This is a genomic window from Paenibacillus barcinonensis (assembly GCF_003217495.1).
GTDB classification, from domain to species: domain Bacteria; phylum Bacillota; class Bacilli; order Paenibacillales; family Paenibacillaceae; genus Paenibacillus; species Paenibacillus barcinonensis.
Genome location: NZ_QJSW01000010.1, coordinates 1 through 115,343, shown reverse-complemented (window position 1 = coordinate 115,343; position 115,343 = coordinate 1). Strand labels below are relative to the sequence as shown.

At 46.0% G+C, this 115,343-nt stretch carries 90 protein-coding genes and 5 pseudogenes (1 of these 95 running past the window's edge); 19 read left to right on the top strand and 76 right to left on the bottom strand.

Translation table 11 applies throughout. The features are described 5' to 3' along the window. Positions 1-30, bottom strand: the 5' end (the start) of a protein-coding gene (locus DFQ00_RS29225) for a hypothetical protein (RefSeq protein WP_167433748.1). The gene continues 132 nt to the left of window position 1, outside the view; 30 of the gene's 162 nt are visible here — the first part of the coding sequence; the start codon lies at positions 28-30; its stop codon lies beyond the left edge, outside the window. 561 nt (positions 31-591) lie between these two features. Further along, positions 592-1,506 (bottom strand): DsbA family oxidoreductase, encoded by a 915-nt coding sequence (locus DFQ00_RS16390; protein ID WP_110897570.1) that lies wholly within the window; start codon positions 1,504-1,506, stop codon positions 592-594. 187 nt (positions 1,507-1,693) lie between these two features. Here DFQ00_RS16390 and DFQ00_RS16385 point away from each other — a divergent pair, with 187 nt between their 5' ends. Beyond that, positions 1,694-2,044 (top strand): winged helix-turn-helix transcriptional regulator, encoded by a 351-nt coding sequence (locus DFQ00_RS16385; protein WP_110897569.1) that lies wholly within the window; start codon positions 1,694-1,696, stop codon positions 2,042-2,044. On the opposite strand, the gene DFQ00_RS16380 is transcribed toward DFQ00_RS16385, so the two are convergent. Continuing rightward, on the bottom strand, positions 2,027-3,082 hold the full coding sequence (locus DFQ00_RS16380) for an oxidoreductase (protein ID WP_110897568.1): 1,056 nt from the start codon (positions 3,080-3,082) through the stop codon (positions 2,027-2,029). The two genes, DFQ00_RS16385 and DFQ00_RS16380, sit on opposite strands and share 18 nt — an antisense overlap. 116 nt (positions 3,083-3,198) lie before the next feature. Here DFQ00_RS16380 and DFQ00_RS16375 point away from each other — a divergent pair, with 116 nt between their 5' ends. Continuing rightward, positions 3,199-4,062, top strand: coding sequence for a LysR family transcriptional regulator (locus DFQ00_RS16375; RefSeq protein WP_167433747.1), 864 nt, complete (start codon positions 3,199-3,201; stop codon positions 4,060-4,062). 43 nt (positions 4,063-4,105) lie between these two features. Here the strand turns inward: DFQ00_RS16375 and DFQ00_RS16370 are convergent, their stop codons facing one another. From DFQ00_RS16370 to DFQ00_RS16350, 5 genes and pseudogenes are all read right to left on the bottom strand, one after another. Next, positions 4,106-4,561: a ClbS/DfsB family four-helix bundle protein gene (locus tag DFQ00_RS16370; RefSeq protein WP_244213887.1), complete on the bottom strand. Its 456-nt coding sequence runs from the start codon at positions 4,559-4,561 to the stop codon at positions 4,106-4,108. Positions 4,562-4,664: 103 nt separating this feature from the next. Beyond that, positions 4,665-5,669: a hypothetical protein gene (locus tag DFQ00_RS16365; RefSeq protein WP_110897565.1), complete on the bottom strand. Its 1,005-nt coding sequence runs from the start codon at positions 5,667-5,669 to the stop codon at positions 4,665-4,667. Next, positions 5,666-6,160 (bottom strand): RNA polymerase sigma factor, encoded by a 495-nt coding sequence (locus tag DFQ00_RS16360; protein WP_110897564.1) that lies wholly within the window; start codon positions 6,158-6,160, stop codon positions 5,666-5,668. Before DFQ00_RS16360 ends, DFQ00_RS16365 begins: the two co-directional genes overlap by 4 nt. A 237-nt stretch (positions 6,161-6,397) precedes the next feature. Further along, positions 6,398-7,462, bottom strand: coding sequence for a polysaccharide deacetylase family protein (locus DFQ00_RS16355; protein WP_110897563.1), 1,065 nt, complete (start codon positions 7,460-7,462; stop codon positions 6,398-6,400). A gap of 262 nt (positions 7,463-7,724) precedes the next feature. Beyond that, positions 7,725-7,904 (bottom strand): annotated as a pseudogene (locus DFQ00_RS16350) (cytosine deaminase); the annotation flags it as partial. A 307-nt stretch (positions 7,905-8,211) separates the two neighbouring features. Here DFQ00_RS16350 and DFQ00_RS16345 point away from each other — a divergent pair. Together DFQ00_RS16345 and DFQ00_RS16340 are read left to right on the top strand one after the other, a co-directional pair. Then, positions 8,212-8,397: pseudogene (locus tag DFQ00_RS16345) on the top strand (GerMN domain-containing protein); the annotation flags it as partial. Between the two features lie 201 nt (positions 8,398-8,598). Further along, positions 8,599-9,366 carry a sulfite exporter TauE/SafE family protein gene (locus DFQ00_RS16340; protein ID WP_110897561.1) on the top strand — a complete coding sequence of 256 codons (768 nt, stop codon included), beginning with the start codon at positions 8,599-8,601 and terminating at the stop codon, positions 9,364-9,366. Positions 9,367-9,413: 47 nt separating this feature from the next. Here the strand turns inward: DFQ00_RS16340 and DFQ00_RS16335 are convergent, their stop codons facing one another. From DFQ00_RS16335 to DFQ00_RS16295, 9 genes are all read right to left on the bottom strand, one after another. Further along, entirely contained in the window at positions 9,414-9,761 is a 348-nt protein-coding gene (locus DFQ00_RS16335) for a DUF4260 domain-containing protein (RefSeq protein WP_110897560.1), read from the bottom strand. A gap of 1 nt (position 9,762) precedes the next feature. Continuing rightward, positions 9,763-10,395 carry a TetR/AcrR family transcriptional regulator gene (locus DFQ00_RS16330; RefSeq protein WP_110897559.1) on the bottom strand — a complete coding sequence of 211 codons (633 nt, stop codon included), beginning with the start codon at positions 10,393-10,395 and terminating at the stop codon, positions 9,763-9,765. A gap of 525 nt (positions 10,396-10,920) precedes the next feature. Beyond that, entirely contained in the window at positions 10,921-11,385 is a 465-nt protein-coding gene (locus DFQ00_RS16325) for a DUF3237 family protein (RefSeq protein WP_244213873.1), read from the bottom strand. A 27-nt stretch (positions 11,386-11,412) separates the two neighbouring features. After that, entirely contained in the window at positions 11,413-12,387 is a 975-nt protein-coding gene (locus DFQ00_RS16320; RefSeq protein WP_110897558.1) for a diguanylate cyclase domain-containing protein, read from the bottom strand. Further along, entirely contained in the window at positions 12,380-13,015 is a 636-nt protein-coding gene (locus tag DFQ00_RS16315; protein WP_110897557.1) for a chemotaxis protein CheC, read from the bottom strand. Before DFQ00_RS16315 ends, DFQ00_RS16320 begins: the two co-directional genes overlap by 8 nt. Further along, positions 13,008-13,379 carry a response regulator transcription factor gene (locus DFQ00_RS16310; RefSeq protein ID WP_110897556.1) on the bottom strand — a complete coding sequence of 124 codons (372 nt, stop codon included), beginning with the start codon at positions 13,377-13,379 and terminating at the stop codon, positions 13,008-13,010. The genes DFQ00_RS16315 and DFQ00_RS16310 overlap by 8 nt, the downstream gene beginning before the upstream one ends. Positions 13,380-13,751: 372 nt before the next feature. Further along, entirely contained in the window at positions 13,752-18,212 is a 4,461-nt protein-coding gene (locus tag DFQ00_RS16305; protein ID WP_110897555.1) for a carbohydrate binding domain-containing protein, read from the bottom strand. A gap of 40 nt (positions 18,213-18,252) precedes the next feature. Further along, the gene (locus DFQ00_RS16300) at positions 18,253-19,131 is read right to left on the bottom strand and encodes a carbohydrate ABC transporter permease (protein ID WP_110897554.1); all 879 of its coding nucleotides are present in this window, start codon (positions 19,129-19,131) and stop codon (positions 18,253-18,255) included. Positions 19,132-19,146: 15 nt separating this feature from the next. Continuing rightward, positions 19,147-20,097: an ABC transporter permease gene (locus tag DFQ00_RS16295; protein ID WP_425271032.1), complete on the bottom strand. Its 951-nt coding sequence runs from the start codon at positions 20,095-20,097 to the stop codon at positions 19,147-19,149. A gap of 145 nt (positions 20,098-20,242) precedes the next feature. On the opposite strand from DFQ00_RS16295, the gene DFQ00_RS16290 reads away from it, so the two are divergent. Together DFQ00_RS16290 and DFQ00_RS16285 are read left to right on the top strand one after the other, a co-directional pair. Further along, complete coding sequence (locus DFQ00_RS16290; RefSeq protein ID WP_110897552.1) at positions 20,243-21,952, top strand: sensor histidine kinase; 1,710 nt, start codon at positions 20,243-20,245, stop codon at positions 21,950-21,952. Positions 21,953-21,961: 9 nt separating this feature from the next. Beyond that, positions 21,962-23,602 carry a response regulator gene (locus DFQ00_RS16285; protein WP_110897551.1) on the top strand — a complete coding sequence of 547 codons (1,641 nt, stop codon included), beginning with the start codon at positions 21,962-21,964 and terminating at the stop codon, positions 23,600-23,602. Between the two features lie 150 nt (positions 23,603-23,752). On the opposite strand, the gene DFQ00_RS16280 is transcribed toward DFQ00_RS16285, so the two are convergent. The 7 genes from DFQ00_RS16280 to DFQ00_RS16250 all read right to left on the bottom strand — a co-directional run bounded on the left by DFQ00_RS16280 (position 23,753) and on the right by DFQ00_RS16250 (position 31,066). Then, positions 23,753-25,447, bottom strand: a complete 1,695-nt coding sequence (locus tag DFQ00_RS16280) for an extracellular solute-binding protein (protein WP_110897550.1) — start codon at positions 25,445-25,447, stop codon at positions 23,753-23,755. Between the two features lie 182 nt (positions 25,448-25,629). Beyond that, a complete protein-coding gene (locus DFQ00_RS16275) occupies positions 25,630-26,196 on the bottom strand; it encodes a hypothetical protein (RefSeq protein ID WP_110897549.1) in 567 nt (188 codons plus the stop codon). A gap of 201 nt (positions 26,197-26,397) precedes the next feature. Next, on the bottom strand, positions 26,398-27,111 hold the full coding sequence (gene bglS / locus DFQ00_RS16270; RefSeq protein WP_110897548.1) for a beta-glucanase: 714 nt from the start codon (positions 27,109-27,111) through the stop codon (positions 26,398-26,400). A 249-nt stretch (positions 27,112-27,360) separates the two neighbouring features. Next, positions 27,361-28,203, bottom strand: coding sequence for an SUMF1/EgtB/PvdO family nonheme iron enzyme (locus tag DFQ00_RS16265; RefSeq protein ID WP_110897547.1), 843 nt, complete (start codon positions 28,201-28,203; stop codon positions 27,361-27,363). An 88-nt stretch (positions 28,204-28,291) separates the two neighbouring features. Then, positions 28,292-28,924, bottom strand: coding sequence for a glycoside hydrolase family 11 protein (locus tag DFQ00_RS16260; RefSeq protein WP_110897546.1), 633 nt, complete (start codon positions 28,922-28,924; stop codon positions 28,292-28,294). 34 nt (positions 28,925-28,958) lie between these two features. Beyond that, positions 28,959-29,726 (bottom strand): alpha/beta hydrolase, encoded by a 768-nt coding sequence (locus DFQ00_RS16255; protein ID WP_110897545.1) that lies wholly within the window; start codon positions 29,724-29,726, stop codon positions 28,959-28,961. Positions 29,727-29,782: 56 nt separating this feature from the next. Further along, positions 29,783-31,066 carry an SGNH/GDSL hydrolase family protein gene (locus DFQ00_RS16250; RefSeq protein ID WP_110897544.1) on the bottom strand — a complete coding sequence of 428 codons (1,284 nt, stop codon included), beginning with the start codon at positions 31,064-31,066 and terminating at the stop codon, positions 29,783-29,785. A 315-nt stretch (positions 31,067-31,381) separates the two neighbouring features. Here DFQ00_RS16250 and DFQ00_RS16245 point away from each other — a divergent pair, with 315 nt between their 5' ends. Beyond that, the gene (locus tag DFQ00_RS16245) at positions 31,382-32,524 is read left to right on the top strand and encodes a family 8 glycosyl hydrolase (RefSeq protein WP_110897543.1); all 1,143 of its coding nucleotides are present in this window, start codon (positions 31,382-31,384) and stop codon (positions 32,522-32,524) included. Between the two features lie 102 nt (positions 32,525-32,626). On the opposite strand, the gene DFQ00_RS16240 is transcribed toward DFQ00_RS16245, so the two are convergent. The 14 genes from DFQ00_RS16240 to DFQ00_RS16175 all read right to left on the bottom strand — a co-directional run bounded on the left by DFQ00_RS16240 (position 32,627) and on the right by DFQ00_RS16175 (position 53,749). Next, on the bottom strand, positions 32,627-34,285 hold the full coding sequence (locus DFQ00_RS16240) for an ABC transporter substrate-binding protein (RefSeq protein ID WP_425271031.1): 1,659 nt from the start codon (positions 34,283-34,285) through the stop codon (positions 32,627-32,629). Positions 34,286-34,303: 18 nt separating this feature from the next. Next, the gene (locus DFQ00_RS16235; RefSeq protein WP_110897541.1) at positions 34,304-35,230 is read right to left on the bottom strand and encodes a carbohydrate ABC transporter permease; all 927 of its coding nucleotides are present in this window, start codon (positions 35,228-35,230) and stop codon (positions 34,304-34,306) included. 27 nt (positions 35,231-35,257) lie between these two features. Next, a complete protein-coding gene (locus tag DFQ00_RS16230; protein WP_110897540.1) occupies positions 35,258-36,232 on the bottom strand; it encodes an ABC transporter permease in 975 nt (324 codons plus the stop codon). A gap of 168 nt (positions 36,233-36,400) precedes the next feature. Further along, positions 36,401-38,725 carry a helix-turn-helix domain-containing protein gene (locus DFQ00_RS16225; protein ID WP_174812088.1) on the bottom strand — a complete coding sequence of 775 codons (2,325 nt, stop codon included), beginning with the start codon at positions 38,723-38,725 and terminating at the stop codon, positions 36,401-36,403. 314 nt (positions 38,726-39,039) lie between these two features. Further along, entirely contained in the window at positions 39,040-40,752 is a 1,713-nt protein-coding gene (locus tag DFQ00_RS16220; RefSeq protein WP_244213886.1) for an RICIN domain-containing protein, read from the bottom strand. Between the two features lie 223 nt (positions 40,753-40,975). Further along, on the bottom strand, positions 40,976-41,923 hold the full coding sequence (locus DFQ00_RS16215; protein ID WP_110897538.1) for a carbohydrate ABC transporter permease: 948 nt from the start codon (positions 41,921-41,923) through the stop codon (positions 40,976-40,978). A 17-nt stretch (positions 41,924-41,940) separates the two neighbouring features. Next, positions 41,941-42,843: a carbohydrate ABC transporter permease gene (locus DFQ00_RS16210; RefSeq protein WP_110897537.1), complete on the bottom strand. Its 903-nt coding sequence runs from the start codon at positions 42,841-42,843 to the stop codon at positions 41,941-41,943. Beyond that, a complete protein-coding gene (locus tag DFQ00_RS16205; RefSeq protein ID WP_110897536.1) occupies positions 42,840-45,410 on the bottom strand; it encodes a DUF5696 domain-containing protein in 2,571 nt (856 codons plus the stop codon). Before DFQ00_RS16205 ends, DFQ00_RS16210 begins: the two co-directional genes overlap by 4 nt. Before the next feature lie 16 nt (positions 45,411-45,426). After that, positions 45,427-46,062 carry a YIP1 family protein gene (locus DFQ00_RS16200; RefSeq protein WP_110897535.1) on the bottom strand — a complete coding sequence of 212 codons (636 nt, stop codon included), beginning with the start codon at positions 46,060-46,062 and terminating at the stop codon, positions 45,427-45,429. Next, positions 46,046-47,470, bottom strand: a complete 1,425-nt coding sequence (locus DFQ00_RS16195) for an NHL repeat-containing protein (RefSeq protein WP_110897632.1) — start codon at positions 47,468-47,470, stop codon at positions 46,046-46,048. The genes DFQ00_RS16200 and DFQ00_RS16195 overlap by 17 nt, the downstream gene beginning before the upstream one ends. Positions 47,471-47,536: 66 nt before the next feature. Continuing rightward, complete coding sequence (locus tag DFQ00_RS16190) at positions 47,537-48,418, bottom strand: carbohydrate ABC transporter permease (protein ID WP_373288443.1); 882 nt, start codon at positions 48,416-48,418, stop codon at positions 47,537-47,539. Continuing rightward, the gene (locus DFQ00_RS16185; RefSeq protein ID WP_244213884.1) at positions 48,415-49,332 is read right to left on the bottom strand and encodes a carbohydrate ABC transporter permease; all 918 of its coding nucleotides are present in this window, start codon (positions 49,330-49,332) and stop codon (positions 48,415-48,417) included. The genes DFQ00_RS16190 and DFQ00_RS16185 overlap by 4 nt, the downstream gene beginning before the upstream one ends. A gap of 58 nt (positions 49,333-49,390) precedes the next feature. Next, positions 49,391-52,288, bottom strand: coding sequence for an extracellular solute-binding protein (locus DFQ00_RS16180; RefSeq protein WP_110897532.1), 2,898 nt, complete (start codon positions 52,286-52,288; stop codon positions 49,391-49,393). Positions 52,289-52,393: 105 nt separating this feature from the next. Further along, positions 52,394-53,749 (bottom strand): extracellular solute-binding protein, encoded by a 1,356-nt coding sequence (locus DFQ00_RS16175; RefSeq protein WP_110897531.1) that lies wholly within the window; start codon positions 53,747-53,749, stop codon positions 52,394-52,396. A gap of 273 nt (positions 53,750-54,022) precedes the next feature. Here DFQ00_RS16175 and DFQ00_RS16170 point away from each other — a divergent pair, with 273 nt between their 5' ends. Then, entirely contained in the window at positions 54,023-54,784 is a 762-nt protein-coding gene (locus DFQ00_RS16170; RefSeq protein WP_110897530.1) for a helix-turn-helix transcriptional regulator, read from the top strand. 147 nt (positions 54,785-54,931) lie between these two features. On the opposite strand, the gene DFQ00_RS16165 is transcribed toward DFQ00_RS16170, so the two are convergent. The 5 genes from DFQ00_RS16165 to DFQ00_RS16145 all read right to left on the bottom strand — a co-directional run bounded on the left by DFQ00_RS16165 (position 54,932) and on the right by DFQ00_RS16145 (position 63,249). Further along, entirely contained in the window at positions 54,932-56,569 is a 1,638-nt protein-coding gene (locus tag DFQ00_RS16165) for a response regulator (RefSeq protein WP_110897529.1), read from the bottom strand. Then, positions 56,554-58,311 carry a sensor histidine kinase gene (locus DFQ00_RS16160; RefSeq protein WP_174812087.1) on the bottom strand — a complete coding sequence of 586 codons (1,758 nt, stop codon included), beginning with the start codon at positions 58,309-58,311 and terminating at the stop codon, positions 56,554-56,556. Before DFQ00_RS16160 ends, DFQ00_RS16165 begins: the two co-directional genes overlap by 16 nt. Before the next feature lie 38 nt (positions 58,312-58,349). Further along, positions 58,350-60,041 (bottom strand): extracellular solute-binding protein, encoded by a 1,692-nt coding sequence (locus tag DFQ00_RS16155; protein WP_110897528.1) that lies wholly within the window; start codon positions 60,039-60,041, stop codon positions 58,350-58,352. A 166-nt stretch (positions 60,042-60,207) separates the two neighbouring features. Continuing rightward, entirely contained in the window at positions 60,208-61,743 is a 1,536-nt protein-coding gene (locus DFQ00_RS16150) for a glycoside hydrolase family 43 protein (RefSeq protein ID WP_110897527.1), read from the bottom strand. A gap of 15 nt (positions 61,744-61,758) precedes the next feature. Next, entirely contained in the window at positions 61,759-63,249 is a 1,491-nt protein-coding gene (locus DFQ00_RS16145; protein WP_110897526.1) for a glycoside hydrolase family 43 protein, read from the bottom strand. A gap of 209 nt (positions 63,250-63,458) precedes the next feature. Here DFQ00_RS16145 and DFQ00_RS16140 point away from each other — a divergent pair, with 209 nt between their 5' ends. From DFQ00_RS16140 to DFQ00_RS16125, 4 genes are all read left to right on the top strand, one after another. Further along, positions 63,459-64,352 carry a helix-turn-helix domain-containing protein gene (locus DFQ00_RS16140; RefSeq protein ID WP_110897525.1) on the top strand — a complete coding sequence of 298 codons (894 nt, stop codon included), beginning with the start codon at positions 63,459-63,461 and terminating at the stop codon, positions 64,350-64,352. Between the two features lie 147 nt (positions 64,353-64,499). Further along, positions 64,500-64,997 carry a CcdC protein domain-containing protein gene (locus DFQ00_RS16135; RefSeq protein ID WP_110897524.1) on the top strand — a complete coding sequence of 166 codons (498 nt, stop codon included), beginning with the start codon at positions 64,500-64,502 and terminating at the stop codon, positions 64,995-64,997. A 38-nt stretch (positions 64,998-65,035) separates the two neighbouring features. After that, on the top strand, positions 65,036-65,476 hold the full coding sequence (locus tag DFQ00_RS16130; RefSeq protein WP_110897523.1) for a ribonuclease domain-containing protein: 441 nt from the start codon (positions 65,036-65,038) through the stop codon (positions 65,474-65,476). Next, the gene (locus DFQ00_RS16125; RefSeq protein WP_244213872.1) at positions 65,476-65,763 is read left to right on the top strand and encodes a barstar family protein; all 288 of its coding nucleotides are present in this window, start codon (positions 65,476-65,478) and stop codon (positions 65,761-65,763) included. Before DFQ00_RS16130 ends, DFQ00_RS16125 begins: the two co-directional genes overlap by 1 nt. Positions 65,764-65,837: 74 nt before the next feature. Here DFQ00_RS16125 and DFQ00_RS29860 read toward each other — a convergent pair. From DFQ00_RS29860 to DFQ00_RS16090, 9 genes and pseudogenes are all read right to left on the bottom strand, one after another. After that, a pseudogene (locus tag DFQ00_RS29860) lies at positions 65,838-66,719 on the bottom strand (glycoside hydrolase family 30 beta sandwich domain-containing protein); the annotation flags it as partial. Between the two features lie 18 nt (positions 66,720-66,737). Further along, positions 66,738-67,127, bottom strand: a pseudogene (locus DFQ00_RS29855) (carbohydrate-binding protein); the annotation flags it as partial. Next, a pseudogene (locus tag DFQ00_RS30400) lies at positions 67,128-67,481 on the bottom strand (carbohydrate-binding protein); the annotation flags it as partial. Between the two features lie 134 nt (positions 67,482-67,615). Then, positions 67,616-68,536: a carbohydrate ABC transporter permease gene (locus DFQ00_RS16115; RefSeq protein ID WP_110897521.1), complete on the bottom strand. Its 921-nt coding sequence runs from the start codon at positions 68,534-68,536 to the stop codon at positions 67,616-67,618. 16 nt (positions 68,537-68,552) lie between these two features. Beyond that, complete coding sequence (locus tag DFQ00_RS16110; RefSeq protein WP_110897520.1) at positions 68,553-69,524, bottom strand: ABC transporter permease; 972 nt, start codon at positions 69,522-69,524, stop codon at positions 68,553-68,555. 131 nt (positions 69,525-69,655) lie between these two features. Then, positions 69,656-71,335, bottom strand: a complete 1,680-nt coding sequence (locus DFQ00_RS16105; protein WP_110897519.1) for an ABC transporter substrate-binding protein — start codon at positions 71,333-71,335, stop codon at positions 69,656-69,658. A gap of 120 nt (positions 71,336-71,455) precedes the next feature. Beyond that, complete coding sequence (locus tag DFQ00_RS16100; protein WP_244213871.1) at positions 71,456-73,192, bottom strand: sensor histidine kinase; 1,737 nt, start codon at positions 73,190-73,192, stop codon at positions 71,456-71,458. Next, positions 73,192-74,769: a response regulator gene (locus DFQ00_RS16095; protein WP_167433746.1), complete on the bottom strand. Its 1,578-nt coding sequence runs from the start codon at positions 74,767-74,769 to the stop codon at positions 73,192-73,194. Before DFQ00_RS16095 ends, DFQ00_RS16100 begins: the two co-directional genes overlap by 1 nt. Positions 74,770-75,361: 592 nt before the next feature. Continuing rightward, positions 75,362-77,680, bottom strand: coding sequence for a glycoside hydrolase family 95 protein (locus tag DFQ00_RS16090; protein ID WP_110897516.1), 2,319 nt, complete (start codon positions 77,678-77,680; stop codon positions 75,362-75,364). Between the two features lie 265 nt (positions 77,681-77,945). Between DFQ00_RS16090 and DFQ00_RS16085 the strand changes: the two genes are divergently transcribed. Next, a complete protein-coding gene (locus DFQ00_RS16085) occupies positions 77,946-78,827 on the top strand; it encodes a helix-turn-helix domain-containing protein (protein ID WP_110897515.1) in 882 nt (293 codons plus the stop codon). Positions 78,828-78,943: 116 nt separating this feature from the next. Further along, complete coding sequence (locus tag DFQ00_RS16080; protein WP_110897514.1) at positions 78,944-80,233, top strand: glycoside hydrolase family 27 protein; 1,290 nt, start codon at positions 78,944-78,946, stop codon at positions 80,231-80,233. Positions 80,234-80,380: 147 nt separating this feature from the next. Here DFQ00_RS16080 and DFQ00_RS29545 read toward each other — a convergent pair whose 3' ends face one another. Genes DFQ00_RS29545 through DFQ00_RS16070 form a run of 3 tightly spaced genes read right to left on the bottom strand, consistent with a single transcriptional unit; the run spans position 80,381 to position 82,822 of the window. Further along, positions 80,381-80,647, bottom strand: a complete 267-nt coding sequence (locus DFQ00_RS29545) for a hypothetical protein (RefSeq protein WP_146236181.1) — start codon at positions 80,645-80,647, stop codon at positions 80,381-80,383. 5 nt (positions 80,648-80,652) lie between these two features. After that, positions 80,653-81,381, bottom strand: coding sequence for an amino acid ABC transporter ATP-binding protein (locus tag DFQ00_RS16075; protein WP_110897513.1), 729 nt, complete (start codon positions 81,379-81,381; stop codon positions 80,653-80,655). After that, positions 81,374-82,822 carry an amino acid ABC transporter substrate-binding protein/permease gene (locus DFQ00_RS16070; RefSeq protein ID WP_110897512.1) on the bottom strand — a complete coding sequence of 483 codons (1,449 nt, stop codon included), beginning with the start codon at positions 82,820-82,822 and terminating at the stop codon, positions 81,374-81,376. Before DFQ00_RS16070 ends, DFQ00_RS16075 begins: the two co-directional genes overlap by 8 nt. 264 nt (positions 82,823-83,086) lie before the next feature. Here DFQ00_RS16070 and pdxR point away from each other — a divergent pair, with 264 nt between their 5' ends. Next, complete coding sequence (gene pdxR / locus DFQ00_RS16065) at positions 83,087-84,514, top strand: MocR-like pyridoxine biosynthesis transcription factor PdxR (RefSeq protein WP_110897511.1); 1,428 nt, start codon at positions 83,087-83,089, stop codon at positions 84,512-84,514. 165 nt (positions 84,515-84,679) lie between these two features. Here the strand turns inward: pdxR and DFQ00_RS16060 are convergent, their stop codons facing one another. The 8 genes from DFQ00_RS16060 to DFQ00_RS16025 form a co-directional block, all read right to left on the bottom strand. Then, positions 84,680-85,885, bottom strand: coding sequence for a benzoate/H(+) symporter BenE family transporter (locus tag DFQ00_RS16060; protein ID WP_110897510.1), 1,206 nt, complete (start codon positions 85,883-85,885; stop codon positions 84,680-84,682). 20 nt (positions 85,886-85,905) lie between these two features. Next, entirely contained in the window at positions 85,906-86,649 is a 744-nt protein-coding gene (locus DFQ00_RS16055) for a YggS family pyridoxal phosphate-dependent enzyme (RefSeq protein WP_110897509.1), read from the bottom strand. Between the two features lie 267 nt (positions 86,650-86,916). After that, on the bottom strand, positions 86,917-87,849 hold the full coding sequence (gene rbsB, locus DFQ00_RS16050; protein WP_110897508.1) for a ribose ABC transporter substrate-binding protein RbsB: 933 nt from the start codon (positions 87,847-87,849) through the stop codon (positions 86,917-86,919). A gap of 15 nt (positions 87,850-87,864) precedes the next feature. After that, complete coding sequence (locus DFQ00_RS16045) at positions 87,865-88,827, bottom strand: ABC transporter permease subunit (protein ID WP_425271033.1); 963 nt, start codon at positions 88,825-88,827, stop codon at positions 87,865-87,867. A gap of 10 nt (positions 88,828-88,837) precedes the next feature. Then, the gene (locus DFQ00_RS16040) at positions 88,838-90,319 is read right to left on the bottom strand and encodes a sugar ABC transporter ATP-binding protein (RefSeq protein ID WP_110897506.1); all 1,482 of its coding nucleotides are present in this window, start codon (positions 90,317-90,319) and stop codon (positions 88,838-88,840) included. Positions 90,320-90,335: 16 nt separating this feature from the next. After that, positions 90,336-90,737: a D-ribose pyranase gene (gene rbsD, locus DFQ00_RS16035; protein WP_110897505.1), complete on the bottom strand. Its 402-nt coding sequence runs from the start codon at positions 90,735-90,737 to the stop codon at positions 90,336-90,338. 24 nt (positions 90,738-90,761) lie between these two features. Then, entirely contained in the window at positions 90,762-91,640 is an 879-nt protein-coding gene (gene rbsK / locus DFQ00_RS16030; RefSeq protein ID WP_110897504.1) for a ribokinase, read from the bottom strand. Continuing rightward, positions 91,640-92,623 (bottom strand): LacI family DNA-binding transcriptional regulator, encoded by a 984-nt coding sequence (locus DFQ00_RS16025; protein WP_110897503.1) that lies wholly within the window; start codon positions 92,621-92,623, stop codon positions 91,640-91,642. Before DFQ00_RS16025 ends, rbsK begins: the two co-directional genes overlap by 1 nt. Positions 92,624-92,880: 257 nt before the next feature. On the opposite strand from DFQ00_RS16025, the gene DFQ00_RS16020 reads away from it, so the two are divergent. Continuing rightward, positions 92,881-93,942, top strand: coding sequence for a DMT family transporter (locus DFQ00_RS16020; RefSeq protein WP_244213870.1), 1,062 nt, complete (start codon positions 92,881-92,883; stop codon positions 93,940-93,942). A 144-nt stretch (positions 93,943-94,086) separates the two neighbouring features. Here DFQ00_RS16020 and DFQ00_RS16015 read toward each other — a convergent pair whose 3' ends face one another. The 4 genes from DFQ00_RS16015 to DFQ00_RS16000 form a co-directional block, all read right to left on the bottom strand. After that, on the bottom strand, positions 94,087-95,220 hold the full coding sequence (locus DFQ00_RS16015) for a serine hydrolase domain-containing protein (RefSeq protein ID WP_110897502.1): 1,134 nt from the start codon (positions 95,218-95,220) through the stop codon (positions 94,087-94,089). 233 nt (positions 95,221-95,453) lie between these two features. Further along, positions 95,454-95,642, bottom strand: coding sequence for a hypothetical protein (locus DFQ00_RS16010; RefSeq protein WP_110897501.1), 189 nt, complete (start codon positions 95,640-95,642; stop codon positions 95,454-95,456). 212 nt (positions 95,643-95,854) lie between these two features. After that, positions 95,855-96,727, bottom strand: a complete 873-nt coding sequence (locus DFQ00_RS16005) for a YitT family protein (protein WP_110897500.1) — start codon at positions 96,725-96,727, stop codon at positions 95,855-95,857. A gap of 143 nt (positions 96,728-96,870) precedes the next feature. Then, positions 96,871-97,227 (bottom strand): MerR family transcriptional regulator, encoded by a 357-nt coding sequence (locus tag DFQ00_RS16000; RefSeq protein WP_110897499.1) that lies wholly within the window; start codon positions 97,225-97,227, stop codon positions 96,871-96,873. 112 nt (positions 97,228-97,339) lie between these two features. Here DFQ00_RS16000 and DFQ00_RS15995 point away from each other — a divergent pair, with 112 nt between their 5' ends. After that, the gene (locus tag DFQ00_RS15995; protein ID WP_110897498.1) at positions 97,340-98,122 is read left to right on the top strand and encodes an SDR family NAD(P)-dependent oxidoreductase; all 783 of its coding nucleotides are present in this window, start codon (positions 97,340-97,342) and stop codon (positions 98,120-98,122) included. 167 nt (positions 98,123-98,289) lie between these two features. Here DFQ00_RS15995 and nspC read toward each other — a convergent pair whose 3' ends face one another. The 8 genes from nspC to DFQ00_RS15955 all read right to left on the bottom strand — a co-directional run bounded on the left by nspC (position 98,290) and on the right by DFQ00_RS15955 (position 112,293). Next, positions 98,290-99,417 (bottom strand): carboxynorspermidine decarboxylase, encoded by a 1,128-nt coding sequence (gene nspC, locus DFQ00_RS15990; RefSeq protein WP_110897497.1) that lies wholly within the window; start codon positions 99,415-99,417, stop codon positions 98,290-98,292. Position 99,418: 1 nt separating this feature from the next. Next, on the bottom strand, positions 99,419-100,663 hold the full coding sequence (locus tag DFQ00_RS15985) for a saccharopine dehydrogenase family protein (protein ID WP_110897496.1): 1,245 nt from the start codon (positions 100,661-100,663) through the stop codon (positions 99,419-99,421). 581 nt (positions 100,664-101,244) lie between these two features. Further along, on the bottom strand, positions 101,245-101,718 hold the full coding sequence (locus tag DFQ00_RS15980) for a nucleoside deaminase (protein WP_110897495.1): 474 nt from the start codon (positions 101,716-101,718) through the stop codon (positions 101,245-101,247). 429 nt (positions 101,719-102,147) lie between these two features. Further along, positions 102,148-105,222: a DUF5704 domain-containing protein gene (locus DFQ00_RS15975; RefSeq protein ID WP_244213869.1), complete on the bottom strand. Its 3,075-nt coding sequence runs from the start codon at positions 105,220-105,222 to the stop codon at positions 102,148-102,150. A 627-nt stretch (positions 105,223-105,849) separates the two neighbouring features. After that, entirely contained in the window at positions 105,850-107,121 is a 1,272-nt protein-coding gene (locus tag DFQ00_RS15970; protein ID WP_110897628.1) for an S-layer homology domain-containing protein, read from the bottom strand. 384 nt (positions 107,122-107,505) lie between these two features. Continuing rightward, a complete protein-coding gene (locus DFQ00_RS15965; protein ID WP_110897493.1) occupies positions 107,506-108,255 on the bottom strand; it encodes a gamma-glutamyl-gamma-aminobutyrate hydrolase family protein in 750 nt (249 codons plus the stop codon). Positions 108,256-108,357: 102 nt separating this feature from the next. After that, positions 108,358-110,781, bottom strand: a complete 2,424-nt coding sequence (gene helD / locus DFQ00_RS15960) for an RNA polymerase recycling motor HelD (RefSeq protein WP_110897492.1) — start codon at positions 110,779-110,781, stop codon at positions 108,358-108,360. Between the two features lie 471 nt (positions 110,782-111,252). Then, positions 111,253-112,293 carry an NAD(P)-dependent alcohol dehydrogenase gene (locus DFQ00_RS15955; protein WP_110897491.1) on the bottom strand — a complete coding sequence of 347 codons (1,041 nt, stop codon included), beginning with the start codon at positions 112,291-112,293 and terminating at the stop codon, positions 111,253-111,255. A gap of 198 nt (positions 112,294-112,491) precedes the next feature. Here DFQ00_RS15955 and DFQ00_RS15950 point away from each other — a divergent pair, with 198 nt between their 5' ends. Beyond that, positions 112,492-112,914, top strand: coding sequence for a MerR family transcriptional regulator (locus tag DFQ00_RS15950; protein WP_110897490.1), 423 nt, complete (start codon positions 112,492-112,494; stop codon positions 112,912-112,914). Positions 112,915-113,091: 177 nt separating this feature from the next. Here the strand turns inward: DFQ00_RS15950 and DFQ00_RS15945 are convergent, their stop codons facing one another. After that, positions 113,092-114,129 (bottom strand): ABC transporter substrate-binding protein, encoded by a 1,038-nt coding sequence (locus tag DFQ00_RS15945; protein WP_110897489.1) that lies wholly within the window; start codon positions 114,127-114,129, stop codon positions 113,092-113,094. Positions 114,130-114,414: 285 nt separating this feature from the next. Here DFQ00_RS15945 and DFQ00_RS15940 point away from each other — a divergent pair, with 285 nt between their 5' ends. Further along, positions 114,415-115,227: an undecaprenyl-diphosphate phosphatase gene (locus DFQ00_RS15940; protein ID WP_110897488.1), complete on the top strand. Its 813-nt coding sequence runs from the start codon at positions 114,415-114,417 to the stop codon at positions 115,225-115,227. Positions 115,228-115,343 lie beyond the last annotated feature (116 nt).

Sequence of the window (115,343 nt, the reverse complement as noted above, 5' to 3'; positions counted from 1 at the left end):
CTCCGTATTAGGCTCAGACTTAATATTCAAAATTAGTATATCCTCAATTTGAAGCAATTCAATCCATGACACGCCTTCGTCTCTAAACGTTCAAGAAAGGCTCAACACTTTCTGACAAGTTGGTGAAATTCTTCACAACCACCCTTTCGGGCTATTGATCTATTGCATGAAAGCAATTATGTACTCATGGATTTGTGTTACACTGAAGAGGCTTGCCTGCTACCTGATCCAGCAATACTGCATTATTCGATTGAACTTATAAGGAGTTGTCTTATTGAATCTTACTGAAGGTCAATTTGATCATCTGTCGGAGACGCCGCGATTAGTGATCCGCCCATGAGCATGAGGAATGGATAGATCACCTGGTTTATTACAAAAATCTGTGATGAGGACTTCCTTGAACGTGCGTCATTCGTCTATAATGCATATCTAAAAAGCAGCTGCCCATTCAGAGCAGCTGCTTCCTTGTATTTAATCAACTATCAATTAAACATGTAATAATGTGACTTTTATAAAATACAGGCCCCGGGGAATTTGTAATAATACATGGATAAATGTACTAATTCCATTGTTATCTTTTGCCTGAGTCAATTACACCCGCTGAATAGCCATTTCATTGAAGATGTGCTTTGTTTGATACGTGTTTTCTTGTAATTCGGATCGTACATAAGACTCTACATCCTGCTGCTCTACGTCGTACAGCACCTCAATTTCCTTGGAAAACAGAAGATGCCCCTCTTGGATTTTGTGAGATAATGCTTTGATTTTCTTCGGTTTCGGCGTATCACCCAAAACCTGCTGCAACGCTTGAACATACGTATCCAATGCTCGGGCGCCAACCACCTTAATGCCCTTCTGCTCTTTATTTACAATGATAATCGTTGGAAAACCTCGAACCCCAAGCTGAGCAACCGCTTCAAAATCCTCCTCCAATAAATCTTGTGCCGATTGCTGTGAGGCTGCCTCTACGATCTCTTTTCCATTCAGCCCTAGTTCATCGACAAGCTTGATAAGCACATCATCTTCCCCGATGTTACGATTCAACGCAAAGACAGCCTCACGCGCATGTCTCAGGAAGGCTTGTTCCTTTCCCGGAACCATACGCTGAATGACCTTATACACACGAGAAGGAGGATAGGAGGATAAAATCGGATGATCATGCCACAAGGAGCCGTCAATCGGCATCCGTGAGTGCTCTCCTACCTCTCTCCAATGTTCAGCTACATCTGAAGGCTTTTGAATACCATTGGCCCCATCCGAAAATCCTTCCCAGCTTGCTAATAAACCGCCCATTTTGGTCTCTACATGAAAGTAATGACCGTACTCGTCTATAAACCGATGCAGCACTGGCTCCAGTGCCCAGCAGTGTGAACAGATCGGGTCTGTTACATAATACATCGTGATGCTCTTCTCTTCCCGCTTCAGATCAACCATCTGCATCTCTTCTTCATCACTTGCTCCGCATACACCCGTTTCCAGGTCACACATCATGGATTCATAACTCATCGTTATCCCGCCCTTTTGCACTTATTCAATAGATTATCTTGTGTTAGTATGATTATAATATCTATACATGATAGAACAAGTACGATTCTTTTACTGACTAAGTATCAAAAAGTGTACTATTGGCTCACAGCAACATTTACAAATAGGTTATTGAACAAAAAAAGATTATATTGGAGGTTTTCGCGGGATGAAATATGACTTTAATTTTGATCAGCTATGCCCGGCGACGTATGCTTTTCAGGTGATTGGCGGCAAGTGGAATCTTCCCATTCTGGCAATTTTGAGTGAAGATGACAGCATTCGATATAATGAGTTAAAAAGGAGACTTCCCGGGATTACACCAACGATGTTAACGAACTGCCTGAAGGACCTGAGTCAATACGGGATTGTTCATCGTGAGCAATATAACGAGATACCGCCAAGAGTCGAATACTCGCTCACATCATCCGGCAAAGAGCTGGTGCCTTTAATTGAATCCATGGTGTTATGGGGGCAGAAAAATATACATCGGGTATCCGAGTCACCTCAGAATGGATAAATGCCGATTTTGATTGTACGGAGTTATCGGAAGACCTGATTGCCACCTTTGCACCAGATCCGGATTCGCAATGAAAGGCCGGCCAAAGGCTGCCAGGTCGATAACTCCATCATTGATCGCCTTATCCGCAGTCTTCAGATCAAGGTCCCCGACTCCGATCACGATGTGCTCCCATTGTGCCCGCACCGCCTGATGAAAGTTAAGCCGATCTGACCAGGCCTTTGCGTAATTTTCAGTCGAGGGATGCAGGATGGTTATGCCCGTTTCACGGAATAGCTCCAGATATGCGTGAAGGGTCTCGACTTTAAGGGCCCATTCATAGTACGGATCGTCATCCTTTTTCTCGGAAAACCGGATGCATATGCGGTCTGCGCTAATTTCTTTTTGTACCGCCATAATAATCTCTTTCAAAAATCGAAGTCTTCCCCGCATGCCCCCTCCATACTCGTCAACGCGTTTATTCGTCCGCTCACTGATAAATTGATCAATGAGATAACCGTGTGCTGCGTGAATTTCAACTCCGTCAAATCCAGCCAGAACAGCGTTACGAGCAGCCATCTGAAAATGAGCAACCACGTCCTCAATCTCTCGAATCGTCATCGCTTGAGGTATTTCATAGGGCTTGTGAAGTTTATGAACCCTTCCTTCAGCCTGTATGGCCGATGGGGCCTGTGGCTTCCCGCCGATCAGGTCGGAATGCGATAGACGGCCCACATGCCATAACTGCGCAATGATCGTGCCTCCGTGTCGATGAACTGCCTCGGTTACTTTTGCCCATGAAGCAGTCTGTGCCTCCGTATATAATCCGGGTACCCCGTACGTTCCTTTACCTGAGAGCATTGGGGTGATTCCCTCTGTAATGATTAGTCCTGCACCATATTTGGCACGTTGCTCGTAATATGCGACAATCTCATCGGTTACTGTTCCGTCCCCATCTCGTGCAAACCCCCGGGTCAACGGAGCCATAACGATACGATTGCGCAGGTTCCACTGATTGATGCTTGCAGGTCTAAAAATAGTCAATGCTGAATTTGACATGTCTTTTCCTTCTCTCTGTTTGAAATTAAGGATATTGTAGAACGGATAAGACATATCGTAAAATGATTAAAATATATAGGTATATCACTCACAGAGATACCTTTCAGGAGGCTGTCATGGAATTATCCGATATTGATATCATGCTCGCCGTTGGTCGCTGGGGCAAAATCTCTCAAGCCGCCAAAGAACTAAACTATGCCCAGTCCAATGTGACGACACGTATTAAAAAACTGGAGGAAGAATATCAGGTGCAGCTGTTTACCCGCTCTTCCAAGGGTGTGATGCCTACGGAAAAAGGAGAGCAGTTCCTTGCTTACGCTGCACGCATTCGCAATCTGCTGTATGATCTGGAACAAGAGATGACAGACCCCGATGAGCCATCCGGCACGCTGAAGATCGGAATTGTAGAAACAGCCGCATCACGTCGTTTCATCGACATTCTGAATGAGTATCAGATGACATATCCAGACGTGTCCATATCGCTCGTGAATGCAACCTCACCCAAGGTATTGCGGCATAAAATCGAGTCTTCTGAGCTTGATGGCGCTTTTATTAGCGGTGCTTGTGTTACAGAAGGGTTGAAGATTGAATACGAGATGCAGGATACGGTTCACATCATCTCCAAACGGACCGAGACCCCTCTTGAAACGTTTTGTCAGCTTTCATGGGTTGTGTTTCCACAAGGCTGCCCTTATCGAGAGATTACCGAAAAGTTCCTCGAAGAAGAAGGACTATCAGCCAAAAAACTGATCGAAGTCAGTACAATGGAAAATCTGCTCAGCTGTGTGGAATCCGGAATTGCGGTTACCATTATGCCATGCAGCGTTGTACACAACAATCCCGAAGCATATTCAGTACATGATCTGTCTGATGAACTCACGCCAACCTCCACCACTTTTGTACGGGGTGAGAACCGATATGTCAGCGGTGCGCTTCAACAGTTCATGAGACTGTTAAACGAGAAGTGTATGACCTTCTGAACTGTGTAACGGGAAATATGTTACGAGTGAAAAAGTATATTATTCATAATTTTTTTGCAATTTCTGTACACCTTTGAATAGCCCATATGTAGTGATTCACTGTGTTAGCCGCGAAGTAACTATACAAATTGCTTGTTTTAACCCACTTATAATGCTTTTTGGTCATGATCTCTTCTTCGGTATGGTTCTGTATGAGCGCCATCACTCGTTCATGGCTCAGTTCCAGTTTGCGAATGGCTTGGCTCAAGCTAACCTCCTGATAGTTCATCCAGATTTGATAATTAAGTTCCTTTAGATTTCTCCATTTGTAACCGGGAGCGGGCATCGAAGGGGTATCCCCTGCCATCCCTTCCCGGTACCACCTCTCTAACATGGCATGCCATTCATAGAGGTGCATAAGCACATCGCGAAAGTTTTTGTCTCTGTCTGTGATTTCTAGAGAAAGACTTCGTTTGTTTCTCGGAACAGAGTGAATGATCCCAAGTAAGGAAATTGACAATTCATGTATGAAAAGAGAGCAGCCTGCTCGCTGATCTCTCCAATCCAAATGTAATATATCTACTGCATACTCAATCTAAATCTAAAGCAACTTGCCGCTCCATTTATTTACTCAAGCTGTTCCAGAACTTCTGGAATGCACCCTGTTCCACTTCAAAAAATACAGGCACATGACCGTAACGTACCAGCCCTTCCTCTCCGAACAGCACAAGGGCAACCGTTGTTTTATCTTCCAGGGTCAAATAAATCATTTTGCGGTCTTCTTTGCCGTAGAGACGTTCTTCCAGTTCAGGGCTTGTTGCAATCGGTCGTGCATTATATAGTGCTTCGACAAAATTATTCAGGGCAGTGTCGGCTGGAAGCTGCTGCAACTGCTGCAAGCCATTATTCCAGCTATCAAAGCTCTCCCATTGCGCGCCGGTCACATGACCCTTGATGTTAAGCTTGCCAATCAGGTCAGCCCCGCTGCTGACCGTCATATCATTGGTTTTATCAAACAACTCTGCGTATACTTGACCGTCAATCACGGTGTAAGACATAATCCGAAAATCAGTATCGTATCCTTTCACAGCGTAGATGTCTGCCTTACCAATCGTCGAGGCCAGCTCCTTGTAATCGTCCTGACTACTCAGCTCATGGATGCCACCGCTAGTTGTGCCCAGCTTTGTACCACGGAGCGCCAAGGCATCTGTGCCTCGAAGAGTTGTCGCAGAATCCGTATACACATTCCCTTGATAAACAACTAACGGCACCATGCTTGCTTTAATCCCCTTGTCTTCGCCGCTCGGCAACTCCGTTTTCGGGATGACGACATTATCTTTAGTTGATGTATCTGCATGATCGGATGGAGCAGGACGGAGAATATCATTGGATGCTACCTCTATAGCAGGTGTACCTGTTCCATTCCATTGCTGCCAGACGGTTGGTGCCGCAAGTCCGATACTTGCTGCGACTACAACACTTGCTGTGATATACAGTGATTTACGATGTCGTTTAGACATTTGTCGCTGCGCATTCACGTTCTGCTCCATGCGTTTTTTCATCTGCTCATCTGTTTTCATATGATCCACCGCTTTCTTGTATCGTTGTTTAAATTGCTGCTCATTCATCGCTGTTCCTCCCCTTCAAGCTCCAGTTTTAACAGCTGTCTTCCCCGCTGCAACCTCATCTTCACTGCCGATTCACTAATCTGCAATATCTGGCTTATATCCCGGATGGCGTAATCTTCGTAATAATAAAGATGAACAACCGATCTATATTTTACAGGCAGGGACAGCACCAGCTCGATTAAAGCCTGATCTTCAGGATCATCCGTGATGGTCGATTCCACGCCCTCCAGCTTGACCTCTCGTTTGCGCCAGCCTCGGCGAAGAACGGATTTACAATGATTAGTGATTACCCGAATCAACCAAGCTTTCTGATGTTCCGCATCGTTGAAGGCAGGTGCTTTTTCCATCAATTTAATGAACGTATCCTGAGTCGCTTCTTCCGCATCCTCCCGCCTGCCAAGGTGCACCATCGCAATTCGGAACAGCGTATCTGCGTATGTCTCATAGATGCTCATTACCTGATTGCCCGTCTGGGACATTGATCGCTGCATGGTTGTATTTGCCTCCTTTATATCCTAAACACTCTTACGGACGATATTTGGTCACATTTTGTTTTCACTTTTCTGTCTGAATCGGAAAAGAGCACAAAATAAGGCTATTTCGCTGACACTGCACCGCGCACAGTGCATGTCATTGAAATAGCCTTGATATGAAAATTACGTAATGAGAATTACCTATACTTAAAATTAGAAGATGAGCTAGACTTCAAAAATAATAAATCTGCTTAACTAGCTAATCTCCAGATAATCCAGATATGCATCCCATGTACCGTCGTCTGCCGTCACAATCAGCTCAATGGTCTGGTTTCCTGTACCATGACTGATATTATTCAGTGTATAGACAGCTGGACTACTGCCTCCAAAATAAAACGTGCCCTTGGTCTGGCCTCCAATTCTGAGATCCACCCTTGCCATATTATTATTGTTGGAAGCCCCGCGAAGCGAGAATGAATGTGTGCCCGTCGTAAAGTTATGTGTAGTTCTCACAGCATCATTGTTGGCATACAATACCACACCATTGAACGGTGAACTGATGTTGGAAGTATATTGACCGCTCTTGGTCATATTCTCTGTCTCAATTCGTACCGTGGTTGCTGGTGGATTGTTCGTGCCTCCATCCGGTGCTACGGCTCGTCCGGTAGCTGGGGAGATCATACCCGCACACAGGCCGCGATTCTTCAGATTTTGCGCAATCTGTGGAATAGCCTGTAATGTCGTCTGATACTGATCATGCATTAGAATGACGTCACCGCTCGCCATGCGATTCACAGCAGCTACGATCTGAGAGGCACTTGCGCCATTCCAATCCTGGGAATCGACGTTCCAGAGCATCTCTCTTAAACCATTCTGGCTTATTACCGATTTCAGTGTCGCATTGGTAGCACCATATGGCGGTCTGAAGAGGGTTGGTGTTGTTCCAGTAATGGATTGAATGGTCTGCTGTGTTCGAGTGATCTCGGAAGCCATCTGGGAAGCGTTCAGCTTGGTCATATCAGGATGAGTGTAGGAATGGTTGCCAATCCACATACCGGCAGCCACTTGTGCACGCACCAAAGCCTGGTTATTCTGCGCATTTTGTCCCGTATTAAACATCGTCGCACGTAATCCGGCCTGCTTCAATGCATTAAGGATATTGTTTGTATTGTTGGAAGGACCATCGTCAAAGGTCAGGCCAACATACCCGTTCGGACAGCTCGCATCAGCAGCACTGACAGATGGAAGCGGCGGAATGGCAAGTAATGAACCAAAGAGAGCAACAGACATAACAGCTTTAAACAGCTTGGATTTAAACATGAATACACCTCCATTAGAATTGGTTAACATAATAATAATTTTGTTGCATTCTGGTATTTATATTGCCAGGATAATGCTTCCTCCTCTCTATTTTCAATACTTTGCCTGATATAAAGCGCTTTCAAGATGAAACAAAACAATTTCCCCCTCTCTGGATGACATCTATGAAAAACGTAGGGTTGACTCTAGTATAAGCGATGAACATATTGAAGTAAATTCAAATTATTACAATATATCCTATTTATTCTCTGTCAACGGAGTTGCGAACTGCCTCATATTCAGTCTCTGCTTCCAGCACGATGAAGCTCGCTGGTTTGCCCTCCCCTACACCATAACGTTCCTCGATGTGCAGTGTTCTTGCACTATTTTGCGTCATCATCATCAGGTCAATAGCATTCACAATCTGGTCGTATCCCAGCAACTGAGACGTGTGGATGCCCAGTTTACCTTTTTAAAATCCATGTCGGCAAAGGGTGCATATGATCTTCTTTTTACAATAAAATAGTCTGCGATAATGATGGGGCAAATAGAAACCTGAAATCGTCAATGTCATTATGTGGCTTTAACTCTATCTTCAGCTAAGAAATCTCGCAGATCATTTTATTAAAAAAGAAAGTGCAACAGGAAGGTTATTTTCTTATATATGTATAATATTGTAATAAATGTTGTCTGCTGGATGGATATTCTGCCATTCCCGTAATATCGAATGAAACAGAGGTGTACCGATGAAGAAAATTGCAAGTCTGCTTGTTCATATCCCGGATGAAGCCAGACTTGGTGCTGGCGGGGAGCTTCTCTTTCTGGCTGTATTACAACAAACGATGTTTCAATTTGAAGAAGTACACAGCATCCAGCTTTTGGTGGATGGACAACAAACCGAGAGCCTGATGGGCCACGTCGAATTGCAAAATCCTATACTTCGCGAATCGGAGTAGAACAAATGTGCTTTCATTGAATAAAAGACCTTGCATCCGTTACAGAAAGCAAGGTCTTTTTGGTATGGACACTAACATAGCTCTTGCACAAATAGCAACTTGCATTTTACAGCAGCTAATAATAGAGTTTATGGACAAAGCATCTTAATATATGCTCAGTGAAGATTAACAAAATATATAGAATGATACGGAGAATGTCTTATGTTTATGTTAGAAATTGTTCTTGTTATGTTTCTGCTAGGTATGCTGCTTGGTTTTGTCGGTGCCGGGGGCTCTGGATTCATCATCTCTCTCTTGACCGTGGCGTTTGGCTATCCCATTCATGTCGCGCTTGGAACTGCACTCGCGGCGATGTTTTTCTCCTCTCTCTCAGGTTCAATCAGTCATTACCGGGAGGGAAATGCAGTTCTTAAAACGGGTTTAATCGTCGGACTTGCCGGCGCAGCAGGCGCATGGGTCAGTTCAAGCTGGTCTACTTATATTCCTGAGGAACGCCTTGGAATACTGACGTCTATCATGCTGTTCACCTCTGGGCTTGCCTTGTGGCTACGATTAGTTCTCGTATCACGCCGTCCTCAGAATTCTGGTTCAGAATCCTCCGTGCTAGATAGCGGCCCTCGTTACTGGATATATGCTTTACTAATCGGTGCGGTTACCGGCATGTTATCAGGTTTATTCGGTATCGGCTCTACACCTTTTATACAACTTGGACTTATGCTTTTATTAAATATGCCTATGCGGTATGCAGCTGGCACAACGATGCTGGTGATTATCCCCATCGCTCTAGCTGGTGGTGCCGGATACATGCGAATTGGCTACCTCGACCTGAAGCTCCTGCTGTTTGTAGTTATAGGCACGATGTCCGGCTCATACGTTGGGGCCAAATTCACCAAGCGAGTACCTGTTTTATGGCTCAAAGTAAGCATGGTGATCACTCCGATGATTGGAGCTGCCATACTATGGTTGTAGTTGGAAGTTGTGGGCCGGTTCATGCAACCAGCCCCAAATCCCTAGTTCTATACACGCTGTAGATGAGTATCCTTGAACTCGGTTTCGTACTTTAAACCAAAGCCAAACATACGGTCCATACCGATATGTGCAATCCAGATGACGCTAATCAACATCAGGAAGTCCACCTGCATCATAAAACCTGCCGCCAGAAATACCATTGGCGTAATATACGTGTGTGCCACATTATAAATCTGGGCTCCGACCTTATTGTTAACCAAATATCCGATCATAAATACATCCGGGAAGAGCAGGAGCAGCAGAAAGAGCCACCAGGAGTAATCATTATAGAAATAAATCGTTGTTGCTGCTGCCAATACGAAAAGTCCTTCTAATCGAATCCATAGTCTCGTCATTTTAATTATTCTCCTTTGTTGGTTCCGTAGTGTGAGCAGAACGAATACCTTGCAGCATCCACCCGATGCCTTGCGATACCTGATTATGAGAGAGCGGAGCACTTGACAGCAATAATGGAGATTGGAGCGTAAGTCCATCAAACACGGCTTGAATCAAGGCTGCAAAGGTCTCCTGCTCCGCTTCATTCAACGGCAGCTCCAATCGCTCAATAATGATTCGGATACCTGCCTTCATCTCCTGATACAGCTTTATTAACTCTTGAGCCAGCTTCTCGTTGTTCACACTTTCAGTCCACAAGCTGATGAGCAGGGTGAACCACTCCGGATTATTTTTACGAAATTCAACGACATGCAGTAAAGCCTGCTGTAGAAGCTCTGCTGGTTCGGCCTTCATGTCCAGTTGCTGAAGAGCCTGCTGCATTCCCCGATTAATCATCCATTCTCGGACTACTTCAACCAAAAGTGTTTCCTTGGTATTAAAATGATATCCAATGAGCCCCTGTGCTACGCCAGCTTTGGCCGCAATCTCTTTCATGGTGGCTTTGCTGTAGCCCACCTGTCCGAATTGAGTAAAGGCTGCTTGCAAGATCGCATTTCTACGTTCGTCCTGATTTGTTGCTGGTTGTTTTGTCATATGTGACCTCCTTAATACTGTTTGATCGAACAGTCAGTTTCATGTATTCATGATAAAACTGTTTGATCGAACAGTCAATAGATTTTTGAAAATAAAAGTAATTGTTAAATTTAAGATTCAAGTGATCCAGTTGAGCTATTGCTACACTTACATTTACTCTAACTCAATTAAAACGCTCCAAATCTTGCTTAAACTGTGGTAGTATAGTTGAAATATCTTCCAAGGAGATCATTGAATGAATTTTGTTATCAGATTTGGCCTGCAGGCGGAATTATAACAATAACATCAAACCACCAAACAGGAGGTTTCACACAATGCTGAGTAGTATAAGCATAACAGGCATGATTATTTTGATCATTTTCCTGGTCCTGATAATCGCATTGATTCGTAGAATCTTGAGACGTTAACATTGTAAGATGTCAAAAAGCGTTGAAATGAAGCTCAACGCTTTTTGACATCTATGTAAACAACCTGACCTTAAAATAATCATGCTTCCAAAGTATCGGTTATTGTAGCTTGACAGTTTCAGGCCCTTACCCTGAAAATCTTGATATCGACACCGTCTGGAGCAGGATAACCCTCTCCAATCAAGGCTTCCACATTCAGATGACCCAAAGCCTGGCTGTTGGTGATGATGCGAGGAGAGGTGCAAAACAGCCTGCTGGCCTGTGGTTTTCCGATATAACCGTTATTTTCGATATATATCTCACACTGCTGTCCCGTATAATCCTGTCCCTTCAGCATGTATCTGGCGGAAAGGCTGTGACTTAAGCCATCTTTTCCAATAATCTGGGTATCCACACCACCCTCCAGTACAATACCTTCGAACATCGCTCCAGTAACATGCCCGCCGAAAGTGATTAATACTACCGATTCACCATGTTGGTTATCCAAAGGAATGGTATCCTTGATCTGTACATGTACAGTAAACAGCTCTTCCATCTCTGGCGACATCGTAATCACAACATCCTCTCCACGCAGAGTAATCATGAATAAAGCATTGGCTACAGCATGAGCTCACCAGAGCTGTTCCATCTCAGGATCATAGAACATGAAGCCACGCTTCCCATTTTTCTTGATTCTGTACATCGCCATATCTGCAAATTTCAGAAGCTCGGATGGGTCTTGTGCATGCTTCGGAAACAGACTGATTCCAATGCTAATAGATAGGCTGATCTCGATTGAATTTACAATAAACGGTATATCAAAGACATGCAACAGACCGGTCGCGATGGTTCCCGCATCCTCATCATGCTTGAGATGATTCAAAATGATACAAAATTCATCCCCGCCTAATCTTGCTACACTATCTGTACTGCGTATTCTTCCCTTCAGACGCTCAGCCACTTCCTGTAAAACCTGATCCCCAACCTCATGACCATAGGTGTCATTCACCTTCTTGAAGCCGTCAGTGTCCACAAACATCAGTGCAAAGCGCGATTCGTTACGTAACGCATTGCTGACCGACCATGCCAGACGGTCCTTGAATGCAAGCCTATTGGGCAGATCAGTCAAGGAATCATGTAAGGAAAGATGTTTGCTGATTTTCTCGGCCTCTTTGATCTCCGTATATTCGGTCTCGAGCTCTTTAATGAGGTTTTTGAGTTTATATACACGAGTGCTTGTATTCGTGGTATCACTGATCTGAAGCATTGCATAGCTGTGATCATTATCATAGAGCGGCTCTACATGTAAATTCTGTCTGAAAATCGTTTCCTCTCCCCCGTCCTTCGGAAGAATGAATGTCTTATGTAAAGCGCTAGAGCAAAATCTGCTCTGCCCATGATAAAGTGCATTTTGTAATATATCCATATACATCTTGATCTTGAACCTAGGGCAGATTTCCAGCAGATTTTTCCCCAGTACCTCCTCAGAGGACAAGCCTGTAAAACGTTCAAGCCAGCCATTCCATACGAGGATTCTTAATTGTCTATCCACAATCAAAATACCCAATTTCGTTTTATTCAGCGCTTGTACAATGAGATTATCCATAATTCCCCTCCAGTAAAGCATCTATTTTATCCAGTAGACTGGAGATAGAATCCATGCTGAGCGCGATCACGATAATTCCCTTTACATCTGTATCTGCAAGTAAAAAGGACGTATGCAACACCAGTATGTAGATTTCATTTTGAAGCAAAACTTGCGGGTCGGAACGTGTAACATGAATCAGCTCTATGTCAGGAAGTACATATTCCAGCTTCATTTCAAGAAAATTGCCGAACTCACCTATGATTGCATTCAGCAGTACGTTGCTGATTTCCTGAAGCACATCAAGATCCGTATCCATTAACCTGAAATCGTTTGGGTCCACATGCTCTGTAAGCTCTCCCAGGCACATGTTAGCCAGCACTTTTGCCTGTTCCGCAGGAAACATCAGAAAGGCTTTACCTTGAAATTGATATCCAAACTGCAAAGAGGATCGAAACAGATGGCCTTCTGTGAACAGAATATTGTATCTCCGATCTTCAGGATCAACCTCGGTGATGGAGATCAACTCAACCTCAGGGATATTCAACACAATATGTTTGTCTACAATTTCCGATAGCATATTGGCTGCTTGTCCAACATAAACGTTTACAAGCTCGGTAAGCAGATCTTTCTGCATCCCATTAAGCATGATGTGCCACCTGAATCATTTGAAGCAATGTACTGGCTTTTTCAGCGGTTAACGGTTTGTTCAGAAATCCCGAAATCCCAAGCTCCTCCACTTCCTCACGAGTAGCCTTCTGAATATCAGCGGATAGTATAATGATTTTGACGTCCTGATCCTGCTCCCTAATCATGCGAAGCATGTCTTGTCCGTTCAGTCCAGGCATCAAAAGATCTGTTGTAATAATATCGGGTTTGAATTCCTGATAAAGCTGGAATCCATCCTCTCCGTTGGTTGCTGTTCGAATGTCACAATTAGGAATATAATCGCCAATTAATTTACTCATCATTTTCTGTACAAATATGGAGTCTTCTACAATTAATACTTTCATGATTCAACTCAGTCTCCTCGATTACGTATTAGGGGCGCAGAGAAAGCAGGCGCTGTAGACAGTTCTTGAGAAGGAGCTTCGCGCACAGGTGGAACCCCTTTAAAGTGACTGACCGTTGCAACGGCAAAACAATATAATTATATGAATTACAAATTTAGATTGTCAACAATATTATAGAATAAAATAAAACGCATTCATCTGTCAATGGAACGAACCCCCTATTACGCATCAAACGTAAAAAACTGCAAACCTAAGTCGCAGTTGAATGACTCAAAAAGGGCAAGTCAGAAGTTTCCTCTGCTCTACCCTTTTTTGAGTTATACCATTTCTTCAATAGAATAGCGAATGAATGCTTCAGGAATACATAAACACTTATTTCGTTTTCCCCATATTGACCAGACTAACATCAGATAACGTAATGGTGGTGTCTGCTTGCTCATCACCATCTATATTCCCCATGTCAAACACAATTCGGCTGTTCGGATAACTCGCTTCAGTCGCTTGGAACGTAAAAGTGAATTCTTGTTCTTCCGTCTTCAGATCCATTCGATCACCGAAGAATCCAGTCCATTTATAACCTGCATCAACGTCCACCCAACCAATGCCAACGCCCATTTTTCGTGCTTTATCCGCTTTTGCTTTGAATGTGAGCTTGTAGGTGTAGCCCTGCTGCATTGCGAAGCCCTCCTGGATCAATTGGCGATCCCATGGATTTCCTCCCACTTGACCAATCTTGGCTTCTAGCTGCTGATTATCGGCACTGATGGATAAGTCTTCCGGTTTGTCACCAGCCGCATAAGCGAACCAACCCGCAGTTCCTTGCGCAAAATCACCATTTTTCAACAGGTTGACATGTACAGGCTGACCGCCCTCTTCTGCACCCGGATTCACCTCAAACAGCATTACATTTTGAATTGATACAACATGCTCGCCTGCTAACTCCGGCTGCTTACCAAGACCGAAGTTTAATAACGCTGATGCATCCCCAGTCTCTCCCATCGCAAAGGTATACGAATATTGCTGTTTGGTTGTTGTTAGTTCAGCCGATTGCTCTAAATACTTGTCTACATTACTACCTGCCTTCGACACAACAACCTGCATCGTTTTTGCTGTGGATGATGAAGCGTCGAAGCTCAGACGATACGTTTTACCTGCTTCGAGTGACTGCTCTCCCTGTTGCAAGATGTCGTCCCACCAATTCTCCGTAGTGCCAGATAAAGTCATGCTTAGGCCATTATCCGCGCTATTGCTGTAGGTCGCTGTTGTTATGCTCTGTGGCAGCATCCACCCCGAGGCATCTGCATTCAGCCCACCATTTTTCACTTTACTCTGTGAAATGTCCAGCCAGCGTGTATTATACTCGTTTCCTTCAAAATTCACGTAGTAGGTTTTTCCTGCTTGCAAGGAAACCGCTGGCAGATACACGGTTTTATATTTTTGCCATCCGCCCGTATTTCCTAGCTCCAGACTAGTGCCTGCGACTTCAATACCACTCTCATCTTTAACCGTAAAACGTACCGTTGCATTATCCTTCGCACTTGCCATTCGTGTAGAGAAGCCGTACATACCGTCGTTCGCTGCTGTAATTTTGAATTGTAGCAGATCGCCATCATCCATGTAGCTGACATGTTTGCCGCCTTCGTCCGAGTTTTCGAGCTGTAATCCCTGCATCATATACGCATCGGCAGCAGGAATGTGGGTATAATTCTGGAGCGTTACCGGTTTCCCACGTTTCGTTAGCCGCACATTATCAACATAAACTTTGCCCGTAGCACCGCCAAATAAAAGCTTTAATTCGGAGGTTGCTGTCGCTTCTCCCTCTCCGATGACAATCTCACCAGAATAGTTTTTCAGATCAGACCCGATCTGAATCTTCTGTCCTTGATGAACCTGTACGTTATGTCCCTCCGCGGTGGATAAACCGATATCCATCACACCTGTCGTATCCGCCTTGGCATCAAAGGAGAATCCGTAAGACGTGTTGCCCTCCAGCTTCATCTCGGGCTGAGTGACCGCTACCTGTTCTGGCTGTCCATTCGTTTGTTTCACGTCTACAACAAGCTGTCTTTCCATGATCGGGAACTTCAAGAAGTTGTTGACCGATACATCCGCTTCAGCACCCGATTGAAGCTTGGTGTTCCAGAAGCCAAGACGCTGCTTACCCTGATCAAATGTACCGTTATACACGTAGTTGCCATCAGGCAAGGCTTTACGTTCTACAGTAAGCGGATCGGCATCCCCAACCTCTATCAGTCTCACGTTGGTCACCGAGACTTCGCCTGCTGTTTTGCCCAGGTTAAATTCAAACCTTGCATTATTGTCTGAACCATTTCGCATATTGAATTCATATTCGTACGACTTCCAATCCGTTGTCACTGGAAATTCCTTTTCGCCAGAATAGTTCGTCCAGCTTTTCTCGAATTGAGTCACTTTGGAACGAATCACCCGGTTGGCAGAAGCTTTCGCATCGAACTGAACTTTATATTTCTTGTCTTTCTGTATATACATCGGCATCTGGGTTAATTGAACAGAATAGTTTTCCGTTCCTGCGTTAGAGATCGTTACTTTGGCTGCTTTGCCTTTCATCTCGTCGTCTATAACTTCAACCTTGCCCTCACCGCCTGCATTCGTAATAAACTTCCAATCGGCAGGAACACCATTTGCATCCAAACCTTGTGTGAAATGTTCATTATAAATCTGGTTTCCATTTAATTGCGGTTCGCGCTGTTTCTCAGGCTGAATTGGACTAGAGGTTACGTCCTGCCATTCACTCATATTTTTATACGAATATACTCGCACAAAATCTACCTTCATCTTATCGGACACAAATTCATTCTCCGGTGATCCCGGCCAGTCGCCCCCAACCGCAAGATTGAGAATGAGGTAGAACGGACGGTCAAACGGTGCAGGGAACGTGTAGCTCTCCGGCTGTCCTGCCGCCGTTGTCTGCCAGTTGTTGATCTGGTGATGCAGCTTGCCGTCTACATAGAAGCGAATCATGCCGGGCAGCCACTCCACCTGAAAATCATGATATTCATCAGCAAAGGACTCGCCTTGTGGCAATGTGTACTTACCTTGATCATGCCCATGAGAGCCGTCGGCTTTTTTCGAATCATAGTGAATAGTGCTGTAGATTTCATGATCCTTGTTTTGTCCGCCAAGCAGCTCCATAATGTCAATCTCGCCAGAAGCAGGCCATCCTCCGTAATGAGCTTCATCGGTAGGCATCATCCAGATCGCAGGCCACATGCCCTGCTGGATGGGAAGTTTGGCTCTCACGACTACTTTTCCGTAAGTCCAGTCACCCTTTTCCTTCGTAATCAGTTTGCCGGAAGTGTAGTTTTTACTGCCCTTCTGCTCCCGTTTCGCTTCAATCTGCAGTACGTTGCGATTGCCGTCCTTCACGATTCGCGTGTTGTTCGGGCTGTAATATTGCAGTTCATTATTATAAACAAGCTCTGTGTCCTGAACAGTCCATTTCGAAGCATCTACGGCTGAGCCATTGAATTCATCATTCCAGACCATTTCCCACTGCTCATCCGGAATTGTAGTTGCCGGGATCGGCTTCTCGCCCACGGGTGTACCTGGCACCGATGGTGTCTGTCCACCCGAATTCGAAGATCCGCCAGCACTGCCGGAATTGCCTGCTGCATTTGGTTTAGGCTGCTCCGTCTGACCAGGACCAGATGTATTGGCATCACTGTGTTTTCCAGGTGTAATTGCTTTCCCGTTAAACAATACGTTATCCGCATCTACGTCAATTAGCTTGACTTTACCTTTGCCATCAATCTCTGTATGACGAGCTTTGCTGCTTACTTTTAATGTATTAATGGAGCTCTCCGCCGACAGCTCAATTGTAGCTTTACGTGTAACCAGCATCTCCTCAACCTGGGTTGTGCCTGTCATCTCGATATGAACCGGACTTGTATTTTTGTCCACTACAATTCGATTCAGCTGAGAGTTATGAATATCAATGGAATGGCTTCCTCCGCCCTTCACAATGACAGTTCCAGTTACGGTCACACCTTCAAGAGTCACTGTGCCTTCACCAATAGCTTCTGTAAGGAGCAGATTGCCGTTGACGGTCGTATTTTTCAGTGTTACATCCGCTGAGCGCACGACCAGATTACCTACCACTTTGGATTCGTATGTGCCGGGAACACGTTTAATATCTGCAATCAAGGATGACATCAGCATGGCAGCTTCGGCTCGTGTAATCTCGGAAAGCGGGGCGAGCTTCCCGTTGAATCCGTTTACATTTTTGTTATGAACGAAATATCCAAGCGCTTTTCTGGCATAGTCAGCTATATCCTGCTCATCCTTAAACGTGCCCTCAAGATGTTCACCCTCACTGCCTGTTGACAGCTGGAACGCACGATCTGCCATCACAACAGCATCCTGCCGAGTGATCGGCAATTGTGGTGAGAGATGTGTATGATCCGTTCCCTGAATGATGCCTGATCCACTTGCCCGTGTGACAGCATCATAATACCAATCTTGCTCGTTCACATCTGCGAACGACGTAGCTCCAGGCCCACCTGCAAATCCAAAGGCTCGGTCCAGCATCACTACAAACTCGGCGCGACTGATACGCTCACTGGGTCTGAAGGTACCATCTGTATAACCTTTGGTTACTGCCATGTCCTGCATACGCATCACAGCGCTTTCGGCCCAATGACCCTTCAGATCTTTGTACGGAGTCAGAAGCAGGCTTGACGCCTGCACCTGCTCCGCTACTGTTTGCTGCTTACCCTGTTCTGCCCCAACGGTAGCCGGAGCTGCCAATGAAACGATCATGCTTCCAGCTACGAGACAAGCCAATCCTTTTTTCACCCATATTCCTCCCTCGAATGTGTTTCACTTGCAGGGCAGCCTATTCTTTGACTGCCCCGATTACGATGCCTTTCACAAAAAAGCGTTGCAAGAATGGATAAATGACCAAGATCGGCAGCGCTCCGATGAAGATCTGAGCTGCACGAACCGTACGCTGTGATACATTTTCCAGCATGGACGGATCAACGTTGATTTTACTGAGGTCCTGCTGCACGATAATGGTCTGCAACAAGGAGGCCAGTGGATAATTTTTGACATCGGACATATAGATCATGCCATCGAACCAGGAGTTCCATTGACCAACCATGGTGAACAAGGAAAGTGTAGCAATCGCTGGCATGGACAGCGGAATGTAGACCAGCGCCAGCGTTTTAATATGACCTGCACCATCCAGATATGCTGCTTCCTCCAGTTCTTTAGGCAAGCCTCGGAAGAAGTTCATCATCAGAATGACATTCCATACGGACAAGGCTCCAGGAAGCACCAGCGCCCAGATGGTATCCATCAAACCGAGCTTCTGGATCAGGATATAACTTGGGATCAGACCACCGCTGAACAGGATTGTGAATACAAAGAACCAGGTGTAGATGGAGCGGCCTTTGAAGTTAATATCCTCCTTTGACAGCGGAAATGCAGTAATCAGCATAATGACCATACCGATAATAGTAGCAATCACTGTTCGTTTCACCGAAACGAGCAACGAATTGATGAAGTTAGAATTACCAAACGTCTTCACATATGCATCTGTCGTAAAGCCGATTGGCCAAAAGCCGACCAGATTCGACGAAGCCGGGGCCATGCTGCTGAACGATACGGCCAAAATATGAATGATTGGCAAAATGCAAAGCACGGATAGCACGCCTAGGAAAATATAATTGGCAACACTGAATATTCGATAGCCTCTAGTTTTGTAATACAAGCCCTTTTCTCCTCTCTAGAACACACGATAGTTCGCTAATTTGTAAGCCATACGATATGAGATAACGATCAGAATGGTAGCCACGACAGATTTGAAAAGTCCTACAGCAGTAGCAAAGCTCATCTTGCCGTTCAGGATACCAAGACGGTATACAAACGTATCAATGATGTCGCCTTTGTCATAAACGAGCGGATTGTACAGGTTAAACACCTGATCAAAGCCTGCGTTCAGAATGTTACCGATGGAGAGTGTCATAAGTACAATTGTGATCGGCATCAGTGCAGGAATCGTAATGTGCAGCGTCTGCTTGAAGCGATTCGCTCCATCCACCTCAGCTGCTTCATACAGTGCAGGATTAATGCCGGACAGCGAGGCCAGAAATACGATTGTACCAAAGCCAAACTCTTTCCAGACATCACTTACAATCAGTGTTATCCGAAACCATGTTCCATCTCCCAAAAAGAATATCGGTTTTCCGCCCAGGGCAACAATCAGTTGGTTGACCATGCCTCCCTGCGGAGAGAGAATATCCAGCAAAATCCCGCCAAGGATAACCCAGGACAGAAAGTGCGGCAGGTATACGAGCGTTTGGCTGACCCTTTTAAAAGCAGTCAAACGAACCTCATTCAACAAAATGGCGAACAGGAATGGAGCAACGAGGCCTGCAATAATTTTGAAAAATGCAATGACCAGTGTGTTCCAGATAACCTGACCTACGTCTGGATACAAAAATAAATACTTGAAGTTATCCCAACCTACCCACTTGGATTCGGTAAATCCGAGGTAAGGTTTAAAATCCTGAAAGGCAATGACAATACCGCCCATTGGTATGTACTGAAAAATAACAGCCAGCAAAACTGCCGGTACAAGCATCATATGCAAGGACCAATTCCGTTGCATATTCCAGCGCTGTCTAACCTTGGCGGCTCTCCCCTTACGAGGCGTCTCTAACGTATGTTCCTTCACCCCTACATCCCCCATGTTCTAAATTTTGTATTTTACAAGTGGATATGAACTTGTATATTAAAATTATAGCAACGGTTATTAGGGATCTATATCCTAATATTGCAACAACGATATCAATATTTTAATGACTTGAGGAGGTTAAGCATTGTTCGCTCGTCTGAATGTCTTTACCAAAATTACGCTGCTCTTTGTGGTGCTGCTTGTCCTGGTGCTGTTCCTCTACACTTACTCGAATCGGGAGAGTGTACGTGTGATTAAACATGAAATTCAGAACAACACGATGAATCATCTCTCCACTTTTGCCGACTCAGTAGAATCCAATATATACCAATTATCACTCTACGGTATGTCTATTGGACAGGACTCCAGCATTCAGGAATATCAGCGTCCAGATTACAAGGATGTTCCTTATGAACGTGTCAAGGTTGGAAGCGCTATTCTTGAAAAAATGAATCTGTATAACGCCGCCAGCAAATGGCATTCGACGATTACACTGTATTTTCCAAGGTTGCAAAAAGTCATTTCCACGGATTATTATGCTTATATCCCATATAGGAAGGATGAATTTTCCAAGCCGCTTTCAAAATCCTGGGCCTACACGCATGAGCAGTTTGAGTGGTACACAACGGACCCCACAACAGCTATGGATACACCAGGAAGATCCCGACTCATCACAAAGATCAGCTTCCCAGTACGCCATTTAATCAACATGCTCGATCAGAATAAACTTAATAATAAAGGTGACCCCTTTATGTTCCATCCCGAACTGGGCTTAATCAGCAACAGCAAAGCGAATGACACCCTGAATGCGGTTCAGTCCAAGCTCAAAGAGATGACACTATCGGGCAAAGGGGGATTCACCACCACTCTGGACCACACGGAGTACTATGTCTCGTATATTCAATCGGGCAGTCTTGGATGGTACTACGTGGATTATGTACCGATGCAGCAGATTTTAGGGCCCATTACGAACAGCCGTAACCTCTTTTATGCTTCCATCGCGGTATTGATTGCAATGAGTGTCGTTGTGCTGTATGTGCTGTATCGAAGTGTGCAGCTTCCACTGCTTCAGCTCGTTAAGGGCACGAATCGTTTATCGACTGGAGATTTTTCCGTTCGTTTGCATTATACATCTCGTAATGAGTTCAGCTTGTTATTTGCACGATTTAACATCATGGCCCAGCGGATTCAAGAGCTGATCGAGAATGTATATGAGGAGCAGCTTAGAAGACGTGAAGCTACGCTGAAGCAGCTGCAATCACAGATTAATCCGCATTTTCTGTACAACTGTCTCTTCTATATCAAAAATATGGCGCGGATGAAAAATGAAAAGGCTGTTGTGGCGATGTCGCTTAACCTGGGCGAATATTACCGTTACATAACGAGATCAGAGAATGATCAGGCAACGATCAAGGAAGAGCTTACGATGGTGAAAAACTACCTGGAAATACAGGAGCTCCGGCTGGAACGCATGCATTATACGATTGATATACCTGATGATATGCTGCATATGAGAATACCTAGATTAACGTTACAGCCTATCGTTGAGAACGCTATCATTCACGGTATCGAACCACGAACTGAAGACGGACATATCACGATAACAGGCCATCATACGGATGAATTGAGCACGATAACTGTGGAGGACAGCGGACGGGGTATGACAGAAAATCAGATGCAAGAGTTAACAAATAATTTGCACAAACCGCTTGATGGAAGTATGGGATGCGGGACCTGGAATGTTCATCAGCGTTTGTCTTTTTTGTATGGTGAACGAGCGGGTCTGAGTTATGAACATGGGTCACGCGGCGGAGTCAAAGTGAGCATCACATGGTACAACAATATCAACGAGTAGGTGAAGTACATGTTACAAATTTTGTTAGTAGACGATGAGCGATCCGTTGTAGAAACACTGGCTGAGACAATCCCTTGGGAAAGCTGCGGAATCAGTACAGTACATGAGGCGTTATCCGGGGCTGTTGCACTTGAGATTATGGAGAATCATGATATAGATATTGTGATTACTGACATTCGTATGCCGGAGATGTCCGGTATTGATCTGATTACGACCATTCATGAGAAGTGGCCACATGTGCAAACAATTTTACTGTCCGGCTTTGCCGATTTTGAATATGCCAAGCAAGCGATGGCTCAGGAAAGCTTTGATTATTTGCTGAAACCTGTAAGTGATGAAGACCTGATTGAAACTGTGCAGCGCCTGGTGGACCGAATCAAGCAGAAATGGGAAACTGCGGCCTCCTATCAACGGGCTTTGCATGCGTTTCAGGATAATCTGCCACTGCTGCAGTCCACCATGCTTCATGAATTACTTACAGGCAAGACCTACTCCCCTTCCGCACTGGCGGACAAGCTGGAGCTTCTGGAGCTCCCCTACTCCATTGGGGAGGAACTAGGCATGTTGGTCATTCGCATGGAGGAGCATCTTTCCGAGATGGGAGATCGCGATCTGTCATTGATGCAATATGCGATCAGCAATATCATCAGTGAAGTGATGCAGCATCATTTTCACATCTGGCACACACGGGACGTGCATGATTATCTCGTGGTTCTGGTCAGTGTTAAAAAGGGCGCCTTGCAGAACATGAACAAAGAGGAGAAACCCCAGACGCTGCTGGAGCATTATGCGGCTCAGATTCAAACCAATGTTCAGCTCTACCTCAAAGGAGCGATCTCCATCTCCGTCTCTCATTGGGGCAGGTTCCCTTACGAGATTGGGGCCATCTACGAAAGTGCGGTTCGGTCCATGCGGAAGCGTATGGGTCAGGCACAGGGACTGTTTATCACTGCATCAGATGATAAGGATGTACACCCATTGCCTGCTATTCGCTCTCTGTATAACCCGCCGACACTGATCAGTCTGCTGGAAGCGGGCCGATTCGATGCCGTCGAACAGAAAATCGGTGTTATTTTTGAAGAATTGCTGGAGTCCGGGCAGCATCACGACATTGCTGAAACAACCATCGAGGTCTACCATGCTTTAGCCGGAGCATTCGCTTATATCATTCATAAGAATGGAAAACAGGTTTCTTCTGTTCTTCCTACCGAAACATATAAGTACTTCCAGGCTCCAGTATATGCCACAGCGCAGCAGCTGAAGGACTGGTCCATACGAACACTGTATTCCATCAGCGAGGATGCTGAACAAGAGCTGAAGGACAATCACAGCACCATCGTTCGAAGTGTCAAAAGCTTTGTAGATCAGCATCTCGCTTCCGATGTCTCACTCCCGGCCATTGCCGATCATGTTCACCTGCACCCGGTATATTTGTCCAAAGTGTACAAGACCGAGACGGGTGAGGCGTTGACCGCCTATGTCTACCGACTGCGTATGGAGAAAGCCGCTTATTATTTGCGCTCGTCCAGCTCCAAGGTTTTTGAAATTGCAGAGCTTGTCGGGTACAACAACACGGCGTATTTCATCCGGGTGTTCAAGAAGTTCTACGATCTGACTCCGCAGGAATACAGAGAGAACCTGCCCGTCTGATGAACAGTATTCCAAGGGTACTTTACTGTCAGATGGAAACACTACGAACCAACTCCTCCTTTGTAAAAGATTATGACAGCAAGAGACCTTGCCGGATCACTCCAGCAAGGCCTCTACTCTTTTACTCTGTTACACTACCTTCCTTCCAGCTTATTTGCCGCTGGTTACGGATTGGTACCACTCATTGACTTCCTTCGTGCTTTGATCGCCGCCAGAAGATTTCCATTTCTCTACGAACGTGTCAAATGCGTCAATTGGAGCTTTGCCATAGATAATTTGAGAGAACGTATCTTTTTCCATTTTGGTCAAGATATCATTGTTCATCTGCATCGTCATGGTTGGTGATCCAGTAAACATTTGGTTCATCACAATATCCTTCTGATCCAGAACAATTTTTGCAGCTTCCAGCATCGGTTGAGGTACACCTGTTTGCATTTTTTTCTCAAATGGTGTAGTTGCTTCTTCTCCGTTTGCCAGCTTGGCAAGTGTTGTCATACTCAGGCTTGGAATACGCGCGCCATCAAATGTCAATGTGTACTTCTCAGGTGCAAAACCGCCTGTCACACTGGCATCCGTTGTTGGTTTGCCGTCCTTCATTGCCCAGTCATAGCCTTCAGCGAAGCCATGCTCGAATTCACCGCCAGCTTTTGGATTGGCGTAGTTGTCAAACAGATAATTCTGATACGTGAAGAATGCTTCAGGGTTTTTCATGTCTTTGTTAATCAGGATTACACCGTTACCGTTGGATGTACCGTGTCTGCCTGCTTTTCCATCTGGACCGGACGGAATCGGATACGCTTTGTACTCTGCCTCAGGATTGTTTTTCTTCACATCTTCCAGCGGCCATGCCGGCATCCAGTGTGGTCCAACCACGATACCTGCTTTACCAGCTGTGAACTCTTCCGCTGCCTTGGTTTCGTCATATACACCCGCTTCTTCCGGGATGTATCCTTTGCTCATCCAGTCATGCAGTGTAGCAAGAGCTTGTTTCGCACCTGCATTCACAGAACCGTATTCCAACGTTCCATCGTCCTTGAGATTCCACTGATTTGGCATCGTGCCGTATGCTCCAAAGATCCAGCCTGCATCTGACATCCACGTATTCAGCCAGTTTTTGAAGCCAATTGTCAGACCATAGGTATCCTTTTTACCATTACCATCCGGGTCTTTGTTCGTAAACGTTTCCATAATTACTTCAAGATCAGCCAGCGTTTTTGGAGCTTGCAAATTAAACTTTTTCATCCAGTCTTCACGAATCCACATCACTGGATCACCGTTGTAGGAGTAATCCAGAATCGGAATACCAATCCGTTTGCCATCCTGCATGTAAGGATACCATACCGAAGGATCTTCATTAACGGCAGCCTTCCAGGTGTCGCTTGCATATTTATCGAACAATTCTCCCGCATCCACGAATTTTCCCGTTTCAATCAGCTCACGCACCAGATTGAATTCACCACGATACGAAATGATATCCGGCATCTCTGCATTGGAAGCAAGAGACAGACGAAGCTTCGTCTCAAACGCGTTGTTGGTGGATGGGGATACCCATTGATTTTTCAATTCAATGCCCAGCTTGTCTTTGGCCCATTTAGTATGCACGTTATTATCCTGGTCTTCACCAGACTTGAATTTCACATCCGGTCCCCATGGGCGCAAATAGGTGATGCTCACTGGTGGATCATATTTCCCGTCCTTCATCTCCAGTGCCGTACTTGGTGCGCTCGGTGTGCCTGACGCAGCCTCTTTACTTGCTCCACTGTTACAGCCGCTCAGAACTGCTGAAAGCGCGAACATTCCTGCCAAAGCCAAACCGCCAATCTTCCTCTTCTTGCTTGTTTTCAACTTGTGTGTCCCCCTGTCTATGTAATGATGTTGTCTACAGAGTCCATCATAATGAATCACCTGCATGTATGCCCATACTAATATTGCAACATTTATTGCATTAATTTAGGATATTAAAAAGTGAATACGGATGTTGTATTAGTACAATGTATATAATGTCTCACTGTTCTCTTTCTTGCTTATCAAGGAGCAAACACTTCCGGATAATCGCTTTTCCATGCACCCATACAGCCAATCAGACAGAACTTCACACAAGTGAGCACACGGGTGTCTTCATCGGTTTCATACTCAACAGAAATATTGATTCCGGACTTGCGCCAAGCCAGATAGGGGCCGCTGCCGCCAAGCCAGTCACCCTGCTCATAAATATCCGGCTGACCATATGCCTCGATCCATTCATCAGGTGCTGCATTCATCGTTATTTCTTGGGGCAGTTGTCCGGGAAACGGTTTTTTAATACGATCATCCGATCCTGGTGCAAGAAATAAAATAGCTCCAACGACCCACTGATCGCCAGAGAGATCATCACGTCCGGTTAGCTTGTTGATTTTCGGGGAGCGATACACATCAATTCGAACAGATGCCTTGACAGACCAGATGATGTCATCTTGAAAAGGACTATCCGGTTTCGTTATTCTTTTTACACCGAAAGGTTCCAGTATAGCTTGTATCTGCTTGGCATCATATGGTTGTCCTAACAGCTCAATTAACTGCTCGGATGCTTGAGTTCGGTTTTCGTTACTGAACATGTATTTCCATCCTCTCCAAGTGAAGTTGTAATTTACCCTTTTCCCTCATCATCTTACGTTTCTTTAGTTATGTAAAGTATCATATCCTATCCAATTATGGCATGAATTCAACTCAATCTGAAAATAAAAAACAGAGGATGACGGATAAACTCCGCTCCTCTGTTGTGCATGCTCGAAACGTCGCACGCAGCTCAACCTTAATCAGTTGCTCGTATATTTCACCCAGTCATATTCTGCATGCAGCGGGTTAACCCCATTATACGATCCAAGCCAGCCGTCAACACCTGTTCCGTTCCAGATATTCATCATGATTTTACCTGGTGTCTTTGGAATGTTCGTTGTAGCTGTATGCTTGAGCACACCATCCACGTACCACTTGATATGTCCAGGCTGCCAATCAAACGCATACGTATGGAACCCTTGGGACGCATCGAAGCCCAAATTTACAATTTTCTCATGATTTCCTACACCGTTTGTATAATAATTGAATTGTACTTTGGTAGTGTCTTTGCCAAGAAACTCAATATCAATCTCATCCCATTGTGTGCCATGGGCTGGTCCCGTATACGTAAAGAAGGAGGATACAATTCCTGTGTTTTTAGCAGGTTTCATGCTGACCTCATACAGACCATACCCGTAAGTATTCGTTGACCGATACTCACCACAATCAAACTTGTTGTTTGAAGGACTTGTCAGACTCAAACGCAGCTTACCGTCATTAGTAAAATTAGCATTGTTCGCTCGCCATGTACAATTGAACATCGAGCCGTTGGAGTACCCATCTGCCTTCTGCCATGTGCTTGGATTGTGATACGTTAGCGGCTCCCAAAATACATACCCTGCGAAAGCGCTTACTGAAATAAATAATGAAACCACTCCCGATACCATTAATGTGAACCATGTTTTCCTCTTCATCATACACCTCCATCACTGATTCCAACCATTTAACAAAGGATAGGAAACGTCATTCAGATCATGCAGCATATTGCTATTATTCAGCCTCCTCGCTTATGTAAAGCGCTTACATGGTTGGTATTTCCATTTTATATCCAGCCTGAAGCATGAACCATAGCAAAGTTTAAAGAATAGATATTCACTTTTAAAGATGTTGTCCCAGCAAGACATCTTATGCCAAAAGGCCTTTCGTTAACCGAAGAGGCCGTGTTATTTACTACGTACCACTCGCAATCCCTGGTCGGGACCCAAACCATTTGCATCAAATTTGCCCGGATATGAAATCTCCGCCGTATTCACACTGCTGACCCAGCCGCCCCCCTTACTAATTCTCCAGGTGTTCTCCGGTGTTTCTGGATGACTGTGCCATTCCCAGCACCATTCTCTCACATTCCCAGACATATCATAAATTCCTAGCTCGTTTGCCTTTTGCTGACCCACTGGCTTGGTTTGATTCCGATTGTTCTCGATTGCAGGCCAGTTCCAATCTCCTGTAAGCGGTTTTTCTCCAGCATTCATCCAGTACCATGCAACCTCGTCCGGATTATTGCTTCCGCTATAAGTGAAATTCTGACTTTTCTGTCCTCCGCTCGCCGCATATTCCCACTCTGCTCCAGTTGGCAGACGATACCCATTCGCGCCTTCATTGATGGTGACAGTCCATTTTATATTATCATTTTCATTTTTATTGTCAGGGTCCGTTGTTTCTTTATCAATCGTATAATACGGCTTCAGATTTTCCTTGATGCTCCGTGCATTGCAATATTCAATTGCATCATACCAGGTCACTCTTTCAACTGGCCTTTCTTCGCCTTTGAAGCCGGAGGGGTTGTCCCCCATAACGTCCATCCACTGCTTCTGCGTCACTTCATATTTACCAATGTAAAAGTCAGACAGTGTAACGTTTTTGTCCGAATAGCTGGATTTACTGGTTTTGAATGCTCCGCCCTCAACCAGCACAAGATCATCGCTTACAGTGGTATTACCGCTCGTAGAACAAGCACTCAAACCGGCAACTGCTGCGATGAGCAGAAATATAAGCCACTTTCTCATCTGTATGTCTCCTTTGATTTTGAAACTGGAATAGAGAGCAAGACAGATCACAGACCTGCCTTGCTGGAGTTTATCATAATGATAACGCTTACCAAACAGTCACATTCGAACTACCGCTACTTTGATATCCTTCCGTTGCCAGAACCTGGTAGGACCAGCTGCTGCCAAGGTTCATACCTTTGCTCGCCCACGCATTTACGTGATTCTGGAATGTAATTTGGGAGTTCACACCGATCGGACGTTTGGATTGTCTAACACTCCAGTATTGCGGGAACGTTGAATATCCATCAATGGATGGCTGGTTGTATCTCATCGTTGTATAGATGTCATAGGTGCCGCCGTCACTATTCACCGTACCTTTGTAAGTTCCTGTCGGACGGTATGTGCCCCAGTTATCCACCACATAATATTCAATAAGTGCATTTCGAGTCCAGCCGTAGAACGTCAGATAACCATTGCCGGATGGCGAAAATACGCCAGCATTGTAGTTAACTACGCGATTAGGAGTACCGTATGTCCAGCCTTTACCAACTACAAAGTTTCCGGTATTCTGCCAGTTTACGCTGTAATTTCCGCCTGAGCCGTTCACAGCATTCACTGTACCTCCACCATCTGTCCAGTTCTGCCAGTAATCTGTAGCGCCTGTAGTCGCGGCGAATACACCAAAGCTCATGGAAGCTGCAAGAACAACAGTCATCAATTTTTTGCCGAATTTGAACATAACGAAAAACCTCCTGGATTTTAATTTTTTTGGTTTACTTAAATAGACGTTGTGAGAAAAGATATAAATCATTTTTCCACACTGGCCAGTCATGTCCCCCGCTTTCCTCATACCAAATATGGGGCACACCTTGCTGCTTCAAGTATTCATGAAGATCAACACTGATCTGAATGAGATTATCCTGATCTCCGCATGACACCCACAATAAGGACAGTAGCGACGAGGCTTTATCCGGTTCCGATATCAGCACCTCGGGGGTTTTCGTATTCGGCGCTGCCGAGAAAGCTCCAACCCAAGCGAAATATTCCAGATTACGGAGTCCGATGTTTAGAGACTGTCCTCCTCCCATGGACAAGCCGGCAATGGCTCTCATATCCCTTGTTTCATCTACCGGGTAGCGGGACTCGATATGTGGAATGAGATCCTGAATCAGGTCCGACTCGAACCTTTCGAATGCACGAATTTTCTCAGGATCAAACAAGTCGCCCTCTGCCCGGTCATTGATCATTGCGCGCCCATTCGGGCAAACGACAATCATCGGCTGGATAAGATTATCGCTGTACAGGTTGTCCAAAATAATCTGAGGAGAACCGTGAGTGTGCCACTCCGTCTCATCTCCTCCAATACCGTGCAACAGATAGAGCACAGGATAGGTTTGCTCAGAGGAAAAGCCCGGCGGTGTGTACACCATTGCTTTGCGCACGATACCTACTGTCCTGGAATCATACTCGATTGTTTCGACCTTGCCTCGCGTAATATGATCGCGATACTGATCGAAACCCGCTGATGCTGAAGCTATCATTGGTCCTACTCCCTTCACGGTTAGCATAATTCGTTTGCGTCCATGCCAGACTTCCTTTATTGAACATATCCGAAGCCCAAAATAGTGAACTGTTTATCCTCATGTCCTGGTGCCATGTCGATCTCAATGATATGATCAGCGGCCTCTTGGTTACTGAACAGAAGCATCGCATGACAATGTGTCCAGTTCACTTTATGCGGATCAGCTTGTTGGGCAAGCTCACCATCCACCTTAATATGAGCTGTTCCGAATACATCGCTATCGGAGTCTTTGAAGATCAGAATGAGACGACTGCACCGCAAATGCAGTTTGAAGCCTTGGACCTCTGCCCTGTCATCCGGCACATACATCCAGTTATTCGGAAAAAGTGGTGTTGCGTAATCATGATCATCCATCTCCGCCATTTGCAGCTCGGTGTCGATGTGACGGAAGCTGCCTGAGTCGATTCTGGCAATCAGTTCACCATTTTTTCGGTCTATCAGCTGTACATTCACATAATCATTCCCGATCATTGGAACTCTGTTCAGTTCATTTTCTTCCTGATCCATAGGAGAACGATCTGTTACTTGAAACAGATTAGCCAGCGCATCAGCTATAATGCGATGTCCCACATTGGTCGGATGATAAATATCATGGAAATATTGTGCTTTGGTTATGACATTTCCCTCGTCCTTTGTCTTCCGAAATTGCTCTACCAGAGCATCCTTCATGCTCACCATTGGCAGATCATAATGAAAGCCTACGGGAGCAAGCCGGTCCTGAAGATTCCAGTCGTTCTCGAATACACTAAAAAGCAAGATGACCGCGGGTTGGTTATCAGAAGCAAGCGCTTTCAACACTAAGCTTTCATAACAGTTACCTCTCGTTTCATCATCTGCATCGTTTACCGCGAATTCGATCACGACGATGTCTGGCTGCACACTTCCGTCCCTAAGCACATCCCGCTCATATCGAATGACGCCAAGTTGTGAGGGCGTGCCGCCTACACCTGCTTTAATCAACTGAACGGTGTTGCTACCCAGTGGAGCGAACATTCTTTGAAAATGTTCAAACGAGCGATAAGCATAACTTTGGAGATGAATCGGTGCTGCACCAGCGCCATGAGTAATGGAGCCCCCGATAAAAGCAAGAACAACAGGTTCACCTCGCTTTGCCTTTTCAATGACTCTCTTCAATCTGGTATTATTCCCCGCACTTAATAGAGAGCGGTCGATGAGGTCCAGATAACTTGGAGAATCGTAATCGAATTCGGCCTCCACTAATGAAACTCCGACTTGTACGGGGTCACGCGGTGCATGGGTTCCTTGATTCAGTTCTACATCTCCAGAATTGCCAATCATGTTACATGCTCACCATCCTTCCAGCGAAAATTTACACTCCAAGTCATACCGTATGAAGGAGCCAGAACTAAATGATGTCGCTATCAGGCGGCTCCTTCTCTCCGAGTGTAGCGCTTACATAATTTAGCAACAACCTGATAAACTATAGGACTTGAATAAATATATCATCAACCTCACAATATGGAAATAGATGGAATGTTACACCTATAATTTTCCATGTGAACGCTTTAATTTGAGTAGTATATCGGATGTTATACTTTCTTATAGAACGCTTTAATAAATAGTTTAATGAAAGCAAGATCAGAGGAGGAGCCTATGAACATAACAGGAAAAGGCGCTTATGATACAGGTACATATGCTAATCTTTTTCAAAGATCCGGTTATCGTGAAGACGAAATCAAAGCAAGGCTGGAGCAGACATGGAATGATCTGTTTTACGGGGATGAACATACTCGAATCTATTACCCTGTCGGAGATGATAAAGGATATATGCTCGACACCGGAAACGACGATGTTCGTTCCGAGGGCATGTCCTATGGCATGATGATGGCTGTGCAGATGGATAAAAAGCATGAATTTGATCGCCTCTGGAACTATGCGTATACGTATATGCAGCATACCGAGGGTCGTTATAAGGACTACTTTGCCTGGCATTGCAAGCCGGATGGAACCCGTCTCTCTCCGGGGCCTGCTCCAGACGGTGAAGAGTTCTTTGCTATGGCGCTATTCTTTGCATCTAATCGCTGGGGTGACGGTCCGGCGCCATATGACTATCAAGCTCAGGCGCGTAAAATTCTTCATGCCTGCCTGCATCAAGGGGAACAAGGCGAGGGCGATCCGATGTGGGAGCCAAGCAATCGACTAATCAAGTTTATTCCAGAGTTGCCCTTCAGTGATCCGTCCTATCACCTACCCCATTTCTATGAATTATTTGCACAGTATGCGAATGAGCAGGATCGCACATTCTGGAAAGAGGCTGCCGAAGCCAGCCGTGCTTATCTGCGTACAGCCTGCCATCCTGTTACCGGACTCTCGCCGGAATACGCCAATTATGACGGGACTCCTGCCCCTGTACAGCTTCATGGTGATTTCAGACATTTTTACAGTGATGCCTATCGCGTTGCAGCAAATGTTGCACTGGACTGGGAATGGTTCCGCAAGGACCCTTGGCAGGTTCAACAGTCTAATCGCATTCAAGCCTTCTTCAGCGACATTGATGTATCGGATTACCGCCGTTATACCATTGAGGGTGAACCGTTCAACGAGCCCGCATTGCACCCCGTAGGCCTGCTGGCCACCAATGCTATGGCCTCACTTGCTGCTGACGGTCCTGATGCTGATTCTTTCGTTAAGCGATTCTGGAACACACCGCTCCGCCAAGGGAAACGACGTTATTACGATAACTGCCTGTATTTCTTCACCATGCTTGCGTTAAGTGGTAACTACCGAGTGTATTGAGCTTTCATTCACTTGGCAAACACAATGCAGGAACCAGGAAAAGACGGCTTCGTTCGCATTCAGCGAATGAAGTCCGTCTTCCTCTTTGCATCACCTTTTTATCTACTTCGAAGATACTGATGATGCATCATACGCCGATTGCATAATTTCCAGATAACGACTGATATTCAGTCCTTCCAATCCTTTCACATACTCATCCCAGTCCTTATCCAGACTCTTTGCACCTGTTACAAATTGAAGTGCGTTCTGATCAATGTAGTCCTTTATATTGGTTTGCATCATGCTCGTTTCATCCGCAAGTGACGGATCTACCCATAATGCCCAGTGCGGAAACACCTCTTTAGGCTCCTTACCTTCCATTAACAATGTTGCTTCGTATAGACGACGTTCATAACCATCGTTAGCGTAGATGTCTGTTCCCTGTACTTCGGCATCCCGATAAGCGCGGTGATGATTGTACTGACTCAATGCAGACCAGCTGTCATTGCGTGGCTCTTCCCCCGATGGAACCGGGATGGCCTTGTAGAGCGGCTGTACCTGGTCGTTCAGTGCTACCTCGCCTTCCTCCGGCTTGCGCCAGCTTGTGCCCTCTTCTCCCAGATAAGCAGCCATACCCCCTTCCTGGGTGTAGAAGTAATCCAGCATCTGTATTGCTGCAATCTGTGTTTCTTCACTCGCTTTGTTGGTTAATACAAATGTTGCTCCTGGATCAACCGGATAATTATAGGTTGCATACTCTGCATGCGGTCCCTTTAGTGGTGGAATCGGATTGTAATCATTACCATACGGAGAGCCTTCGGCCGTAGTAACGAACAAGGATGGGTGCATAGCCGCACCTGCTCCGAGAAGCTGTGCATCCGCATTATCACCAATTTTCTTGAATGCGCCTACATTTTGCGTAAAAGCCCCCGGGTCTATCAAACCCTCATCATACAAGGATTTAATATAGGTCAGACCTTCTTTCCACTCGGGTTTGTTCGCTGCCATTTCAACTTTGCCTTGATTTAAAATGAGATAATTACGGTCATCATCATAGATAAAGCCGTTCATCAGATATGGAATAATGTGTACACCGAAGTTTTCGGTCGAACCGCTGAGCGGCACTTCATCAGCTTTACCATTACCGTTCGGATCCTTCGTTTTAAACGCCTTCAGCATTTCCTTGAATTCTTCCGTTGTCGTTGGGACTTTCATATTGAGCTTATCCAGCCACTTGGTATTCACCCACATCTTGTTTGGATAAGAACAATGGAAGCATTCGTTCAGTCCGGTTAATCCATAGATTTTGCCGTCCGTGGCCGTATTCATCGCTTTATAGTAGTCATTGCTCTCCAGCACCTTTTTGATATTCGGTGCGTGCTGATCAATAAGATCATTCAGCGGCAGGATAACACCCTGTTGACCAAACTTCAACAGGTCAGTCTGTGAAAACCGATCCACCCACGGAATAAGTAAATACAGGTCTGGATAGTCACCTGATGCCAGTGAAATCTGCCTTTTTTCAGCCGCACCATCAAACGGAACCGTCGTCCAGTTGAACTGAATATTAAACTTTTCCTCCATTTTCTTGCTGAACTTGTTCGTGGTCAGATTCATATCCGAGCCTTGGTGTACAAATACATTCATCGGAATTTTGCCGTTAGCCTCCACTTCGCTGCTTCCCTTCTCCGACGACGAGCATCCAGACAGTACCAACGTAAACAACAGCACACAAGCTAAAACCAATGCACCCGATTTCCTCAATATAATCCTCTCCCTCATGTAAGTTGTTAATGCAGCTCACCCTTTAACTGAACCAATCAGCATGCCTTGCACAAAGTACCGCTGTACGAATGGATAAATAATCAGAACAGGCAAGCTCGCCATAACGATCAGGGAATATTTCATTAATTCAGCCATCTGCTGCTGCTTGATCATCTCTGAAGCGTCCATATTGCCTGAGCTGCCCAAAATAAGAATGCTTCGTAATATCAGCTGTAGCGGGTAGAGCGACTGTGATTTCAAATAAATCAATGCATCGAAATAGGCGTTCCACTGTCCGACGGCGTACATCAGTGACAATACAGCCACAATCGGCTTGGCAAGTGGCAAAATAACACTGAAGATAAAGCGAATATCGCTACAGCCATCAATGTCAGCCGCCTCTGACAGCTCATCCGGGATGGAATTCTGGAAAAAGGTTCGTGCGATTATAACCTGCCATACCCAGATCGCATTAGGAATCAGCAACGCCCACCTTGTATCAATTAACCCCAGAGACTTGACAACAAGATAGGTCGGAATCAAACCACCGGCAAAAAGCATCGTAAAAGTAATAAAAATCATAAGTGTGCTGCGTCCAACAAAGGTTTTTTTGGACAACGGATAAGCAATCATGATGGTCAAGGCTACGCTGATAAACGTGCCCACCGCTGTATAAAACAAGGAGTTGGCGTACCCCGTCAGCACCTGCTCATTGCGCAGAACGGCCTTGTATCCTTCTAGTGACAGATCAACCGGCCACAGCCATACCTTACCCGACGATACCGCTGACGGACTGCTCAGTGACGAGCTGACGATGTAGATTAAGGGATACAGCACAACAACCAGCACGAGTGACAGAACGATGTAGATGCAGGTAATAAACAGGCGGTCTCCCATTGATTCTCGGATTACGGTGTTTCTGTTCTTTCCCGGACGTCCGGCCTGAGTGTTTACGTTAGCCATCTTCCAAGTCTCCTCCCTCCCGTGTGCTTACCATAGGCTTGTGTTGGACAGCCGTTTTGCAGCTGCGTTGACCGCTAATAACAGAATGAGGTTGATTAGAGAGTTAAACAAACCTACCGCTGTAGCGAAGCTGTAATTGGCGTTTAACAGACCCATTTTATAAACATAGGTTGAGATGATTTCCGAAGCAGACAGATTTAGCGGATTTTGCAGCAAATACACTTTTTCAAAGCCTACCGCCATAATATTGCCGACACTCAAAATCAAAATAATGACAGCCGCCGGGAGTAAGCCCGGCAAATCTACATTAATGATCTTCTGCAGCCGACTGGCTCCATCCACTTTGGCGGCTTCGTATAAAGAGGGATCAATACCCGCCAGCGCCGCCAAATAGATGACCGCAGAATACCCCATGCTCTGCCACACGTCCGAGAAGACATATATAGAGCGAAACATGTCTGGATTCCCCAGAAAATTCACTGCCTCGAATCCAAGTGCACCTGCAATCGTGTTCACGATCCCCAGTCTTGGCGATAGAAAAAGCATAATGATCGACACCATAACCACTGTGGATATGAAATAAGGAGCATAGGTGACCAGCTGCACGGTTTTCTTGAAGCGGATGTTTTTAATCTCATTCAGAGCCAGCGCCAGTAAAATCGGAATGGGAAATCCGACAATCAGGCTGTAGAACGAAATCAATAGTGTGTTTTTGATCAACATCACAAATGCGGGATTCTGGAATAACATCTCGAAATACTTTGTCCCAGCCCACGGACTGCCCCAAATACCTTTGATAACGTTATAATCTTTAAATGCAAGCACAGTGTTCACCATCGGTACATACTTGAAAATGATAAAATACAGCACCGGAGGCAAAACAAGCAGGTACAACTGCCAGTGCCTCCTGAAACTTCTGGACAGCGCATGCTTTAGTGTAGATCGCCCGCGCTCCTTCACATCAGACTTGCCTTCACTAGTCGTTATTGTTCTCAGAATCATCCCCCCAGTCAACGGTACCTTATGATCAAGTTCACGCCACTCGGAAAACCTTAAATGGTAGCGCTTTCTTTGTGCTGTAATCATACGTTTGACCGTGAATGGAGGTAAAGGTACATCTCGACATTTAAGGTACATTACACGAAAAGGCTTCATATAGCGGATGGTACATTAGCCGCTCTGATTGTCCATTTTACGAAATACACTCGGTGAAATGCCGCGTACACGTTTGAATGCTCTGCGGAATGAATGCGCGCTATTATAACCTGTAGTCAGTGCAATTTCATCAATAGTTTGACCGCTCTCCCGGAGAAGTCCTGACGCTGCATTGATTCTGATACGCTCCACGTAATCAGAAAGATTCTCTCCTGTATGCTCTTTGAATAACTGGGAGATGAACTTTTCGGATTTCCCCATATATTCGGCGATGCGGTAGATGGTCAGATTCGCATCTCCATAGTTCCTTTCAATGTAACTCATGATTTCTTGAACAGTATCGGCATGAGTGGATGATCTTTTTTTGACAACCTCCGTACACATCTCTTCGGTCAGACGTTTGAATTTGCCACGTAATGCGTGAATGGAATCGGTGCTCTGGATGCTTGCGACACAGCTTTTATACTCATTCGTAAACGAATCATCGAGTTTGATTTTGGACTCATCCAGCTTCAGATATGTGCCCTTTAATTCCATAATGAACTGCTGTACCATCTCATATGAAAGCTCTCGTTCTTCAAAATTCCGCACAAACAGGTGGTCCAGAATGCGAAGCGCTTCCTGCACTTCACCCGCCTTGACCGTATTCAGCAGGCGCTGCTCCGATTCAATCGGATAATAATACATTTCATTTTCCTTGAGTGTATCTTCAAATTTGATAAGTTGATCTGCCCCGCAATGGATGGCATATTCCATCGCCTGCTTCGCCTCATCAAATGAACGTCCGACATCATTCCATACCTCATATGCTGCTCCTGTGCCTATCGTTGTTGATATGCGGTAGTCTTTATAGATCAGCTCTCTCAGCCGTTCCAGTTCGAACTCACAATGATGCATGGATTGTTTCAGCGGTTGGTCAGAGAAGGGACAGATAAACGCAATCTGATCCGTCCCCCAGTCAGTCAAAAGCACCTCGGCGTTCCAATCTGTAATTGTCTGCCGGACAATCAGCTTCGCCACACCAAGCTCCTGAATAATTTCCTCGCTATCCAAGCTCGCGTAACCATTGACTTTGAGCAGTCCCGTCATGCCTTGCGTGTTCTGTAGTGAAATCTGAGTCTGACAAGAGATGGCCTCCAGTTCTCTTGTCGTATAGAACTCGCCCGTAAGCATCCGTTTAATGAAGCCGTCCCGCAGCAGTGGAATCTGTTCATTCAGTGCATTCTCGAGCGAGTGATTGTTGGCAATCAGATGATGAATATGGCTCGCCAAAAAATCATATTCGTTGCGTCTTTTACCCGTGGGCTCATTCGTTTGCTCACGGAATACAGACAGCAATTTATATATAGGCGCACTGTTGCGGTAAGCTAACACCAGTCCAAATGCGAGTCCAAGCACCAGTGTCGCCACCGTGAACGCAAGCGTGACTTGTTTGATCTGATCTGCATTGGTCATGAGTGCTTTCTCTGGAATACCTGCCATATAGCTCCATCCATTCTGACCCGACTCTATGGATAAGAGTAATCGTCCACCCTCGATCGGCTGCACCTGTCTGGCAGCGCTATTGTGATTTTTCGCCAGACGCTGTGCCTCGGCCTGTGCTATGCCGCGTGAAAAGATAACATTCCCTTCAGCATCACGAACCAGCGTCCACCCGCCATACTGATCCACAATATGCTGGGTCAAATTAGCCATTTTATCTTCATTGATCAACACACCAATCGTTGCCTGCGGTTTGTTAAAGCTGTTGAGCGGCAACGATTGCAGAAATGTAATAGCCGGCACGGTAGTAATGACATTGTTGCTTATTTCGCGTTTGTAATTTCGGAGTGGAATCATTTCGTTGAAATGCGGCTTTTTCAAAATATTTGCGCTCCACTGCTCATAGGTCATGCCCTCAAGTGCATTGGCTGCATAATAATGCTCAGGTCTGTAATACACCGTAGTGGGTGTAATGATGACATTGTAATTAGGGATATAAATGAAAAAATGAGATAAATATTCGTTTGTGCTGCTGTACATGGACAGGCTGCGCTGCATGCGGCCTATGCCATACACGTTGTATACATCAAGCGGCTTGGGATCAGCAATCAAACGATAGAGATCCTGATTAATTGCGAGTTGTCTGGTGAATGCCTCCACCTGAAGCAGATTTCGTTCGATGATTTCTTTGCCAAGATTGAGGGATTTCAGGCTGTTCTCAATTGAGCTTGCCCGGGCCGCATCAATAGATGCCCTGTAAGAGGCATATCCGGCGATCTGCGGGATCATGAGAATGATTAAGTAGGAGATTAAAAATCTGCGGAACATCGGTGAAAATTTGGACCATAGGAGCTTCAAATGTACTCCCCCCTTTTTCTAATCAAGCGCTTACATTTTTAAGTTATATTATAGTCATTTCATGATACAACGGGCTTTTCTTCACAGTGAAGGTACAACTTCTTCCTTAGGGTACATTTGCCGCCTGCAAGGAGACAATACCAGATTTTCTTATCTGCACTGCATTGCTTGGCTAAGTATAGCAGTTTTAGCAACATTGCGAACGCTTTCTATCCAGCCATTAAAAAAAAATGCACAAAAAAATAGCCCTTCCAAGTCATATATGGACTTGAAAGGGTTATTTAGCATTTGACACAAACTATGACTATCTCGTATTAATTGCTTACGGCAACAAATTTCCATTGTTGATTCGTTGCACCCGTGTACGTGTTTTGTTGCAGAACCGCACCATCGGATGTGGATGCGTTAGCTACCTCAATCGCTTTGTTGCTATTTACGTTGATAATGCTCCAGTACCCATTGCCGAGGTCATTGACTTTGAAATGCTGTGCCGTTGTGTTCAGATTGGCCATTAATTGCACCGCTTCCCCATTCGTCGTTGTTCCGTTGCGAATATCAATGACCTTATCCGGGGAATTCACACTGGTCAGTGTATAGTTACCGTTTCCGATGGAAGTGAGTACCCACTTCTGAGGATTCCCCCCCAGATCACTCCACTGCTGAAGCTGAAGGTTATTCACATTTTGCCCGCCCGGAACATCAATAACCTTGTTGGAGTGGCGCGCTACAATTTTGTAGGTTGCACCAGACACAAGACCTGTAGTCGGGTTCGTTGGATTGGTTGGATTACCGCCTCCACCGCTGCCATAATTCTGGGAACGTTCATTGTACCAGTTGAACAGGAAACGTCCCATCGCACTGCGTGATGCATCTCCATCCCATTTCAGTCCTGCCGTAGGATCAGCGAACGAGCTGCGTGTACCTGGCTCCAGAATGAAGCCGTTCATATGAGCCGCGATGCTCACATTGCCTGCAGCATTGAAGATTGTTTTGGTATTCGTACCAAACCCTTCGTTGCTGCCGTTAAACAGGTTCCAGTAAGCGGAATCTCCCGGCTTGTTCTTGAACCAGGTCACTTCTGTAATATTGATTGGATATTTATCAGCTGCTGCCTTGATGTTGGTATTCCATTGATCTTGCAAAATGTTAAAGTTGTCATATGCCCCGTATCCTGGATACCAGTGAACAGCATAACCATAATTGTTCAGAGGGTCTGTCAGCGGATGACTTGCTGTCAAGCTGTAGAATTGATTGTAGCCCAGACCCGCTGCCCAGATGACGTTGTCTGCACCCTGATTACGAATCGTTGAAATCATGGAATTCTGGAAATTACGCAAGTCATTCCAGTGATCCACAAAATCATTTTCCCCGTTGTATCCGCCCCAGTGTCCGTTAGCATACGATTTCACCGGCTCGTTGATCAGTTCGAAGTGAACGTTGTCTGCACTTTTAATCTCTGGGCGGGAGGCAAGATAACCCCAGATTTGATTGAATTTTTGCAGGTTCGCTGCTGTTGTCGCCTGATCATCCTTCAAGGTGAAGTCCAATCCCAGAACGACATATACACCTTTGGTTTTGGCGTACTGAATATAAGGGATGATGACGTTCTGCGTTACAGTCTGTACACCGGCAAAGTTATATGTACCTTCCGCCACATCCCCCATGTCTTGACGATCAATGAACAGACGTACCTGGTTCATCTTCCAGCCATGATTGCTTCCGTATTTCGGGCTGGTGTCAGCGAAGGTGTCTGTAATATCTTTCAGATAGGCAAGAGTTGCCGCATGACGGTTGTTTCCATGAAGATTCAAATAATAGTTGCTATCCTGATAAGTCCAGTATGCACCGGAAGGCTGATGCCAACCGTTCAGAAGCACAGGCTGATTGTTACTGTTCACGAGATTTTTACCACTGACATGCAGTTTCCCCATAGGCATGCCTACCCAAGCATCAGCCTTGCTACCTCCCCATGGCGCAATTGTAATCATTAATGCAAGAACGAGTAAAAGCTTGCAAGACATCAACATCTTTTTCACTGCTATTCCTCCTGTTATAGTCAATTGGCTTACATTACTGTGATCACAAGCAGCCGACAGGCATCATTTCAACAACTATAGCTGTCTCGTTGGTGCTCGCTCCCTCAAGCCATCCCATATCCAGTGCGGGTAACTGTTTATCACGAGGGTCATTACACAAACTCCTCCCTCCTTGTGTATTTTGTGTCATCGGTCTGCCTTCACGCCGTTCATGTTATCCTACGATACCTGTACGCTCCACACTCTCCACAAAATATCGTTGCACGAATAAATAAATGATGATCAAAGGCAGAATCGCCAGCAAAATACCTGTATCCTGAATCATGCTCAGATAGAATGGGTCAGCCTGGGAAGCTGCGCCATCCGTAACCTGTTGAGCCAGATTGTAGGGTAGAGACGACAACTGTGTTGACATGACTTTGCTAGAGGTCAGATATGTCGTTGTGTAAAAGCTGTCGTTCCACTGCCATACAAAGGAAAACAGCATAACCGTTACCATAGAAGGAATCGCATTAGGCAGCATGATTCGGGAGAAGGTGCGTCCAATGCCCGCCCCATCCACGTAAGCCGCCTCCTCTACTTCTTTTGGAATACCTCTGAAAAATTGCCTGAAAATAAAGATATATAAGCCCGCCTTGAGTGAATTCGCCGTAATAGCCGTCAGAATAAATGGCCAGTACGTATTAAGCAGATTTACAGGCTTGCCCGCAATCAACGTCATCAGTCCCATCAGATCAAAGCTCTTCAGATTCAGGTACACCGGAATAAGAATCGTCGTGGGGGGTACAAGAATTGTCAGAATGACGCCGGCAAACAGCCAGTTGCTGCCCTTAAACTTTAATCTGGCGAAACCGTATCCTGCGAGCGCACAGGATGCAGTTGTCAGCAGTGTTGTTGTTGCCGAGAGCGCAAACGTGTTGAACAGGGTTGCCCAATAATCCATAACACGTATGGCCTGTTTGAAATTATCAATCGAGAAATTTTGGGGAATCCATACGACTACGGCCGAATAGAGATCTCCCTTCGCTTTGATGGATGTCGAGATTTTCTGGAAAATCGGAAACAAAATAACAAAGGAAAGTCCGGTAATCAGAACAAAGCGGATGACAGACCACAGCCAGCTCTTCCAATGCTCAAGCGATAATAATCTTGATGTCGTCACGCGGAATGCCCTCCTTTCTAATCTTGATAGAAGACTCGTTTCGAGAAAATGATAGATACAACGACAAGAATGATCGCAATCGCTACGAAATATACCCAAGCCATCGCAGAGCTAAGGCCAAAATCGAATTTAACAAAGCCCGTATCACGAATCAGCTCCGTCATGGCGTTATTAGCAAATGAATCAATGATCGTATAGATCGCATTGACAAAAATAAGCGGGCTCACCATCGGGAACGTTATTTTCCAAAATGCCTCATATCCTGTCGCACCTTCCATTTTGGAAGCCTCATACAGTTGCGGCGAGATGGTCTGGATTCCGGCGAGGAAAATCAAAATCTGTACACCCGATTGACTGACAATCTGGTAGATTCGATCAACAGCTCCGCTTAAATATGTGACAACCCATTCACTTACACCTGCATTCAGCATCAAACCTTCCAGTTCCAATGTACCGAATGCACTTCCACCCGTGCTGTTCTGGTTAACAGCTTCGATCAGACTTGTGCTTTCCAGCGACATGATGACGCCGGAAGCCAGAATAACAGGCAAGAAAAAGATGGATCGAGCCACAGCACGGCCTCTGAATTTTTGATTCAGAATCACCGCCAGGAATAAACTGAAGATTACAATAAGCGGAACATTCACCAACACGTCCGTGATCGACTCAATGAGCGCCCGGTTAAAGCTGGTATTAACGGTAAGGGCCTGAACATAATTGGCTAACCCTGTGAATTGTATGGCAATGCCGTCTGCATTCGCCTGAATCTTGCTCATGCTGTATCGTAGCGAAGCAAGCAACGGAACAAAGAAGAACAATATGAAGCCGATGAGCCACGGCAGCACGTAGATTACACCCCACATCGCTTTCTGCTGAGCATACGTACGATTTCCCCATTTCAATCTCATGAGTGTCTTCATCGTTGCCCACCACCCGTCACATAGCTTAGCGCTTCAATCTTATGATCTCCTGCTTCAACCGTATGGTCATTGTAATTCACAATCACATAGCCTCCGCCTTTATAGGTTGTTCGGAATACACCTTCGGCCAAAGCTTCATGAGCAATCATCGGCTGCTCTGTAAATGGCAGATTGACTTGGCTGACTTCCTTGTACATATCAGCAGCCAGATCAATCCACTGCTCATAATTCGCGGCATAAAGATTGTTGTAGTCGGTCTCCTTTACAACATGGTTAGGCGCATTAAACCAGGCGAAATAAGGACTGGCACCGTATTCAATCAGCTTCAGCACATATTGTCTTGCATCGGTATATGTGGACAGATTGTACGGAGATCCCGTATAGCTGATATTGCCATGCACGACCAGTTGGAAGAAGGGTACCTCTTCATCCTCCAGCTTAAACCTGCTGCTTGCCATTGGAGCATCTGTAAGCCCTGTAACATAAGGCAGAGCGTAACCATTCCCACCCTCGGCCACGATCGAGCCAGCTTGCTGCTTGATCTGATCCAGCGCTTGACGAACCGTATCCAATGCCTGTGTACGATCCAGCAGCTTTTTCGGATTCATATCGCTATTAAGCTGCTCAGCCATATCTTTAAGCGAAACACCTCGCAATTCGAGCGGTTTCAATTCTTTCAGCATATCTGTAGTTACCTCATTAATCTCATTCGGAGAGAGCACATAGGATGCGGATAAATCCTTGGATCTGCGCTGTAAAGCAGGGTCCATCGGATACAAAACCGCAGGTTCCTGCGTCAAAGTCCGAGATGCCTCTTTCGAAGGACTGAATCCTTTTTTAGACTGCACATGCAGTACAGCCATATCCGGATAAAAGCCGATCCCTGCGTCGTTCGTATACTCGCCGAATGCCTTCATTCCCTTTTTCCCGCCGATCACACCATCCACCTTGATGGAATCTGGCAATCGGTGATGCAGACCGTCATTGAACCATCCCGCATAACGGACCTGAATGTTGGACACATTTTTTTCCATTAGCTTGGAAAGGATCGCTTGACCCTCTTCAAACGTAGTCAGTGCCTCTGTGGAGTTATAAGGGATACCCAGCATGTGCTGTCTGGTGGACATGCCACCGAACAGCTTGAGATAAAACGGCACACCTGCGGACTTTTGATCAGCCTCCATCTCCGGGAGTCCTCCTGTTGCAAGCAAATGCTCCCTGTATAGTGAAGCCAGCCCCGAGTAGGAAGCCTGCTCTGCTCCAACAAAAGCATATCGAACGACAAAGTCGGAAGATGTCGGTTTATTCTGAAACTTAGGCAGCGTGCGAACCATGTCACTCGACTGCAGGGTGATATCACTTTTGTTGACGACATAAAAGCTCGGATATACGTTATTGTAGCTGTTCAGTTTGCCGCTGATATCTGCATTCACCATAGCTACCGCATCACCTTCTTCAATGATGCCTAAGAAAGCCCCCTCAGGACGAATCATGCCAAAGACCGGCAATCTGGCCTTGCTTTCATTTGAGCTTGCTTCCCGCAGCTTCATCGTCAGGTCAGGACCATAAATATCCTGTTGATAGGACGGATACTGCATTTTTCCGTTGTTAAAATGAATGAGTGCACCCGAGCCGTCAGGAACGAGAATCGCTCCTTCATCCTTGGAGCCTCCAGCTCCGAAATATTCGAGCACCGATAAGGTGTTGATCGGGTATTCCTCTGGAAAATGAATGCCAGATGCAGGCACACGCACAAGCATCTGATCTCCATCCAGCTCATACTCTATCGTTAGCATAAACAAGCGCGGTCCGCTTCGCTCATGCTCGATGCCATGCTCGGCATGGTCTTGGGCCAGATCTTCTTCGGTGTAGCCAGCGTCTTCAAAAGCCTTCAAGGCACGAGTAAGCTGCAAGCCCTGCATCGCCTTGTCGATCCGAACATACACTCCTTCCTCCTTGTCCTCGGCATACCCAACCTTCAGGGCTCGTTCCCCGGACTTATCGAGCTTTGCCAGCAGCTTTTGCTCGAAGCGTTCCTTGCTGATCTTTACAGGCAGATCTTCAATGGAACGTTCAGTATTACCAAACTGATAATGCACCCGTACTCCGTTCGGTAATGCCTCATAGCTCACTTGCTTATGCCGAATGCTATCTGTGTATGAGTTGACCATGCTGCTCTGACCTGAGCTATTGAAAAAGCTGAGCCTTGATTGAGCGGATAAAAGATCCTTGTTAATCCCGGCAGCAATACCGTCCTTCTCACGATCTGCCGGGTTACTGCGCCAGATCTGTCCGCTCTGCTTATGGATTACAGCGATTTCGGCGGTCTCTTCATTAATCAATAATTGCAATGCATCATTACGGGCGATGCCGATCATGCCAGGTATACGGGTATCGCTAAACGCAGATTTCAGCTTTTCTCCGGGAGGCAGGGAAGGGGTCTCCACTTGACTAACATCTGCTGCCGTCTCGCGAGCCGCCGGTGATGTAGAGAATTGACAACCACTTAGAAGTAAACTGCTCATCAGCAGTATTCCTGTTATTTTTTTGGCTGCGGCGTATTTCATTGTGTTTTCCTCCTTCCTAGCCCCGAAGCACTAATTCCTGATAAATGGTGTATGCAAAGGATACAATCTGCTGTATAAGGCTAAAGAATAACAAGCATAGAAATGCCATGAATGCCATAGCCACAAGGGTCAGCAGCATCGTCAGAATCGTTTTGGCAGGTGTATATTGATGCACGGTCATATTGCCCACAAACAGCAGATAGATCGTCCAGCACACGGCTATTGCGTTAGAAAAATAATAAAATGCCGTCTCCTGTGCAGAGATCGCGAGACTCAGCCAAATCCACGGGAAGTGCACCAGAAACATCGGCACCAGTGCAAAACATGTGGACATGAAAATCTCGGAGAACTTGCCCTCCCCATCCATGAGTGTAGTTAAAGACCAGTTAGCTACACACCAGAACAGGACTGGAACGATCACATATACCACTTCAAGCAGACTATTCAGATACTTGGGATTGTTAAAATTAATAAGAAATCCACTATACTGCGCCTGCAAAATTTTAGTGATCACCAGCAGAACCATAATCATCAACGAGATCAGCAATGTCGTTCTTTGATTCCGTTCATACTTCAATTCCCAGTAACCATCGAATGGATGGAAAATCAGATGCAGTGGAACCTGGTACAATTGTTTACTTGATGCCTGCATTCGTTGTCCTCCTTCTCTGTCTGCGAACGATAACAACGGTGACGAGCGCAGCTGCAGCCAGGAATATACCGGACATCACCCATGAAAAATGCTCGCGCATCAGCTCTTTCCTATACAACAGGAACGCTTTGGAGTATCCTTTGCGCTCCATGCTTTGTTTGAAATATTCGGCCGACTCGGCGTACTGCTTTTGGCGAAGCAGCGCTTTACCAATTCCCGCATAGGCGTATTCCAGATTGGCATTCATCTCCGCTGCCTTGGCAAAGAGCTGCGAGGACTGATCTTCTTCGCCGTTGTAATAACTGCGCACCGCATTATGCAAGGTACGGCCGTACTCTGTTGTTTGGAACACCGTGATTTCACCAAGCGCTTTATCCAGTACCAGCATACGGTCACCTGCCCTCTCCAATGCGACAGGGGTATTAAACAAGCCTAGCCGGTTACCGATTCCGCCAAAGATATGAAGTAAGTAGCCGTCACCGTTATAAGTGAAGATCCGGCCTTTGTTTGAATCCAGTACGGAGTACATATCGCTGTCTCCCACATCCACATCAATCAGACGAGAAGGCCCGCTTTCGTTCATGTATCGCAAGTCGCCTTGAGGAGCTGAATAGCCTTCTCTCCGCAAAATGTCCGTTCCCTGTGCATTCAGCTTTTTGATCGGATCTTTACCACGATCCCCACTGGTTGCATAGATAAATCCCTCTTCGTCCATGTCCAGATTGGTGAATTCGGTCGGTGTAAACATCACCATCTGACTTCGTTGCTCGCGAGTGGCGAGTCGTTTCCACAAATACTCCACTGGATCAACCTGCACCCGGTTAGCCCCGATGAAGGAGGAAAATTCGCCATCTGCACTGAATTCCATGAAGCCGTCAAATACGCCTTCGGCCATAACATAGATGCGTTCCCCTTTATCCATCACAATCCGAATGGGCTTGAACTGAAAATCTTCTTTTAACAAATCTGATTTCGGTTCAGCCACAATCTTAATGAGCTCGCCCTTGTCATTCAGATGAACCACCCGCTGATTGTCCGAATCGGCAATGAGAATATCTCCTTTATCTGTAACAAACAGGCCTTGAGGATTTTTAAACTGATCCTTTTTCCCTTTGTTTTGAAACGAATCAATGGTCCGTACAAGCATGAAATTCCGGTCGAGCTCGACAATGCGTGCGTTGCCTGAATCCAGCACATACACACGTTCATCCGCCGTAACATGCATATCACTTGGTTCCTTGAACGGACTGATATTCAGTCTCTTGCCCGTTATGATCATGGTTGCCTCATATGCGGCCGGAGCCGGAACGGCATCACCATAGAATGAATAATGGTAAGCATCGGCTTGACCGTCTGCGCTCGCAGGTAATGCTGCTGAACTGAACAGCAGGAGGCAGACCATGCTCATGATGATCCATTTCCGTTGTTTTCTTGTGCCTTTTGGCGTGTTATGCTGCAATTTGCTGCCTCCTTTCTATTCTTTCATGCCTGAAGTCGCCATAGTCTGCATCACACTGCTCTGAGAGATAATGAACAGGGTGATCGGAACGATCATCAGCAGCAATGCTACCGCTGCACCGACACCTGCCCGGGCAATGCCCCCCTGCACGATCTGACTGAGCGCATAGTGCAGTGTTTTCAGATTTTCGCTGTAGATAAAACTGCCACCGTCCGTTCCCCACAGTGCAGGAAATTGCAAAATCATTAATGTAAGCCATGCTGGCTTTACGTTAGGCATCACAATGCTCCAGAATATCCGGTATTCATTCGCCCCATCAATTTTCGCCGCCTCAAGCAGTGCATCGGGAATCTGCTCCATGAACTGTTTCATCAGAAACAGACCGAGTGAAAATGCCAGTGAAGGCACAATGATGGAGGCGTGTGTGTTGATCCATCCGAGCCATGACATGACCATGTAGTTAGGAATTGCCGTAACGTGCGGCGAGAACATCAGGGACAGGATCACAATAGTAAACAATATTTTGGACCCCGGAAAACGGTATTTGGCAAGCGGATACGCTGCTGCCGAGGCTAACAGAATATGCCCGGCCGTACCCACCAATGTGATGAGCAATGTGTTGGCAATATAACGGGATAACGGTACCCATGAATTGCCCATCAGGTTAATCAAATCCGCGAAATTTTCAGTCGTCGGATTGTTGACCCAGAAGCGCGGCGGGAATATAAAAAGTTCATCCAGGGGCTTGAAGGCATTATTTACGGCGTAGATCAACGGAAGCACCATAAATGACCCAAACACAGCCAGCAGTGCAAACAACATGAAACTGACGGCAAATGACCTATTGAGTCTCTTCGGCATGCCGAAGATGGCACGAACTTTGCTGGTCATCGTCATTCACCTATCTTTCTAAGCATTTTTTGCGTGAACACGTTGGTGCCAAGCATCAGTGCAAACAAAACAGTGGCGATTGCGGAGGCGTACCCCATTTCGAAGCGAATCGTACCATAGTCCATCAGATGGGTAACTACGGTATGCGCCGCATAGTTAACACTCGGGAACCCGGCAAGCGCTATCGAGATTTCGGCTACAGCAAATGAGGCTGTAATCTGCATGACTGCACCAAACATCAGCTGCGGTCTCATGGATGGCAGCGTAATGTACCAGAGCTCCTGCCAGCGATTTTTGATCCCGTCCACTGTTCCTGCTTCCACCAGCGAGCGGTCAATCGTCTGTAAACCGGCAATAAAGGCGAGAAAACTCGTTCCAAGACTAAGCCAGAGCTGTACGAGAATAACAATGCCTAGTACATATTTCTCGTTGGCCAGCCATTGAATGGGCTCCAGCACAATGCCGAGCCGCATCAGGAACCCGTTCATGTAACCGTAGCTGTCGCCTGAGAAAATAATTAGCCAGATGAAAAATACGTTGCCTGATATAGAGGGAGCATAGAAAACCAGTGTCATGACCGCCCGCACTTTTGGCGAAAGCTCATTGATAATCCATGCAAACAAAAAACAGGCGATGTAACTGACCGGACCCGTTATGACGGCAAAAAGCAGTGTGTTTTTGAGTGCGATCAAAAATACATCATCATTCAGGAATAGCCGTGAATAATTTTGCCAACCGACAAATCGCGGGAATTCCAGCATGTTGAAGTGAAAAAAGCTGAGCCCTAGTGAAATGCCGACCGGAATGACCGTAAACATGAAAAAGATCAGCATAAAGGGTGCCATTAATACGTAATAATGCCTGCTAAGATACAACTTCCTTCTTAATTGCGACCACCAGCCGACCTGGCGAGTATGCATAACAGGAGCGGCGGCTGTCTCAGATGTTTTGGCTTGCAACCGTTACCCTCCCTTTCCTTTACCTCAGATTAAATTCCTTGCGTTTCAATTCGATCTCATCGTCAATATAAAGCACATAGTCCGATAAAGCTTCTCGCGGATTTTCGTTGGCATTAACAACCTTACGGAAGGCATTATCCAGATGTCGACCTGTAAAATATCCCCCTGGCAGCTGCGGAATCCCCTGCACCCACTCCCACTGCTTCTCCAGGTTCTGATAGTCCTTCACTGGCCATGGTAATTGCTCTAACGCTTCGATATTTGCTGTAGGGTAACGGGCAGCTGCACCCATCAAGCCTTCCATTTCCCGTCCATACTCGATCTGGGTTGACTCATCCGTCCACCACTTCATGAACTTCCATGCCGCCTCCTTATTAGCCGCATTTTCAAGCATCATGACCGCACTGGTCGCACTCGCTACCTCATGTCGGATGGAGCCATCGGGAAGCTGTGTACCTGGTACGATAGTGAAGTCCCACAGATTTCGGATTTCTGGAGCCAGAACCGTCAGCATGTTGTATGTTGTATAATCAGCAATACCGATGGGCATCTCTCCAGTACGGAAACGGTTTGGAAAGTCCGCCTTGAGCGGGAATTTGTAATTGGTATAGAATTGCGTCCACCGTTTGAACGCATCCATTGAAATCTCCGAATCAAGCGCGCTCCTTTTCCCGTCCTCGGTATAAAATGCTCCATCGTTCTGATATAAGAGCATAGCAAACGTTGCATTTGGAACCATATTGGCATTATTCGTTGTATCCTCTATGGGCAAATAAAACTCCATGTTGTGCTTCTGCAATACGGCGATTGCATTGTAAACGTCCTGCCACGTTTTTGGCGGCTCCAGACCCAACTCATCCAGAATGTCCTTGCGGTAGAACAGCATTGGGAAATGCTGCTGCTCTGGCAGTGCGTACACACCGCCATTATACTGATAAGGCGTTAGTCCGCTTGCGCGGAATCGGCTGGCGATATCCTTATAATCCGGGAATTGGCTCAGATCAGCCGCTGCATTCCGCATCGCATAGTTCACCGGAATATCTTCACCCATTTGCATGGCGACGTCAGGCCCTTCACCAGACAGTGTTGCAGGCAGCAGAATATTGGGCGGAACAAGTCGAAGCTGCACGGAAACGTCAGTGTCTGGCGTGAACGTATCGTCAATCATACCCTTCAGCACTTGAGCCTGATCCCGTCCCGTGGTGATCCATACTGTAATGGAATCCTTCTTCTTCTCCACATTACCGATGCTGTCATAATCTTCGGTGTACGATGCAACGTAAGCACCAAGTTCATGCTTCACCTGCTGCACGGCGGACGCTTCTGCCTTGGGCAGCTCTTGATCAGGCGTAGTCACCATCAAATAATCCATCGTAATCGGCTGCTCCCGTACCGTCAAAATCCATGTTCCGAGACCGCCAACGTTAATTTTGAACGTATCCAGCCGTTTAGGAACCGTCTCTGGTCTGGCAGCCATATCTTTGAGCTGTACAACCATCGCGTGCAGAATGGCTACTTTATCACTCTGCTCGCCTGTTGCCTTTTCCAAATAGTTAGCAACAGAGCTGAGGACCTCAACCTGTCTATCAAATACCTCGGTCATCTCGGGAATACGTTTCTCCAACTGGTAGTCTCGAAGAGGATCAGGTTTGTTGGAGGTAATCATCAAAATTTTGCGATACATGTCATTTAGTTCAAGTACACTAGATTCCACTGTTCGCAAGAGTGGAGCAATGTCGCCAAGCGTAACCGTCATCCGTAAGCGATGCTTGCCTTCCTTGAGATTAAAGAGATAAGGCTCATCTTCATTATTGCCAAGCACTTCGGTCTGCCAGGAAGGGCTGTAATTAAAGCGAATTCGTTTCATCTCCTCGAACGGAGTCTTGCCGTCGATGGTCAGGCTACGCGTGGCATAGATGCCGCGAAGCTGATCCTGCTTCACTTTTAACGCAATCTGGTACAGTCCATCTTCAGGTACATCAAGCTCCCATTCGACCCATTCACCAGGCAGCTTCCAGTTCACGCCGCCAATGGCATTGATACGGATTTTGGAGACATCATAAGGTTCCAGTGATGGACTGGAGCGATCCGAGATAGGTGCCAGTGTAGGAGATGATTTGGTGACTGCATCTTCCCCTTGAACCTTCAGCATCACGGAGCTGGCTGCCTTCAAGCCTGCTGCCTCATAACTCTTTTTCAGTTCGGCATACGCTGGAACCGCTTCTTCCTGATACAACTCAATGTAATCAATCGCCATACTTTCTCTCAGAGAGGTTAACGATAATTGCTGGGTACCCTTTTCAAAATAAAACTGAAACGGTTCCTCGAAATACCCGGCACTGTCTCTGAACGAAGCAAGCTGCCATTCCGGCTGCTCCACCTGTCTCGGTCTGAGATCGTTACCACGATCATCCTGCCGGATGTGATCTTCGCGATTCCCCCATACCCTGTCGAACAGAAGTACATCCGCTTCCCGGAAAGGAACCTCTCCGTTAAGCTCCAGCTTGCGTTCTATCCCGGAGCTTTTGCCTTCGACAGGATAATAATGAATGCGAACGTGATATAAACCACTCACTTGAACAGGTACATCCCAGCGAATGGCTCCGGATTCGGGAGTAATTACGGCACTGCCGTCCAGACCAGCATATCCTTGCACGACTTCAAACTCCGCGTTATCTGCCTCGGCGTAAGCCTCGCCTTCAACTCGTACGGTTGTGGCCGGTTTGGCTGTGCTCGCATACGCTTCCCGATAATGTTCATAGCCTCGTGAATCCTTGGTGCCTGATACAGCTTCAAAATCCTCAAGTGCATGTACCGTTCCGGGGCTCTTATCCTGCGTTGGATAGATCACGATGATCGAGAACACCAAAGCCAGAACAAGTACCAGAATCAGTCCCTTTTTCTTACGTGACCGCATATTTGAATGTATCCCCTTTCCTGTAAGCGTATCGACAATTGAACGATTGACTAACCGGGCAGACCGCACCTGCTACCCGTGCGTTCTGCCCGTAATTAGTAATGCTTATTTGTACACCTCATCAATTGCGGATTGGAAAGGAGCCTTGTATTTCTCAATAAGCGTAGATACGGACACGCCCTCCTTCAGCTCTCCATCAAAATCCCAGAACGGCAGGGACGGGAACGTATTGTGGTCGAGAACCAGCATGCCAGCGGCTACCGCTCTGGCGTTGTTGATATCTGCCTCGTCCGTCAGATGTCTTTCCAGTGTGGATTGCTCCGGATAATCATAGATGGAATCAATCTCATTGATTTTTTCCCAGATATACATCAGCTGCTCTGGATTTTCGACAGCTTTAGGGATCGTAATTGCTTGATAGCGGGACTCACCGGAGTGATATGCTGTAGCGCTAGGACCCTTCGGATAAGGCAGGAAGCCAATATCATAGTCAGCCATATCATTTTTGATGCCTTCAATCTCATACATTGCGCCGGAATACATCAGTGTATTTCCTTGACGGAAGAAGGTCGCCGGCTCAGTCCAATCGCCTCCCTCTGTCGGTCTGCCCACTTTCTCTGTAGCCAACTTGGACAAGAAATTCAGTGCTTCTTTTGTTTTTGGATCTTCCAGATTCTGTTTGTCCTCTTTGGTCAGGGAAGCTTCGTTTGAATACAAAATTGGCTCGAGCAGACCTGTTTGAGCAAGTCCCCACGTATCCAGCTTGCCGTCATTGTTACGGTCCTTATTGGCTTGCTTCGCCACACTCAAGAAGGTATCCCAATTCCATTCGTCTGCATCGACATACTCCTGAAGTGGTTTCAAGCCCAGCTCCTGCATCAATGTGCGGTTATAGAAAATGCCGTTGATAAAGGAGGACTGGTCTTCTGTAAAGCCATACCCTTTACCTTCATACTGCATATATTCCTTCGTTGTTTTCTGATTAAACACTTTATCGTTCTTGATATAATCATCCACTGGCCACAACAGATCCTGCTTGGTCAATGCCGGAATCGCATAGTTTTTACCCAGTCTTACAAAGTCGCCCAGCGGCTCTCCTGCCATCAGGGAGGCTACAACCTTTTCTTGATACTCACCAAAGTCGATAGAGACATACTCGATATTGAAGTTATGCTTTTTCTTCAACGCTTCCAGATTTTCCAGACGTTTAATGTTGTCCGGGTTGTTGTCTGTAATCTCCATATTCCACCAAGCTACAACTTTGATCGTTCTGCCGCCCATGTCGAAGTCCATCTCAGGCGTAGAATTTTCATTCTTTGATTCAGTTTCAACTGGTGCTTGCTCCTCCTGAGGTGCAGGCTTTTCCGGTGCAGGCTCAGCTGCAGGCGCAGAACTGCAGGCATTAATCAGCAGCATCGCGGCAAAGATCAGACTAAGCAGCATAAACTTGTTTTTCTTCATTGTCTTCCCCCCTGATTGTCGTGTGCCCTCACAGTGTATCGCCCAAATGTAAGCGCAAACAACCTGCTTAAATACAGGTGTTTACCCTGACAAAATATAGATCGGGCTCATTTGAACAGGGAAGCAAGCTATTTCACTTGCAATTGGTAAAGAAATGCACGCTCTGCAAAATAATGCACATTGTATGCGCTTTCTTTTATTCTCATAATAAAGCTAAGCCTTAATTCAGTTGAACATTAGTCGGAATATAAAAAGAAGGTGAGGTCATGTTTTATGCATATTTTACTCGTAGATTATAGCCATCACTTGGCCCGAATTCTCGGACCACTTCTGGAAGAAAGCAAAGCTCCATTTACGATCAAGCATCATGTCTCCAATTCCAGCGAGGCCCTTGCTGCACTGTCTGAACAGGAGTTTAACGTGGTTGTTGTGCATACTGAACAATACGATGCTGCCGGATTGTGGTTATGTCATCATATTCGACAAATAAGTGATATCCCCATCGTGCTGCTCGGGGGCAGAGATCAATTCAGGCTCGTACGCAAAGCACTGACCTATCAGGTGAATGATTATTTGCCAGCCCCCTTCAAACCAGCAGCCCTGCTGCATAGTCTGCATAGGCTTCAGAGCAGGCTTGGGCCAGCTCCAGCAAAAAAACGCCCTGCCCTCAAGCCACCGATTCAGCTTAATGGCAAAGCGATGGATTCCACCCATGTGATCCGGGTTGTCAAAGCTTATGTGCGAGAGCATCTGCATGAAGAACTTACACTGAAGCGCATTGCCGATATGTTGCATTTTAATTGTGCCTATCTCGGGCAGAAGTTCAAAACAGAAGAAAAGATATCCTTTAATGATTACATGCTGCATGAACGTATGAAAAAAGCGAAGCACCTTCTCTTATCCACCAATCTGCGGATTTACGAAATTGCGCTTGAGGTGGGTTATCGCGATATTGATTGGTTCTACAAAAAATTCAAAGTTTACGCGGGCTCAAGTCCCAATGCCTATCGCAGACAAAAGGCCAATACTGCATAAGAAATGCGGTACTTCAGACTATGGCAGCAGATAAACAGCCAACACACGCAGGATAGTAGCTCCTGCGTGTGTTGGCTGTTTTATTTATTCATGTAGGTACGATGGGGCCCAAGGCTGTTCAATAACTGAAGGATGTGCGAGCAGCTGTTATCGCTGTGCTGATGAACGTATGAGCAAAGACTCCCTATACTCCTGCGGGGTCATACCAGTCAGTTTCTTGAACAGCCGGGTGAACGAATGTGCAGATTCATAACCGACCTGAAGTGCGACTTCACGCACCATGAGCTCGTTATCCAGAAGTAGCTCCTTGGCCTTTCGAATACGGCTGTCATCAATAAATTCGGACAAATTAATGCCCATTTCCTGTTTGAAAAACCGTGACAAATATGAAGGATTAAAGTGATGCAACTCTGCCAGCCGAACGAGTGTAAGATCCTTCTCCAGATTGGCCTTAATGTAATTGCATAAACTTTGCACGACCAGATTGGCTCGCTCCTCCTCATTGGCACGCTTGAAATTAACGAGCTCATCAGCCGCATGATACAGATACTGCACGGCTTCCTTCATACAGGGGAAATTGCTTAAATGCAGCAAACTTCGCTGATCTGGCATTCTCTGCTTCAGCCCCCAACGATTAAATGCAGTGTACAGTGACAAAGCCAAATGATAGTACGTTTCCATCGCACGCTCCATCGTCATGTCCTGCTGAAGAAGTTCACCAACGAGCTCTTCAAAAAGCTCATAGAAGGATTGAAAGCGTCCTGTCTCGAGAAAACCCGACATGGCTTCCACACGGCTTGAGATTCGCACAGCCTCTTTTGGAGTCGCAACCCAGGGCTCCTCGTAGCTATCCATTAATACCATGGACACACCATCCCCGATTCTCATCCACTGCAGCAAGCGCAGACGCTCGTATTGTCTAGGAATTTGACTCCAGTCACATTCATGTCCGCTGAATGTAAACGTAATGGATACCCCAAGTGAAGCAGCGCAAGATTCCTGCACAAGCTCGAGTGTGCCCTCGATGTATCGGGCAAAATGTTGATCTGCTGTTCCCTGCTCACTCTTGGGCTGCAATAACCAGACAACATCTCCATAATGATCCGTTATGCTGACACATTGTGTATGCTTTCCCAATAGCGATGCTCCAATAATACGTACAGAGGCTTGAATGCCTTCTTGCTCCGAGACGGATTCATGCATGGGGTTGGAGCGTCCCAACACCAGATATATGGGGGAATTCAGCTTCAAATCGGTAGGAATTCCCAGCAGAACTTGCTGTATTTCATTCAATACCCCTGTAGCTGTCCCCTCCTGTAACAGCTTGCGGAGCATCTCATCCTGCTTGAATGCAGTCAATCGCGAAGTAATCTCGCGTTGCTGCTGTAACAGCTTGTTCATATCATGACTCTGCCTGATCTCTTCCATGACCTGAGTCACAACATGCATCACTTTGTCATATCCTTCCGTTTTGAGCAGGTACCTTACGTTATTCATCTGAAAAGCTTTATAGGCATATTCAAAATCACTGTGCCCTGTCAGGAAAATAATTCGACATAGCGGCCAGCGGCTTTGGATCTCTTCGGTTAGTTCCAGTCCGTTGACTCCAGGCATCCGAATATCCGTGAGCACCATATCAATTCTTGAACGCCGCATCCAGGACAGCGCTTCTGCGGCCGAATAGGCTTTGCATACATCCAGCTGGTCAGGCATATGTCTGGAAAATGTTTCATAGAGGCTATCTGTAATGATTTCCTCATCATCCACGATCAGAAGACGATACATTCGTTTTCCCCTTCCTTCCATTGGATTCGAATGACAACCTTGAGTCCATGTAATTCGCTTCTTGTCAGAAACAGACCACTTTCAGGTCCAAATGTCAGAACAAGGCGTCTGTGAATATTCATGAGTCCTGTCACGTCATCCGTAGTTGAATCGTTATGCAAGAGCTGCTGAAGCTTCTGAATATCCTCTGGCTGAAGATCATTTCCGTTATCCTCTACAACAATTTCCGCACAGGATGAATGCATCTGGAATTGAACACGCAACAGCCCCTCAGCCGTATTTTTTTCGAGACTATGTTCATAGGCATTTTCAATAATGGGTTGAATGACAAGCCGTGGAACCTGAATTTGCTGCATTTCTGGCGGAACCTCTCCAAAATCAACCTTGATTCGTCTGGAAAAGCGAAGCTGCTGAATCTCGGTGTAGATCCGGGAATGGTGCACTTCTTCTTTCAGTGGTACATGATCTGTTCCATTCCGTGTAATGAAGCGAAAATATTCACCAAGCATATTCGTAAATTGCTCGATTCGATCCGTCTCCCCCGTTCTTGCAAGCGAGTTGAGAATAAAGAAACTGTTGTAGAGGAAATGAGGATTGATCTGAGATTGGAGCTGCTTCAGTTCAGCTCGCTGCATCATCATCGTTTGCTTGAAATCACGGTCAATCAGCTGCTGCAGATTTTCAATCATGTGATTAAAGCGGGCATACAGGAAACCGAATTCATCTTTGCGGTGATGCACGATCGGAATATCCAGCACACCACCCTCCATCTTTTTGAATCTCTGCACCAGCAGCAGGAGCGGAATATGAATTAACTTGTACGTAGAATAGAGATAAGCTGTAATGGCGATAAAGGATGTAATGGCAAATACCCAGGCCCATTTATAAAATTTGCTAAGCGGTTTCGTGACCATCTTCTCAGGTAAATACGTTGCAATGGATAACCCCAAAGGCTCCATATGATGCTGGTTGACATAGTACAACGTGTCCTCCACGGTGACCTCGAAGCTATCGAGTGAGTTCTTTTGACTATATTCCAGATAATTGTCGAGAATGATCTTTCGTTCTTTTTGATCCGAAATAGCAAAACCACTGTTTTCTTCAATGAGAAGAGAAGCACTCTCTGGATACAGATTAAGCTGAGTAAGTTCATTCTGAAAAGCGGCATTATCCAGCTCTACCTGAATAACAAACAGCGGTGCATCTCCCATTTTACCTGTTAATCGTACTGCACTCAGATTCAGGGCATTATCTTTTACTGTAAATCGAGTCCCTTCTCCCTGGGGATGTGAACTGAAAAATTCATAAGAGGACTGATTGTACTCATCAATGCCCTGCACCGCAGAAATGCTCTTGTTGACTGCAGGAATATGTACGTACACGTTCTTAATATACGCGCTGCTGTTCTTGAAGCCGGCAAGCCGATCGGATAAATAATTTAACGTCTCACGTCTTTCAATCTGGCCCATATTGTTCCAGAGGATCGCAAGCCGGTTCAGCTTGCGGTCCTCAGCAATATCAAACTGCTGCAGCTCCATCCATTCAATCTCCCTGCCCAGCTCATTCGCATATTGACTGAGCCGCCTCTCTGTGGACAAGGAAATTTCCTGACTCGCTGTATCATAACTCCAGTGATATAGGTAAACGCCCAGCAATATTAATGGAATAACAAAAACCAGATAGGTCATAATCAGCCGTGCAAATATACTGTTCAACCACGACTGGGCCGGTATCTTGAACAACGTGCTCCCCCCCTGAATTCAGTTCAAGGATACCTGCTTTAATACGATAAAACAAACGCTTGGGTTGAACGCGCAGCAGTCGTGTTGTACCATGCGTTCACCTCTGCTGTAATTTCTCTTCCCCCTAGCTCAAACCAATCTGCCACGAATTGATCAAACTCTTCGATTGGTGACCCATGAATGATGTTCATATACGCTTCAAGCTGAAGATCACGCAGGATTTCTTGTCGGTCAACCATCGTTTCAGTAATTCCACCAGTGAATTGGTCGTATAACAGCTGACCACTCTGTTCATAATGGTCCGCAATGCTAAAGGCACCTGTCGGCCCGTAGGTTTGTCTCCAGCCCCACCCACTCTGCAAGCCCTCCGATTCATAAGCTGCTATTCGCTTGTGAATCGCAAGCGCTTCATTCTCCAGCCCTGAGAAATCACCAGAACTTCTTGCGTCACGGATATCTCTGTACGCGTCTATATTTTTGGTGCCAGGAAACGGCGTAACCGGTGACAGCATCCATACAGCGCGGGAATCATCATTGTAATACGTTTCATATTCCGCTTTCTGTCCCCAGTTTTTGTCCAGATGCAAATTCATGAGTTTGACAACGACCTCGGGACTCGTAAACCCTTTTCTCACAGCAAAATAATGTCCTGTATTGGAACGCAGCGGTACAGCCCTATCCCGACCTTTCTCGGCCACAATAGGATAGGCCTGCCATTCTGCTTCAGGGTCCTGCTCGCGAGTGGATTGGATAACAAATGGGGTCCATTGCTCCCCATAAAGCATGCCAATTTTCCCTTGCTGGATCAGCCGATATTCCTTGCTTCCGTTTTTGTATGCAAAGTCTGGATCAAGCTGTCCATCCTTGTACATCATCTGTAATTCTTCCAACGCCTTACGCACCTCAGGCTGAATACCCCCATACGTCAGCTCTCCCTCTTGATTTCGAATCCATATGTTCGGAAAAGCACCGTAACCGGCCATGAATCCAGATACGCCCATAACGGGGTCCCAAAGATAACTCGTTAGAGCCAGGCCGTAACTATCCTGTTTTCCGTTACCGTCAGGATCACTCTTTGTAAACGCTTTCGATATTTCAAGCACATCTTCCATCGTTTCCGGTGCATGCAGGCCCAATTTATCCAGCCAATCCGTTCTGATCCACAGATACTGTGCTGTCTCAATGGATGAAGAGGACTCCGGGATCGCCATCAGCTTGCCGTTAATTGTTGCTGCATCGAATGCACCCTTGCCTTCGGCCTCCAGAATACTTTTGGTCAGTGGTGAAGCATAATCACGATATACGTCTGTGAGGTCTTCGATCAGATTAGCATTGCTTAGCTGCCTGAGCTGGTACGGGTTCACCTTGACCACATCAGGAAAGCGTCCGGCAGCTAATGAAACACCCAGCTTTTGATTGTATACATCGCCTGTTGCAATCCAGTCATAACGAATTTGAATGCCCAGCTCCTGCTCATACAGTCGGGTCCAGCGATTATCTACCAGCGTCTCACCCGGAAGCTGATCAATCATTCGCTGCAGATCCTCCCCTGTTTCCCTGACAAAAGAAACCTGGATGGGCGGTGAATACGCCCTCTCCAAAGCGTCCTTCTGCTGTTCGGAAGAAGAAAATGTTTGTCCTGAATCCCCTTGTGTGTGTCCAGCAGGCATACATACCGTCAAAATAATGATAATGGTCCATCTTGTTTTGTACATCCACCGCTTATGCATGATGACATGCCCCCAGTTTGTTTGAATGAACATTCATTATCTGTATTGTCATTTCATTATTTCAATTCATCATCCAGAATTGTTATTATTGTACAACATCTTATCGCCTGTGAGTACGAAAAAGCCGCCGGTGGGCGACTTTTTATCGACTATTTTGCAATGCATTTTATTGCAGGAGTTCATATTCGAACTTTGAAAAGTCAGCCCGTCCACCAATCTCTTGTGTGGAGTAAAGGAACAGCCCTATTCTACAGCCCATAAAATGATCCAGCTTATAGACCATTTTGTGGGCAACACCAAGGCTTCTCCACTCCGTTCCGTCAAGATAGGCAAAACGGCATTCATCTTGATTTTCCACAAAATTGGCCGAACCCTGCAGCGTCACAACCGCACCCTGAACAGGAATACGAGCATGCTCTGTCGCAGGCGCCTGATCAATCAGGTTTCCGAAAATACTGGAATCCTCACTCTCTCTTGATTGCATAACAAGATAATATTGACCTGCTTCCTTGGTAAGTGCAATCAGACCATAGGTGCCGATAAGGAAGCATAGTCCAGCATAATCACCGTCGTTCAGCCCGCTACCGTCAAGTGTTATACGGGCCGTATACGCTGGACCCATCGAACGCTGGGTTAGTGTATTGACCGCAAACGTCAAATTTGGACTAAGCTGACCTGTACGAATCCGGTACACACCCGGAGCCTCGGTAACTGACCACAACTCATCATGCGGGGTGTGATTCCATTGCCAAACATCACTTAGTCGAGCCTGTCCCCGATCATCCAATGAATATTCGAAGCGATCGCTTGCCACCAGTGGCTTGTATGAATAATCAGGTCTTGTACTGACAATATTCACTTGTTTCGGAGCTTCTTTGGCAAAAACAGGTACGCCTTCTATGAAGCTCACGGGAACCAGCACCGGAATTCGTCCGACCGCACCATGATCCTGAAACAGCATACCATACCACTCTCCATCCGGTGTATCCACAATGCCGCCTTGAGCGACTCCCGAGTTGAAGTACCCCATGTCATCGTCAAACACTTCACCGCCAATAAATGTTCCATCCAGCGAATCAGCCCGGTAGCAGGCTTGTGTTCTGCGTCCGGCCGCCTTGGTCATATGAATCAGAAATACATAGTAAATGCCATCAATTTTATAGAAATGTGCACCCTCGTAGCCCAGATAATGCGGCTGATGATCCGTCACAATGATGCGGTGCCTCCCATCAGGCTTTGGCCCGGACAGATCCGCGTTTAATTCGGTCAGATGAATCTCTCTGTTCCCATGCACCAGATACACCCGCTCGTCATCGTCAAAAAACAGCGAGCAGTCGTGATAGAATCCTTCCACAATCTGTTTATGCCACGGTCCATTAATCTCATCCGCGGTATAGAGATACGTCTGACGAGTATCATTCGCCACAAAGATGACGTAAAATTTGCCATGATGATAGCGCAGCGAAGCGGCCCACATGCCTTTGCCATAGATCTGCTTGCCGTTCTCCAGCCGCTGCGCTGGCGTATTGTCCAGTCTGTCATACACATAGGTAGCCGTCTCCCAATGTATGAGATCATAGGAACGCAGAATGACACAGCCGGGCATCATATGCATGGTTGTACTTACCATGTAATACGTATCCTCTACCCGAATGACATCTACATCCGGATAATCCGCCCAAATGATCGGGTTTGTATGCATGCTGTCATATACCTCCTAAGCCTTTTCAAATGTCCATTGTTGCAAAAGAATACACGGGTTGCTGTTCGGATGGTTTTCCGCCGACTTCAATACAAGATACAGATCATGAACACACGCCGCACCTGTAATCGAAGTCGTGCCTTCCATCCATTCTTGACTGTCCTCAGCTGCAGGAATATGCACACTACCGATCAAATTTCCATCTTCGCTTCCCAATCGAAGCTCCAGTATACCTGCACCGCCAAGACTGCGTAACGATGCGGTAAAAGCAGCCGCACCTTGCTTGCCAAAATCGACACGCGACAGAGCAATCCAGCTGCCCGCATGCAGCTGACTAACCAACGGATTCGGCTCAGGCTCACGGGACTGGGTCTGGTCGTTCTGTTGCAATTCACGTGTGTTCACCCCGGCACTCCAGCCTATTGTGGAACCGCTAACAATATGAAACGGGTCAAGCGACTTCAGCTGCTCCACCCCTGCGTAATCTGCGTGGATAGCCTTGATTCGGCCGCTCGTCTCCTCATACTCTACCAGATTTAAATGTGTAGAACGATAACCTTCGGGAATATCCATAGCCTGACACAGCGTTTGCGCATGATAAGCAATGTACCACTGAGCTCCAAGCGGGAAAATGGCATGGTGATTGTTGCCGCCAATTCCAAAGAAATGCCCCGGATTTTTCAAAATGGTTCCCTGATATGTCCATGGACCCATCGGATGCGTACTCGTCATATATGCGATTTCCCCCGGCGGCGGACTATCTTCATCACGCTCCACCTGAAAGAAGTTCGAGCAATACGTATAGTAATATATGTTTTGATGCTTATGTATGCCTGAATTCTCAAACATAAAGGGCGCAGGGATGACTTGGGCACTCCCCTCAACACTGACCATATCTGCTCCAAGTCGCATCACTCGCGCTGTGTCCGGTCTCTGAGGCTTTCCTTCAGGAACACCTCCGCCAAAATAGAGGTAGGCCTGATTGTCATCATCCACCAGCACAGCCGGATCAAATAACCAAGTGACGTCTTCCACCCCAGGGGTCGCTCTTGTCACCAACGCTTTCCCGATCGGGTCTGACCAGGGACCGATCGGGGTTGGAGCACTTAATACACCAATTCCACTTGCGTTATTGGCAAAATACAGATAAAAACGGTCTTGCCCGTTAATCAAGCGATGTGCCGCTGCCGGAGCCCACGATTGTGATGCCCAGGTAGCCGCCCCTTCTGGCCCTGCCACCTTGATCTCTCCGTGATCCGTCCAGTTCATCAGATCCTCCGACGAGATAACCGTTATTTTGTTAATGGACTGATAGCTATTTTTCTGAGGGATTTCATCTGCATCATATTCCAGCTTATCACTTGTCATATACAGATAGACACGATTGTTGTATACCAGCGCATATGGATCAGCACCGAATTTGTGAGCCACTAAAGGGTTAGCGTTAGGGCGAAGCTTGCCAATCTCCCGCTGCTCAATAGCCTGCGGCATCATTTCATTATTCATCTCGTATTCCTCCAGAAAATAGAATGAATCTACCTGATAGTATTCAACTTCAATGAGATTGTGCAACTTTTGGGCATAACAAATAGAGAGCGTTTGCAAAACAAACGTCTTCGTGATAGGATGATTACATTTTAAGTGAACCTGAATCCAATTTCATTGCGTTGTTTGCTTGATTTATTGCGTGAAATGACAGGAGGTGCCTACATCAGATGTCTTCTGAGTACTTTTATGATCCCATTCAGCCTGAATTGTTATACCGTCATCCTTCAACGTCATATAAGCTAGAATCCAGTTATCATCGGCATAATGCATACGAAATCTTTTTATTTTTGAAGGGTCATGTGCATTTCTATGTTGATCATCGCTGTTATCCCATGCGGCGCGGAGATCTTCTTGTCATCTCTCCCGACGAGATGCATCGCACGCTCATTCTGGATGAAACGGAATATGAACGCATCACCATCAATTTGAAGAAGACATATGTTTCCCAGCTCTCTACCGTGCTGACCAATTTGTTGTCCTGCTTTGACCATCGTCCGCAAGGTACAGGCAATATTATTCATCTGCAAGATGATCAGTTAAACCAGCTACTCTATTGGACCCAGCAGATTGAGCGTTATGCTTCATATAATATATTCGGTGCCGATGTCAGAACCAATGCAGCCATGGCGCATATGCTGGTCCTGATCAATCAGTGGTTTCAACATAATACCTTCGTGCCTCAGGATATTATGCCAGAACTGGTGCGAAAAACGATGCAATATATTGATAAACATATTACTCAAGATATTACTCTCGGCATACTGTCCGAAGAATTCTACATGAACAGCACTTCAATAAGTCGACAGTTTAAAAAGCATACCGGGCTAACCCTTCGTTCCTACATCCTGGGTCGGCGTATCGAATTAGCCAAGCTGCATCTTCGAGATGGCATGAGCATTACCGATGCCTGTTACCAGTCGGGATTTAGTGACTATGCCAATTTCATTCGAAGCTTTACCAAAATTGTAGGCATCTCACCAGGAAAATATATGAAACAACGGCGTGAAGCCGAAGCTTCCCCGTTTAGCCAGCAAATCATACCCAACAACATCATGCCATAAACGGCTTGGTGTTTTTTGTTGTGAAAACGTGTCTTCGACGTATAAAAAATGACAAAAGTCACCTGATCCAGATTACTTTGTTCACTTCTGCTTGATGACCAAATCCTGGATACTGAATGTAAACCAATCCAAGAAGAGGTGTCTACTATGAATGTCATTTCCTTATCCATCTCATTACTCATCGTGTTATTGATTCTAAGAGGGGTTATCCAGGGCAGTCAAAAGCCGCTGCATGAGTCAGGGCGCAAGCTGTTAATCCCGATACTCTATATCGCTACTTGCTTGTTTGAACTGTTCGACCCCGCACTGGTGCTTACATCAGGCAGAGTGCTTAGCTCCATTACAATCGGCGCCGTTCTGTCCATCCCGTTAATTCTGGTGACATCATTCGAACGCCGATCAGATGGATACATGTATTATGAAAAAAACCTTTCTCTTTATCTGCTCATTATTGTTATTTTTTTCATTCGATATCTCGATTTGCTGTTCATAACGGATATTGATGCCAAAACGATGGGTTTTCTTAATAATCTCATTGCCCTGTCATATATTGGAATCTGGCGAGTAGCAAGTTTCATGAAATTTCAACATGCGAAGTCTCAGCCTCTCTCCGTGAGAATTGATTTATTGTCCAAAACGGATTAACATTAGAAGCATTGTCATCGTTAAAAGGAGATCTGAACATGCTTTTAAGAAAATGGCTGTACCCTCTGTTCATCCTGTTATCCGCGCTGCTGTTTGCAGGCTGTACCTCGCAGCTCGTATCCAATACCAGCTCTGGCACGGCTCACATCTCGAAGGAAATGGGATTTCAGGAGGTTGCCGATTACATCAAAGAGCACCACGAGCTTCCGCCCAATTATATAACCAAGAAAGAAGCGCGCACACTGGGCTGGGAGCCGAGTGAGGGCAATTTACAACAAGTGGCCCCAGGCAAAAGCATCGGCGGGGATGTATTCAGAAACCGTGAAGGCTTGCTTCCTAACAAAAAAGGCCGAATCTGGTATGAAGCGGACATCCATTACAAAGGCGGGAAGCGCGGAAGCGACCGAATACTGTATTCGAGTGACGGTCTGATCTATCAAACGACGGATCATTACAAGTCATTTCAGGAGATTAAATAATGGAGGAACGTATGCGGATCATTGAGATTGACGGGCGTCAGTTACATAGCCGTGAAGCGCTCCATCAGCTGCTACAGGACAAGCTTCAATTGGGCGAACATTATGGATGCAATCTGGATGCCCTATGGGATGCCTTGACAGGTGAAGTGCGTATGCCACTAACGATTCACTGGAGCTTTCTGGATACGACGAGGGAACTGCTCGGTGATTATGCAGATCAGGTCGTTGAGGTTATGCACGAGGCAGAGCAAGAGGTGGATGGCTTTACACTGGAATTAAGCTCATAACCAATAGGCAGCCCGCGGGCTGCCTATTTCACTATTTCATATTCATCATTGATTTAAGAATGATCTCCCTTTACTTATGGCTGAATAACAAAGGTTGTCACACTCTGGGCAGGGAGGTTTGCTGTGAAGCCATTGCCTGATACCTGCAACGGAGAACCTGCGGCCAAATTACGTGTGCTGTCTGTAATCCAGGAGGACACCGTGGAGGTCACTGCCTGCTGCACCGTGAAGCGTTGATTCACGACTGAGGTATTTTTGTTAATGGCCACAATAACGATTTTGTTGTTCTCTCCTTTATATGCCGATACATATACGCCGTTCACCGGGTTTTTGGTTGCATCTACCCGAACATCGCCTGGACGAACAAACTTCGAATAGTGCGCCATGCTGTAACCCCGTTTACTGATCGTGCCGTCCTCTTTAATTGGACCATAGTGTCTGCGAATGTACCACCACACATAGGTCTGGAAGTTTCCTTCAACCATTGCGTTGTACATATGCTCAGCTACACCGAGCGCCTCAGGCCAACGGTCTGCGGAATTTGTCTCGCTGTTCGGATAATACACTTCGGTCATCCAAAGCTCTTTTCCTGCTCCCTTTTGTTCAAATAAAGGATAAGGGAAGTCGCTGTATTGTGTGCCGTACGTATGTGCACCGAGAATATCCATATTAGCTAACGCTTGGGGATCATTAAGCAACGGGTCTGACATCGTTTTCACATAAGAAAAGGATTCTGGTGCAATGACCCGGTTGTTGATGGAACCGGCATTTTCCTTCATAAAGCGCAGCATTTCCTCTGGAGACCACCATGTCCAGTCATGCGCATAATCAGGCTCGTTTTGAACGGAGATGGCGTACAGATTAACCCCGTTATTTTTCATAAATGTATCAAACTCATTCAAATATTGCGCATATGCCTCATACTTGTCGTATTTGAGACGTTTGGCCTGTGTATCCTGCACAAATGCAGTCACATTGATATTGTCGAGGTTCGGTCCACCTGTTCCTGTCGTCACAAACTTTAAAGTGCTTGTACCGTTCACCATCGGCACCTGAATCGACTTTTCCTTCCACGTACTTCCGCTGCCTGTAGCTTCAAATGGTACGCTGCTCAGTGCTAATGAACCGTTGACGTAGACATCCACATTACTTGTGCCGGACGGCAGCGAATAACGAATCTTGATGTTTTTGGTACCCGTGCTGCCAATCAGAATGGTATTAAACTGAGCAGCTGATCCGCTCGGATTTTGGAACGAGACATACCCCGTACCCGTGTATCCTGTAAAGGCCGTGTCTACCGAAGCACCTCCAGATAGCGTTGTTGTGGATTCGGCTTCATACGTTGAACCACCGCCCGAGCTCATGTTCAGCGTGAAAATTTCCGTCATATCACTCGGCGGATTCCAGGGAGATGCAAATACGATCGCACCATGCTCAATCGCTTTTTTCGCCGTTGCTACTTCCCGCTGCCAGTTGTTCTTGTTCTCATCAATCGGGATTCGCAGTACGGAAAATCCAAGCTGATCTGCCCCGTTGCCAAAAGCGGTTTCCCGCTCAGCCGCAGTAAGATCACCAATCCAGCCGGAATGTGTCATGCCGCCAAAACCGCGTATCGTTTGTTTCGTTGAAGATGTATTAACGACAACATCATTAGCTGCCATGACATTGGAGGATACAGGAACATAAAATAATGGTAATGCCGTTACCGCAGCCAGCATGGTGCATAATGATTTTTTGATCAATGAATTCACGTGTTGGTCATCTCCCGACGTATATGATTTGAAGCTGGTTCGTAAATGTGAAGCCTCTGCACAACTCCCTGCTCCACACCTGCTCTAACTTAATCCTGTACCTAACCCTTCACTCCTCCAATCGTCATCCCTTGTACAAAGTATTTCTGCAGGAACGGATACACCATTAGAATCGGTACACTGGCAATAATCGTCATGGTTGCCCGAATGGAGGTTGGTGTGACGGCAACGCCACTATTATCGGCAGATTGATACACATCACTTGCTGAAGAGGTTGCCGAAGTGGTCGAGGTTTGCAGAATCTTCATTAATTCATATTGAAGTGTACTTAATTCCTTGTTAGACGAGTTATATAGAAAAACATCAAACCAGGAATTCCACTGACCTACAGCTACGAAAAGAGATACCGTTGCCATCGCCGGTATTGTTAACGGCAGAACAACCCGCATAAACGTCGTAAATTCTCCAGCTCCATCAATGCGAGCCGATTCCAGAATGCCTTCAGGCAGTCCTTCGATAAATGAACGAATGACAATCATATTAAATACACCAATGACTCCCGGAATGATATATACCCAGAACGAGCCAATCAGACCGAGATCACGAATTAGCAGGTAGCCTGGAATCAATCCACCGCTGAAGTACATTGTGAACACAAAGAACATGGTTACAAACTTGCGAAGCACGAATTCCTGACGACTGAGGGTGTACGCGAGCATTGCAGTACAGAATACAGATACAATGGTACCAATGATCGTACGAAGCGCCGAGATCAGCGTAGCATGATAGATATCGGATTCACCAAAGATGTATTTGTAGTTATCCAGTGTCCATACCCTCGGCCACAGATATATGCCCCCGCGAATCGCATCGTTGGCATCATTCAGTGAAACAGCAATCATATTGATAAACGGATAGATGGTAACAATCATTAGACAGATCATGAAAATGATATTAAATGCATCAAACGCACGGTCCCCGGCGCTGCTGTTCCGCAAGCGGGATGATTTTGCTTTTGGCATGGCCTAGGCCCTCCTCTTAGAATAGTCTGCTCTCTCCCATTTTCTTGGCGATATAGTTGGCGGTGAACAGGAAGATGAAGCTGACCACCGTTTTGAAAATCCCGGCTGCTGTACCCAAGGAGAAGTTCCCCAGTCCCAAACCATACTTCAGGACAAAGATATCCAGGTTTTCTGAATAATCCATGTTCATTCCGTTGCCCAGCAAATATTGCGGTTCAAATCCGGATTCCAGAATGCTTCCCATATTCATAATCAACAAAATGACGATAACCGGCTTTAAGCCTGGCAGTGTAATATACAGCATGCGCTTGAATCGACTCGCCCCATCAATCTCTGCTGCTTCATACTGGGCAGGATCAATGGAGGTTATGGCTGCCAGATAGATAATCGTGTTCCACCCTACATCCTTCCATACCTCAGTGGCCCCGAGTATGCCCCAGAAATACTCCCCTTTTCCCATCCAGAGTACAGGACTGTCGATCAGATGAAGCTTCGTTAGAATAAGGTTAATGACACCATCTGGAGACAGTATAGTGAGCACAATGCTTGAAGCAACAACCCAGGAAATGAAGTGAGGCAAATAACTCACCGTTTGCACAAAACGTTTGAAAATAATGTTTTTGAGCTCGTTTAAGAGCAGTGCCAGTGTAATCGCGGTGACAAAGCCAAGCACCAGCTTGATCGAGCTCATCACCAGTGTATTTCGCAGCACACGATAGAACGTGTTATCCTCAAACAAGGTTTGGAAATGCTTCATGCCTACCCACTGCTGATCGGCGAAAGCTCTTGCCGGTTTGAAATTCTGGAAAGCCATCGTCCAGCCCCATAACGGCAAATATTTGAATATAAACGCCCAGATCACGAAGGGAATACACATAAATGCCAAGGTGCGCTGCTGTAACAGCCGTCTATAAAAGGTGTTCTTCTGTTCCCCTTTGTTACGATGGACTGGTGGAACAGATGGAAGGGATACATTTGGCTTCTCCATGATGCAGATACTCCTTTCCCCATGCTGTTATTCGTGCGCGAAGTCGAAGGATGTTCCGTTGATGCATTCCCGTTTCTTCAGCGCACGCAACAGTTTGTATGTTCTGAATTGCTCTGATTAACCCTTATGAATTACCATTTACCTGCAACCCGGTTCTGCACAACTTCGGTGATCTTTTTCTCGTAACCCGCTTTGTCCAGCTTGTTGAACTCAGCCATATAATCATTCCAAATCTTATCGAAGTTTGATGGCGCACCGAGAATCATCTCAGGCAAATATTTACGCTGCAGGTCGTCTGATTTCGTAGTAAAAACCTGCTCAGGCGAGCCTTGCTCCAGAGCGATAGACCATGCCGGGAACCATGGACGCTCTTCCGGCTTGTTGAAGAGTTCACTAAATGTTTTGATGCCATAGGCATCCAGGAATTTTTTATCTCCTTCGGTGTAGGTTGATGCAACAACTTCTGGCTGGTTCCCCGGACTGAATGCGTTTCCATCCGACAGAGTAGACTCTCCTCCATAACGAGGCCAATCATTGCTGAAGTAGGTGAAACCGAATTTGCGGCCCAGCTCCACGTCATCATGTATTTTGCGCTGCTCGTCGTTGGCATAATAGAAACGGCCTTTTTCATCCACACTGTAGGTTTGATCCTTGATGCCCCATTGAATGAGAATCTGATTCTCTTCTTTGAGCAGATTGTCAAAATACTTGATAATCCGTTCCGGATCTTTCGCATTTACGGTAATTCCGGTTGCATAGTTGTTTACAAACCCCGGAGGATCAATGTATTGATCCTTTATGCTACTATCGAAGACGATGGGAAGAGGCGCATAACGCTTCTCATCAATGCCTGCTGCGAGCAGGTTTTTGGACGCATCTCCGATCTGCCATGCATAGTTAAAGTAACCGAGAACACGGCCTGAGGTCAGTTTGGCAAGATACTGGTCCTTGTTCATCGTGAATGATTCCGGATCAAGCAGCCCCTTCGCGTTAATCTCATTCAGCTTTTTGATCCATCGTTTCTGTTCTTCCGTTCCGGCAACCGTTCTAGCTACATGGGTTTTCGTATCAACCATAACGCCGCCGTCATTCGGATATCCCGCAAGGTGCATCGCTGGATTCTGCAGTGTGAAGAAGTTGTTCGCTACGCCCGCGAGAGAGACAAAGCCGATCGTTTCAGCCCCGTCAACGGTTGGATGCTTCTCCTTGTAGTCCTCAATCAGGTCGAAATATTCATCCAGTGTTGTAATCTTCGGATAGTTAAATTCCTTCAGCACAGAACGTTGAATCCAGAACGCCCCGCCCCCGACATTTGGACTTCCTGAATACTCACCCTGATTCGCCGTATACGGAAGCGCATAGATTTTGCCATCCTCCGGATTTCTCATTTTGTCAAAGTAAGGTCCGTATACCTTTTTAATGTTTGGTCCATATTTCTCGATTAAATCATCTAGCGGTATGTAAGCACCCGCATCCAGCAACTTCGACATTTCTCCACTGGAAGCGATGACATCCGGGTAATCTCCACTTGCAATCATGACACCCGCTTTGGTCGCGCTATCGCCTACGAGATATTCCATTTTCCAGTCTACGCCCGTCTGCTGCTGTAGCTCCTTGCCAATCGTCGTTTCACTAGCTAACGTGTCCTTCTTCCCTGAAGAGAACATATAATACGAGAACGTTACCGGACTGTTATCATCCTTTTCTGCTGCAGGCGAGGCCCCCGGAGAGGAGCTGCTTGAATTGCACCCGGCCAGAAGGGATGCCAGCAGTACAGCTAAGCCTGTCGTTTTCAAAAGCGGTTTTAACATGTGTTGTATTCCCCCTTTTTTAATTAAGCGTTGTCTGTAAGCACTCTCAATATATCAAGATAACGCTTTCATAGTTACCTACAAAACTGTACTTTGTTCTTTAAAAAGTATATCGTTCCATTATTCTCCTTTACATTGATCATGCTCAAGTGGAAGTTTGATATGGATTGTTGTTCCCCTGCCTTCTACGGATTGTATGGACAAAGAAAAGCGATCCATATAACAAAGCTTCAAGCGGCTGTAAGCATTTTTCATGCCAACATGTTCGCCCATATCCACATTCTGATCCAGATAAAGCAGCAATTCTTCCAACCTGGTAGCAGACATGCCAATCCCATTGTCCTCCAGCTGGATATGCAGCTCATGCCTTTCTACACGTACGAACAACTGAATGAAGCCCTCCCCTGGGGTGGACTCGATTCCATGAATACTCGCATTCTCTACAAATGGCAGAATAACCATCTTGGGAATCCGATATTTTAAGGCAGCCTCATCAGCCTGAACATGATACTGAAGCTTCTCTCCAAAACGATATTTTTGAATTTGCAAAAAGCTGTCGATGAGCTCCAATTCTTCCTTTACAGTCACTTCATGCTGGTTCCAGCTGATGGACTTACGGAACATTTTGGCCATATGGTGCACGATTTTGGCGGTTTCCTTCTCTCCTTTAATCAGACTCCGCATCCGCACAGATTCAAGTGTGTTAAACAGAAAATGTGGATTAATCTGACTATGAAGCGCATGTAGCTGAGCCTGCTGCTCTTTCAGCTCCAGGTCCTTTTTTTGAATATCCGCAAGGTATACTTCATCAATCAGATCCCGAATCGTCTCGGTCATCCGGTTAAATTCGGTAGTCAGCTGCCCGATCTCGTCTCTGGCATCCTCAGGCGGGATCGTCTGAAAGTTCTGGGTTTTCACCTTCTTCATATGTTTCAGAATCCGCACCAGCCTGACATGTATGGATCTGGACATCGCCGCAATAATGATTGTAGGCAGCACAAAGTTGATACACGCCAGCCAGACTACAAAAGACCTGGATTTGCGTACCTCCTGCAGCACAGCCTCTTCATCCATAACCCCTTGCAATGACCAGCCTTCCAGATAGTTAATGCCGGAATAGACCCGCTCAAAACGAATCGTCTTGTTGGGAAACTCCATATTGCCGTATAGCTCTCCGACAGAAGCCGAGCCTGAACCGGAATGGCTAGCAAACCGGATATACCCTTTCGGATCAACCAGATACACACTGCCATCAAAGCCGCTGTTGCGAAACTGTTCTTTCATCAGGTCCATGTTAAAGTCAATTTTGAGCAGCTGCTCAATTCCACCGGTATCACTGTTGTTCAAGCGCTGTACAAGACTTAACTCCTGATCGGCTGAAATCAAGGTTGGATAAGGCGCAGTGTGATCCTGCAATTTTTGATACCAACTGGACTTGCGAACAGCCTCGTTCAAATGCTCAATGTATCCGGAGGACAAAATGGTCGGGTTGTCTGTATACACCTGATACCAGCGAATGCCTTGGCTGAGTTGGCCCGATAACTCGCCTTTGAGATAGGAATTGTAGGCCCTTATGTACTCCGAATGGCTGTCAAAAGAACGGGATAACGTCTCATTAAATACGGGATCGGCATAGAGCGAATACGATAGTCCTACCCCCTGATCAATCGTAACGCGCAGCTCATTCTTCAGATTGTTTAACGCTACCCCTGCATCACGTGTTTTCTGACTGCGAATATTGGCAGTTGTCACCTGATAAAAAGCAATATTGGTAAAAACAATCGGAATAAACACGGACAGTACATACATCAACAGCAGCTTATCCCGAAGCTTCATGTAATTTGGATTCCAGCGCATCACTCGGCCCCCCGCAGTCCTTCCTCTTTCAGCAGATTACGATAGGCTGTAGGAGTCATATTGACGATTTTTTCAAACTGTGTCACAAAATAATCGGCATTCTGAAATCCGATGCGAGCAGCCACCTCATACATTCTCAGATCCGTCTGACGTAACAGCTTTTGCGCCTCCTGAATGCGGAGCTGAAGCAAGTACTCGTTAAAATACTGATTATAGCTTTTGCGAAATAGCCGCCCCAGATAGACCGGATTCATGTAAAACTCGGCGGCAATGCTTTTAAGGCTAATATTCTCTGTATAATGGGAATCAATATATCGTTTGATCTTGTTGATATCCCCCTTGGACTGTTCGGTACGTAGCTGTGCAATATATTGCTCCGCTTCCTCAAGTGCAGTAACAAACGCTTCCTTGAGAAGACGCAGGTTCCAGCCATCCTGCCCTTGCTCCGCCAGTGACTTGAGCTGCTGCAGTCCCGCCTCACTGCCGCCCATCTCATGAACTACAGCCAGAATGCCTGTCATACAGCGCACAAGTGAGCCCGTCACTGCCTGAGGAGAGAAGCGGCGGCGATGAAACAGCTTGAACATCTCCTCTACCACGGCGTGACAAGCAACGCGATTGCGCTCTTCCAGGCTCAAAATCAACGGATCGACCTCTTCGTGATTTACATTAAAAACGTATAATGGCTTGTCCTTTATGTCGGAATAACGAATGACGTTCCCAGGCTCTGCAAATTTATGTCGGGATGCTTCATCAGCTTCTGCATAAGAACGTGGTGCATCACTCATGTCATTTACCATCGTGCCAGCATAGAGTGCCACATCTGCATGCAGCTGCTCACTTAATCTTTTCTGTATTTTCTGAAGATGCTCTTCTGTGTCATCTGTACGACGCTTCTGGTGTGAATCTCTCCATAGAAGGATTAAGGTAAATCTGCCTCGCTGCTCCTCGATAACGTATACATTGAATAGCTGCCCTCCTGACGCTTGCAGCAAATCGTTAATATGCTGCACCGTAATATGTCTCATCTCGGTCCCTATCAAAATTTCGATTAACACAATCATGATTGACGTCTGACGGTCCATACCCAGCATGTCCGCATAACGAATCTGATCCTCCTTGCATACCTGTCCCTTAATGATCTCTTTTAACATAATGCGACTGGCCTGTTCTTCTGCCAGAAAGGCATGCTTTCGATTGTTTCGAATCAAGTCAGCTGATTTTTGCAGCGTTGCCGTCATCTCTTCATCATCAATCGGCTTCAGAATATAATCCTGCACACCGTATCGAATAGCCTGTTGAGCATACTTGAAATCATGGTATCCGCTAATAATGATAAAAACCGGTTCCATTGTTGGCGAATTTGCTATAGCACGGATTAACTCCAATCCATCGAGGATGGGCATTCGAATGTCCGTAATAATGATGTCGGGCTGCAGGCATTCCGCTTTTTTTAGCGCTTCGAGTCCATTCTCTGCCTCTCCAGCAATCTCCATACCCAGACTATGCCAATCAATCAGCTCATACATTCCTTTGCGAATATACATTTCATCGTCAACCAGCAATACTTTTAACATGATGCCCTCCCCTTTCCAGTTACAAAAAAATAACCATCTGCTGTAAATCATCTTCAGACGGAATACGATAAGACTGCTGGGCTAGAGCGTATCTTGATACCTGCTGAAGTGTATCTTCTACTGCCTTTTCACCCACTGCAGCGTCGCTTTCCTATGACGTGCCTCGGCACGCCTGCGAAGAACGTTCTGGCTTGGAACGAAAATCCGGCAATATCTGCTTCCTTCAGCGTTTGCAGACACGCCCTAGTTATCTGGCTAAAATAATCAGCAGCTCAAAAATATGTACCCATATAATAGTAAACGCTTACATTTAGCGGCTGATTTGCATGAGATTGCTTCCATTCTATAGGTTGTTATCACCATTTTCAATGCGTAAATGATTCATTTTATTGCGCGAAACTACACTTGCCCTGATCAAAACAAAAAAAAAGAGCGAAACATCCCGGATCAGTACCCGGACGTTTCGCTTAAAAACGAAGCAAAGCATACTCACCAAAACTTCGATAACAGAAATACGCTCCAATCGCTTTTTTTACTTATCGCATTAAAATAAATTTGCGTCTGTGTCTGTACCATGTCGCCACTCAAGCTGTCAGTGAGAGCTGAACTCGCTCCCTTTTAACGAAATCAAATGCTGCTCATGCTGAAAATTTAGCTCAATCTGCTGTGCCAAATAAGAAACCGTAACTGTCGTAGCTACACTTGAACGCAGCGTAGCTGAGAGCAGTTCCCCATCCTGCCATTCCATATCTACCTCAATTCCTCCACGAGCCCGTAACCCCCGCACGATACCCGCTGGCCATGCCCCAGGCAGTGCTGGAAGCAAGCGAATCTCACCCGCATGACTTTGTAGCAGCATCTCGGCAATACCTGCCGTACCGCCAAAGTTACCATCAATCTGAAACGGCGGGTGATCACAGAACAAATTCGGCAGCGTAGAAGATCGCAGTAACTCTACAACGTTATCATGTGCCAGCTCCTTCTGCTCCAGTCTGGCCCACATGTTGAGAATCCAGGCACGGCTCCAGCCCGTATGCCCTCCCCCATGCTGAAGTCTGCGATCCAAAGTAACCCGAGCCGCCTTGGCCAGTTCAGGAGTTGTGCGCGGAGTGATCTGTGAACCTGGATGCAGCGCAAACAAGTGGGAGATATGCCGATGACCTGGTTCAAGCTCCTCATAGTCATTGCTCCACTCCTGAATCTGTCCATGCTTCCCGACGGCAATGCCCGGAATACGCGATAATGCCTCTCGTAACTGTACAACAAACGATTGATCCAATTGCAAAATATTCGCGCTCTCGATACAACGAATAAACAGCTCGTGAATAATCTGGTTATCCATAGAAGCCCCATAACAAAGTGCCCCTGACTCACCATTATCTAATATGTAAATGTTCTCTGGTGAGGAGGAAGGACATATGACCCAATTCCCCTCCGGGTCCTCCACAAGGAAATCCAGTACAAATTGGGCCGCCTCTTTCATCGTTTCATAGGCTTTCGACAAAAAAGCCGTATCCCTGCTATATGCATAATGCTCCCACAGATGCAGGGATAACCATGCGCCACCCATCGTCCAGAAGGTCGATGTCAGGCAGACGTCCTGCGGTGCAGAATCCGCCCATATATCTGAATTATGGTGCGCTACAAATCCCCTGCATCCGTACATCCGGCTAGCCGTTTCCCGCCCCCGCACCTTCAATCTGTCGATAAAATCAAAAAGCGGGACATGACACTCTGCCAAATTGCAGCTTTCTGCCAGCCAATAATTCATTTCGGTATTGATGTTAATCGTATACTTGCTATCCCACACTGGGAGCATGTCCTTATTCCATATGCCTTGCAGATTCGCAGGCAATGAACCGGGACGACTGCTGGAGATGAGCAGATATCGTCCAAACTGAAAATACAAGCTGACCAGTTCAGGATCACTGGCTCCACTCTGAAGCCTTGCCAAACGCTCATTTATGGGCAGATGGATGTGATCTCGATCCGTTTCTTTTCCTTCCAGATGCAGTTCGACACGTCTGAACAAGGCTTGATAATCACTCATGTGATCTTCAAGCAGCTGCTCATATGATTTGGCAGCAGCTGCTTCTATTCTTCGCATGCACTCCTTTACAAGCTCTTCCTTGCCATAGCGAAAATCAGTGCAGGCTGCAATCAATACAGTTGCCGAATCAGCATGATCAAGCGATATCTGTCCACTTGAATACCGAAGCTCCCCCCCATGATGTATAACCCGAATGGCACAGCAGAAGCGGACTCCATCTTCACCACCACTTCTTCCCGAGATGATCATATCACCATTGCTGCCCTGTTCGATTCGGTCAAGGAGCGACTGGAAGCCAACCGGATGTCTTAATGCACCAGATAACGGTGACCAGTTCAGCACGGAGCCTCTCCCGAATAGTGCAGTGAATGACAGCCGGCCTGGCACGTTGGTAGATAGATGAACAGCCATGACCTGATCTGGATAACTCGAAAAATAGTTACGTTTATACGTTGCATTGCCACTAATGTACTGCATCTTAACGAGCCCCTGCTCCAGATCAAGATGCCTCTGATAATCCGAGATTTCCTCATTCGCAGCATGCATAGCAAGATAGAAATCACCCAGCGGCTCGTAATGTCTCTGCCCGTCGGGTACACCCACCAAGGAAGTAAGTGCCAGCTCTTCTGCCTGGCGAATCCGGCCATGAAACAGCAGCTGCCGTATTTCATCCAGAGAGTCAAGCGCCCGTGGATTGTTTCGTTCCATTGGCCCGCCGTACCACAGGCTGTCTTCGTTAAGTTGCACTCTTTCCAGATGTGTTCTTCCGAAAACCATGCCACCAAGAGTACCATTTCCAATCGGTAATGCTTCCTCCCACTGCTGAGCTTCGTTGTCAAACGTAATTTTATTCAAGTTCATCCTGCACCTCCACTGAAAAATGCTTCGTCCGTTGCGAAACTAATATGGACAGCGTAGTCCCTCTAATCAGTTTACCTGCTCCATCAGCATGGAAGAATGTAGAAAACTAACCGAAAGCTTCACAATGTTAACCTGTTCGATCTTTAGTGCTGCTTCTGCAGTTGAAAACGCTCTTTTTTGTTAGACTACATCACCGCCATACAGCCATTTTATCTGTAACAAGATATAATGGAGCATATGCGCATCAATCATCAGGAGGAACCTCATGGATATTATAAAAGGCACGTACGGCTTTCGCTTTGCAGATGATCGTGAACTCGCTCTGTGCAAACTGTATGCAGCGGGGTGTGATGTCATCACCGATTCTTCATATTACTGGGACGGGCTGGAGCGCACGGATGGCCCACTCCTTTTATTTCAATACACTTTTTCAGGAGAAGGCATCTTTGAAAATAACGACCGCTCATATCGCGTCAGGGCTGGACAAGCTTTTTTGGCGGAAATTCCTGGCCCTCATCGCTATTACTATCCTGTCGATGCCACTGAGCCATGGCATTTCATTTTCCTGTTATTTCGGCCTGATCTCATCTCCGCTCACTGGAGGAAGTTTAAGGCAGTAGCAGGCGAAGTGCCTTCTTTACCTACAGATTCAGCGCCAATCCGCCTGTTGCGCATGATTGTGACCGATGCTGCTGCGGGACGAATTACGGACCCGCTCATCGCTTCATCAAGTGTTTATCAATTCATGACCGAACTGGTTCGGCTCCAGACGACAGCGCGTCATAATCGTGAGAATTGGTCTGAGCACATTCGCCAAGCCGCAGCTTACATCGAGAGCCATTACGCCAGCATGATCAGTATAGATCAGCTCGCAGAACAAATTTCACTGTCCAAGTATCACCTGATCCGCAGATTTTCGGCTAGCACCGGCCTCACTCCCGGCTCGTATCTTACCCGCATACGAATTGAAAAAGCGATGGAATTGCTGCGCGGCACAACACTCAGTATTGAACAGATTGCAGCACAGGTGGGCTATTCAAGCGGCAGTTATTTTATTAAAGCTTTTCGGGGGCTGACGGGACTTACGCCTGGAGATTTTCGAAGCGGCGGTGAAAGTCTGGTATATCGCAAATTATTCTTTGACTAACCGCAATATATTGCTACTAAAGGCTCAACATTACTGTAGATAAACATATTTCTCTTCATTAAAATGGAGATATTAGGAGCAATAATTTGAATAAGTTCATACAAAGGAGCATTCACATGAACCATACTCTTGCAGCACCAACACCCCCTCTTGGCTGGAATAGCTGGGACTGCTACGGCGCCGCCGTAACGGAAGCCGAGATTCGCGGTAATGCCGATTACATGGCTGAACATCTCAAGGAATACGGATGGCAATATATCACTGTAGATATTCAATGGTACGAGCCGTTAGCCGAGTCTTCTCAATATCGCCCCTTTGTGCCACTGATTATGGATGAATACTCTCGCCTGATGCCAGCCGAGAACCGTTTCCCTTCTGCAGCAGGGGGACAAGGCTTCAAACCGCTGGCTGACTACGTGCATCGTCTTGGACTCAAATTTGGTATTCATATTATGCGCGGTATACCGCGGCAAGCGGTTCATGCAGGTACGGCCCTCCTAGGTAGCGAGGCCACTGCCCGCGATATCGCTCATACCAATTCCATCTGCCCGTGGAACACGGATATGTATGGTGTGGATCACAATAAAGAAGGCGCACAAGCCTATTATGATTCATTGTTTGCATTGTATGCTTCATGGGGCGTTGATCTGGTAAAAGTCGATGATATCGCTGCTTCCAGATTATATGATACACATCAGCCTGAGATCGAGATGATCGCTACAGCCATCGAACGTGCCGGACGGCCCATGGTGCTTAGTCTTTCTCCGGGCCCTGCTCCGGTAGAATATGCAACATTTTTCGCAGAGCACGCCAATATGTGGCGAGTTACCGACGATTTCTGGGATCAATGGCCCCTCCTTCTCGATATGTTCGATCGTTGCCGCAGATGGCAGGGTATTCCGACAGAGGGATGCTGGCCAGATTGTGATATGCTGCCTCTCGGACATATCGGTATTCGTTCTGTGGATGGAGGCGGTGCTGATCGGTGGACCCGATTCACCAAAGACGAGCAATTAACGATGATGTCACTATGGAGCATCTTCCGCTCCCCTCTCATTTTTGGCGGCGAACTGAGAGACAACGATGAGTGGACGCTCTCCTTGCTGACGAACCGTGAGGTACTGCGGATGCATCGTGAGAGTTACGGTGCAAGGGAAGCACTTCATCAAGATGATCTGATCGTATGGACCGCTGATCATGCGGACGGATCTACTTATGTGGCTGTATTTAATGTAGGCGAGAAAGCACAGCTGCCAGTAAAGCTTGATTTGCAGCTCCTCGGCTTTGCTTCAACTGCGGCAATACAAGGTACCGAGCTGTGGAGTGAAGCACTGGCATCATTGGAAGGTAACATTTTAACTACAGATGTGCCATCCCATGGTGTGCGTCTGTACCGTTTCAGCTAAGCTGTTTTATGGATTATGAAGAGGAGGTCCGTCATCCGTGACAGACCTCCTCTATGCGTTGCTGCTACTTCATGTGGCTTCCTCTGGAATCTATAGCTTCAATAGCTAGTTGAAAAGCATGAATTCGTCTCTCAAGCAAGGGTATGTTCAGGTGAGCCTGCGCTGGATTTCGCCTTCATGTTCTCCAGTGAAGAAAGCAAATCCTGCATCGTAAGACATGCTTCCCCGATTGCTGCTGCGGTATATGAGTCCGATTCCTGCTCCAGAATTCCCCACCTCTCCCTCTGTAAAAATCGAAACAGAAAAGCCGCCTTTCGGCGACTTTAATAATTCACAAATTCTCAAACCTATCCATGCTCTCGGATTGATCTCATTAGTATTGATTATTTTATTTAATGACAGCGACATTGTCAAAAGAATTAAAGCACTTTTTCCAGAAAACTGATGGTACGCTCGTTCTGCGGATTGCCGAAAATTTGCTCAGGCTTGCCCTCTTCTACAATATATCCCCCGTCCATAAAAATGACACGGTCAGCAACTTCACGGGCAAAGCCCATCTCATGAGTTACAATCATCATCGTCATGCCTTCACTTGCCAGATCCTTCATAACGCCAAGCACCTCGCCAACCATTTCCGGGTCAAGCGCCGATGTCGGCTCATCGAACAGCATGACATCCGGGTTCATCGCGAGTGCCCGAGCGATAGCTACCCGCTGCTTCTGTCCACCTGAGAGCTGGCTCGGGAAGCTGTCCGCTTTATCCGAGAGGCCGACACGCTCTAACAAACGAAGCGCCGTTTCCCGTGCCTGTGCTTCATTTAATTTGCCAAGTTCCATGGGTGCAAACATAATATTTTTGAGTACATTGAAATGCGGAAACAGATTAAAGTGCTGGAACACCATACCGATGTTCTCACGCGCTTTATTAATATTGGTATCGCTGCTGTTCAAATCCTGATCATCAACGATTACATGACCTGCGGTAATGTCCTCCAGCCGATTGATGCAACGAAGAAATGTACTTTTCCCTGAACCGGACGGGCCGATGACACATACGACCTCACCCTCATTCACTGCAACGTCAATGCCTTTGAGAACCTGGTTGGAACCGAAATTTTTCTTGAGATCCTGTACTTTAATTTTAGCCACGGCGAATCTTCACCTCCATATAATCAGCAATTTTGGTCAGTGTAATGATGACGATCAAATACATCACCGCAACGGTTAACCAGATATCAAAGGAAGCAAATGTTCTTGCAATAATAATTTTACCCGATTGGGTAAGCTCAACCAGACCGATCACGGACAAAATGGACGTATCCTTCAGCGTAATAACCATCTGGTTGATAAATGAAGGAATCATGACACGAATCGCTTGAGGAATGACTATTTTCATCATGGCTTTGCGATAAGGAAGGCCGAGTGAGCGAGCCGCCTCCATCTGTCCACGGTCAATGGATTGAATACCTCCACGGATAATTTCAGTGACGTAAGCACCTGCGTTCAAACTTAACGTCAGAATGGCTGCAAGAAATAGTGGCATCGTAAAGCCAAAGGCTTGCGGAATACCAAAATAAATGAAAAATGCAAGCACCAGCAGCGGAATCCCCCGGAAAATATCAACGAATACCGTAGCAATCCCACGCAAAATTTTGTTGCGCCCTACTTTCATAAAGGCAAAGATCAATCCGATAATAAAGGCAAAGAACAGGGACATCAGCGTGTATAACAGCGTTTGCCCCAAGCCTTTCAGCAAGGCTGGAAGGGATTTGATAACCAGCTCCATTCGTCCCAGGCTTGCAACCGTTTCGGCGTTATCACCCAGATATTTGTCAACGATACGCTGGTATTCACCACTCTCCTTAATGTTTGCAAGACCTGTGTTAAACTTCTGCAGCAGCTCCTGATTTTTGCCCTTGCTTACAGCAAAACCGTAGGGTGCTCCTTTTTCCTGTTCCGTGACCACCTTCAGTCCATTGTTCTGATTCTCCCCATATTTCAGTACGGGAAAATCATCAAAGCAGGCGGCAGAATTGCCCGTTTTGACATCATCATACATCTGCGCTGAATCATCAAAAGGTACGATGGTGAATCCATACTTTGACGCGTTCGCTTCAGCAAAACGATATCCTTCCGTCCCTGTTTTAACCGCTACTTTTTTGCCACGGAGATCTTCATAGCTTTTTATGGAATCATTGTTAGCTCTGACCCCCATTACAACGCCAGATTCAAAATAAGTATTGGAAAAATCAAATTTCGTTTTACGCTCATCTGTAATACTCATGCCTGCGATCACGCCGTCCACCTGATTGGATTCCAGCGCCTGAACTGCGGCATTGAAGCCTAATGGCTTCATTTCATACTTGAAATTCTGATCTTTCGCAATAGCAGCGAGTATATCCATATCAATGCCTACAAAATCACCATTGATATCCTGAAACTCAAAAGGCGCAAAAGTAACATCTGTGCCAATCACATATTTTTTTTCTGTGCCCGACTCAGCCTGCATGCTTCCAGTCCAACCCGTGAAGCCGGACACGAGAAGCAACACCATCGTAAGTATAAGTATTGTAATCCTGTTATTCTTCATATGTCCTCCTTGTCTTGACGTCATACCATCGTTATGTTCCGCATCATGCTAAGCTTATTATTCTCAGCTCTTGACCAATCAATGCTCTTTCTACCCACCTTCATGTAATGTTTCCATGGCATTCCTCAACTGAACTTATAAAAGTCCTTCTATACTTACCCCAAGGGTGAGGTATGCGAAACAAAGACGGAAGGTCATTGCCTTTCTAACTTTTGACATGATAGGATAGCTGTTAATTGCGATTTTATTACTGGAGTGGATCAAATGTTAAAAGTAAATCGGAAGGATGCTCGTCCCATCTGGCATCAACTTCTCGATCAGGCCATTCACAATATTACAACAGGCAACTGGCCTCCGGGTGAGCTGCTGCTTCCGTCACGCGAGCTAGCTGCGCAGATTGGTGTTTCTCGCTCCACGATTCAGATTGTCTACGAGGAATTGTTCAGTCGGGGGTATACGGTCACTTCCGGACGCGGTGGTACAAGAGTTAGTCATTCCATGCACCCTGCTCGTTCTTCAGATGTGATGCCATCTGGACCCGTACCTCCCGCTTTACCTTTAGTGCACGAATCCATCGCCAAGCTGCATGGCTGGTTTGGGGATCATCTTACACCGCAGCCGGATATTGATTTCAGTCCGCACGAGCCTTACATTGACGATACCTTTGCGCAGTCCTGGAGAAAAGCCTACCTGCAAGTGTCTGCCGTGCCCCGGCTGGATAGCTGGTCATATGGCAATGCACGGGGTTATCTACCGCTACGGGAGCAAATTCAGCGTTATTTGTCATTGGAACGGGGCATTCATATTGATGCGCAGCAAATATTGTTAACTTCAGGCGCCCAACACAGCCTGGATCTTATCGCACAGGCTCTCTTAACAGAAGGAGATCTTGTATCTGTGGAGGACCCGGGCTTTCCTGCGGCATGGACCACCATGAGCTACCGTCAGATGAAGGTCGCTGCTGTACCAGTTGATGAGCATGGTTTATGTGTGGAACACATTGTCCCGCAGAGCAAGCTTGTATTTGTCACCCCGTCTCATCAATGTGCTGCTGGAGTGATTATGTCAGAACCACGCAGACAGCAATTAATACAGCTGGCCGGGCAACGAGGAATGTGGATCGTTGAAGACGATTATGACAGTGAATTCCGATATCGCGGCGAACCGCTTCCGCCTCTCTTCAGTCAACTGCCGCAGAATACACTGTATATGATGAGCTTTTCCAAAATGATTGCGCCAGGAGTTCGGTTATCTGCAATTATTGGGCCCCAGATCGCCATTGATCGGCTTACCCAAATTCAAGAGCTGACTTATCGTCACCTGCCGATTATGGAACAATTAACACTGACTCATTTTATTGAGCGCGGACATTTTATGCGTCACATGAGAAGGGTGCGTAACATCTATCGACGCAGACATGAGGTTATGACCAAAGCGATCCATTCTTGCGGACTTAGCTCGCGTTTTCGTCTGAGTGGAGTAGAAACGGGGTTACATATGCTGCTTGAAGCAGAAGCCTCGTATGACGAAGCTGCTATAACAGCAAAAGCCCTTGAACAAGGGGTCTGTGTGTATCCGCTGAGCAGATACTGTCTGGAGAGCAATCGTAAAGGCTGGGTGCTTGGTTTTGCCAAAGTCGATGAGGACCAAATCAAGGAAGGAATTTTGCGCTTTGCCCGGCTGGTTCTATGATTAGCGTACATATTATGTAGAGGTTCATTTTCTCTTTTTTCTCTGTATTTCTTTCATCTTAGGATGCTTTGCTCCAAAAATAATAAAAGCCTGCATGACATCCAGCTTAGAGGATCGCAGGCTTTACTTTACATCTGTGTCTACCCTTTCTAAAGACAGGGTTCATCAAGCATTAGGTTGAAGCCGCTTCTTAAAGAGACTGCTATGTAATAGCACATGAGCCAGAACTCCCGCCACCAGCCCCCAAAATGCACCGCCCACACCCAGCAAAGTTACGTTCGCCGCTGTGGCCAAAAAGGTGATCAATGCTGTCTCGCGTCCCTTCGGATCCGCCAGTGCATTAGCGAGACTGCCGCCAATTGTTCCGAGTAAAGCCAGCCCGGCCAAGGTGGCAATAAAAGCAGCCGGAAGAACTAAAAACAGTGCAGCTAAGGTCACACCGAAAATTCCGACAATGATATAAAAAACACCACATGCAATACCCGCAATATACCGTTTGGAGGCATCCTCATGGGCATCTTTCCCGGTGCATATCGCTGCTGTAATTGCAGCCACATTAAAGGCATGTGAACCAAATGGAGCAGCAATCAGCGAACCCAGACCCGTTACCGTTAATATGGGATTGGCACTTGTCTTAAATCCATCATTACGCAGAACGAGCATCCCTGGCATGTATTGACCTGTTAACGTAATAATGAACAGCGGCACAGCAACACCAAGTAACGCTTGTACTGAAAATTCAGGCATTACCAACACGGGAGAAGCAAATGCCAGCTGGACCGAGCTGAAGTTGGTCTTCCCGGCAACGACCAAATATAGAATACCAATCATCAATATACCGACGATAGCATATCGGGGGATAAACCGCTTTAAAACAACATAGGCTGTAAAGAGCAAAATAACCAGTAATGGCTCAACTTTAGCCCCTGCAAATGCCGAGATTCCAAACTGAAGCAGAATGCCTGCAAGCAGCCCGGAAGCGATGCCTGGCGGGATTAATCGAACAAACCGTTCAAACATTCCCGACAAGCCCAGAATTATGAATCCCACCGCCGATATCATGTAAGCGCCGATAGCTTCAGAATAGGGTGTTACAGCCAGCACTGAAACCAGAAAAGCTACACCCGGAGTAGACCAGGCCGTAATGATGGGCTCCTTATAGCGAAAGCTTAACCATATCCCCGTTATCCCTACCCCAATGGAAATAGACCAGATCCAGGAGGCTGTCATTTCCGGGCTTAACCCCGCTGCTTTGGCTGCCTGAAACACAAGAATGAAGGTCCCTCCGTAATTGACAATAACCGAGATCAAAGCGGCGATCACTGGTGATACCCAATCGCGCCCGCGTATGGTATTAGATGATATTTTCAAACTGAACCCCTGCCTCTCCTCTAATCGTTTATCTCTGTATTTTCGTTCCAGTAGTATTCATCCGGCACATAACGTGGGCCAAATACATATGTTCCTACACGTACAATGGTTGCTCCTTCTTCAATTGCGATACCGAAGTCACCAGACATGCCCATGGATAATTGCTCCATCGCTACACGTGGAATGTTTTTTTCTTTGATCTGTATGCTGAGCTGCTTCAATAGCCGAAAACACTGACGGGTTTCGTTGTTTGTTGCATTGAGCTTACCAATCGTCATCAAACCTTTCACCTGAAGCGTCTCGAATCGGGACAAGCTTTCAACAAGCTCTGCTGCCATCTCGGGCGTGGCTCCAAACTTGCTCTCTTCATACGACGTATTGATCTGTACAAGAATATCCATCGTCCGTTCTTCTTTGACAAGCTGGTTATGTAAAGCCTGCCCAAGCTTCAAACGATCCACCGAATGGATCATTGTCACAGCCTTCACAACATCCTTCACTTTATTCGTTTGCAAATGGCCAATAAAGTGCCATTCCACCTCTTTGGATTGCTGCATGAGAGAATATTTGTCGCGCAGCTCCTGCGCCTTGTTTTCTCCAAACCATCGTTCACCTGCTTGCACGGCCATCTGTAACTTGTCAAGCGGCACTGTTTTCGTTGCTAACAGCAGCTGCACATCCGCTATGTTTCGCCCAGAACGCTCACAGGCAAGTGCGATCTGTCTCCTGACCATCTTCAAATTTTCTTCAACTGAATTGCCCATGTAGAGGTTGCTCCCTTCTGTTCATCATTTTATTTTCATCGTTGTGTGGAATGTTACGTCAGTATAGCAACCTTTGGAATGATTATATATATCCAAAAACTTATATTTTGAGCAATCCATAATTCAGGATTACGGAGCTCCGGTCGAGTTTTGAATAAAGTTCATTGGGTGAGCATGACGGAAGCTTAGTAATAGAGCGGCACAAAAAAATCCCGCTCCGGCTACATCATCCAGAACGGGATTTCCATTGAACATCGGCTTGCTCATTTATTGGTTTACATTTTCCTTGGTCACCAGCTTGAGTTCAGCCGGGATGGATTTCTCCACCTGCTTGCCACTCAGTACATCCAGTGCTGCTTGCAGCGCAAGCTGTCCAATCAGTTCAGGTTGCTGAGCTACCGTTGCAGTCAGCTTGCCATTCTGAATGGATTTAATGGCATCGTCGTTACCGTCAAAGCCGATTACTGGAATATTTTTACCCGAGCTTTGAATCGCTTCAATTGCACCGAGTGCCATCTCGTCGTTATGAGCAAATACCGCTTGCACACCCGGATTGCCCTGCAACAAATTCTCCATGACATTCAGGCCTTTGGAGCGGTCAAAGTCGGCGGATTGCTTGGCAACTACATCAAGCTTCTGATCTGCAATCTCATGGAAGCCCTTGCCCCGCTCCCTTGTAGCTGATGCGCCCGGTACACCTTCAAGCTCAATGACTTTAGCACCTTCGCCCAGTTGTTTAACGATATATTCGGCTGCCATCCGTCCACCCTTTGCATTATCGGAAGCGACAAGTGCTGCAACTTCCCCTTTATCTGCAGAACGGTCGAGTGTAATCACAGGAATACCTACCGTATTGGCGGATTGCACAGCCGTGGAGATCGCTGCAGAATCTGCCGGGTTAATCAGCAAGGCATCAACGCCCTGCTGAATGAGATCGTCCACATCATTCGTCTGTTTCGCAGAGTCGTTCTGTGCATCGACCACCACAACCTGGATACCTTGCTTCTGTGCTTCAGCCACAACACCGTCTTTCAGCGATACGAAGAACGGATTGTTCAGTGTAGAGATCGACAAACCGATTTTTTTCTGTTCCTTGCCTCCGGCTGTCTTAGGTTTCGCCCAGCCTGGCGGCTCCAGCGAGCATCCGGCGAGAACCACGATCAGTATCATGCTTACAAGTGTTAATGTCCATTTTTTCATGTTGAATTCTCTCCCTTACGCAGTTTTCTTGCGGTCCAGCAGGACAGCGATAGCAATAACGACACCCTTCACAACCATCTGATAGAAGGAGTTCACACCAAGCAGGTTCAGACCGTTGTTCAGTACGCCGATGATCAGAACACCAATCAATGTACCTACAATGCGTCCCCGGCCACCCGAAAGGCTTGTTCCTCCCAGGACAACGGCAGCGATCGCATCCAGCTCGTAGGAAGTACCCGCCGTAGGCTGTGCAGAATTCAGACGTGATGTCAGGATTGCACCAGCCAGCGCAGCAAGCATACCTGCAAGGGAGTAGATCATAATTTTGACACGGGATACTTTGATGCCCGAGATAATGGACGCTTTTTCATTACCGCCGATGGCGTACGTTTTGCGGCCGAAGGCCGTTTTATGCAAAATCGTCCACAGAATAACAAACGTAATCAGCATTGTAATCGCCGGCACCGGGATGCCAAGCAAATATCCGCGTCCAAACAACTGGAACAGCAGACTGTCACCGAGACCTGTAATTGGATTACCATTGGTATATACGAGCGTCAAACCTCTGAAAATGGTCATCGTTGCGAGTGTTGCGATAAACGGAGCCATGTTGCCCTTTGTAATCATCAGTCCGTTCACCATACCCATCACACCACCAAGCGCAACCCCGATAATGATCGACAGAATCGGATCAAGACCGGATAACATCATATTGGCTACGAACGCACTGGATAATGCGAGAATGGAGCCTACCGACAAGTCAATCCCGCCCGTGAGAATAACAAAGGTCATACCAAATGCAATCAAGGCATTAATAGATACCTGGCGTAGCAAATTCAAAATGTTAAGCGGTTCCAAAAAGCTTGGATTCAGCACCGAAACGATAACAATCAGGATAATTAATCCGAGTAATGGTCCGAGTTTCTGAGTTACGCCTGACAAGCGGAAGCCGCTTTTGCCTGTTTTATTTTCCTGCATCGTTGTCATGTTACTGTCCCCCTGTAGCTAGAGTCATAATGTGTTCCTGTGTTGCTTCTTCCTTCGGCAGCACGCCGGTAATGTGACCTTCATGTACAACCGCAATTCGATCGCTCATACCCAGCACTTCCGGCAGCTCTGACGAAACCATAATGATCGCAACCCCGCGATCCGTCAGTTCATTCATGAGCTGATATATTTCACGCTTCGCACCGACGTCCACCCCGCGTGTAGGCTCGTCCAGAATGAGAACACTTGGACCAATTCCCACCCATTTGGCTATGACTACCTTCTGCTGGTTGCCCCCGGATAAGTTCCGAGCCGCGGTTTCCGAGGATTGTGTTTTGATCTGCAGTCGTTTGATCAGTGTGTCCACAAATTCCTGTTCCTTGACCGTAGAGATGAAGCCTTTGCTTGAAAAGCTGAACAAATTCGTTAATGCCATATTTTCACGGATGGAAAAATCGAGCACCAGCCCCTCATCCTTCCGATCTTCGGTAATAAAACCGATTCCGTGCTTCACCGCATCTGACGGCTTGCGAATGTTCACCTTTTTGCCGCGAAGCATGATCTCTCCGCTATCCAAGCGATCCAGTCCAAAGATGGCTCTCATCATCTCTGTACGCCCGGAGCCCATCAGACCCGAGAAGCCCAGCACTTCGCCAGCTTTGACGTCAAAGCTGACATTTTCAAACAAACCTTTGCGGCTTGCGTTTCGAACTTCAAGTATTACTTCGCCATACTTCGGATTACGGGCCGGATAACGCTCCGTTAGCTCTCTTCCCACCATTTTGCGTACGACTTCATCAAAGTTCGTCTCGGGAATCGCTTTGGTATCTACTGTTCGCCCATCACGCATGATGGTAATCCGATCACAGATCGTGAAAATTTCCTCCATTCGGTGTGAAATGTATACGATGGAGACACCGTTCTTTTGCAAGGAACGAATCACCTCAAACAGCTTCTGAATCTCACGCTCCGTCAAAGCCGCTGTTGGCTCGTCCATGATAATGACTTTGGCATCGGTCATCAATGCTTTTGCAATCTCGATCATCTGCTGCTGCCCGACCGAACACTCTCCAGCAGGACGCTCCAGCGGGATATCAACAGACAATTTAGCAAACTGCTCAATGGCAAGCGCTTTCATTTGTCTCGTATTCAGCAATCCCGTAGAGGAGGATATCTCCTTCCCGATGAACAGGTTATCCAGCACCGTCATCTCCGGCCACACATTCAGCTCCTGATGGATGAACGTGAGGCCCAGCCTTTCCGCTTCCTTGGGGCTGTCAAAATACGTTTCCTTGCCGTCAATGTTGATCGTTCCCTCATCGCGCTGATGCAGCCCGATCAGAATGTTCATCAGCGTTGATTTGCCGGCGCCGTTCTCGCCCATCAGGGCATGAACTTCACCTTCTTTTAATTCAAAATCCACACCGCTTAACACTTGGTTGGTGCCAAACGCTTTGTGAATGTTATGCATCTGAATGTGCATGGTGTGATACCTCCCTTTAACCGAAATGAACTCCCGATTGTAAAATGCAATTGGCATACGGCGTAGCCTCGCCTGTGCGAATAACGGCTTTCACCTGCCGGGTTAAAGCTTTGAATTGTTCATGATTCAAGCTGTCATCCATAGTCTCTGAGCCAAACTTGTCTTTCAGGAAAGCAAGCGTCTGCGGATTGCCTTCATGAATCTCACTGGCTACGATGACCCTCTCAATAACCATATCTTCCGCAATGACATCAAGCACTTCACGAAAGCTTGGTGTACCGAGCTGGAGTGCCAGATCAATCTTGAGCACACCATCCGGAACGGGCAAGCCCGCATCCGCAATGGCAATCTGGTCCGTGTGACCGAGATCAGATAATATTTTCGAAATATGACTGTTCAGGATGCCGTTTCTCTTCATCACAAGTTTCCCCTTTACTTCGTTTTACAGATTCGCCTCTACTTCGTCACGCGCTGGCATACCGCCCTGGGCACCAAACTTGGTAACGGATAATGATGCAGCCCGATTGGCAAAACGTACACTTTCCTGAATGGATTTGCCCTCTGCCAGAGCCACCGCAAATGCTGCATTAAAAGTATCGCCAGCTCCTGTTGTATCTACAGCTTGCACTTTATAGGTTGGAACGAGCACCTCTTCATTGCCGTCAAAATAACGTACGCCCTTGCTGCCCTCCGTAATAAAAAGCTTATTCGGATATTGACGTAAAGCCTCCGCAGGCTTCATGCCCTTGAACAAGATTTCAGCCTCATGCTCATTCGGTGTAATGTAGGATGCATTGTCGATCACCTCTTGCGGAACCTCTCGTGCTGGAGCCGGGTTGAGCAACAGTGGTGTCTGATATTTAGCGCACAACTGGCTGACATGAACTACCGTTTCTTCTGGTATCTCCTGTTGAATCAATACGATGTCTGCATTACGAATCGCTTCGGCAGCCTCATCAACATATGCAGGTGTGACCTCACGATTGGCCGCTTCGACCACAACAATGCTATTATCTCCCTCGGCCAAAATGATATGAGCTGTACCACTTTCGGAATGTGTAACCGGTTTCACATTGCTTGTATTAACACGATTTGCTTTGAAGTTCTCTAAAATGTCTGTACCGAATGTATCGTCCCCGACCCGGCCTATCATGACCACTTCGGCACCCAGACGAGCCGCTGCCACAGCCTGATTCGCACCCTTCCCGCCGGGTACCGTTTTGAAGCTTTGACCAAGCACGGTTTCTCCCGCGCCTGGTCTTCTGGAGGAGGTTACAACCAGATCCATTGAACTGCTGCCAATTACACATATGTTAGCCATCATTCTCTCACCTTTCTCGTGGTTCCCCGTTCAATGAAGGACACGGGCAACTGTATGTTTTTATTCTCAAGCTTATTTTGCTCCACTAATTGAATAAGTAATCCGGCCGCTTCTCTGCCCATTTCATATGCCGGCTGACGAATCGTAGATAATGCCGGGGATAACAGTCCACTCATCGGAATGTCGTCAAACCCGATTACCTGCACATCCACTGGTACATTCTTGCCAATACGGTGAGCTTCATGCAGGACTGCCATCGCCGCAATATCGTTACTGGCAATGACACCATCTGTGTCAGGGTATTTTCTGAAAAGCTCTTCAGCCCATACACCTGCCTCATTAAATGAAAATGAGCTTGTTTGAATGATCTCATGATCCATCCCCGCTTCGCGGATGACTTCAATTGCGCCTTCATACCGATCTTGAGCCGGTCTGATGTGCGAAGGACCTTGCATAACGGTAATACGCTTGCTCCCGCGCTGAATGATCTCCTTGGCTGCCAGTCTTCCTCCTTCTCTGCCATCGGCATACACCGAAGGTCGATCCAGTGAGGTTCTGTCGAGAAATACAACGGGAATTTTCAGCTTTTCATATATTGAAGAGTGAGGATAGTTGGTGGACGAGATCACACCCACCACGTTATTCTGGATAAACGTCTGGATGTAATCCTGCTCCTTCCGTTCATCCTCATCGCTATTTCCAAAGATTAATCTGTAGTCCTGTTCCTGCATCCGATCCTCCACACCTCGAGCAAGCTGAGGAAAATAAGGATTGGCAATGTCAGGCAGGAGCAAACCAATCAGTTTCGACTTGCGTGTATACAGTGAACGTGCCACTTCGTTCGGAGAAAAGTGAAGTGCTTTTACCGCATCCTCTACTTTTTTGCGAGTGTCTGCGTGCACATATCCCCTGTCATTAATCACCCTGGACACCGTGGCTACGGATACACCAGCCAGATTTGCTACATCTTTAATTGTTGTCATGGAATGTTCTCCTTATGTGTAACCGGTTACAGACTTAAATTATCACATTTTTTTACGTTTAGCAAGTTATCTTTTACTGGAATTAAGCACCATACTTATTGTTACGAAGCATACGCTCTTATCACAAGCAGGGATGCAGTAAATTTCTTTCCTTGTTTTCTGCCAACACAAACGCTGCATTTTATGATATGGTCTATAAGGCATGACATTAGTTTCATACATATCGTTCTGCACAACAAGCGAGGAGAAGATTAAGTGTGATCGAAAGAACAGAAAGTAATAAGAACTCGACCAGTATCAAAGATTCCACAGGAATTGCTGATGCCAGGATTGCCAGTGAATGGACTGAGACAGCAAACGCCAACCATAGAGAAATGGAACAACCCCGAAGCAAGTTCAGTGATCCCCTTATTGTAATGCTGATTGCCGGGTTATGCTGTCTGTTATGGGGAAGTGCCTATCCTTCCATCAAGCTCGGATATGTTGCATTTCACATTTTGCCTGCCGATATTGCCTCCAAATACGTGTTTGCCGGATATCGCTTCAGCCTGGCGGGGATACTGCTGCTGTTGCTGTATCGTTTTGGCTTCAGACGAAAGCTGAAGCTCAGCGGACGTGAATGGGCAGGTGTAGGCTTACTCGGCGTGCTACAGACGGGGCTGCAATACATGTTTTTCTATGTAGGTGTCGCCAATACAACGGGTGTCAAAGGCTCGATCATGAATGCAACTACGACGTTTTTCAGTGTAGTGCTAGCCCACTTTATCTATAAAAATGACAAGCTGAGCCGCAACAAAATCGTCGGCTGTGTGCTTGGGTTCATCGGTGTCATTATCGTTAACTTTCATGCAGACCTGCTTACATTCTCCTTCTCTTTTACAGGAGAAGGCTTTATCATCATCGCGGCGCTAGTGTTCTCGATTACAGCCATTTATGCGAAACGCTTAACCGCCACAATTGATGTTATGATGATCACCGGTGTCAGCCTGCTGGCTGGCGGAGTGATGCTGACCTTGCTAGGCTTATCGCTCGGCGGTCGAGTTACTCATTTCTCATGGGAATCCACGATAAATCTGGTATATCTGGCCCTGTTATCTTCTGTGGCCTTCTGTTTATGGAATGTGTTACTGAAATACAACAAGGTCGGCAGAGTATCGGTTTATAACTTCCTGATTCCGATCTTTGGCGCACTGTTATCCGCACTTTTTCTGGGTGAAACCATCTGGGAGCTGAAAAATCTGATTGCGTTAGTGTTGGTGTCCGTAGGTATTTATTTGGTGAATCGGGTCAGTTCCCTTCGAATGACAAAAATCCGCTAAAGCGTTCTTTAGCGGATTTTTGTTATACAATACTGGAAAAAGATAATGAAATAACTACTTGGGAGTATATATGATAAAAATGAAGAAACCCCGCTGATCGCTACAGCAGGGTTGGAGAATGAAACCACCAGCTATTACATTCGCTTACAGACAGGAATACACTGCGTTACGCAAGCGCCGATGCACATAGTGCTCCTGGCTGTTCAACAGATGCTGCGCATACATCACCGTCAGCCCTGAATCCGGGTCTATGATAGCCATACAGCCAGCTGCACCTGCCCAGCCAAACTCCCCGATTGGACTTAATGAACCGCTTCCAGCCTTGGAGATATGAGTACGAACTCCGAGGCCATAACCGTAGCCATACATGTGATCCCAGGAGAAATCTGGTCGTGTCATGTCGTTCAGGTGATCGGTTCTCATCAACTCCACGGAAGCACGGGACAGAATTCGAACCCCCTCAGGACTTGTGCCATACCCGGTCAGTGCATTCAGAAACTTGGCATAATCAGTCACCGTGGATAACAATCCGGCACCACCACTGTCCAGTTCTGTACCTATACGGAAACCGTTACCGTCCATTCGTACAGCTTTATCTTGCTGTTCATCGAACAGGTATTGCGGAATCAATCGAGTCTGCTGCTTTTCGTTCAGATCAAACGTTGTATCATTCATGCCCAGCGGTTTAATAATTTCGTCTTGCAGGTATGTGCCAAAGCGTTTCCCGCTCACTACTTCAATCAGAGCACCCAGCACATCATGACACATGCTGTAATTCCAGTGTGTTCCCGGTTCAAACATCAGTGGTTCTTTCGCCAGAGCTCTCGCAAACTCGCGTGTAGGCAGCGTTCCGTTGGTACGCTCAACTGCTTCCTGGATGCTTGGCGCGTTGATATCATATGAAAAGCCCGCAGTCATCGTAAATAGATCACGTACCGTAATCGGTCTTGCCGCTTTCTCGTAGTAAACCTCGCCATTGGGCAGGGTCTTCTTCACCTGCATTTCCGCGAATTCAGGCAAATACTGAGACAGCGGGTCAAGCAAAAGAATATCCCCTTTTTCAACCAACTGAAGCGCAGCAACACAAGTCATGATCTTGGTCATGGAGTATAGATTAAAGATGGCGTTATCCCGAATAGGAGTCTTCTCCTCCACATTTTCGAATCCATTGCGATACTGGAAAACGATTTCGTTATGATGCATAACTAGAACTTCTGCCCATGGCACTCTCCATGATGTTAAGCGATCAATTAATGAAGCAACCGGTGTAAAGTCCATATTTCCCCATCCTTATATGTAGAATTGTTTGGTTTGTGCCCTTTATAGAGCACCTAGCGAAATATACTTCTCTTCCGTTTAACATATACTACTATACGACCTTTTGCACTTATTGACTAGCTTGATTATCTATTCATTCCGTTAGGGGAAGTATTGCTGTTCAAATGGTAAAAAGCCAGTCCATAACTGGATTGGCTTACACACGTACCATAATATTAAAATGCTGATTCGGCTCAAGTTCTCTTGTTCTCCACCGACTTCATCCGGTTCTGATCATCTGTCACATGATCCTGACTGAATTCCTGGCCTGCCTCCATCTCAGTGTGACCGGATACGGAACGGGAATAATTCGTGAATTGCCTTTTGTGATCGTCTTGCTCATGTTTATGCTTCAAAAGCTCCTGTGGGTCCTGCTTTGCCATAACATTCGCCTCCTTCAGATCGTCTATTTCTTCACACTACACAAGTTTTCCATAAGGAAGCAGCGCTTATGCATGAAATGAAGACTTATCACGTAAAACCGAGCTAGAGGCTCCATGATGAAAAAATATGATTACGTTATTTCATGAAAATGAAATAAGTAAAAAATAAGAATAAGCGCCGACAAGAGGTTTGCTCTTATCAACGCTTGTTCTTAGTGAATGTCCTTCTTCTTGAAATTGCCGCCCTTCACTTCGGCTACATCATAGACAACAACAAAGGCTGCCGGGTCAATCTCGTTAATAATCTCCTTGATTTTACTTTCTTCCATCCTGTTAATTACACAGGTGATCTCCTTGAACTGCTCGTTTGAGTATCCTCCATATGCGTCTGTGTACGTTGCTCCACGTCCAAGCCGGTCACGAATGGTCTCCACCATAACTTCCGGTTGAGTTGTAATGATCTTAAACGTCTTGGAACCGCTCAAGCCTTCTTCCACAATATGTATCACTTTAGAAGCAATAAAATAAGCAAGTCCTGACAAGATAGCTCCTTGCAAACCAAATACCGTCGAAACAATGATGAACACAAACATGTTCAGAAACAAAATCAAGTCACTCGTACCGAATGGTAACTTGCGCGATAACAACACAGCAAGCATGTCAATCCCATCCAGCGCTCCACCGTTACGCAATGCAAGACCCATACCAAAACCGATGATGATACCACCCACAACCGTAACCAGCAGCGTATCTCCTTCAATAATCGTTGGCACACGATGCATAAGGCTGGCACTGATCGCAAGTGAGGCAATTCCAATCACGGAGTACAAAGCAAAGCTCTTACCGATCTGCTTGTAACCCAGCCATACAAACGGAATATTTAACACCCCGATCAATAAACCGAGTGGTAATCCGAATAGTTTTGAACCTACGATACTGAGACCCGTAACCCCGCCGTCCGATACCTGGTTAGGAATCAAAATGGCTTCCAGACCGTATGCCGTGATGAATCCTCCAATAATGATGAGCAAAACTTTAGAGAGGATTTTAAGCAGGTTTGACTTGTGAGCTCTTTGTTGATGCATTCCTTTTCCCCCTTGATGAACGATAACCGCTTGAAAAATGAATAAACATAAAAAATAGTCTATAACAAAAATCACACATTTGGCAATAGAAGGCTGCCCTTGAAGCTTCATTGAACACCGCTTTACGCAGCATCCTTGTTACATTATTTCCCGATAAATGAGCGATATGCCGTGATCTTCAGTTCCAGCATTTCATTCGCTGCATGCAGTGTATACATCTGCTGTTCAACTGACTTTTTATGGTCCTCCAGAAGCTTCAGTCGCTCAGATGCCGTGTGCTCCCCTTCCTGAAATAAGGAAGCATACTGCTTGATAACAGCAATAGGCATCTGTGTTTCTTTTAATTTGATAACAAACTGGAGCCACTTCAGATGAGACTCATTGTATCGTCTGTCTCCGCTGGGATCACGCAACGGAATGATGATCTGTTCCTTCTCATAATAACGCAGTGTATGTGCACTGATTCCTAACATCTCGGCGACTTCTCCGATAGTATGCATAGTTTTTCCACCTCCTCTGCCTTCGTGCTTGACTTAGAGTAAACTCTAATCAGTATAATCAATTCGTGGTCATCCCACAATATAGATTGAAATGATCCCAGGAGGAATTCACATGAAATATACAGTCATTACAGGCGCCAGCTCAGGTATCGGATATGAAGCAGCTTTAGCTTTTGCAGCCAGAGGCAAACATTTAATTCTCGCTGCCCGCAGAACAGAAGCATTGAATTCATTGAAAAATAAGCTTGCCGAGATCAACCCCGAGTTGGATGTTGTTATTCGCACAGTAGATTTGTCGATTGCATCTGATGTGCATGCTTTCTATGAAAGCTTGAAGGATTACTCCATTGAAACGTGGATTAACAACGCTGGCTTTGGCAATTTTGCTTCCGTTGGCGAGCAGCATCTACCCAAAATTGAGCAAATGCTTCATTTGAATATCGAAGCTCTTACAATCCTCTCAACCCTTTACGTTCGAGATTACGCCGAGGTCCCTGGTACCCAGATTATTAATATCTCTTCAGGAGGCGGATATACTATCGTCCCGGACGCAGTGACGTATTGCGCGACCAAATTTTATGTAAGTGCATTTACCGAAGGACTGGCACAAGAATTGAAAAGCAAAAACGTACCGATGCAAGCCAAAGTGCTGGCTCCTGCCGCTACAGAAACCGAGTTTGCTGAACGTGCCTTTGACCTGGATCAGTTTGAATATGAAGGGCGTGTACCCAAGTTCCATACAGCCGAGCAAATGGCCGGATTTTTGCTGGATCTCTATGACAGCGAATATGTCGTAGGCATTGTCAACGGACTAACGTATGAATTCGAACTGAAAAATCCTGTCTTCCCTTACGCCAGCAGAGCAGCTAGTAAACCGGTCGATTCACAGCAATAATGCTTAAAAAAACAGCAATAGCCGCAAACATATAAATAAACGTTGTTTTATAAGCAAAAAGAGCTGCTCTGGGTCACATTAGATGTGAACCTGGAGCAGCTCTTTGTATTTAAGTTAATACATAACAGATGTACTACCTTCGCTATGTCATGAAATATAACAACGGATTAAGCCAAACGCATTTTGAAATCCTGATATCCGAATTCACGAACGACTTCACAATCGCCGTCTTTACGCTTCACCGCAATAGCCGGCAGCGGCATGCCGTTGAACGTATTAGTTTTAACCATGGAGTAGATCGCCATGTCTTCAAATACGAGACGATCGCCTTCTTTCAGAGGCTCATCAAAGGAATAATCACCAATAACATCACCAGACAGACAGGTTTGTCCACCCAGGCGATACAGATGAGGCTTCTCACCCACTTCACCTGAACCGATCAACGGCGGGCGGTAAGGCATCTCCAGTACATCTGGCATATGGCATGTCGCAGACGTGTCCAGAATGGCAATGTCCATTCCATTTTTATGGAAATCGAGTACAGATGTTACAAGGAACCCTGCGTTCAGTGCTACCGCTTCCCCAGGCTCCAGATATACTTCGAGGCCATAGTCATTTTGCATACGCTTGATGCACGCTTCCAATCTTGGAATATCATAATCTTCGCGTGTGATGTGGTGGCCTCCACCGAAGTTGATCCATTCCATCTGTGGCAGCCACTGTCCAAACTTCTCTACAACAGCATTCAGCGTAGTTTCCAGATCGTCCGAATTTTGCTGACATAGTGTATGGAAGTGAAGTCCAGATACCCCTTCCAGCAGCTCTGCACGGAAATCCTCCTGCTTAGCGCCGAAGCGTGAACCCGGAGAACACGGATCATAGATCTCGTGTCCTTCCTGCGTAGAGCATTCCGGGTTCACACGCAAGCCAACCTTGCGGCCAGCCTGCAGTGCTTTATCCTTGAATTTCGCCAGCTGTGAGAAGGAGTTAAAGATGATGTGATCACAGATCGAAATAATCTCATCCATCTCTTCCTCACGATACGCTGGAGCAAACACATGATTCTCTTTGCCCATCTCTTCATGTCCGAGACGCGCTTCATACAAACCACTCGCTGTTGCGCCAGACAAGTATTCTCCAATGAGCGGATACATGGCTGTCATGGAAAATGCCTTCTGCGCAAGTACGATTTTGGCACCTGTACGCTGCATTACACCGTTCAGGATTTTCAGATTTTTCTCAATCAGAGCTTCGTCAACAACAAAACATGGCGTAGGCAGCTGTTCAAACTGCATGTTAGCGAACAAGCTCCGATTCTTTGGCTTTGGACTCTTCCGGCAATGCATCAACAAGAACCGGGTTGAAGTCTTCTACCCAAGGAAGACCCCATTTGTTCAGTTCTTCCATGAACGGATCCGGGTTGAACTCTTCCACGTTGTATACGCCTGGTTTGTTCCATTTGCCTGTCATCACCATTGCTGCACCGATCATTGCTGGAACACCTGTAGTGTAAGAGATCGCTTGGGAGCCAACTTCTTTGTAGCACTCTTGGTGATCACAGATGTTGTATACGTAATATGTTTTGTCTTGACCATCTTTTTTACCTTTAAAGATACAGCCGATGTTTGTTTTACCTACAGTACGAGGTCCAAGGGACGCCGGATCAGGCAGAACAGCTTTCAGGAACTGCAAAGGAATAATTTGTTTGCCTTCAAATTCGATTGGCTCAATCGAAGTCATGCCTACATTTTCCAAAGCTTTCAAGTGAGTCAGATAGCTTTGACCAAATGTCATGAAGAAACGGATACGTTTCAAGCCAGGGATGTTCTTAGCGAGAGACTCCAGCTCTTCGTGATACAAAAGGTACATGTCTTTCTCGCCAACTTCTTTGAAGTCATAGACACGTTTGATCTCCATCGGTTTCGTTTCGATCCATTCACCGTTCTCCCAGTATCTGCCGTTCGCAGAAACTTCACGAATGTTGATCTCCGGGTTGAAGTTGGTAGCAAACGGATAACCGTGATCGCCGCCGTTGCAGTCGAGAATATCAATATATTCGATTTCGTCAAAATAGTGCTTCAATGCGTAGGCAGAGAATACGCCCGTTACACCCGGGTCAAAGCCGCTGCCAAGCAGTGCCGTAATGCCTGCTTTTTCAAAACGCTCTTTGTAATCCCACTGCCAGCTGTATTCAAATTTTGCCGTATCTTCCGGCTCATAATTCGCTGTGTCCATGTAGTTTGTTTTCGTTGCAAGGCACGCGTCCATGATCGTCAGATCCTGGTATGGCAACGCAAGGTTCATTACGATATCCGGTTGGAACTCATTGATCAATGCGATAAGTTCTTCCACATTGTCTGCATCTACTTGAGCAGTCGAGATTTTAGTTTTGCCGCCATCCAGCTTCGCTTTCAGTTCGTCACATTTGGATTTTGTACGGCTTGCGATACAGATTTCTTCAAAAACCTCGCTGTTTTGAACGCATTTGTGTACTGCCACAGAAGCCACGCCGCCGGCGCCGATGATTAGTGCTTTTCCCATTTTCTCATTCTCCTATCCCCATAATTAGGATTTTTAGTTTAGTTTTCTTCATAAAAATTCCAAGACGATCGCAGTTGATTGTTTCATTATGCAACGTCCACCCGCTCCTGATACAATAAAAAAAGCAAGGTGAAAAATGTCGCATTTGCGCACACCATCACACTTGCTTGTCGATATACATCATAAAAAAGACGTGAAGACTCCATGACCAAAAAAGTCCACAAGAACTCCTTCGGCGGAAAGCTCCTTCATGTATATCAATATTGGATCAGAGTCTATATAGCAAATAATTCGCCTTTACCACTCTTATTGACCGTTTCACAAGTTGATGTGCAGATGCACTGGTTGTAAAGTAACCAACTTATAAAATTTGAGCTTTGAACTCAATCAATAAGGCAACATAAGTTGCCAATCGGCATTTGACCCGGCTGTCCGTATGGCCTTAACTCCTAAGTAGAAGTGGTCAAAAATTATCTGCTGGAAAGCTCTAATTCATATTGATAAATCAACTTTCCAAAATCACAGGTATTACACTATCAGACGTTTCTCTAAAAATCAAGGGATATTTCAAAATTTATTTTTTAACTCTGATTTGCTTCGGAATGAAAACGGTACCCGTCAAACACAGCCAGCCCCTTCTCATTAAGAAGCTTTCCTGCTACCATGGGCTTCTGAGGACTTTTCATAAATACTTCTTCGCAGGAAATCATAATGTTATCACCCGCAATAGCAGCAAGCTGATCATGTGTTACACTGTACACAAGTCGCCCAAGGTTTGACCATACCATAGCCCCGGAGCACATCACACAAGGCTCGCAACTGGTATAAAGAGTATACTCGCCGAGATCAAAAATGTTATTTTCCGAACAGAAGGATCGAATTAGCCCGATTTCTGCATGATGGGTGGGATCACAGAAACTGTTAATTTTATTTTCACCCATCATTACAATCTCTCCATCCTTCACCAAAATGGCACCAAAGGGTTCATTGCCTTCCGCTCTCGCCTGAAGCGCCAGATCTATTGCTTTTTGCATAAATATTCTATCTTTATCCATTGCACGACCTCCACGAAGAATATGCTTAGCTGTAATCCTTACTTTTATAGTATACGATATGTTTATCTGGCTTATTGAAAAATTCGATACATTTTATTTCAGTTGCAAGTTTTTATTTCGGTCAAACGGAAAAGGGAATGTCATGTATCTGTTTTCTATCTGTTTTCTATCTGTTTTACCACAGCATTGATATCATATAAAGATAGAAGCATGGCTCGGCCTTGATCTGTAATCTTGAAGCGATTGTGACTCAAGTATACGTACGGGTGCGGCAGCCCTGAATAATCATAAGTCTAAAATGGATAATCATTCATCTCCTGCGCTTCGTTATATAATATGAAAAGGCAGTAGCAATGCGTAACACATCACTACTGCCTTCTCTGAAAAGAAGTATTCATGTGCAGCCAGATATCTCGCCAGAGGTTTCTTTTAATGAGGAACCTGGGACTGAAAATCACCGCGACTGGATTGATTGGCATGATATAATAGTACATCTCCATCTTTCAACGGCCATCTTCTTCCCTGAAGATCTGGCGGATTCGGATCAAACCCTTCTAGTCTCCATTGATTCATTAACGGCGCCTGAATATATTGCAGATGTGGGGCCTGCGTATTGCCGTTACGAAGCGTCTCCAAATTAAAATTCACGGCAATATATCCATACTTGAGAAATACAGGAGCCTTATCATCCAGCATATCCTCTCTAGCCAGTCGCTCCAGGTCTGTGCCCTTGGGCACCGCGTAAACATCTGCAGGCAGACTGTATTCCCCGTACCACCGTTGTATGGCAGCATTAGCTCGGTCTGCATTGACACCAGGAGGAAGTCCTGTTTTGGGACCGATGAGTGTACGTAGCTTCGAGGGCAGAATCATCCAGCTGTACCGACCCGCCCATGTTTGGAGATGTGAAGTCCGAGTAACAAAATGCACCATCGCCTGCTCCTCAGTAAACAGCTTTCGCTCTTCCTCCGTCCATTCATAAGTGTATTGATATCGAGCTGTATCTCCGAGTTCCATATCAGGTACGTTCCGCAATCTCGCGTTAAGCACTACATAACGCTTCTCAGTATCCTGCCCGGACCCAATTCGGATAAACCGCTCCTGTCCCCGATGATAATACAAATCAACTTCCTGTCTTGAAGTGCCGTCTTGACGGATGTAATAGAAAGTCGGAGTTATTCGTACACCATCCTCTTTACCAAACAGGTTGCCCTTGGTTTTCACATCAAACTTGAAGTGATAACCCGTCTTGATCCCTACATTGCCAAATCCCTGCACAGGATGACTGCCTGGGCGAACTGGCAGAACATACGGAGCCAGATTGCCTCGCGGGTCTCCGTCAATTCCATTTTTTCCAGTCCAATAACGTGCACCTGTAGGTTCAGCGCTCCCTCTTTCTTTGCGAAAAACGTTCTCCCAGTTATAATCTGCAATATCCGTTATGCGAAAATCGTATAAGCGGCCAATGACCTCCACCCCAACGGTATCTGCTGCCACATGATGTGTCAGATCAGTGTTTGCATCCTGCTGCGCTGTAAAAGGCTCGGGTGCATTTTCCGCAATGTTACGAAACTCAATCTGATACTTCCCTTCATCAATCCAAACGGGAAGCACAAAAGCCGTATCCAACTGCTTCACGGGAATATCAGTCCAGGTATGCGCTGGAATGAACTGACTTTTGCCTGCGGTATACACATCAAATGGAAAACGTACCTGTTTGATACGAAAATATTTGGCATAGTCACGCTCCCCGTACCCCGGATAACGCGCTTCATCCAAGTGCTGTCCAGAAGTAGGGAGACGAATCAGAAATGGACGCTCCAGAATCAATGCCGCTGCGGCAGGATCAGGATAGGTCTTCTGATTATGCGGCTGATCGTCGGATACCCAGGCATAGTTCACCACTGGAGTATGTACTGTGACAGAGTTCATTCCCGGAATTGGAAATTGCTGCTCTTGTCCACCATTAACGTTTTCAGGAAGTAATCCATACATTATCTCACCAGTGGTCGGTTGGTCAGCTTTGTTTGTCAATGTATTGTGAATGGTTAACTCTTTACGATACAAAACATCCTGCCCAATCATACCTGGTTGCGGAATCACACTTGGTCTCGGGGCCGTTTTTTGAACTGGTGAAGCATCCATAATGACGTTATTATTAAAGATTACTTTGTCGTTATGGACCGTATTTTCCCCAACCGTGGCTTCCGCTTCCGACTGGAACAAAGATGTCTCACTTGGTGTCGGAGGCTCCTCGGCTCCCCCTCGAACAGACCTTGTACCTAGATCAATTCCCTTGCAAGCAGCCGCTTTGACATGAGCAGTCACCTCAGCATCAGTAGCAGTAATTAAGGTAGGTGGTTCATAATTATAAGGAGTTAAAGTAACGCTCCCCCCATGCCCACTTAATGCATAATTCGAAACGCTTGCTTCATTCAGCTTGTAGACCTCAACATTATCTATCTGCCAGTAGCTATAACCCCTTGTTACTTGCATATCCTGTGCAACAGGCACGTTCAATTCTTTAAACTCAGGAGGGCTCCCCTGATCCTGCTCTCCACTTGATTCACGCCCAGGAATCGTCCATGTTTTATGGTAGTTCCTCTTAACGTTGACCGTATACGTCACCGTACCCGTCATATTCACCCATCTGTGCTGAAACAGATAACTTTTAGCCAGAACGTTTGCATATAAGTCTTCTGACGTTGGGATGCCTTGAGTAACATCAAACCTCTCAGCCCCTCGACCATCTGCCTTGAGAACACCTCGTACAGACGGGTCCATCGTTCTGGCTTCTATGATTGCACCTCTACTCGGAGGGCTGATGATTACAGGACAACCATTCGGCAATCCGCCGCCAGGTTCCTCTTCATCCTCACCTCCACCACCTCCCCCAGAACAATCCTTCACCTCTAACTCTTGAATGGCCTGCTCATCAATAAGCTGCGTGGTGTCTCGAAAATGAGCTTTGATGACTGTGCGACCCGTAATCCCTTTAATGGTAATCTTGCCCTCGGCACCAATCGTTGCTACCGCAGGATTAGAGCTTTCCCAAGTCAAATTTGCATGTGCTGTCAGCTTGTGTATGCTGCCATCCAGCTTGGTCAGAACAGCCTCTGCCTGTACTGGTGCTGCTGTAGACTTACAAGCATTAGGCAGATTAACCACTAGTCCCGGCTCAGAGGTCACCTTGATCGTGGCTGTGTCTGATATCCGGTAGGTGCCGTTGTTCCATATCGCACGTATGGTCACGGTCCCTGGCTTCTCCGCTACCACCTTGCCTGTCTTCGGCTCAACCCTAGCAATCGTTTTATCTGAGGAGTCCCATTCAATTTCCTTTTCCCTGTCTGAAACATCATAACCTTCATTCCAGGTCGTGGCACCATAGTGTTTTGTTTTGACAATCGCTATCATTTGTTTGGTTTGCCCAATCGTGAGTGTGGCATCAGGAGTCACGTCAATTTTTTTTGTCTCCTCTAAATCACCCTCCCAGATGATATCCATAGGAGTATAATAAACAACAGTATGTTTAATACAGCCGGCATTGGTTTTCCCTTTGTTCTCGAATGGATCATTTTGAGTCCATTCATGTTTACCACCAGTTATAGTCCTGATATTAACAATTGTACTTGGAGAGTTAATTTCAGTAAGGCCAACTCCCGTATATGACTTTTGTTTGTCAGACTTCTGATATTCTACACTTTGAATCCTTACTTTCTTAAAGCTTTTAGAGGTTAAGATATTTCCATTGTAATCGGGCCATGAAACTGCTGGCCATCTTGAAAAGTCAACTCGATCAGGAACTTCTTTCGAATCGGGATATGGAGTCTTGCAATTTCCAGCATTCTTAGAGTATGTGGGACCGCCATTATGATCTGCACGAAACCTCCCATCACCCACCTGATACCAGTATACTCCGGGTGTAGCTATAACTTTTTCAGAGTGGACCACTTTGAATTTAGAACTGTTCATTGATTTAGGTGGATATACTTTACTTTCCGCCGCTGTAGAGGAATTAATCAATGAAAAACACATCATCGACGTTATAAACACAATTGATAGTAGAATTCTGTAATTAAAGAAAACGTAGAAACGCATTCGTTTTCTCATAATGTCAAAACCACCCCAGCCCTACTTCATATTTTGAATTTTCATCTCTCCTATACCTTGTGCGTAAATATGATACGTTCCATTTTTAAATTCCAGAAATGATCTCGTCCAAAATCTAACCTTCTTCCCCTTACTTATAAGCTCTCTAGGACTGTCAGGGATAGTTATGAATCCATTTTTTTCAGCATGCGCTATATCTAATCTTCTGAATTTTAGTAATTCACTATTTAACCCTCTGCTATAGGTGATCAAATCAGTTTTATCAGTATTTGATCTGAAAGATATATCGGCATAGGTTAAATAGTAGTTCCCACTAGTGATATTTGATTCTACAAAAAGGTTATTATAGATACCTTGAGCTTTTCCGTTTTGTATCTTAACAACGATGAATCTATGAAGATTCAATATTCCTGACTTATTTGACAATATAATGTCACCTTTAGAAATATCACTTACCTTGACTGAGTCTTTACTATAGAAATAATTACTAATTGTCGTTAAGTTCGTTCCCGTTGTGCCTACCTCTCGTAATTCGTTCAGGTCACTGTACTTTGAAGCATCCGTCCCCTCTACATCCATGTACCGCAGCAAAATTGCAGATACCTCTGCACGAGTTGTGGTGTCAGCCGGTTTTAATGTGCCATCCTGAAAGCCACCAACGATACCTGTTCCACGCACAAGCGCTAGATACGGAATCTGCTCATCTCGAATTGTTCCACGATTTACTTCTGGTGTTGGCAACAAGGTGTTCTGCGTATCATGAAATGCATCCTGGAAGCTGCTCTCTGACTTCATCAATCCGTTTGCAATCCACTTCATCATCTCGTAACGTGTCAATTCCGTACTGGGTTTAAAACCATTCACGTAATCTTTGGCATCAATAAATCCTTGTGCAGCAAGCTGACGAACAGCCGGTTCAGCCCAATGTCCCTGCAGATCAGAGAAGGTCGTCTGCTTCTGTTCATCCACACTCTCCATCCGCGTCGCCCGAGCGAGTATGGCCGCATATTCCCCGCGGGTTACTTTGCCATTGGGCCGGAAAGTACGGTCTTGATAACCTGAAATCAATTTTTTCTCATACGCTTTAGCTATTGTTGCCTGAGCCCAGTGTCCTTGAACATCCTTAAACGGGTTCACTTTGCTTTCATTCACACCCGCCGCATTTGCTGTGGAATTCCACTGTATAGGCCCGGATACGACAGGTAGCAAAGCACCTGCCACCATTGCTGTTGTTAGCCATTTGATAATGCGGATAGTTCTTCTCTTCTTGTTCCCATGTACCGTTTGTTTCATCTTCAATCTGTTCACGCTCCTATGTACCTTAGTATGGGGATGTTCCTTTCATTCCTGCCTAACATTTGGACTTCTTGTTAATCTAATAGAAACCCATATTTGGAATAATCATGAATATTCTACCATGCAAAAGCATTTTATGGGTATGCTTTTCAACTCTCCCCAGCCTCCTAAGGTGTTATCCCTCCTTTCCAGCGACTGTGTTCACCCTGTAAAACATCAAAAAAAGGCCATGAATCCGCAGATTCATAGCCTTATGCTTTAAGGTGTGTTCACATTTCAAAATTATGGAATTTCGCTCTCATATAGAATAACATCCATTACAAGCATTAATCAATCACTTTTTTAGAAGCAATCTCCCGGCAATCGTCCCTATATCCAATGTTACGCTGATGCTGATGATTCCGCCCTCTTCTGGCTTGCAATGTGACTCGCACGAACAAATGCTGCAAATAATTGTCGACTATATCTGTCCACAGTGAAGCTGTACTCAGGATGCCATTGAACAGCAAGCACAAATGAGTAACCCGGCAGAACTACCGATTCAACCAATCCGTCCTCGGCAACGGCTGCGGCTATTAATTGAGGGGACAGTGTTTGAATACCCTGATGATGATAACTGTTTACCTGAATCTGATCCACCTGAAGAATTTCTTTTAACAGATTATGATTTGAGATATGCACGGTATGAACCAGCTCCGTATATGGCGGGCTTTGCTTATGTTCTGTTTGGATCTCCGCTGTGGATTGTGTAGCAATATCCTGATATAACGTTCCACCCAGAATCACATTAAATAATTGCAGTCCGCGGCATATGCCAAAGGCTGGTTTATCCAGAGCAATGACCTTTTCAAATAAAATCTCTTCCATTCGGTCACGTTCCTTGCACAATTCACCACAAGTATCTCTGATCTGTTCGTCATACATCTCCGGATTCACATCATGTCCACCTGTAAACAGAAAACCGTCAAAGGTGTTCGCTAGCACCGCAATCATAGACTCATCTGTCGTTAATGGCAGCATAACAGGTATACCCCCAGAAGCCTCGACTGCCTTCATGTAATCAGGAAGCATCCAGTAGCTGTTTTTATCCGTATCATACAATGGCAGTACACCAATCATCGGTTTATTCATACTCCAGCAGCCTCCTAAGCATACTTTTTCATAACCAGAAGCCTTTGCTTCCATCTTACCAGACTTTGATTCATACAAATTGCACAAAACCTTGCACTTCCATTACACTTCGTCTCGCTTCTCATAAAGTCCCTCAGGCAGTGCCTGCACAAAAGGCGACCAATGCTTCTCAGCATACAAATGCAAACGATGCATCGCACGAGTACAGGCCGTGTAGAGCAGCTTGCGATCATACTCTTCACTATATCGTTCCGCTGAGGCATCATATACGAGCACGGCATCAAATTCCACACCTTTGGCAAGATAAACCGGAATCACCATCCAGCCTTTTTCAAACCGCTCGGTTTCTTTGGTGATCAGCTTCAGTTTCTCCATGCCATGTGCCAACAGACTCTCATAAGCTATACGGCTCTCGGCTGCTGTTTTGGTTATAATGGCAATGGATTGAAAGCCCTCTGCGTGCAACCTGGCAACATCTCTGCAAATAAACGCATCATACTGCCCGTCTGCTGTACCCGTCTGTATAAGCTGCGGCTTCTGATCTCTCCTGTCAAAAGCAATAATCTCCTCACCGCCTGGCAGCATTGCTCTTGTGAATTCGACAATTTCACGAGTTGAACGATAGCTTTGCAGCAGCCTGATAAGCTTGGTTTCCTTTTCACCATACAAACCGGTTAACGAAGAATTCGCAGCGGCAAGCTCTGTTGACTGCATATAAATGGCTTGACCGAAATCCCCCAGCACCGTCATACGAGCTCGAGGGAAGAGCTTTTTGATATATTCATACTGGAATACAGAATAATCCTGCCCCTCATCAACAAACACATAACGGATATCCGTGTTAACCCGCACGCCCTCTATAATTTCTTTTACATATAGATACGGAGTAGCATCTTCATGAAACAGTTTATTTTGATGCAGCATGTTGATCGTTTGTTTACAGATTTCATCCCAGTAAGGAGGCACATCTGCCCCATCGGTACGTTCTTTATAGGCCACCTCGTCTACGAATAACTGCTCGTACGTCGCTTGAACATTCACAAATTTAAACTTCCGCACACGCTGTCTTAACGGTTTAAACATCTGTTTCACAATATTACGCCGCAGTAACTCTTCCTCTCGCTCCACAAAATCAAAGGCGCCTTCATCCAGATCAGCACGTTTACCCGTATGCTCACGTGCAGCATACTGCTCAGCCACTTCAAATACAGCCTTTTCCTTGTGCAGTGAGCGGTACACATCTGCAAAATCGTCCGCATCAAGATAATTCAATTCCTCTTTAACCCAGTCCGCGTGCCGCTCCTGCTTCTCCAATAGTGTCAGCTCCTTCAATAGCCATTCCTGCAATAGCAGGATACGACTGGGTAGCGATAATTTCTCGTCATAGCTGGAGAATTGTGCTCTCATCTGCGTTGAAGTAATAAACTCACGCTCGCGGAATCGAATGCCCACAAATTTTATGCCTTCCCGGCCAAGCCATTGACCATAATTTTTCAAAGCCTCCAGAAATGCTGCGGAAGCTTTGTAGCGAATCCCCTCCAATCGGGCAGCATATCCTGCTTCCTCTCCAGCTGTCAGCACATACTCCATTTGATCGAGCGGGTCCTCCGGGCAAAGGGACGAACCCAGCCAATAGTTCAAATATTCCTGAAACGTGGTCTGTTGAATATTTTCTTCACCCAATTCAGGTAATACGGTCGAGATGTAACTGGCGAACATAGGATTCGGCGAAAAAAGAACCATCTGATCCGCTTTAACGGTTTCGCGGTGCTTATATAACAGATAAGCCACTCGCTGGAGCACCGCCGATGTCTTACCACTTCCTGCTGCTCCCTGCACAATCAGCATTCGACTTCGATCATCGCGGATAATAGCGTTCTGCTCCTTTTGGATTGTAGCTACGATGCTCTTCATTTGAGAGCTTGCACCTTTGGAGAGTACCTCCTGAAGCAGTGCGTCGCCAATCGTCTCACTGGCATCGAACATGCCAAGCAGCTGACCACCCTGAATCTGAAACTGACGCTTCAGTTCCACGTTGCCCTCAATTCTTCCCATGAGTGTTTCATAACTTGATGGACCAGAGGCATGGTCATAATACAGACTGGCGATCGGGGTACGCCAATCATAGATCAGAAAATTCAAGCCCTCTTTGTCCGTAAAAGACGACACTCCAATATAAATCTGCTCCGTGAAGTTAATCCCCTTTTCTTTAAAGTCAATTCGGCCAAAGTAAGGTGACGGAAGCAAACGATTGACACTTTTCCATTGCTGAACAAGCATCTTGTGTACCCGTTCCCGCTCAGCCAGTACGCGTGATTGCTGGTTTATCGTATAAAAAGCTTCTTCAAAATCTGTATAGGAACCCGTATTTATCGTTACTTCTTCCCAAAAGCGCTTACGAATGTCAGCGGCCTGATCTGCCAGTCCAGTCACTTGGGGTTCAAGCTCATCAAGTCTGTCTTGCAGCTCTTGACGAACATGAGACAATCTTTCTTTTTCCCACAGTCGATCATTTGTTTCTGCCATCAGTTCAATCACTCCTCAGTCCATTTATTGGAATAAAAAAGCAAGTTGACAAAACAAAGAATTCGATGTAAGATTAGATTAGGAGAAATAATCATACATTTTTTAATTCAATGAAATTACCAACTGCGTTCATGATTATATCATAGCGCATTTTTGCGTTCAATCTTTTTATTGCATACTAACCAATCAATTAAACATCTTCATTTTACCTTACTTATCCTTAATCCCCTTGCGCTCAAGAGGAACTTTCTGTCCATCCTGTTGTGGGTGTATTATAATGAATAAATTGATAAGATTCAGTTGAACAAAAAGCCCCTTCTTTCCTTATGCGGAAATAGGGGCTTTTTCTTGCTGGTGCACATGCTTTATTTTACTAGAACGTGTCTTAAAACCTACTGAAGTGTACCTTCAGCGTTCTCAGACACACCCTGACTTCAAAAAACATAATGACATTGTACTTCTACTCATCTTCTAGATTGTGCTGGTATCAATAACGAAACGATATTTTACATCAGAAGCGAGTACGCGTTTATACGCCTCATCAATCCGGTCTGCCGAAATAACCTCAATGCTAGGTGCAATATCGTGCTTTGCACAGAAATCAAGCATGTCCTGTGTCTCTCGAATACCGCCAATCATGGAACCGGCAAATGAACGCCGGTGACCGATCAAAGAGAATACATTTACAGCAAGCGGCTCTGGCGGTGCACCCACATTGACAAGTGTGCCGTCCAGCGTCAACAGAGAGAAATAGGCATTGATATCAATGCTGGCACTAACCGTATTAATGATCAGATCAAATTCTCCTGCCAGCTTTTCAAATGTTTCTGGCTGACTTGTTGCATAATAATGATCAGCGCCAAACTGCAAACCATCTGCTTTTTTACTCAGTGATTGAGAGAGAACGGTAACCTCGGCTCCCATAGCATGTGCAATTTTAACCGCCATATGACCAAGGCCACCCATCCCTACGACAGCGACTTTCTTGCCTGGGCCCGCACCCCAATGGTGTAGCGGAGAATATGTGGTAATTCCGGCACAAAGCAGCGGTGCAGCCGCATCCAGCTCAATATTATCAGGAATACGCACAACAAAATCCTCGGTTACCACAATATGTGTGGAATACCCCCCCTGAGTAGGCTCACCGTATTTGTCTACACCTGCATAAGTTGGAATATTGCCTTTCAGACAGTATTGCTCTTCACCTTTGAGACAATTCTCACATTCGCCACAAGAGTCTACCATACAGCCAACACCCACACGGTCGCCAACCTTGTATTTGGATACTCCGCTGCCTACATCAGTTACGATCCCGGCAATTTCGTGACCTGGTACGAGTGGATAATTGACAGGTCCCCACTCCCCATGGGCAGTATGAATATCCGAATGGCAGATGCCGGCAAATTTAATCTCGATTAATACGTCCGTCGTGTCCAGATCACGGCGGTTAATCTCTGCGGAACGAAAGGGTTGATCAGGTCCGTCCACGGCTCTGGCTTTAGCTGTAATCAATATGATAACCTCCTCATGATATTGGAATCTCTTTTATCTTAAGCCCTATAGTTAACTCTAGGTCAAATGTTTTGCATCACTTTTTTTCGAAAAAACGCTTCGTTTTGACATCTATCCTGAGCACATGATAGAATTCACTGCACTATACGATTCTGCTTTGATCTTATCTGATTCTGAAGTGAAAGGAACGTTTGAACAATGACTTATTCCATTAGTGAAGTAGCTAAAAAGTTAGACCTGACGGTTTATACGCTGCGCTACTATGATAAAGAAGGACTTATGCCTTTTGTTGAACGCAGTGAATCCGGCACGAGACAATTTAAAGACTCGGATATTGATTTTCTGAAAATTATACAATGTCTCAAAGCTACTGGCATGCCGATCAAAGATATTAAAGATTTCATTGCCTGGTGCTCTGAAGGAGACGCGACACTGCAACAGCGATATGACATGTTTACCGAGCGTAAGGCCAGTGTCGAAGCGCAGATGGAGGAGCTTCGCCGGACGATGGAGGTTATCGAACACAAACAAAGCTATTATCGGAAGGCTCTGGAAGCCGGGACAGAAAATATTCACAAAACGGTGCTGACCTATAAACGTGAGCAGGCAGCAAGCTCGTAAAGCAGTATGAAGCAGCGTGAAGCCGAGATCTAGGAGCCGTTCTTCAGGCTGAACGTGGCCCCATGATTTTAATATGAAATATACTTCCTGCTGCATGCAAAGAGGCCTCCACTCTAAAAGCTGAAGGCCCCTCGTTTATTTTGCTCTATACTCTTTTAATACGTGTCGCTGTAAAACTTACTTGGAGGCTGAAAGCAAACTGTCTGTAATAAATTGCAGCTCTCCTTCTAAAGACATCGGATCATTATACGTATCTGACTTTGGATCAAGCTGGAATACGTGATTCGCCTTCACGGCCGGCAGGTTTTTCCAGAGTTTATTTTCGTACACTTTCTTCGAATCACTCTTGTCTCCTGACCACGGGCTGGTGAAGATAATATCCCCGGCATACTCTGGCAGCACTTCGATAGAGATTGAAGCCCAGCCTGTCCCGCTGTCAATCGCCTCCGCTTGCGCTTTGGCGGGTGCCTTCAATCCAAATTCGTCGTAAATAATCTCTCCACCTCGTCCATAGTTATGACCGAATACAAATAACCCTTTATCATACGGATTCAATATGGAAACCGTTCGATTGCCAACAGCAGCCGTAACTTTAGGTTTCAGTTCGTTAATCTGAGATTCCCATTTCGTAATCCAGGCTTTAGCAGCCTCCTCTTTGTTTGTCAGTTTGCCCATCTCCAGCATCAGGTCTTTATAGTTCAGCTTGCCGTACTCGATCTGGACAACAGGTGCGATCTGCGACAGCTTGTCCACTCCCTCTGTCCCCGTATACACAATAAACAAGTCCGGCTTCAACGCAAGCAGCTGTTCTGCTGTAGGGGCCTGTTCTCCCAAATCCACCGTCCCCTGAGCGGCAAGCTGTTGCTGGATATATTTATTATTCATTGCCCCTGACATTGCTCCAACCACAGGTGCGTCCAAGGCCACAAAAAATCCGGTCGAGAATGCGGTCAGATCAACAATTCGCTTGGGATTTTTCGGTACTTGTACTTCACCTGCATCAGACTGGTATGAAACCATTTCATTCTCTGCACCTGCTTCTGTGTCCAAAGTGACCTCCGAATTGTTACTTGTCTTGCTTTTGGCTTCTGAAGATGTATGGGCCTGATCTCCTCCATCTGCAGCAGTATTTGCTGCAGACTGACCGCATGCACTTAGGATGAGTACCAACACAAGTGCCATCATCATCCATATTGAACTGTTTTTCTTACGCAAAAATACCCCCACCTTATATCTATTAGATTTAAATTAACGAGTGATACTGATAATCGTTATCAACGATATCACGTATTTCGCCTTTTGACAATACACGTTTAATTGTTGTGTTTCACATTTCATCTAATGCAGAAGAGCAATATTCCAGATGACCTTTTCTCTAACAATTCCAGCCCAAACTTGCCAGATCGTTAGTTAAAAGGCTATCATCATTAGAGTGGATAGAGGGCATTAATTGGGAAATTGTGTATGCAACAAGTAGAGAAAAGTTTCAAGGAGGAAGTAATGGAAGAGATTATACTGTGGTTAAAGTACTTATTTTTGGGCATTGTTCAAGGTGCGACGGAGCCAATTCCGGTCTCCTCTAGTGGCCATTTAATTATTGCCCAGCGGCTAATGGGACTGAAGCAAAATGGCCTTTCGTTTGAAATTTTAACGAACACCGCCTCGTTAATTGCGATTGTTTTTATTTTTCGAGAAGACATCATGAAACTGATTACCGGGGGATGGGGTTACCTGCGCACGCGCAAGCCGGAATATCGGGCAGACTTTATGTTTTGCTTATATATCGTTATTGGTACCATTCCAGCAGCAGTTGTCGCTGTCCTCTTCAAGGATAAGATTGAGGATATTTTCTCATCTGTTTATACGGTGGCCTTTGCCTTATTAATTACAGGTGTAGCACTCTGGCTTATCCGTAATCTGCGTGGTCGCAAACAGGACGGTGACTTAAAGACAAAAGATGCCGTGCTGGTCGGACTCGCTCAGGCCGTTGCCCTTATTCCAGGCATAAGCCGATCCGGTGCTACTGTCATTGCGTCGATTGCAGTTGGCATGAAACAGGAAACTGCATTAAAGTTCTCATTTATGCTATATATTCCGATCAGCATCGGCGGTCTGATTATGGGTGCATCTGACATTGCACATGATCCGAATCGGGCGCAATTAGCCGTCCCTTATCTGATCGCGTTTATCACTACATTGATCGTTACCTATTTCTCCATGCGATGGTTTATGGGCATTATGGCCCGAGGTAATCTCAAGTATTTTTCATATTACTGTTTCGCGGCGGGTACATTGTTACTGATCTTTTTATAGGATCTTCTCTATACACATCAAGGGGCTGTCCCATAAGTCATAAAAATGAATTGGGATAGCCCCATTCTCCAAAATTGTGCAACAAAAAGAAACCGTTCCTTGGTAAAATGGAAGTG

Coding starts and splice junctions, on each gene's coding strand:
- DFQ00_RS16390 (WP_110897570.1), bottom strand. CDS start 1,506: ATGAGTTATGAATCCATGATGTGTGACCTGGAAACGGGTGTATGCGGA.
- DFQ00_RS16385 (WP_110897569.1), top strand. CDS start 1,694: ATGAAATATGACTTTAATTTTGATCAGCTATGCCCGGCGACGTATGCT.
- DFQ00_RS16380 (WP_110897568.1), bottom strand. CDS start 3,082: ATGTCAAATTCAGCATTGACTATTTTTAGACCTGCAAGCATCAATCAG.
- DFQ00_RS16375 (WP_167433747.1), top strand. CDS start 3,199: ATGGAATTATCCGATATTGATATCATGCTCGCCGTTGGTCGCTGGGGC.
- DFQ00_RS16365 (WP_110897565.1), bottom strand. CDS start 5,669: ATGAATGAGCAGCAATTTAAACAACGATACAAGAAAGCGGTGGATCAT.
- DFQ00_RS16360 (WP_110897564.1), bottom strand. CDS start 6,160: ATGCAGCGATCAATGTCCCAGACGGGCAATCAGGTAATGAGCATCTAT.
- DFQ00_RS16355 (WP_110897563.1), bottom strand. CDS start 7,462: ATGTTTAAATCCAAGCTGTTTAAAGCTGTTATGTCTGTTGCTCTCTTT.
- DFQ00_RS16340 (WP_110897561.1), top strand. CDS start 8,599: ATGTTTATGTTAGAAATTGTTCTTGTTATGTTTCTGCTAGGTATGCTG.
- DFQ00_RS16335 (WP_110897560.1), bottom strand. CDS start 9,761: ATGACGAGACTATGGATTCGATTAGAAGGACTTTTCGTATTGGCAGCA.
- DFQ00_RS16330 (WP_110897559.1), bottom strand. CDS start 10,395: ATGACAAAACAACCAGCAACAAATCAGGACGAACGTAGAAATGCGATC.
- DFQ00_RS16325 (WP_244213873.1), bottom strand. CDS start 11,385: ATGATTACTCTGCGTGGAGAGGATGTTGTGATTACGATGTCGCCAGAG.
- DFQ00_RS16320 (WP_110897558.1), bottom strand. CDS start 12,387: ATGGATAATCTCATTGTACAAGCGCTGAATAAAACGAAATTGGGTATT.
- DFQ00_RS16315 (WP_110897557.1), bottom strand. CDS start 13,015: ATGCTTAATGGGATGCAGAAAGATCTGCTTACCGAGCTTGTAAACGTT.
- DFQ00_RS16310 (WP_110897556.1), bottom strand. CDS start 13,379: ATGAAAGTATTAATTGTAGAAGACTCCATATTTGTACAGAAAATGATG.
- DFQ00_RS16285 (WP_110897551.1), top strand. CDS start 21,962: ATGTTACAAATTTTGTTAGTAGACGATGAGCGATCCGTTGTAGAAACA.
- DFQ00_RS16275 (WP_110897549.1), bottom strand. CDS start 26,196: ATGTTCAGTAACGAAAACCGAACTCAAGCATCCGAGCAGTTAATTGAG.
- bglS (WP_110897548.1), bottom strand. CDS start 27,111: ATGAAGAGGAAAACATGGTTCACATTAATGGTATCGGGAGTGGTTTCA.
- DFQ00_RS16265 (WP_110897547.1), bottom strand. CDS start 28,203: ATGAGAAAGTGGCTTATATTTCTGCTCATCGCAGCAGTTGCCGGTTTG.
- DFQ00_RS16260 (WP_110897546.1), bottom strand. CDS start 28,924: ATGTTCAAATTCGGCAAAAAATTGATGACTGTTGTTCTTGCAGCTTCC.
- DFQ00_RS16255 (WP_110897545.1), bottom strand. CDS start 29,726: ATGATAGCTTCAGCATCAGCGGGTTTCGATCAGTATCGCGATCATATT.
- DFQ00_RS16250 (WP_110897544.1), bottom strand. CDS start 31,066: ATGATTGGCAATTCTGGAGATGTAGAACTGAATCAAGGAACCCATGCA.
- DFQ00_RS16245 (WP_110897543.1), top strand. CDS start 31,382: ATGAACATAACAGGAAAAGGCGCTTATGATACAGGTACATATGCTAAT.
- DFQ00_RS16240 (WP_425271031.1), bottom strand. CDS start 34,285: ATGAGGGAGAGGATTATATTGAGGAAATCGGGTGCATTGGTTTTAGCT.
- DFQ00_RS16235 (WP_110897541.1), bottom strand. CDS start 35,230: ATGGCTAACGTAAACACTCAGGCCGGACGTCCGGGAAAGAACAGAAAC.
- DFQ00_RS16230 (WP_110897540.1), bottom strand. CDS start 36,232: ATGATTCTGAGAACAATAACGACTAGTGAAGGCAAGTCTGATGTGAAG.
- DFQ00_RS16220 (WP_244213886.1), bottom strand. CDS start 40,752: ATGTTGATGTCTTGCAAGCTTTTACTCGTTCTTGCATTAATGATTACA.
- DFQ00_RS16210 (WP_110897537.1), bottom strand. CDS start 42,843: ATGAAGACACTCATGAGATTGAAATGGGGAAATCGTACGTATGCTCAG.
- DFQ00_RS16205 (WP_110897536.1), bottom strand. CDS start 45,410: ATGAAATACGCCGCAGCCAAAAAAATAACAGGAATACTGCTGATGAGC.
- DFQ00_RS16200 (WP_110897535.1), bottom strand. CDS start 46,062: ATGCAGGCATCAAGTAAACAATTGTACCAGGTTCCACTGCATCTGATT.
- DFQ00_RS16195 (WP_110897632.1), bottom strand. CDS start 47,470: ATGAGCATGGTCTGCCTCCTGCTGTTCAGTTCAGCAGCATTACCTGCG.
- DFQ00_RS16190 (WP_373288443.1), bottom strand. CDS start 48,418: ATGACGATGACCAGCAAAGTTCGTGCCATCTTCGGCATGCCGAAGAGA.
- DFQ00_RS16185 (WP_244213884.1), bottom strand. CDS start 49,332: ATGCATACTCGCCAGGTCGGCTGGTGGTCGCAATTAAGAAGGAAGTTG.
- DFQ00_RS16180 (WP_110897532.1), bottom strand. CDS start 52,288: ATGCGGTCACGTAAGAAAAAGGGACTGATTCTGGTACTTGTTCTGGCT.
- DFQ00_RS16175 (WP_110897531.1), bottom strand. CDS start 53,749: ATGAAGAAAAACAAGTTTATGCTGCTTAGTCTGATCTTTGCCGCGATG.
- DFQ00_RS16170 (WP_110897530.1), top strand. CDS start 54,023: ATGCATATTTTACTCGTAGATTATAGCCATCACTTGGCCCGAATTCTC.
- DFQ00_RS16165 (WP_110897529.1), bottom strand. CDS start 56,569: ATGTATCGTCTTCTGATCGTGGATGATGAGGAAATCATTACAGATAGC.
- DFQ00_RS16155 (WP_110897528.1), bottom strand. CDS start 60,041: ATGCATAAGCGGTGGATGTACAAAACAAGATGGACCATTATCATTATT.
- DFQ00_RS16150 (WP_110897527.1), bottom strand. CDS start 61,743: ATGCATACAAACCCGATCATTTGGGCGGATTATCCGGATGTAGATGTC.
- DFQ00_RS16145 (WP_110897526.1), bottom strand. CDS start 63,249: ATGAATAATGAAATGATGCCGCAGGCTATTGAGCAGCGGGAGATTGGC.
- DFQ00_RS16140 (WP_110897525.1), top strand. CDS start 63,459: ATGTCTTCTGAGTACTTTTATGATCCCATTCAGCCTGAATTGTTATAC.
- DFQ00_RS16135 (WP_110897524.1), top strand. CDS start 64,500: ATGAATGTCATTTCCTTATCCATCTCATTACTCATCGTGTTATTGATT.
- DFQ00_RS16130 (WP_110897523.1), top strand. CDS start 65,036: ATGCTTTTAAGAAAATGGCTGTACCCTCTGTTCATCCTGTTATCCGCG.
- DFQ00_RS16125 (WP_244213872.1), top strand. CDS start 65,476: ATGGAGGAACGTATGCGGATCATTGAGATTGACGGGCGTCAGTTACAT.
- DFQ00_RS16115 (WP_110897521.1), bottom strand. CDS start 68,536: ATGCCAAAAGCAAAATCATCCCGCTTGCGGAACAGCAGCGCCGGGGAC.
- DFQ00_RS16110 (WP_110897520.1), bottom strand. CDS start 69,524: ATGGAGAAGCCAAATGTATCCCTTCCATCTGTTCCACCAGTCCATCGT.
- DFQ00_RS16105 (WP_110897519.1), bottom strand. CDS start 71,335: ATGTTAAAACCGCTTTTGAAAACGACAGGCTTAGCTGTACTGCTGGCA.
- DFQ00_RS16100 (WP_244213871.1), bottom strand. CDS start 73,192: ATGCGCTGGAATCCAAATTACATGAAGCTTCGGGATAAGCTGCTGTTG.
- DFQ00_RS16095 (WP_167433746.1), bottom strand. CDS start 74,769: ATGTTAAAAGTATTGCTGGTTGACGATGAAATGTATATTCGCAAAGGA.
- DFQ00_RS16090 (WP_110897516.1), bottom strand. CDS start 77,680: ATGAACTTGAATAAAATTACGTTTGACAACGAAGCTCAGCAGTGGGAG.
- DFQ00_RS16085 (WP_110897515.1), top strand. CDS start 77,946: ATGGATATTATAAAAGGCACGTACGGCTTTCGCTTTGCAGATGATCGT.
- DFQ00_RS16080 (WP_110897514.1), top strand. CDS start 78,944: ATGAACCATACTCTTGCAGCACCAACACCCCCTCTTGGCTGGAATAGC.
- DFQ00_RS16070 (WP_110897512.1), bottom strand. CDS start 82,822: ATGAAGAATAACAGGATTACAATACTTATACTTACGATGGTGTTGCTT.
- pdxR (WP_110897511.1), top strand. CDS start 83,087: ATGTTAAAAGTAAATCGGAAGGATGCTCGTCCCATCTGGCATCAACTT.
- DFQ00_RS16055 (WP_110897509.1), bottom strand. CDS start 86,649: ATGGGCAATTCAGTTGAAGAAAATTTGAAGATGGTCAGGAGACAGATC.
- rbsB (WP_110897508.1), bottom strand. CDS start 87,849: ATGAAAAAATGGACATTAACACTTGTAAGCATGATACTGATCGTGGTT.
- DFQ00_RS16045 (WP_425271033.1), bottom strand. CDS start 88,827: ATGCAGGAAAATAAAACAGGCAAAAGCGGCTTCCGCTTGTCAGGCGTA.
- DFQ00_RS16040 (WP_110897506.1), bottom strand. CDS start 90,319: ATGCACATTCAGATGCATAACATTCACAAAGCGTTTGGCACCAACCAA.
- rbsD (WP_110897505.1), bottom strand. CDS start 90,737: ATGAAGAGAAACGGCATCCTGAACAGTCATATTTCGAAAATATTATCT.
- rbsK (WP_110897504.1), bottom strand. CDS start 91,640: ATGGCTAACATATGTGTAATTGGCAGCAGTTCAATGGATCTGGTTGTA.
- DFQ00_RS16025 (WP_110897503.1), bottom strand. CDS start 92,623: ATGACAACAATTAAAGATGTAGCAAATCTGGCTGGTGTATCCGTAGCC.
- DFQ00_RS16015 (WP_110897502.1), bottom strand. CDS start 95,220: ATGGACTTTACACCGGTTGCTTCATTAATTGATCGCTTAACATCATGG.
- DFQ00_RS16010 (WP_110897501.1), bottom strand. CDS start 95,642: ATGGCAAAGCAGGACCCACAGGAGCTTTTGAAGCATAAACATGAGCAA.
- DFQ00_RS16005 (WP_110897500.1), bottom strand. CDS start 96,727: ATGCATCAACAAAGAGCTCACAAGTCAAACCTGCTTAAAATCCTCTCT.
- DFQ00_RS16000 (WP_110897499.1), bottom strand. CDS start 97,227: ATGCATACTATCGGAGAAGTCGCCGAGATGTTAGGAATCAGTGCACAT.
- DFQ00_RS15995 (WP_110897498.1), top strand. CDS start 97,340: ATGAAATATACAGTCATTACAGGCGCCAGCTCAGGTATCGGATATGAA.
- nspC (WP_110897497.1), bottom strand. CDS start 99,417: ATGCAGTTTGAACAGCTGCCTACGCCATGTTTTGTTGTTGACGAAGCT.
- DFQ00_RS15985 (WP_110897496.1), bottom strand. CDS start 100,663: ATGGGAAAAGCACTAATCATCGGCGCCGGCGGCGTGGCTTCTGTGGCA.
- DFQ00_RS15980 (WP_110897495.1), bottom strand. CDS start 101,718: ATGGATAAAGATAGAATATTTATGCAAAAAGCAATAGATCTGGCGCTT.
- DFQ00_RS15975 (WP_244213869.1), bottom strand. CDS start 105,222: ATGGATATCATCTGGGAGGGTGATTTAGAGGAGACAAAAAAAATTGAC.
- DFQ00_RS15970 (WP_110897628.1), bottom strand. CDS start 107,121: ATGAAACAAACGGTACATGGGAACAAGAAGAGAAGAACTATCCGCATT.
- DFQ00_RS15965 (WP_110897493.1), bottom strand. CDS start 108,255: ATGAATAAACCGATGATTGGTGTACTGCCATTGTATGATACGGATAAA.
- helD (WP_110897492.1), bottom strand. CDS start 110,781: ATGGCAGAAACAAATGATCGACTGTGGGAAAAAGAAAGATTGTCTCAT.
- DFQ00_RS15950 (WP_110897490.1), top strand. CDS start 112,492: ATGACTTATTCCATTAGTGAAGTAGCTAAAAAGTTAGACCTGACGGTT.
- DFQ00_RS15940 (WP_110897488.1), top strand. CDS start 114,415: ATGGAAGAGATTATACTGTGGTTAAAGTACTTATTTTTGGGCATTGTT.